Source organism: Cytobacillus oceanisediminis, assembly GCF_004366035.1.
In the GTDB taxonomy this organism is placed as follows: Bacteria; Bacillota; Bacilli; order Bacillales; family Cytobacillaceae; genus Cytobacillus; species Cytobacillus oceanisediminis_C.
The window spans coordinates 1-113,457 of the sequence record NZ_SOEE01000001.1; the positions used below are offsets into that span (position 1 = coordinate 1).

The window sequence follows — 113,457 nt, forward strand, 5'->3', positions numbered from 1 at the left end:
TCCCATCTGTCCGCTCGACTTGCATGTATTAGGCACGCCGCCAGCGTTCGTCCTGAGCCAGGATCAAACTCTCCATATAAGAGTTGATTAAGCTCATAAGTTGTCTTTTCAAAAAAGACTAATGATTTAACGTTGACGTTTTTGTTCGTTCAGTTTTCAAAGACCAATCTTCCAAGCCGCTATCTTTCGACGCAACCTTTATAGTATATCACTTGACAACCTTCATCGTCAATAACATTTTAAAAATAATTTCAATCAGTTATTTTGTGAAAGCTGTTCTTAAATAATAGCACCGCCAGCGCTTCAGGTCAACGCTTTATTCGTGGTATTATATTCCAGTTTTTTGGATCAATAGATAACACCTCCTAAAGTATAGATTTCAAATTGACGGAAACATATAGTTATTTAATTTTCTGATTAGCATCAGCAATAGCATAAGTATCATACTAAAGTAAATAGGATTCCAAAAAGCGCTTATTTCTAAAATGTCCATTTTCAGCATAAAGCAATGAAAAGCTAAATCAGCCAAAAATAATATGGCCAGCCATTTAAATCGATAATATTTTATTATGATAATGGTCAGCAGCAGTGCATAGATAATCCAAACCAGAACACTGAAAGCTATATGGTCCTGATAAGGTGAATCAAACCACCCGATGTTATACTGATGGGTTCCCAGGATAGCGGTCAAACCAAAATATATACCCTGAAAAATTGTGGTGATGGCCATATACACTGTTATAAACTGTATAAAAAAAGCGGGATCTTCAACTCTATTCCTCCACCATTTTATAACAAAAACTGAAGAAAACAAGATAATCGTGGTAAACCAGGATTTCCACCAATTGTGTTGATAGATGCCCAGCCAGAGAAACAGCTCTTCTATTCCAAATATAGCGGCGATTATGAAAACAATCCATCTGAATCGAATTCTAAAAGCAGCTATTGCCATTAATACACTAGGAATAAAAAAAGCCTGTGATATACTGGAGCCAAAAACATCATCATACCATTGAATAGAAAATAATTTCGGGTAATAAGAGTATGCGTCGCCTAAAATTAATACAATGTATTCCATTAAAAAAGATAGCCCCATAACAAAGAAATAAACCGCAAGATTATGCCGAAATTCAGTTCTAATAAAAGTTATATAAATAAGACCTATGCTGATAAGCACTAATCCAAGAAACCAAAGCAAATTTGACATTCTTCCACATCCAGTTTAGCGCGTTTCCATTATTTTGTTCATCATGTGAAAACATATACTCACCATTGAATGAAGGGCAATTTAATGTGAGATTTCTCCTGCCTATATTTATAAAGGTAAAGTGAAGAAGGTAGGTAAAATGTATGGATTTTGAAATTAAATATTTATCATTTTATGTTGTCCGGGTCGAGGGGAAGGGGGAAAATGCTGAGAAGTACTCTTAACACTTTCAGACTTTCGATTCAGAGGAATATGAGAATAGTGCATGAATGGATTTTTTGGTGGTGAGCTTGCAAAGATCCCTGCCAAAATTGTAAAAATCAAGATGCTGGGATGGTACAAGAATATATTGAAGAGCGAAGAAGAAAACAATTGGAAGGCGGCATTGAAATTTGGGCAGCCAATCCAAATTCAACAGACCAGGCAATTGAAGCTGCCGTATAAATTATTGAACAATCTCCATAGTTTGAGCTTAAGTTAGATGGACCACTATCCGTGAGCTGGCTCCTTTCAGGGGAAACGATTCATATGGCCAAAGCAAATGCCGTTATGTACTGCTTATTTAATCTTATTTAATCTGAAAGTATTATGTTTAAAAAGGCTTTTCCCCTATTGAATTTCTAAGATCTGATATGCTTACAAGCGTAATAGAAAAAATCAGCAAAAAATAAAGGGCGATATCATCGCCCTTACTATTATTTAGAAAAGATGCTGTTATTGTTAACGACTTGCAATTCTTTAGTCGTTTCTTTCATTTCACTTTTGCAAATCGGACAAATAGGTAACTGGCTGCTTTTGAAATTGTCCCTTACCCAGCAGTTGCAAGACTCAGATGTACACTCCCAGATTTTCACTTCTTCAACCTTGATTTCTTCCAAATTTTTTCTGCCAAATCCCATTGCCATAATCAGGCACCTCCCAAAGAGTAAGACCCTTACCCAAAATAAAAATCACTTGCTATATAAAGTGACGAACCACTGGCTCTATATAACAAGTGTTTATGGGCAATATTATATTCTTTTAACTAAAAATAGTATAACATATTTAAAGGGTGCTGTCAAAAAGTTCTAAACTTACACAGCAGCCTTAGAAACAAATTGATAAATACTATTAAACCAATCTGGGAAAAGTGTATAATGACATGTACAGCAGCGAAAGAAAGGGTGAAGACCATGGACATTACAAGTTATACTGTTGAGTACATACAGGATCCTACCGGCATTTTAACGGGTGACCGCTACGAATACTTTTTGGATATCGATGTAGATGAAGACGATGAATTATATTCAGAGAATGGCATTAGGCTAAGGGTGCTTTATTATAAAAATGGAGAAGATGAAAGGATTCTTAATTATCATTTTGTTGAAAGTCATTCAGGAAACATATTGGATTTCGCTTTAGATGAGGAGGAAGAAAAAAAAATTTCTGCTTTCTGCAGAGAGAACCTTTCTCAAACACAAGAGTAAGAGCAGGTTTCCCTGCTCTTTTATTTTATCACTAAATTGTATTACCCTCTTCAATAATGTGATACATTAAATGTGCCAAATGCTGTATCGGTGTATAAGCTTCTTCCCTATCCACATTATTTTCTTCATTAAAATCAAGGTCATTCAGATAAAGAGCTGTGAATTGATAGAAATCTTTTAATTCAAAAGCAAAGCATGCACTGGGTTCTTCCGATTCGCCTTCATAATAGAGAACCAGATAAGACTCCTTACCCTCCTTATCAATTGCATCAAAAAATATAAAATAGCCTACATTTGAGTTCAATTCAAATAAATGCCTTGTGCCGCCTTCTGTGTATAGTTCAAAATCATTTTCATTTAATTTTTGAACAGCCATCGGCTGTACATTATCTTCTTTATGGAACATCACTGTGAAATTCTTCATTGATTCTCCCCCTTTTTCCATACAATCCTAACATATTGCTATATTTATTTACATAATTTCAATCCAGAGCAAATAGATTGAAGTTTAGGACTATTAGTTTGAATCGTTTTCTTATATTATTGGTTTATTATTTCTTTTATTTAGGAGGCCGCCCGAGTGCTGACAAAGAAACAATTAAATGATATCCATTCTCTCCAGCAATTATGCGAAGAGACAGGGAATATCAAATTAAAATTAAACTGGGATACCTTGAAGTCAAGGTCTGCCGGTGAGGAAAATGACTATTTCCATTATGATAATAACGGGAATTTATTAGGTTACCTTGCTCTATATAATTTTGGAGGTCCGATTGAATTATGCGGAATGGTTCACCCTATTCATAGACGAAAGGGCATCTTCTCCAGCTTGTTCAATGAGGCAGTAAAACAATTTGCCCAAGCACGCAAATTGCTTATTAATGCTCCAGCCTCTTCCCAATCAGCAAAAGGTTATATAAAATCATTACCCTGCACCTATTCATTCTCCGAGTATCAAATGAAACGCCATAAAAGCGAAAAAATCGAAACAGCAAACCCTGATGTAACTATGCGGCAAGCAATGAGCAGTGACCTTGTATTCCTTAATCATTTGGATACTGTATGCTTTGATATCCCCAAAGAAGAAGCAGAGGTTTTTAATACTAAAATCTTTGCATGTGAAAATGAGAGGACTTTTATAATTGAATACAAAAGCGAAAAAGCCGGCAAAATCAGGATTCAAACAGAAAAAGATGCTGCGTGGATTTACGGCTTTGCTGTTAGTCCTTCTTTTCAGGGGAAGGGAATCGGCAGGGGCGCTCTTACAAATGTTGTTAATCATCAGCACAGCATGGGAGTTTGCTGGGTGCACCTTGAAGTAGCTGCAGAAAATGACCATGCACTTTCATTATACAAATCATGCGGCTTTGAACCATACGGCACACAAGATTATTACGAATATGATCTGAACACACTCAAAGTTTGAAACAGGTTTTATTCTTTTGAATCGAAATAAATATGATTGAATGTCATCTCATCTGAAATCTCCAGGGTGCCGAACGAATAGTTCGGCTGCCTGCGCTTATCTGTCGGAGACCCGGGATTAAACAGTATTATTCCATTATGGAGTTTCTTTATCGGGATATGTGAATGCCCAAATATAATAGCATCAACATTTTCATTATCAAAAGCTTCTATACTTCTTTTTTCAGTTGTTTTTCCCTTTCCATGTCCATGGACAACCCCAATTTTAAAGCCTTCTATTTCAAGCAGTATTCTTTTCTTAAGAATGGAGCAGAGTTCATCACTGTCGGTATTTCCATATACCCCCTCAACAGGTGCATATTGTTTTAATTCATCATACAGTTCGACGCCCTGCCAATCACCTGCATGAATAATTAAATCACAGCTGAGAAGTTTATTCAGAAGAATATCAGGCAGTTGTTTTGCCTTCTTGGGCATGTGAGTATCAGACAGAATAAGGATTTTAATCACCATCATTCCTTCCCTCTTGCTTTTATACCCTATTTTACCCCAAAAATAAAAGAGCCCCTAAAAAAGGGGACTCTCTTATCAATCAATTATAACTTTGTTACATTTACAGCTTGAGGTCCACGCTGGCCCTGCTCTATGTCAAAGTTAACTTCCTGGCCTTCATCAAGGGTTTTGAAACCTTCTGTCTGGATTGCAGAGTAATGAACAAATACATCTTCTCCGCCTTCAACTTCGATAAAACCAAAACCTTTTTCTGAGTTAAACCATTTTACTTTGCCTGTTGCCATGTAAATTTCCTCCTAATATCTATAACTCACAGAGTGATTTTTTACCCTGCATTTACTAATATGGGTAAATTCCTCAAATTTTATAATAAAATGTTCAAAAAGCACTGAAAAAAATCAATATATCCATTTTCTCTCGGATATTAGACTGCATTATCCCTTATTGCTGCTGCTTCGGTTTTTAGTGCGTCTGTCCCGGCCGCCTTTAAAATCTCTTCTATCACGGCCGCCGCCTCTTGACCTGTCGTTGAATCTTCTCCCGCCGCGATCACCTTTAGGTTTTCTGACACGGATAGGTTCCACCGCAGTTAATTTAACCGGTGTTACATCAGGACCTTTAGTCAGCAATTTGATGGCTGCAGCAAGCAAAGTAACAGAATCTGTATCTTCAAGAAGACTTTCCGCCACTCTCTTGAAGTCTGCATGTTCTTCTTTTTCAATAACTTCCATAAGTTTATTAATAGTCGCCTGCTGATTGCCTGCAACAACATCCTTAAAGGAAGGAACAGGCTTTTTCGTCATTTTGCTCTTTGTAACACTTTCAATTATTTTCAGGTGGTCAATTTCTCTTGGAGAAACGAACGTAATTGCCAGCCCTTTATTTCCAGCACGCCCAGTACGTCCAATCCGGTGAACATAGCTTTCAGGATCCTGCGGGATATCGAAGTTATAAACATGGGAAACGCCTGAAATATCTAGACCTCGTGCAGCAACGTCAGTGGCTACCATTATATCGATTGTCTGCTCTTTAAATCGGCGGATAACCTGATCTCTTTTCGCCTGGGGAATATCACCATGAATCCCTTCAGCCGAATAGCCTCTCTTGATAAGACCTTCCACCACTTCATCTACACGCTTTTTAGTTCTTCCAAACACAATAGCCAGTTCAGGTGACTGAATATCCAACAGGTTGCAAAGCACATCAAATTTTTGTTTTTCATGCACTTCCATATAGTACTGCTCAATATTTTTAACAGTCATTTCTTTCGCTTTGACTTTAACCATTTCTGGTTCCTGCATGAATTTTTCAGCAAGAGACTGAATTCTTTTCGGCATTGTTGCAGAGAAAAGAAGGGTTTGGCGCTCACCTTTAATTTCACTTAAAATTCTTTCAATGTCCTCGATGAATCCCATATTAAGCATTTCATCCGCTTCATCCAGAACTACCATCTTGATGTCGCTTAAACGGATTGTTTTTCTTTCAATATGATCAATTAACCTTCCCGGTGTAGCAGCAATAATATGAGGGCGCTTTTTAAGCGCACGGATTTGGCGGGTGATATCCTGACCACCGTAAACAGGAAGTGTCCGGACTCCTTTTACCTGTCCTATACGGTTTAATTCTTCTGCCACCTGTACAGCAAGCTCCCGTGTTGGCGCAAGGACGAGACCTTGAATACCTTCGTTTAAATCAATCTGCTCTAACAGCGGCACACCGAAAGCGGTGGTTTTTCCAGTTCCAGTCTGAGCCTGGCCAATCATGTCCTTACCCTTCATTCCGATTGGAATTGCCTGTGCCTGAATTGGTGTTGGTTCCTCGAAGCCCATATTGGAAAGGGCTTTTACTATTTCATTACTTAAGCCAAAATCTGAAAAAGTTGTCAAAATATATGTTCCTCCTTGAATTGCATATCTTATTAGGTACTGAAAGATTGTTTTTGTATAAAGACATGGACACTTTACTAGGCTTTCCAGTTTGTATCTCTTTTTTACATTTCCGTTTGCACTATTTTTAAACTTTTTGTAAGTGAAGAATTTTAATTGGGTGAAATGAAAAATACATATTCCTAAAAGCAGTTATTGCAGAAGATCTGTTTTGAGGAATGCTGAAGGCTACAAAGTGGATAAGCAAACATAAAAAGGTGATGCATGATTAGACATGCATCACCTCATTTTAAGCAAAATTATGCTTTTGTTACGTTAGCAGCTTGAGGTCCACGGTTACCTTCAACGATTTCGAAAGTTACGTCTTGACCTTCTTCTAAAGTTTTGAAACCTTCAGTTTGGATAGCGGAGAAGTGTACGAATACATCTTGACCTTCTGAAGATTCGATGAATCCGAAACCTTTTTCTGCATTAAACCATTTAACTTTACCTGTGTTCATTTGTGTTGCCTCCCAATAAATTGTTTTTCACTATAATGTACCATATAAACTTAAACATAAAAAAGTCGCAGCTGCCAGAAATGAGGATGAACGATCGCCTACATTTCTTTGCAGCTACGACTACTTATCCAAAAAGTATATAACGAACTTTACAGCGTTAACCTAATAATAAACGACACCCAGTTATAAGTCAATCCTTTTAAAGATCAATTTTTATTTAGGGCTAAATGAACTATTTATGCTTCTCGTGTATTTCAAGCGATTTTCCCGCAGCATGAACAGTATGCTTCAAAAGCATGGAAATCGTAACAGGTCCAACTCCTCCAGGTACGGGGGTAATGGCAAACGCCTTTTCAAAACAGCTGTCATACTCTGCATCCCCAATATTTCCTTCATTATACCCGGCATCAAGGACAATAGCTCCTTCTTTGATCCATTCACCCTTGATGAAGTTAGGTTTCCCTACAGCTGCTACTACAATATCAGCTTGCTTTACAATTTGGGGCAGGTTTTGGGTATATGAATGGCACGTAGTGACTGTTGCGTTTCGATTGAGTAAAAGGGCCGAGACCGGCTTGCCAAGGATCGGGCTTCTCCCTACGACTACTGCATGCTTACCTTCAGCATTCAATTTATAAAAATCCATAATTTCCAAAATGGCTGCAGGTGTACACGAAGGATATTCACCAAATCCGAATGCAGTCTGTCCGTATCCAAGGCTTGTCACACCGTCCACATCTTTTTCAATAGCAATAGCTTCGAAAGCTTTTCGTTCATCTATATGTCCAGGTACGGGATGCTGGAGAAGGATACCATGCACAGAAGGATCATCGTTTAATTCTGTAATCTTCTCTAATAGTTCTTGTGTTGTTGTATCCTTTGACATATGGATACGTTTTGATAAAATGGCAAGTTTCTCACAGGCATTTCCCTTCATTCTTACATATGTTTCAGAGGAAGGGTCATCTCCCACCAAAATAGTGGCTAAACAAGGGACGACATCCTTCCCCTTCAATTCTTCAATTCGATTCTTTAATTGGTCTTTCACATGTTTTGCCACAACATTTCCATCAAGAATAATCTTTTTTTCCATGCATATTCCTCCTATAGGAAAAGCACCTATTCGGCTGACTGACGGGCTTTTCCATTTTATTATGAAAAAAAGAGACAAGGGTATCCCTTATCTCTGCCCAGACGACCGGCTATACATAGACGCAGCTCCCCAGCGGTTCATTCCGCATTGTCGTCAGTCACTGCGATTTTGATAAGCTATTCTAATGAATACATCATACCACAAAAACACAAATAATTAAACACGAACTTATTCAAACGTTCGTGTTTTTTGAAAAAAATAAAAAAGGACAGCAAATACTGTCCTTATAAGTGATATATTTGAGTTAATGAATTATTACCTAAAACAATGAAAGCCCTGCCTCTCTTCCATCCTTGCGGCTCCTAGACCGCGCCAGTGGGAATCAGGTTGGTCGGAATCCTTTCCGACTTAGATGCTCTCTGAGATTTTAATATTAAATGGTAAGAAACTTACTGAAGTAAAAATACGGAGAAGTGTCTGGTTTATAGAAGATGATTAAGAAGAAAATTCAGCATTAAGCTGTCCACACAAATTATTCTTAATTACAAACACATGCTTACTCTTTCAAAATCCTAAAGAGCATAAAACATAATAAAAAGCCGCAGTTTCACAAAAAAAAGAAGGTTCGGCTGCCGAACAATCCACGTGAATTAACGACTTCAACAATATACCTCAAATACTTCATTCACTATGTTACCTTATATGGGGTAAAGTGTCAAGAAAATAACTTGTCACTCTCTTATTAGCCTTCTCCTTTATACTCAGTTACATCAAAATAATCAGTTGTGTCTTTATAGTCATTAAAGCCAATATCCAAATCATGAAAATATCGGTGCAGTTTAATTAGAACATCCTTTTCCTTAGTGCCCGACTGCACAGTTTCTGCCAGACTTAGTATTGTGTCCAGGTCATGCTGCAGATCCTTATTCTCTGCTGATATTTTTTTTAACGAGTTTACGATTAATTCAGCCTGTTTTCTTTGTTTAGGCCATTTGACTTTACGGTCTCTGCCCCACCCAAGTGTTTCATTATAATAAGTATGATTGGAGGCAATGAAGTCTCCTAAATCATCGTACATTAATTCCCGTTCGGATGTCTCTGCATTCGCAGAGGTTTTTTGGACCTTGGATTCGTCCTTATTTAAAAAGACAAGTACACTATAGGCTATGGCAATGGCTATGACCATTCCAAGAATTGATAGAGCCCTGTTTAATTTTTTGTTTTTTAGCAATTTGAAAGCCTCCATTTGATTTGTTTAATGTATGCAGAAACTAAATGGATTTATTGCCATTTGAAGATACGCTCCCTGAATGCAAATGTTTTCCATCTTAATACATTCTATGTGAAATCCCCAATCCCCTTCTGCACCACACAAAAAAAGCTTTTAACACCAGGTGTCAAAAGCTATTTCTGGTTTTTCTGCGAAAGGAAAACCTCTATAAAATCAATGATAAAACGTTGCAGGTCAAGTTCCATCGCTATATTATCAAGTGTTTCCGGCGGTTCCTCTTCGGGTTTCGGCCTAAAGTCAGCTATGCTTTTTCCCTTTGCCTTTCCAAACTGTTCAATTCTCACTCTTCGTTTTACATATTTGACGAGATCGGGATTGGTGAGAACACTTAGTACAAGAACATCATGAAGCGGTGCACCCTTAATTCCTGGGACAAGCTGTTGATAAGCCTCATAATAATAATCATAAGCAGGTTGGATTAAATCTTTGAAAGGTGATCGGGTATTATTTGCAATAAAATTAATCGTCTCAGGCCTGATTATCGCTTTATTTGTTACATTAAGAGGAAATATATAAATATTTTTTGCTTTCTCAAGCACTGAATCCGCTGCAATGGGGTCAGCGTAAAAATTCGCCTCAGCCTCTGGTGTTACATTTCCCGGAACCAGAAACGCACCGCCCATTACATAAAATGCATTTACATCTTTATATGCATCCTTTCCATACAGGATGAGCGGCAATGCCAAATCTGTCTGTCTCCCAACACCAACGATCACAAGGTCATTCTTGTATTTATTTACAATTTCAATAATTTTATTTATATCATAAACCTCTATATTATTGCTGAAGTCCTTCGGAGGCTGAATCGGCCCAAGTCCTTCCTCCCCGTGAATTTCAGGATAAAAGACAGCGGTCTCCCCTGATAATGGCCCGCTCGCCCCTGCTATAACGGGAATATCCTCTCTGCCTGCAAGCTTCAGTAAATAAGCAGTATTATTAATAGATTCTTCTTTAGATATGTTGCCATAAGCGCTGACTACACCTACCAAATTAATCTCGGGATGCTGAAGGGCATACATAAGGGCAAGTGAATCATCAACCCCTGAGTCAACAAACATGAGAACATTGTACATAAGTCACCTCCATTACGTATTTAGTCTATAGTATGCCTACGGAATGTCCCTTTTGTTTATGAAAATACTCCTTAAAAAAGAAAACTCCCCAAATTGGAGAGTTTTAAACCAGATCATCCGGATTTACCGCAAAACTGAGTTCCTGGTTCAGCTGGTTTTCAAAATTACTTTCTTCAGCTGTATCCCATTTAAATGCATCAGCCATATATGAAATTACTTGCTTTTGATAAGTTCTTACAGTTTCAATATCAAAAAGAAGTGCTCCTGTTCTGCGATTAAAAAAGTCAACAGGGGTGGCAGCCATTTCATGTTCAATTGCATATTTCAGCTTTGCCCATAATACAATCGGCAGTCCATAATTTTCTGCTTCAGTTCTTTTCGCTTCAATCATGTTAAAAATGACTTTAACGTTTGAACCATACATTTTTACAAGGTGTCTGGACTGTTCTTCTGATAAACCCATACTGGTTCCTTTTTCAGTCTGTAAAACGATAAATTCCTGGAATTTGGATGATCCTCCTACATTCCCTCCTGAAATGGGCAGTGTCTTTGTAATGCTTCCGCTGAATGTCCTATTTGATTCCTGTCTGAATTTTTCAGAAAGCAAATCAACAATAGTTTCGGCCATTTTCCGGTATCCTGTCAGTTTTCCGCCAGCAATTGTCAGCAAACCTGTATCCGACTCCCATATTTCATCTTTGCGCGAAATTTCCGAAGGATCTTTTCCTTCTTCCCAAATTAGCGGACGAACGCCTGCCCAGCTGGATTCAATGTCATTTTCCGAAATTTTCACTGAAGGGAACATGAAGTTAATTGCATTGATGATGTATGTTCGGTCACTTGCAGTCATTTTTGGATTTACAGGATCTGAATCATAGAAAGTATCTGTTGTCCCCACATATGTTTTGCCGTCTCTCGGTATAGCAAAAACCATTCTTTTATCAGGTGTATCAAAGTATACAGCCTGCTTTAAAGGAAATTTTGACTGATCTATAACCAAATGAACACCTTTAGTCAGACGCAGGGCCTTTCCTTTCTTTGACCCGTCTTTCTCCCGGATGGAATCAACCCACGGACCTGCTGCGTTAATGACTTTTTTCGCTCTAATTTCATACACTTTGCCTGTCAGCTGATCTGCAGCAGCAGCACCGCATACTTTTCCTTGTTCATCATATAAAAGTTTTTCGACTTTTAAATAGTTAACAGGCGTTGCACCTTTATCTGCCGCAGCTTTCATTACCTCTATTGTCAGCCGTGCATCATCTGTGCGGTATTCCACATAATATCCGCCGCCTTTAAGTCCATCTTTTTTTACAAGCGGCTCTTTTGATATTGTTTCCTGGACATTGAGCATACTTCTGCGTTCAGATTTTCTGACGCCCGCAAGAAAGTCATAAACTCTAAGGCCAATTGAAGTGCTGAACTTTCCGAATGTCCCTCCTTTATGCATTGGAAGCAGCATCCACTCGGGTGTTGTCACATGTGGCCCATTTTCATAAACGATCGCCCGTTCCTTGCCGACTTCCGCTACCATTTTCACTTCAAATTGCTTAAGATATCTTAATCCTCCATGAACTAATTTAGTTGAACGGCTGGAAGTTCCTGCTGCGAAATCCTGCATTTCGACGAGTGCTGGTTTCATCCCCCGAGTTGCTGCATCCAAAGCAATTCCCGCCCCCGTAATGCCGCCGCCAATAATCAGAACATCAAAATTTTCCGTTGTCAGAGTATTTATCATTTCAGTACGATGTAAATTCGAAAATGTCATTGCTGTCTCCTCCTTGTCGAAAGGATAGTTGGTTGTAACTACCCTTTTTAGCAGGTAATAAAAAAGAGACCACAAAATACATTATCGATCTTCCGATAATGATTTTGTGGTCTCTCCGCATCTCCTGCCGAACTATTAACTTGAGCTTATTATAACATAAATGATTTGATTTGTGTATAAAACTTGCTTCTGATTATTTAAATGCAATTGCTGCCTTTACAGCTTTTTTCCAGCCTTGATAAAGATCTGCACGGACTTCTTCTTCCATCGAAGGATGGTATGATTGATCTATCGCCCACTGTTCAGAAATTTCATCCTGGGATCTCCAGAACCCGACGGCCAATCCTGCTAGATAAGCGGCCCCAAGCGCGGTAGTTTCATTTATTGTCGGCCTTTCAACCGGCACATTTAAAATATCAGACTGAAACTCCATCAAGAAGTTATTTTTCACGGCACCTCCATCTACTCTAAGCGTTTTAAGTTCAATGCCAGAGTCCGCTTCCATGGCAGATAGAACATCTTTTGACTGATAAGCAAGTGACTCAAGTGTCGCACGGATAAAATGCTCTTTAGTCGTTCCTCGTGTCACTCCGAACACTGCTCCCCTTACATCACTGTCCCAATATGGAGTTCCGAGGCCGACAAATGCCGGAACTACATAAACCCCGTCTGTCGAGTCAACTTTTTTTGCATAGCTTTCGCTGTCCTTTGCATCCTTTAGCATTCTCATTCCATCACGGAGCCATTGAATGGCAGAGCCCGCAACAAAAATGCTGCCTTCCAGTGCATATTCAATTTTCCCCTCAAGTCCCCAGGCAATAGTGGTTAGAAGCCCATGTTCAGATTGCACTGCTTTTTCCCCTGTATTCATAAGCATGAAGCAGCCGGTGCCATAAGTGTTCTTTGCCATTCCTTTCTCAAAGCATGCTTGTCCAAACAGCGCTGCCTGCTGATCACCCGCCGCCCCGGCGATGGGAACTTCTTTTCCGAAAAAGTGATAGTCAATTGTCTTGGCATACACTTCTGAAGATGGCTTCACTTCAGGCAGCATCGTTTTCGGAACTCCAAGAATGTTAAGCAGTTCTTCATCCCATTTAAGTTCGTGAATATTAAACATCAATGTACGGGACGCATTCGAGTAATCGGTAACATGCGCTTTTCCTCCGGATAGTTTCCAGATTAGCCATGTATCGATGGTTCCAAATAATAATTTCCCCTGTTCAGCTTTTTCCCTTGCCCCTTCCACTTGATCCAGGATCCACTTAACTTTTGTTCCAGAGAAGTATGCATCTATTAATAGACCGGTTTTTTCTCTGAATAGATCGTTATAGCCCTTTTCCTTCAATTCATCGCAAATGTCGCTTGTCTGCCTTGATTGCCAGACAATCGCATTGTAAACCGGGGCTCCCGTTTCTTTATCCCAAACTACTGTTGTTTCCCTCTGATTTGTAATGCCAATGCCGGCAATTTGCTCAGGTTTAATCCCGGATTCCGAAAAAACACCGGCAATAACCGATAATATTGAACCCCATATTTCATTAGCATTATGTTCAACCCAGCCAGGCTTTGGAAAATGCTGCGTGAACTCTTTTTGTGCTGTGTGAACTATTTCCCCTTTTTTATTAAATAGGATAGCACGCGAACTTGTAGTCCCCTGATCTAAAGATAAAATATACTTTTCCACAATTGACTCCTCCCAATCTCACTCATTATTCTTATTTATGCTGCCACTTTTGAAGAATCTACTTCTCCTGGCTGTTTATTGCCAAAAATATATGAAAGAATTAATACTATTATATTAACACCCAGCACTGCCCATAACCTGCCTGAAGCCTTGCCATCGAACATCACTTGATAGAATGCAGAGCCCATTAGACCCCCGAGGATTGGCCCAGCTACCGGTATCCATGCATACCCCCAGTTCGATTTCCCTTTTCCTGCAATGGGAAGAAGAAAATGAGCAATGCGCGGTCCCAGGTCTCGAGCCGGATTAATTGCATATCCAGTTGTCCCGCCAAGCGACATTCCGATTACAACGATCAGAAGGCCAACAGCAATCGGATTTAATCCTTCTGTAAATTGATTTGCTCCAATAAACATCAATCCCAGTACCAGAATAAACGTCCCAATCATTTCACTTAATAAATTTGAAAATGTATGGGGTATCGCAGGACTTGTTGAAAAAACAGCAAGTTTTGCACCCTGGTCTTCTGTTTCCTTCCAATGCGGCAGATAGTGAAGGAATACAATGACCCCTCCCAAAAAACCTCCCAGGACTTGAGCCAGAATATAGCCAGGCACGTCTGCCCAGGGGAAATCTCCGCTAAGCGCAAATCCGATTGTCACAGCAGGATTCAAGTGTGCCCCGCTAATCGACCCAACAGCAAAAACCCCCATCGTTACAGCAAGTCCCCAGGCTACCGTGATAACAATCCACCCGCCATTAAAAGAGAAAGTCTTTTTTAAATTCGCTCCGGCAACAACGCCTCCTCCAAATACAATTAAGATCATCGTTCCAATTATTTCTCCCATAAATGCAGACATCTGAAAAAATCCCCTTTCCCTTTTGGTGATCGGAAACAAAAAGGAGATTCACGACAGATTAAGCCATTAATGGCTAAACTGTGTGAATCTCCTAATCTCCGACACATAAATTAACTTGTTAAACCGAGTATACAAGTCTATGAAAACGTTGTCAAACTTTCTTTTAACATTTTTATGAAAACCTTTCCCATAATTCAATTTTCGAAGTTGTAATGGCAGCTGCTCCTGCATCAAGCGCATTCTTCACCTCTTCTTCTGATCGGATGAGCCCTCCAGCAAATATAGGGGTATTCAAACGTTCATTCACTTCTTTTATCATCCATGGCATGGCTCCCGGCAAAACTTCTATGTAATCCGGCCTGGTTTTCTCGATTAATTTATAACTTTTTTCAAGCGCGTGAGAATCGATGAGGAAAATCCTCTGGACAGCGATTACTCCTTTTTGCTTTGCTTTCAGGATGACGCTGGATTTAGTAGAAATTAACCCGTAAGGCCTAAATTCCTGGCAAATATATTCTGCGGCATAGTCATCGCTTTTCAAGCCATGAATAAGATCAACATGATAGATCATTTTTTTGTTATATGCTTTTGCCATCTGCGAAACATTCTTCAGCTGCGAAATGTGCATATCGAGAAATACTCCAATGTCAAAGGGACTTTTCAGGAACTTTTCAAATTCTTTCATGTTTGAAGATGCCGGCAAAATTTTTTGATTCATTGTTCCCACTCCTGTATCTGTTATTTCCCTATGTTATAAAGAAACTGCACATTTCTCAATACCCATTATACATTTTTAAGGTACTCATAATAGCGGAATCCAATTATCATGATTGTCAGCCAGGCACCTCCGGCTGCAAAACCAGCTATTACATCACTGGGAAAATGAACGCCTAAATAGATGCGGCTTAACCCAATCATGATGATAAAACAGCCTAGCAGCACGGTCCATGCTGTCTTCCATCGTTTTCTTTTTGCCAAATGGATGATCATATAGGCCAACGAGCCATAAAAAATAAAAGATCCCATTGAATGGCCACTCGGAAAACTGAATCCCTGCTCCTCGATCAGAGGTCTGATATCCGGTCGTTCTCTTTTGAAAATCCATTTCAGCAGCAAGTTGAAAAGTGCTCCAAGACCAGATGAAAGAATCATGAACCATGCAAGTGAACTCTTTTTAAACATAAACAAAAGTACGGCTGCCATAAGTACAGAAAAGGCCAGCCATTTTACCGACCCCAAAAAAGTAATCACACTCATATACTCCGTGAGCCGGGGAGAAATAAAGGCCTGTACATACTGAATCAGAGTTTCATCAAATTGTATTAGCTCATTTTCCTTTAATTCATCCACTATTTCAATAAAAAGCAGCAAAAATCCGCCAATAATTGCAGCTGCCAACGTTAAGTAGATGATATTTTTTGATGTTAAATTCTTTCTGTCCATTTAAACAAATCCTTTTTATTTATAGGATTACCACTAACTTTAACAAACGGAACATTTTTTGAAGGCTTTTTTTTAAAAAAAATAGCTCCAGTAAAAAACCGAGTTTGCAACAGCAAAATCGGTTTTATTTCTATTAAGCCTGCTTTTTTCCTTTTGTTTTTGCAGGAGCCCGTTTCTTTTTAGCTGCCGGTTTTTTCTTTGTTTCTGCATCGGCAGGCTTAGTTTTATCAATGGATGCCTGCAGGGCAGCCATAAGGTCGGTTACATTGGCTGCAGGTTCTTTTTCAACAGGTGTGACTATATCTTTGCCCGTACGTTTTGCTTCGATAAGCTCCAAAAGAGCTGTCCGGTAGTCATCATTATATTTCTCGGGCTTAAATTCAGTGGTTAATTGATCAATCAGCATGATGGCAGTATCGATTTCCTTATCAGTCACTTTGTCTTCTGCAGGTACATTAGGAACATCCGCAGCCTTACGCACTTCATCGGGGTAATGAATCGTCTCCATAACAAGAGTGTTTTCATATACCCTGACCACAGCCAGCTGTTCTTTGGAGCGAATAATAATCTTTGCCAAACCTACCTTTTCTGACGTCTCCAGTGCTTTTCTTAAAAGGGAATAGGCTTTCCCTCCTCCATCCCCTGGAGACATATAATACGTGCGATTATAATAAATCGGATCGATCTCCTGTATTTTAACAAAGTCCACAATCTCGACAGCTTTATCCTCATTTTCCTGTTTAAGCTTTTCTAAATCCTCATCCTCTAAAACGACAAACTTTCCTTTTGTGTATTCATAAGCTTTTACAATATCTTCGTTTTTAATTTCTACTTCACAAACAGGACATGTTTTCTCGTATTTAATTGGCGAATGACATTCTTTATGAAGATTTCTCAGCTTAATATCCTTATCTTCTGTAGCCGAGTGCAGCTTAATTGGTATATTCACCAGCCCAAAACTGATGCTTCCTTTCCACATTGTATGCATAGTCAAACTCCCATTCTTATTAGATGTAGTACTCATAATTTGTGTATTAACAAAATGGGAGATACGCTAAAACATTTGGAAACTGAGTAGTTTTAGCGGCAATGGCCAAAACTATAGTAACGATTGTAAAGGAGGCCAAATTGAATGAGACCAATGCTTCCTACATTAACTTTTGATGTGCCGGAAGAGAAGGAATGGCTCTTTGAAGCAAAGTATGATGGTTTTAGAGCAATCCTGCACTTGGAAAAGAAACCCAGACTGACAAGCAGGAATGATAAACCTTTATTACATATCTTCCCCGAAATTAAGGAATTTTTGGAGCAAAACAAAGATAAATTCGAACCATACCTTCCACTTACACTAGATGGAGAATTAGTCTTTCTGGAGAATCCCTATAAAGCCAATTTTGCGTCCATCCAGGTCAGGGGCAGGATGAGGTCTGAAAAGAAAATTCAAGAAAAGGCAAAAACTTCCCCCTGCCGTCTTTTAATTTTTGACATTTTGATGGTGAAAGGCAAAAAGATGACCAATAAAGAGTACTATACCAGAAAAGCAGAGCTGGAAGCATTATTTGAAGATTGTAACATGCCCTTAAAGCCTGATGAGAAGGATCCGAGATTGATACAATTAATCCCTCCTTACCGCAGCTTTAATGAACTTTGGGAAAAAATTGTCCTGCATGATGGCGAAGGAATCGTGGCAAAGCAGATGAAGAATAAGTGGGAAGAAGGAAAGAGATCATCTTTATGGCTAAAAATCAAGAATTGGAAATACGTTAATTGCTTTATCACTGCATATGAAAAATCAAATGGCTACTTTTATGCTGGTGTATACCAAGGGGATCGTGTCATTGCAATCGGACAGTTTCTTTTTGGGTTGAAGCCCGATGAAAAACAAGCCTTATTCCAAATAATCAAAGATAATAAAACAGATGAAAACAGCCAATTCATTTATGTAGAACCAGCAATATGTGTTGAAGTTAAATATCTTGAGATTTATGAGGATCAAATGCGTGAACCGCATTTTCACCAGTTTCGTTTCGATTTGAAGCCTGATGCCTGCACTTATGATAAATTTATACAACAGCAGAAAAACCTGCCTCCCGAAATAGAAATCACCCATCCAGATAAGCCATTATGGGAAACACCAGCTATTCAAAAGATTGATTACATTCACTTTTTAAGAGAGATTGCACCATATATGCTGCCATTTTTAAAGAACAGGCTTTTAACTGTAATCCGCTACCCGCATGGGATCTTTGCTGAGCCATTCTACCAGAAAAATTGCCCTGATTACGCACCGGATATTGTAGAAACTGAAACGTCCGAAGGCATCAACTATATCATCTGCAATAATCTTCAAACACTGCTCTGGCTTGGCAACCAGCTGGCATTTGAATTTCATATCCCATTTAAGACCATTTACAGCAATGGACCAAGCGAAATAGTGTTTGATTTAGATCCTCCTTCGAGGGATGCTTTTCATCTTGCCATTAAAGCTGCTCTATTGATTAAAGAGGTGCTTGATCAGCTGAAATTAATCAGCTTTGTTAAAACATCCGGAAATAAAGGTCTGCAAATCTATATCCCCCTGCAGGAAAATACGTATAGCTTTGATGATACTCGGCTGTTCACCGAATTTATTGCCCAGTATCTAATTACCAATGACCCAGAATCTTTCACAATAGAAAGATTAAAGAAAAATCGCGGAGGCAGGCTTTATGTGGATTATATCCAGCATGCAGAAGGCAAGACAATCATTGCTCCTTATTCAGCAAGAGGAAATAAAGCAGCGACTGTTGCTGCTCCTCTTTTTTGGGAGGAAGTCAACGAGAAATTAACAATGGAGCGATTTCAGATAACCAATCTTATAAAACGGGTAAACAGCGATGGAGATCCATTCAGTTCTTATTTTCGGACAAAGGAAATTCAGCCCTTTTCTCCGGTGCTTGATTTTTTAAAACAGCAAAACAAAAAAGGATAAGGCCAGTGCCTTATCCTACATCCATTCTTTAAGTACTGCTTGTGCATATTCCTGAAGTTTAGCATACTGCTTAATTTCTCCAGTATGTTCCTCTTTCGGGGATAGGGTGAACTTTGCTGGTTTTTCCATATTGATCTCCGCTTCACAGCGGTAAACATAGCTGGCATTCCCAATTAAATCAATGGACTGCCTGCCATTCTTCTCGTGAACTACACAGCGCACTTTTCCGCCATTATTGTATACTTCAACAGGCTCTTCGATTTTATTCAGCCCATTCATGCAAGTGACAAGTGTTGAAGCGGACATGGCAGTACCGCAGGCATTGGTAAATCCTACTCCCCGCTCAAATGTCCTTACATAAATATGCCCTTTTTTTAGTGGCTTTACAAAGCTGACATTTACTCCATCAGGAAAGAAATCATTTGGCCCGTTCAAGTATTCGCTGATCTTTTTTTGCAGGTCAGATGTAATTTGCTCTTTCTCCACAATCGAAACAAAGTGGGGATTAGGGACTGCTAATGCTGTAAATACTAATTCCTCTGAAATACCTCTGACTTTTTCATTAATTATAGTTTCTTTATCGAGAACTAAAGGAAGATCCTTCAAATCGAATGAAACAGGGGAAATTTCAACAAGATAAGTCGGAATGTCCTCAAAGATGTCCTCTTGCTTTTTCACCTGCAAATCCGCTTTCATGGTTTCAATGATGGCTTCTTTTAGACCAAGAAGTTCACATACATAACGGGCAACGCATCTTAATCCATTTCCGCACATTGAGGCTTCTGATCCATCCGGATTAAAAACACGCATCCTGGCATCTGCTTTTTCGCTTTTTAATACGAAAAGAATTCCATCTGCACCAAGTTCAGTGCTGCGGTCACATATTGCTTTGGCAAGCTCGGCACGATTTTCTTCTGTAAAATTATACGTATGGGAAATTTCATCTATTATAAAAAAATCATTTCCTGATCCATGACATTTCAGCAGTTCAATTTTCATAGTAATACCTCCAAACCATTTGTAGCTCAACTTATAAATAAGAGTGCCATAAAAGCATTTATTATTCAATAATTGTTTTCTTTATTATATTATTAATTTACCAGAAAACTGATAAGTTCCGTCTTTAGGGAAGTGACCGATATTAATACTGATCTTTATACATTTAAATTTTTCATTCAGCGGATTGAAGAGTTTGGCAGCGTAATTAATGAAAAAAATGCCTTTGTACAAACAACGGCATTTTTTAATAAAACAATTGTATATGAAGGGATTATCCGGGTGCGGTTTAATGACTATGGGATTTTCCCCTTCCCTGAGGACCTTTCCCGGGCAGACATTCCGGTGTCTGTTAAAAGGAAGATGGCCGCAGAAATGAAAAGATATATTAAGCCGCAGAAAAAATATCTATAATGGCACCCGAGGCTAACATATTAGCTCGGCCGATTGCTGGCTGGACCAGGCTAATGATTCTGAATAGATCTTCAAAATGATTTTTTCATCAACATTCAGTTTCTCACACATTTCGCTGATCCTGCTCCGTTGTGCTTTCTCTACTGCAAAAGCTAGATCGAGTGTCTCTTTCAGCTTATTATTATTCCTCGGTGGGCTTCACAGATATCATCCTGCAAAGGAAGTTTATCGAGAATTTGACTCAACGGAATATTCAGCAATGAAACCATTAATGAAAACATCCCTGTCATAAAATTGCTGGATGAATAGCCTTCTCCAGCTTCTGAGTCTCCCAATTTCCTCACACATTATGGCACGAATCATTGATAACCTAATTGTCTCTTCAGCCATTTGGGATTTTTGAATAATATCTTCCCTTACCGCCAATACATAAAAAGGATGCCCCAATAGGGCATCCCAATATCTATATTAACTAATTACATGAAAAACAAAGTTGAATAAAAATAAAGCAGCTATGACATACAATGCAAATGAAACTTCCTTTGCTTTGCCTATCGAAATCTTTAAGATTGGATAAAGAATAAATCCAATGGCAATGCCGTCCGCAATACTATACGTGAACGGGATCATGGCAATGATAAAGATAGCTGGAAAGCTTTCGCTCATATCCTTTAAGTCAAGATTGCGGATGTTTTGAAGCATCAGTCCGCCAATAATGATAAGGATAGGTGCAATTGCACTGTTGGGAATCAATTTAATAACAGGAATAAAGAATGCGGATAGCATAAACAGGAATCCAGTTGTAACTGCTGTCAGCCCTGTACGACCGCCGGCAGCCATACTTGCTGCACTTTCAACCGTTGATACAGTTGGGCTTGTCCCAAAAATACCTGACAATAATGCAGAAACTGAATTTGCCTGAAAAGCACGCTTAAACTGTTCCGGCCTATTAATAAAACCAACATGACCATGGACTAATCCAATATTTTCAAAGACAAGAACCATCGTCAGTGAAAAAATGGCAATCCAAAAAGTGACGGAAAGCACGTTATCAAATGACATTGCTCCAAAAACTTCCATATAATCGGAAAGAGCGAACGGCTTTTCATTGGTATTTTGCACATTAATCAGACCAAAAGCCCATGCTATCGCTGTTCCTGCTACAACAGTAATCAAAAAGTTGCCAGGCACATTGCGCATGAATAAAATGATGGCAAGCAAGAACGTTAAAATGGTTGCAAGCACTTGCGGGTCTCCAAGTTCACCCAGAGCAATAATGGAGTTTGTTCCTTTTTCGACGATTCCGCCTTTTTCAAGTCCGATCAGCATCAAGAAAAGTCCGAGTCCAACTGTTATTGCTTCTTTAAGTGAATGCGGAATCGATTCGCTCAATGTCTTTGCGAATCGCGAAAATGCCACGAATACAAAGATCAGACCAGAAATAAAAACAACAGCTAATGCTTCCTGCCAGGATAAGCCCATGGATTGGACCATAGTATAGGAAAATAAAGCATTAATTCCCATTCCAGGCACAAGGAGAATCGGTACATTTGCCCAAAATCCCATAATCAAACAGCCGACAACCGATGTTATAATGGTTGCAAAAATGGCTGCTTCCAGCGGAATTCCTGCTTCAGAGAGAATTAGAGAGTTAACTGCGATAATATAAACAATCGTAAAAAAGCCGATTGCCCCAGCCATAACCTCCCTTTTTACAGTTGTTCCATTTGAATCAAGCTGAAAAAGCTGGTTAAACCACTTATTCATATATACTACCTATCTATTAAATTAGCCCTCTCCCTACCCGCTCTCCCCGCATATATCTCCCTCAGTTAAGAGGGATTAGAAAAAACACGGGTGAGCCACAAGCATTATTTTATCAAAAAAAACTCATTCTGCCAATAGAAAGGTCAGACGTCTGCTCATATATTTTTAAAAAAATCGGCGGAAACTTCCCCGCCGATTTTGATAGATATAGCAACAGGACAAGATAATTGCACCCGTAAAATACTCTTATTTTTCATACCCGCAAAAAATACGGAACATTATTCACCGTCGGATAATTGTCTATACAGATTTCCCATTTCAATAGCTCCAACAGCCGCTTCCCATCCTTTATTTCCGGCTTTGGTGCCAGCACGCTCAATTGCCTGTTCAATCGTGTCAGTTGTAAGAACACCGAAGATAACAGGGACACCGCTTTGCAATGCTGTCGCTGAGACCCCTTTAGCCACTTCGCCGCTGACAAAATCAAAATGCGGAGTTGCTCCGCGAATCACTGTGCCAAGAGTGATGACTGCATCATACTTTCCGGATTGGGACAGCTTTTTAGCTGCCAGAGGAATTTCGAATGCTCCAGGAACCCACACAACTGTCACATCTTCTTCGCTTACTCCGTGGCGCTTAAGTGCATCTTCCGCTCCGCTTAAAAGCTTGCCCGTAATGAATTCATTAAAACGCGACACTACTATTGCCATTTTTAATCCTGTTCCTACTAAATGTCCTTCAATTACCTTTTTCATCTCTAATCGCTCCCTTAAAATTGTAATAAATGTCCAAGTTTTGTTTTCTTTGTTTTTAAGTAATTCTCATTTTCAGATTTGGCAGGCATTTGAAGAGGAACCCGTTCGGATACCTCCAGCCCATAGCCGCCCAGTCCAGCAATTTTGCGAGGGTTGTTGGTTAGAAGGCGCATTTTTTTCACCCCAAGATCCCTAAGGATTTGTGCACCTACCCCATAGTCGCGAAGATCGTCCTTAAATCCGAGCTTATGATTTGCTTCTACGGTATCGTAGCCCTCTTCCTGCAGCTTATAGGCTTTCATTTTATTGATGAGGCCGATGCCGCGTCCTTCCTGTCTCATATATAAAAGGATTCCCCGGCCTGCCTCTTCAATCTGTGCCAACGCTGCTTCAAGCTGCGGTCCGCAGTCACAGCGGTTGGATCCAAATACATCTCCGGTCAGACACTCAGAATGCACACGAAGCAATACCGGTACATTTTCATCGATTTCTCCCTTTACAAGAGCTACATGGTCTTTTCCATCGACAGTGTTTGTATAGCCTACTGCTTTAAAATCTCCAAATTCTGTTGGAAGCTGTATCTCCACTTCCCTTTTTACAATGGAGTCATGCTTCAATCGATACTCTATCAATTGCTGAATAGTAATCATTTTTATGTTGAATTTTTCAGCCACTTTTTCCAGGTCATCCACTCGAGCCATCGTTCCGTCGTCTTTCATTATTTCACAGATAATCCCTGCTGGTGCAGCACCGGCTAGACGTGCAAGATCGACGGCGGCCTCTGTATGGCCTGCACGCCTTAAGACTCCTCCTTTTTTGGCCACTAGCGGAAAAACATGTCCCGGCCGGGAAAAGTCTGCTGGTTTAGCGTCGTCCTCAAGCATTTCTTTTATTGTGAATGCACGCTCAAATGCACTGATGCCTGTAGTGGTTTTCACATGGTCAATACTGATTGTGAAAGCTGTTCCATGACTGTCAGTGTTCACTTCTGCCATTGGATTCAGTTCCAATTTTTCAGCCAGCTCCTCAGTGATAGGTGTACAAATCAGGCCTCTGCCTTCTTTGGCCATAAAGTTGATCGTGTCCGGTTTCGCATATTCCGCGATTGCCAGGAAATCCCCTTCATTTTCCCTGTCTTCATCATCACAGACAATAATGACTTTTCCTGCTTTTAAATCTTCTAATGCCTCATTTATTTCACTGAACATGTTTGATTGACCCTCCTTGCTAATTATATGAAGCCGTTCTCCTTAAGGAGTCGCTCAGAAATTCCTTCTTTTGGCGATGCGGTTTCCTGCTGCCTGTTCATGAAGGAATATAGATATTTGGCAAGCATATCGAACTCGAGGTTAACAATGTCTCCCGCTGCTTTGAACCCCAGTACCGTTTCACTTGCTGTGTGGGGAATGATCGAGACAGTAACAGTATTGTCTTCATTGCCGAAAACAGTCAGGGAAATCCCATCCACGGCAATTGATCCTTTCATGATAAGCAAATGACTTAATGCAGGAGGCACAGATATTTGTATATAAATGGCGTTTTCACTCACTGTTTTTTTTAGAATCTGACCAGTTCCATCAATATGCCCTGTCACAAAATGCCCCCCAAAGCGGCCATTTGCCGACATCGCCCTCTCCAGGTTGACTTTTGTTCGTTCTTTAATGGCAGAAAGCGAAGTACTTTTGAATGTTTCAGGCATGACATCTGCTGAAAATTCATTTTTCGCAAATTCCGTAACTGTTAGGCACACGCCATTTACCGAAATGCTGTCCCCCAGTTGAACATCTGTTAAAACTTTGGAAGCTTGAATCGTCAGTTTCATTGCCTTGCCTTGCTGAACTACTTTTTTTACTGTCCCCAGTTCCTCAATAATTCCAGTAAACATTACTCCTTGGCCTCCCTCAGCGGTTTTGCGGTAATTCTAAGGTCTCCGCCAATCCTATCAATTTCTGTAAATTCCAGTACAGGGGCATCTTTTACATAGTCGGCACCATCCCCGCCAATAAAGGGTATCGCCTTATTGCCTCCTATAATTTTAGGAGCCATATAAAGGATTATCTGCTGAAAGAAACCGCTTTTTATAAATGAAGCATGGATTTCAGATCCGCCTTCAACAAATAAAGTCATGATGTTTCTTTCACCTAAATTTTTTAATACTTCTTTAATCGGCACCTCATTAGCAGGAAAAGAAAAAACTTCAGCATCATACTTCCTTATCTCTTCTGCCTTTGACCGATCTATATTGCAGCCGGTAAAGATTATGGTCTTTACAGACTGATCTCGAATGACATTTGCGTCAGAGGGAATTCTCAGATTTGTATCTAATACAACTCGAATGGGATTTTTTCCGCCTTGGGGCAGCCTGGCGGTTAAAAGGGGATTATCGTGAATGATCGTATTTACACCTGTAAGTATTGCGTCATGTTCATGCCGTAGCCGATGCACATCCTGCCTGGATTCTGGAGAAGTAATCCATTTGCTGTCACCGGTTTTTGCAGCTGTTTTTCCATCAAACGATGAGGCTGCTTTAAGGGTTACATATGGTGTCTTTGTTTTTATATAATGGAAAAATGGTTCGTTTAGGGCATCTGCTTCCTCCTTCAATAAGCCGGTCACCACTTCAATCCCGGCATCCTGCATTCTTTCAATTCCTTTGCCGGAAACTAAAGGATTGGGATCAGCAGAAGCAATAAAAACCCTATTAATTCCTGATTTAATTATTAAGTCTGCGCATGGCGGAGTCCTGCCAAAATGGCTGCATGGCTCCAGCGTGACATAAATATCAGCGCCTTTAGCCTCATCGCCAGCTGCAGCAATCGCATGGACTTCAGCATGGGGAGTTCCTGCTTTCAGGTGAGTACCCATCCCCAGAATTTCACCATTTTTAACTACAACCGCACCCACCTGCGGGTTAGGACTGGTTTGGCCTTTAGTGGCCGCTGCCAGGCTGATGGCTAACTTCATATATTCCTGATGGTTCAAATTATCTGAATCCTCCTTCCCTTGCTATTTCTCCAAATTAAGTACAAAACGGCAAAACCCCGTACACCAACTAGGTGAAACGGGGCAAAATCACATGACGAAATAAGCGTTTCAAAAAGGTTTTTTTGAACGCAGCATATAATCATTCCTTCTCCCATCCAGACTCTCACTGTCGGCTTTGGAGTTTCACCAAATCCACCGTTTTCATTAGAAAGCATCTCTGCTAATAAAACCGGGTCACGGACTAAGAGGGCTTACCCTCATCACCGCCGGTTGGGAATTTCACCCTGCCCCGAAGGAAATCCTATTCTATTATAAGAATCTTACCATGAATAGTCGGAAGATACAAAGAGAATTGTTTATGAAAGAATCGAAACTTTTGCTTAAAACTGCCGTATAGTTAATTATAGAAGAAGGAGAGGACTTTCAATATGATTGAACCAAGAGAACATCTAATAAATGAATTAAGAAAATGTGAAGAATGGGAAAAAGACCAGGGTGATTTATGGTTATGGGAGAAGCTGGGCAGACTCCCTTTTAAGCTCATTGATAGATTCACACCGGAGTTCATACAAAAAAAGGTTGGAGTGATTCTTGATGAGCTTGGCACATATATTCAATCAGGAGGAAGATATTTAAGTTCAGCTTCAGCATTAAAGAATTATTATCCCGAACAAAATATTCATACACTGCTGGATGTAGAAGCCCTGCCAATATCAAAGATGGATGAAGCCGCCGAAAAGCTAAGCTCAAATCGTAAAAGAACCGCTGCATTGCAAGGTGCGAGTACTGGGGTCGGAGGGATTTTTACCCTGACCATTGATATCCCGCTTCTCCTTGGCATTCAGCTAAAAACCCTGCAGGATATTGCGATTTGCTATGGCTTTGATCCAGCTGATAGGAATGAAAGAATGTTCATCGTCAAAATTCTGCAATTTGTTTCCAGTGACATTGTAGGAAAAAAAGCCATTCTGCAGCAGCTTTCCATGTTCGGCTCTAAAGAAGAAGGAGCAAAAAGGGAAGTCGTTTCCGAGCTTCAGGGATGGAGAGAAGTTGTGTTTTCTTACAGGGACCAAATTGGCTGGAAAAAACTTTTCCAAATGATCCCAATAGCTGGTCTGCTGTTTGGGGCTTTCATAAATCGTTCAGCCGTAAATGATATTGCCGAAGCAGGCATAATCTTATACCGAAAAAGAGTAATCGTTAATCGTCTGCAACAGAATATGATTACAGAAATAAAACCGGAGAGCTGACAATGGCTCTCCGGTTTTATTTATGGAAGCTTTTTGATCTCCTGCTCCATATACTCTTCATTTAAGGCTCCCAGGACTTTTTCTCTAATAACACCATCGGAATCAATAAAATAGCTTGTAGGATAGGCCATTATATTATAGTCAGAACCTGCTTCGCCTTTTACATCCATAGGAATTGTAAAAGTCAGCCCCAGCTCTTTTACGAATTTCTCTGCGTCACCGCTATTTTTTTCTGTGTTTGTGAGATTGACTGCAAGAATATCGAAATTTTTATCTTTATACTTATTATACAGCTTCTCCATATGCGGCATTTCCGCACGGCAAGGAGGACACCAGCTTGCCCAGAAATTCAAAAGAACTGCCTTGCCTCTAAAGTCGGAGAGTTTTACTGGGTTTCCTTCCATATCTGTCAGTTCAAAATCAGGAGCAAGGTTCCCTTTCTCCAGACCAACAGGCAAATCTTCAGGATTCTCCATTTTATCGTATTTCTGCATTTGTCCGGCTTGCTCTACTACCCCTTTTTCCTTGAGAATTGTTTTGTCAACAATAAACAGCAAAAGGACAATAACTGCGGCAGCGAATAGAAACTTTTTCATTCCAACACCTCTATACTGATATCCCTATATTTTAGCTGAACTTATCATACTATATGGGGAATATAGAATCTATAAATGTGCACTCTGTTTCAGTGATTGCGGTAAAGAAAAAGCGTCGCAAAAATGGCATAAATTCTAAGCTTTTCTTTTGATGTCAGACCCTCATCAAAAGAAAGTACAGGTGTATTGGGATCCCTGAACTGCTGCCCCCATTCAAGCGGCATCCATCCTTTCCGAAGGCGTGCTATCCTATTGGATTTCTCATCAAGAACCTGAAAATCCGTATGAAAAAATGTTCTAGAAATAGAATATCGATCACAGCCATTCTCATAAACCAGTTTGGATCCATCTTTTTTATTAATTATTGTTTCTTTACAGGAGTCTTTCGCAAACGAAATATCGACGCCCTTTTTATCGATTAGGATTGATGCCTCCAGATTATCGTTATGATCATAGATACCCAGCCTTCTTGGAAAAAGCCGGTCCAAAAAATAAGGCAAGAACCATCGAAACTTCCACATTTTCATATCCCTGATTTCACCAACCTGCCTTCCTTCCGGATCAAAGAGCACCATTCTAAGGGAAGGAGCCGGCAAAAAAGCGATCATTAAATTTGACTGGCATAACAATGAGAGAAGTGCTTGTCTGCTTTTAGTGGAATTTCTCTCCAATATCTCGGCCGCCCTTTGCTTATTCAGCAAGTGAATTTGATGGCACAGAGAACTATATATGATGAAAGGGATTAGGAAAAGAATTAAATTTGTCCGTGGAGAATCATTTATGAAAACCAAGAGAAAGAAAAATGGAGGTACAAGTGCGGCAAGGCTTGCATTTATTGAGATGTCAGCTGTTTTCCGGTAATATTGCTGGATATTCATCAGTGTGTCTCCCCCGCTATATGTATTTCTCTATATTCTATTAATTAATTTCAAAAAAATGAATTTTTGGAAGGATTTTATGAGTGTACATATCGCTGTATCAGCAGAAAGTCTGTTTGAGCTTTTCCTTAACACCTTTATTCGCTGATTTTCCTTCAAATAAAAAAGCTGACGGACACTTTCCGCCAGCTCGCTTGATGGAATTACTTTAAAGCATTAACTGCATTAATTAGCCCATGGCCAGATTGTTCGTCGTATCCAGGCTTGAAGATATCTTCTGAAGAAGATTGAATGATCTGTTTTACTTGTGCAGGAGAGATTTGGTCTTTCCCATGTTTTGCGATGATAACACCAGCCAGTGCTGCAACTTTCGGAGCGGCCATAGAAGTCCCGCCTTTATATCCATATCCACCGCCAGGGATTGTTGCTAATGCCAAATAAGTATTGTCTCTGCCAGCTCCAGTATTTGGATCATAGTTTGGTCCCAAGTCTCCGCCAGGTGCCATGACATCAATTTTGCCGACACCGTAATTGGAATAGAAAGCAAGATTCTTTAAAGCTCCTCCCGCAGATACACGAATCATCAATTGACTGCTGGGGCTTCTGTGTGTTGCACCGTTATCAGAACCTGACAGCTGTCCCGGGCTCTTTAAATCAACAGCGTTATTGCCTGCAGAACCAACTACAGTAACGCCTTTTTGAATCGCATATTTGATGGCTCTGTTAAACATTTGCACATCCGCTACGGTTTCCTTCGTTGTATACTCGGGATTCTGGAACCAGTCATAGCCGCCAAGAGACATGTTGACAACATCCACATTGTCGTCCGCAGCAGTCATTAAAGCTTCGGCGATATGGGAAGTCGCTGCGCCGCCATCAGGGCCGAATACACGGTATGCTGCTACCTTCAAGTCAGGTCCGACACCCATAGTTCTTCCTTTCGCTGCGATGGAACCTGCAACATGGGTTCCATGGCTGTTTTCATCCATTGGATCTGGGTAGCCGGGAACAAAGGATTTACCATATGCGTAATTTTCTTTTAAATCTGGATGATTATAGTCAATACCTGTATCGATTACACCAACAACGATGTCTTTACCGTCAGCTGCTTTTCCAGTTCCTCCTGGAAGATTCCATGACGCACCATTATTTGTTACTTGTTTGATATCCCATTGCAGATTGTTGTATAGATCTGCATTATCTAATGGAAGATCTGCATCTACTGCAGGAGATTCGGGATAAATAACATTTTCAGCGCCAGCTGACAATACCAAGGAAGACTTCCGGATTTCATTAAGAAAATTAGGATTTGCCGATGAAACCTCAACAGCTCCTAATTTTTCGAGCTTATTCTCTAGTTGTCCTCCAGATTTTCTCAATAGGTCTGTATAGCCTGCAGGAAGCTTTCCTTCATCTTTAAAAACGACTAAATAACTCTTTTCAACCGTTTGGGCTTGTCCAATGCTGACAGAACCCGCAAAAACAGCTGAGGCACATAATGCCAAACTTAATGTACCCGTAACGATGCCCTTCTTAATATTCATTTTTTATAGAGACCCCCTTATATTTTCTAATTTTCATTATATTCAAAATAGGGAGATCAACCAATCTTTGTATTTCGACATACTTCTTCGTCATTTTGCAGAAAACAATACTAAAGACTCATATATACTTTTTATATTTTAAGCTTGTCTGGGTCTATTTACTTGATACTCAATCCAAAACTTTGTTTATTCCTTGTCAGCCCTGTCGAAAAGACTAGACTATTTCCTTAAGAAAAAACCGCATCTTATTAGATACGGTTTGGCTAAAATTGATTGATTCTCTCAAAGGATTTTCTTGCATCTTCATATCCTTGCAGATATAACTTTTCCAATTTTTGAGGATTCCGTTCCATCCGTCCCACTGTTAATGGCTCCTGCGGCTGGATGACAAGAACTGTCCCTTTCTTCTCTTCCTGTTCAACATAACGGAGGGTCTCATTATAGGTCCGGTAGCGTTCCTCCAATGCTTTCTGAAGCCCAGTGTATTGCGGATATTTCCTTTTGACCATAAAAGTAAATTTAGATGGCTTTTTGGAATACCCCCTGTTTCTTGTCAAGATTACTATATTTTTTTTGAATCCATCTTGCTGGGCTTTTTTGATTGGTATAGGGTCGCTGATTCCGCCATCAAGGAGGACCCGGCTATTAAAGTCTACCTCCGGAGCAATAAAAGGCAAGGAACTGGATGCTTTTAAAACCTTAAGCATATCTTTGCCATAATCCTTCTTACTGAAATACACCGGTTTACCTGTATGACAATCAGTTGTTCCAATGACAAACTCAGACTTATTTTTATAAAACTCATCATAGTGATATGGGACAAGCTTATTCGGTATTTCATCAAAAATAAAATCCATCCCGAAAAACTGACGGGATTTAAAGTAATTCCGCCATGAGATATATCGGGAATCTGTAACATAATCCACATTCACAATTCTATTCCTGCCCTTTTGCTTGGACAAGTAAGAAGCTGCATTGCATGCCCCTGCAGAAACTCCAATTACATAAGGAAAGAAGAGGTCCTGCTCAAGAAAATATTCGAGAACCCCCGCTGTGTATACTCCTCGCATTCCTCCGCCTTCTAGCACAAGACCCGCTTCCCTGATCACCGCTCATCTTCCTTTCATTCTTTTAATGCTATACTACCAAAATATTAACCTCTCATATACAAATATGCCCAAAAAGAAAGAACATGCCATGAATTCAGGCAAGTTCCCTTCTTTTAAAGATAGCAATTGATGCAAGCAGGGAAAGCGTGATCATGATTACAGAAACAATAATGCTCGGCAGCAATTCATCTGGGAGATTACTGCCCATGATAAAAGCATTCGCATAAGCAGACAGCAGCGCCGGGCTCCACTCCAGCAGATGAGGGAGCGAACTGCTCAATATGCTTAATATGACAATGATGCCAATAGAAATAAATCCGACTGCTCCAGGCGATTTCATAAAGGTATTGAACAATATTACTACAGTTACTATAAGGGTAAGCCAGATACCGTTAACAAAGAAGGACTGGAGAAAATCCATAAAAGAAATAAATTCAAACAATACACCTACATAATACCAGGAGAGGAAATAACTCAAAAAATATGAAATCCAAATGAGAATCATAGAACTAGCCCACTTCGCCGTTACAAACCACGCATATGAAACAGGTTTTACCAGTATAAGCCCCGCCACACCGCTTTTCCTTTCTCCAGCAATAGTCCCCATTGTAATTAATACAATAATAAGCACACCAAACGTATTGAACTGGCTGAGACTGGCAGCAAGCGCCTCACCTGCTGATGGGACAGGAAGCTCGATGACCGCCCCTTCCGGCAGCCCTCCAAGAGAATCAATAATCTGAGGCATATAATATAATGTCAGCGGCTCTTTTACAGCTATCATAATAAAAGTAAGCGGCACCCATATCCATTTGAAATTTCTGGACATTTCAAGCATTTCTTTTTTAAATAAAGTCATCCATTGATTCATTTTTGCACCACCTTCATGAAGACATCCTCCAGCCTCGTTCTGCTGATTTCAAACTTAACCAGCGGCAAGTTCCTTTGCATAATCTCAGTTAAGAATAGTTCTCTAGCATATTCTATATCCTCTACAAAAAAGCTCGCATACTCTCCATCCAATTTCATTGAAGAAACGGGCTGAAGCAGAGATAATTCTTCTGCATATTGCAGTGTATTCTCCTTAAAAGCCAAGTCAATCTTTGCCTGCTGATGTTTAGTTCTCAGGCCTGTCAATGTCCCTGATTCAACTAGTTCACCATTATGGAGAAATAGTATTTCATCACAAATCTCTTCTGCATCATTTAGTATATGAGTTGAAAATAGGATAGCTGATTCTTTTTTCAGCTTATCCATCAGCTCCAGCACTTCTCTGCGTCCAAATGGGTCGAGCGCAGAAACCGGTTCATCAAGCATTACGAGCTTCGGACGGTGGATTATAGCCTGTGCAATGCCAAGCCGCTGCTTCATGCCTCCTGAATATTTTCCAATCCGCCGATTCTTAGCTTCAGCTATACCGGTAAGTTCAAGAAGCTCTTTTGCTCTGTCTTTGGCTTCTGATTTCGGAAGTCCGGCAAGCTGGCCTGCATATTCGAGAAACTCGTTGCCTGTCATCCATTCATAAAAAACAGGAAATTGAGGCAGATAGCCTATTAATCTTCGGAAATCTGCTTTTTCTGCCCCTTCAAACACGATCGAACCGGAATCTGGCTTCACCAGGCCTGCAAGCATTTTTAATGTGGTTGTTTTTCCTGCCCCGTTTGCTCCCAGAAGGGCAATACATTTTCTTTCAGATAATTGGAAGTCCATACCTTTTATTACTTCCTGGTCCTGGAACTGCTTTTTTATGTTTATTATGTTTACAACTGGCATTATCAGCTTCTCCTTCCGAAAATAAAGTAAATAATTGGCCCCAGCAGGTTTATAAATAAAACGATGAGAGCCCATACCCATTTTGGCCCATTTGCTTTTTCTATTTTTACTAGATCAATAATGGCAACAGCCACTAAAATAAGCTGAATGATGACTATAGGTGCAAGAATTGCCCAGTTAATGCTCTCTAAAAATTCCATTTTGTTGTCCTCCCTGATTTGTTATGTCATTCATATGACGTGCAAGTTCATAAAACGTTCACTGGGAATTCAATTGTTTTTAAACAAAAAAAACACCCCAATAATGGAGCGCTTTAAAGTTTAATAGAATAAGGAAGGGGTTAATCTGTTTCTTTTTCATAAACAGACATCATATTGCTGATTTCGTTTGTTACTTGATCAATTAGTGAGGACGGCGAGAGTACCTTCGCCTGGTTACCCCAGTTGAGGAGCCATTTGACTAGACCATCACTCACAATGGCTTTTGCTGTTAATACGAAATGGTTTTCATCAAGCTTTCTTATGTCTGCATCCCGCCCGAATTTATCAATGATCACGTTGATCAGATCGTTATGGAACCGGATTTTTATCCACTCTTCAGAGCCGGCATACATATGAAAGGTTGAGCTCACATACCTGGATACATCAAAGGGTTCATATGCGAACTGTTCTTCCGTTATATTTACATTGCGCAGACGGTCAATCCGGTAATGGCGGATTTCCTCTTTAGCAAAGTAATAGGCTATTAAATAATAAAAATCATTTACCCAGGTGAGCGCCAGCGGCTTGACCCTGTATTGCCCTCCATTGTGGCTTAAAACAAATTCCTTGTTAAGATTATATCTTCCATATTGAAATGTGACGATTCTCCGCTCGGAAATGGCTTCATGCAAATCATTGATAGCCAGCCGAACCAGTTTGCTTTCACTTTTTACAGAGGAATCGATCAAAATTTCATTATGCAGCTTTTTGGCATGATGACTGCTTGTCAGCTTTTTAATTTTCCGGATCAGCTGTTTCGTCTCATCTTTCGTGATGAAGCGTGCAGAAGCAACGGCATCAATCAGCATACGCAATTCATAAAGCTCGAATAGACGGTATTGATGGCTGTAGAACTTCGGCATTCCCTCTTTTTCCTGGTTGATGGTAATATCGAATTTTGCTTCAATCAGGTGCTCAATATCGTCCCTCAGTGAGTTTTTGTTTAATTTCACATCCGGTCCATATTCCTTTTTAAAGCGTTCAGTTATATCGTCAAGTGTATATTCATTTTCTTCATCAGTCTGCTCTCTTAGAATCTCCATAAGCTTGAGCATCCTTTGTTTGTTATCAAGTCTATTCATTACTTCACCCCGTGTACTTTATAACTAAAAGCTCTGCAGAATTAATTATCCATGAAAAAAAGCCCAGTGGCAACGGCCCTGGGCTCTGTTTCGTTACTTTAAAATCCTGAAAACTAGTGGTATTCTGTACTCCTTGCCTTCATACGCTTTAACAGCAGCTACTATCGTGAAGATGAAAGCAAGGATTCCCACGATCCAAATAGTAATCACTCCAATTAAGATGATCATGAGCACAACACTGATGACACTGTAAATCGTATAGGAAATTAAAAAATTCAAATATTCCTTGCCATGATAATCCACAAACTCCGAGTCATTCTTTTTTAAGAGCCAAATGACCAGCGGTCCGATAAAAGTTGTAAAAAAGCTGGTTACATAGATGGCTGCTGCTAAAAGCCTTTCATCATTGGAAGGCACTTTATAATCATTCATTCTGTTTCCTCCTAATAATCCTCAAATATATATTATGATTTCTTCTATATTATTTACGTTATTCGTTTTAAAAGGTTTCATGTATTTTTTAATTTTTGCATCCTTCCCTAAAATCCGTAAAACCTTAATTTCAAGTTCTTGATTAGGACAACTTGAATACAAATGTTAGAGACAGGCATTGCGCCATGACTTTGCCTAATTTTTTACCTGCTTAGGAAGGTGATATATAGATGATGTCAAAGCTGGAGGCTTTCATTCTGGGAATCATACAGGGGCTTACCGAGTTCCTGCCTATATCCAGTACAGGACATTTATATTTGGGGAGACATCTATTTGGGCTTGATGAGGCAGGCCTCTTCCTAGATACAATGCTGCATATAGGAACTTTACTGGCAGTCCTTGTCGTATACAAAAATGAATTGCTTCAAATTGTAAAGAAGCCATTTGGCAAGCTATCTATCCTTCTGATAGTCGGAACGATTCCAGCTGTAATTGTTGGGCTGCTGCTGAGTGACATGTTTGATTCAATTTCAAAATCCGGGGTTACAATCGGCTGGGAATTTCTATTTACGGGGTTCATACTCTGGATTGCTGATGGTGCTAAGAAAGGTGCAAAAAAGATGGACAGCATCACGTATGGAGATGCCCTGTTTATCGGCACCTTTCAGGCAGCAGCCATCTTTCCAGCAGTCTCCAGATCCGGATTAACCATTGCAGCAGGCCTCTTCAGAAAGCTCGACAGGGAAACAGCTGCATATTTTTCCTTTCTGCTGTCCATTCCAGCCATCGCAGGCGGCATTGTTATGCAATTTGGGGAATTGATGTCCGGTCACACAGAAGCCATAACCCTTGGAAGTATGTTAATGGCAACTTTGTCTTCAGCACTCTTTGGCTATGCAGCAGTCGTTTGGATGATTAATTTTCTGAAACGAAAATCCTTAAAGATATTTGCTGTATACGTTTGGATATTAGGGTTCACCATTATATTCCTGCAAATGACCGGGATTTTTTAAACTTCTAATGGGGAGGTATCAGAATGGAAGAGATTATTGCCAGCATTTTTGAAATACTTTCCCAGCTGGGTTATGCCGGCATTGCACTTGGTTTAATGGTTGAGGTGATACCAAGCGAAATTGTCCTGAGCTACGGCGGCTTTTTAGTCAGCACCGGAGACATCCATTTTACAGGTGCCTTGTTTGCGGGGATTGCAGGCGGAACATTAGCTCAGCTGTTTCTTTACTGGCTTGGCGCGTACGGAGGAAGACCTGTTCTCGATAAATATGGAAAATATTTACTTATTCAAAAAAAGCATTTAGATGCATCAGAGAAATGGTTTGAAAAGTATGGAACCGGGGTGATCTTTACGGCAAGATTTATTCCTGTCATACGTCATGCCATATCCATCCCTGCGGGAATAGCCAAAATGCCATTATCAGTCTTTACAGTATATACAATAGCAGCCATGGTGCCATGGACGGTTCTCTTTTTATTATTGGGAATGGAACTCGGTGACCACTGGAGAGACATCAAAGAATATGCAAAACCATTTATATTGCCGATCATAGTCATCGCGATGGGTTCGGGAGTGTTCTATTTTTTTTACAAAACGCGGAAAAGTTAACATAACTTAAATCAGTTTATTACTCAAAAGTGTAGAATAATCATTTTACACTTTTTTATTTGTTCAATCAGAAAATGTTCACCCTTTCTTTTCATTTTTGTAAAATAAAGCAAATACTACAGGATTAAAGGACGAGACCATGAGATGAAAACTTTATTAAAAAACGCATTCATTTACCCTGTTGCTTCCCCTGCTTTTCATGGGGATGTCTTAGTAGAGAACGGAAAGATATTAAAGACAGGCAAGAACTTAAAGTCTGATTCAAATGTAAAAATTATTGACTGCCATAGCCATCACCTGCTTCCGGGCTTCATAGATGTTCATACTCATTTGGGCCTGTATGATGAAGGCACCGGATGGGCAGGCAATGATGCCAACGAAACAATTGAACCGCTAAGCCCGCACATTCGAGCGATGGATGGAGTATATCCTCTTGATCCGGCTTTTACTGATGCTGTGAAATATGGCATCACAACTGCCCATATCATGCCAGGCAGCGCCAATGTAATTGGGGGAACTACTTCTGTTATTAAGACTGCAGGGAAAAATATCAGCAAAATGATTATCCAGGAAACAGCCGGACTTAAGATTGCCCTTGGAGAAAATCCAAAACGGATTCACAGCCATGGCAACAAGGATTCAATTACAAGAATGGGGATAATGGGAATGCTGAGGGAAGCCTTTTATGAGGCTTTACAGTGCGATAACCCTGATTCTTTAAGGTTCGCACCGCTTGTAAAAGCACTTAAAAGAGAAATTCCCGTCAGGATCCACGCGCATCGGGCAGATGATATCATTTCTGCTATCCGCTTTGCAGAAGAATTCAATCTGGATCTTCGGATCGAACATTGTACAGAAGGCCATTTAATTGCGGACGAATTGGAAGGGCTGAATTTAAAGGTATCAGTCGGGCCCACTTTAACAAGAAGGTCCAAAGTGGAGCTAAAAAACAAAACCTGGAAAACGTATCAGCAGCTGACACAGCATGGTGTTGAAGTTTCCATCACTACAGATCATCCTTATACACCTGTGCAGTATTTAAATATGTGTGCAGCTATTGCAGTCCGGGAAGGCCTATCCGAACAAAAGGCCTTAGAAGGAATCACCATTCTGCCGGCAAAAAACCTCAGGATCGATAATCGGCTTGGGAGCATCGAGGAAGGAAAAGATGCCGATTTAGTTTTGTGGAACCATCACCCATTTCACTTTCTTTCCAAGCCGAAATGGACAATGATAGGCGGAAATTTTGTGTTCAGGGAATCGTGAAATCGTGTCGAATATCGCTGGTGTAATTTGACATAAAATCGCAAAAAAAATAATCAAAAAACCTATTTCCTTTTTGATTTTTTTTTAGTATTATACCTAAAGTGAAGTGAAAATTTTGCTTCTTTATGACAGACAATCTAATATCGGAAACGATAGTAATAGGGAAGGCAAATGGTGCGCCACCAGTTATCTGGTTCTAGTGGGTTCGATTCCCACCCCGAAATTTTTTAGCAGCATAATAAAAAATTTCGAGGGTGGACCGATGGCTCTATTTGGCATGGAGTAGGACTGCCCTCAATTGGAGGGATATCCTATGCTCAAGAAACGTGATCTTCACGACTGCCATGCTTTATTTGATTTAATGACGCACCCTGATGTCTTCCCTTTTGTTCGCCAAAAAGCCAATTGTTATGATGAGTTTATGTTTATTACAAAGCAGACAATCGAAGCAGAAGAACGCTGTGAATTGATTTCACGCACAATTCTTGATGAATGGGGCACTCCGATTGGGACGATCAATTTGTATGACATCCAGGACAATGCCGGCTTCTTAGGAACATGGCTTGGCAAGCCCTATCATGGCAAGGGCTATAACAAATTAGCAAAAGATGCTTTCTTTGAAGAGCTCTTTTTTGAAACCGGCATTGAAACAATCTTTATGCGGATCCGCAAGGAAAATATCCGCTCGCAAAAAGCTGCAGAAAAGCTGCCTTATGTCATTCTTGCAAATGAAACGAGAAAGTCTGTTTATGATCAGCTGAATGCCAATGGAGATATTTACAATTTATATGAGATCCCAAAAGATCTATACAATCTTCATGTAATGCGTCATGGAGCAGCAGTCCAAGAATCGTCCCAATTACTGGAGGCTTAATAATAACGCAAAGCACTTGCATACAGGCAAGTGCTTTTTATATTCTTTCAATTGATAATATTGGATTCCGGTTCATCTGTTTTTTCTCTTATTCCGTACTGGGACAGCAATTCTTCCAGCTCTTCATTTGTAAGTGTTTCAAAATGCCCGTCCACGAATGAAACTTGAGTCTGATTTGGATTAATCCTATTTATATTGAAGCTCATCATTCTGCCTCCTTCAGTCGAGTTTTGAAAATGGCTGCTTTAATATTTATACTCGCCGATGGAAGGATTTTTATTCCCGTTATTCAAAAGTTCACATAATTGAAACACTTCGTTGTATCGATTTGTTCAGATTACTGTATCTGTTTTTTCCAGGATGAAGGCCTGCTTTGCACCGGCCTCTCTTTAGTATGATATAATTCTCTAGTCACTTTAAAGAAAGAGGAAAGAATCATGAATCAGACATATAACAAAAAACAAAAGCTGCAACAGCTGCTGGTGATTTTAATTCCAATACTAGTAACCCAGCTGGCGATGTACTCCATGACATTTATTGATACCTTAATGACCGGCCGCTATAATTCACAGGACCTGGCAGGCGTAGCGATTGGATCCTCACTTTGGGTTCCCGTGTTCACCGGTCTTAGCGGCATACTCCTTGCTGTTACACCGATCGTGTCCCACTTGGTGGGAGCAAAGAAACAGAGTAAAGAAGTTTCCTTTTCTGTCATTCAGGGTGTTTATCTATCCATCATTATGGCCGTCCTTGTATTTGCCGGAGGAGCACTCTCCTTAAACCCAATCTTAAGTGGAATGAATCTCGAAAACAGGGTCCATGACACAGCTTTCAACTACCTTGCAGCCTTAAGCACTGGATTGATTCCCCTGTTTGTCTACAATGTATTAAGGTCGTTTATTGACGCTCTTGGTAAGACTAGGGTGAGTATGATTATTACTCTTCTTTCACTGCCGATCAATGCTGTGTTTAACTATATGCTTATATATGGCAAATGGGGACTTCCGGAACTCGGAGGAGCAGGTGCAGGTTATGCTTCTTCTATTACTTACTGGCTGATCATGCTTATTTCATTTTTTATTATTCATAAAAATTCTCCATTCTCGAATTATGGAGTTTTCAGGAATTTGCATGCCGTTTCAATCAGCAAATGGAAAGAAATTCTAATAATTGGCATCCCGATTGGCTTATCGATCTTTTTCGAAACTAGCATTTTCTCAGCAGTTACTTTATTAATGAGTACATTCGAAACAGCCGTTATCGCCGCTCATCAGATTGCCCTCAATTTTGCATCGCTTCTTTATATGATACCGCTCAGCATCTCAATGGCATTAACAATTGTGGTAGGATTTGAATCAGGAGCTGCACGTTATAATGATGCTAAAGAGTACAGCTGGATCGGAGTAGGCATTGCCGTAATTATGGCATTAATTTGTGCAGCCATCCTTTTGGCTTTTCCAAAAGAAGTTGCATCTATTTATACAAAAGACAGCGATGTATTAAAATTGACGGCCAACTTTTTAATCTATGCCATGTTCTTTCAGCTTTCAGATGCTATTCAGGCACCTGTCCAGGGAGCGTTAAGGGGGTATAAGGACGTAAACGTCACCTTTATTATGTCACTTATTTCTTATTGGATTATCGGACTGCCCTTTGGCTATTATCTAGCCAATCATACAAACTGGGGGGCATATGGTTATTGGATCGGCTTAATTACAGGACTTGCAGCTGGCGCCATTACTTTAACAGGCAGGCTGATTTATCTTCAAAACAAAAAATACCCAGCATCCATGAAAGTTTAAAAAATGGCAGAAGAATTCCGTTCTTCTGCCATTTATAAGTTTATTACTGGAATATTTTTCCAAGAACGTCTTTGCCCCCTGTAACCGGGATAATACTGCCTGTAATAAAATCGGATTTTTTATCGGTCAGAAAGCTGATTACTCGGGCAATATCCTCACCTGTTCCCGGTCTTCCGACTGGTGAGGCATTTTCCTGAACCTCTGCAGCTTCTTCAATTTTCTTTTCCTTCCATTCACCGACGATATCTCCTGGACAAACCATATTCGCGGTAATTCCATTCCTGGCCTCTTCAAGTGCAATGGATTTCGTCAAAGACGCAGCACCCGTTTTCGCAGCCGCAAAAGCGGAGCGGTATATCCAGCCGGAAGCTGACTCTACACGATCAAAGCCAATTGTAATAATCCTTCCCCATCCAGCTTCACGCATTTTCGGGATAAACAGCTTGGATAAATAAAATACTGCATTTAAATTACCATTAATCAGATAATTCCATTGTTCGAAGGTATATTCCATCATCTCTATTCTTTCATGCACGTAAGGGCCTGCATTATGAATGACTATATCGATTACTGGGAATTCATTAAAAGCAGCTTCTGACATCTTCACACATTCTGCCGGTATTGAAATATCTCCCTGCAAAGCAATATTTTTAGTTCCATATTTTTTGGTCAGTTCCCGGCATAATGAGACAGCTTCCTTTTGACTGCTACGGTAATTGATCACCAGATCGATGCCTTTTTCGGCAAGCACATACGCCGTTCTTTTCCCGATCCCTGTTGCTCCTCCCGTTATTAAAGCTGCTTTATTTCTCACAAAATTACCCCTCAGTACTTAATAATTTTTATATACATCAATACCAATATACTAGTAATTACAGTGTATTAATGCAAATAATAAGAAACTTTTTTCACCTTCGGCTACAGGGGCTGTGCAAATCTTAAAGATCCTTTATTAACGGATAGGCGTTTTTCCGCATAGAATATATGACATAGTGAAGAATCATTAGCCTTACCGGCAGTTTAGCATGGAAAGGATGAGAAGGATGTTTCCATGGAACCTTTTTCCATTTAATAAAGATATGAAAAATCCTCCCCATCAAATGAAACCGGAGGATATTGATAAATATGTCCGAAATATCATGGGGCAAATGTTTCCTCAAAATATGCAGGAAATGAGCGGAACACCAGATTTTATGAAAGGCTTTAATACAGCAGCCACTGGAACTAATCACCAGCCACATTCTTCACCGCTGAATGCATCCGTCTTTGAAACACATGATTATGTTTTTGTGAGATTCCCCATCAAAAACGAGGACTGGTTAAAAGAAATGAAACTTTACCACACATCCAACCAAATGATTATTGAACATATTCCTGAAAAAGACGATAAGCATATCCTAACCCTCCCTGCTATTGTCAGAAAGAAAGGATCATCAGCCAGCTGCAAAGAGGGGTATATGGAGATAAAAATACCTAAAAACGTTGATATGCAATTTTCGGAAATTGATGTAACGGAAATATTATAAAGGGGGCATCTTAATGGAGCTGGAAAAATGGAAAGATTTAATAAAAATGTCCTCCCAGTATCAAAACCAGGATTTCTGGGACACCTTTATATCGTCTGAGAAATCCAGTCACAATAAAAAACATTCCTTTTCAGGACTGGAACAGGAAAAAATCAATCGTTTTCTATCTAATCAGGATATTTATCCGCGATGTGACATGTATGAGTGCAATGGGGATATCAAAATTGAAGCAGAGCTCCCCGGAGTATGCAAAAATGACATAAAAGTATCTCTCATACGAAATGAACTAATTATCAAAGGAAAATGTTCTTCATTTCATCAGCACTTGCGCTATTTTCTGAAAGAAAGACATAGCAGGTCCTTTGAAAAAGTGCTGACCCTCCCTATGCCCGTTGATAAATATTCAATCGAAACGTCATTCGAAAATGGGATACTTTCCATTTCTCTCCCCATCTTACTCCAAGAGGAAGAAAAAATACCCATTTTTGTAAAGAGTGAAGAAAAGCCTTAATCCAGCAGTTTATCATAACAATAAAAAGGGTTGTCCCGATCCATGAAGATTGTACCTGCTTTGACATATCCGTTTTTTTCAAATAATCTTTGAGCCTTTGTATTCAGCGAGTATGTATCGGTTCTCATATACGGAATCCCTTTACTGACTGCATGTTCTTCAGCAAAAATAATTAACTTGCTCGCAATTCCCTCACCTCTGATCTCTGGATCTACTGCCAGACGGTGAAATACAAAACACGGCTCATCTTTTCTCCAAAAGGCACTTTTATATTCCTCAGCCTGAGTTTGATCGACAGTAATGGAACCTGCAACTTTTCCATCAAAAATGGCCGTGTGCAAATTGCCTGCTTCAATATCAGCTAAAAAGTCCTGATCCTGGGGATAAGTCCGGTTCCATTGGTCATTTCCCTCGGATGCCATAATGTTAACAGTCTGCTGGACGATGTCCATAATTTTTTTCAAATCTTCTTTTGTTCCTTTTCTAATATCCATTCAAATCACCTGTTGCTTCTGATTTTAGTGTCTTTTACTAATGTTCCTATGAAGGATTGAATACATACATAGAGTCCAAGTAAATACTATAATTGAATCATTACGTAAACGACATTATTCAGGTGACAGTGCAAAACAAAAAAAGACAGCCTAAAAAGGCTGCCTTTCACTCCATCACATATTATTTGCCAATGAACATTTGAGTCCAGTAGTTGCCGTCAGCAACATGGCCTACACCAAGATGCGTGAAGTTTGCATTCATGATGTTTTTACGGTGGCCTTCACTATTCATCCAAGCTTGTACAACTTCTTCAGGAGACTGTTGGCCCATAGCAATGTTTTCTCCTGCTGTAGTGTATGAGATACCGAATTGCTTCATCATATCAAATGGTGAACCGTAAGTTGGGCTGTTATGGTCAAAATATCCTTTAGACTGCATATCACGTGACTTTTCACGAGCAACTTTGCTTAATTCTACATCCAATTTAAGTGCAGGCACTCCTGCTTTTGCACGTTCCTGGTTAGTTAATTCAAGTACTTTTTTCTCGTACGCACTTACTTCAGAAGTTGCAGGTGCCGCTTCTTTTGTCTGCTCAGCAGGTGCTTGCTGCTGTTGTGCAGGTGCCTGCTGCTGTGCTGGAGCCTGTGCTTTCGCAGGCTGCTGTGCTGGAGCCTGTGCTTTCGCAGGCTGCTGTACTGGTGCTGCAGGCTTCTGAACTTCCTGTTTATTTACTTGAACATTTCCCCAATTAATATTGTAGTTATTAAGGTATTTTTGAAGAATGCTATTGATTTGTTCCTGGCTTAAGTTACCAGATTGAGAAACTACCATTTTTTTAGCTTGTTCAGGAGTAGGACAATTTGAAGCTGCGTCCGCTTGGTTAGCTCCTGGTGCTGATACTAGTAATGCTGCTGCCGCTGCTACTGAGTAAATAACTTTCTTATTCATGTATATAAATCCTCCCTGTGTTTGTTTTCTTTGTTGTGTGGTGCTGTGTGACTTGCACAATCATCATATCACAGGGTTTTTCGTAATATTTTTGGACAGATTTAACAAATACCTGAATTCAGGACACCTCAGAGACTTTTAATCTAGTTAAATTAGGACTGCAGCTTTTCATGAATCCTTATATTAAAAGGTTTAGGGATATTCATAACTGGGTAATTGAATGATTGGATTTTTTTCTCTTTAGTGGAAGCCGCTCTGAACAAATACCATTTATATACTAAAACATCACTGTTGACAGGTTTTTAGTCTGACATTATTCTTTACTTTTATTACACCATTGTAACAAATGTTATAGGTATATGTGCCCTAATTTGGGTATTTATGCCCCCAAAGGAAAAGTTTTTTGAGAATTACACGGTGCCAAAACAAAAAGCAGCCATTGCTGCTTTTTAATGGCTGCTATCATCATTGTCTTCCATATTTTCCTTTTCGGGGCTGACTGATTCTTTTTCAGGTTCACTAGGCTGGCCGATAACAAATTCTTTTTTAGGCATATTATGCATCCTTCGTGCAGTTACGTGTGAGTATATATAGTAGGTTCCTTCTTCTTCGAAGGTTTTCTCGAGACGATAAATCCCGTTTTCAGCGTGTTCAACAAGTATTTTTTCATGTTCTTCCGCATTTGCTCTCCAGATTTCAAACTTTACTTCGTCTGCATCCGTGACCTCTTCTTCCCCATATGTAACTTTTGCTTCAAAAACTACCGGCTCATTTGCTTTTGCTTTTTCAGGATTAATCGATAATTCGACTTCCAGGAATTGCGGTTCTTCCTCAGCTGCATTATTATTGCTGCAGGCTGTCAGGCTTACCATGAACATTACTGGGAGCCAAATATTTAGTAGCTTCTTCATACAAATCTCCTTTATCTTACCTTATTTCGAACAGCGGCAGCACGATTTTTACCGTCGTACCTTTATTTAATTCACTTAAAACAGTCAGCTCACCCTGATGGAGCTTAACAAGCTTTTCTGCAATCGCAAGACCAAGTCCTGTACCGCCATCTGACCTCGTTCTGCCCTTATTCACTCTATAAAACCTGTGTTTAATCTTGCTTAAATGTTCTTCAGAAATTCCAATTCCTGTATCCTCTATTTCAATCACGCATTTATCTTTCTCTTGAGATAAAAGGATTCTGATTCTGCCTTCTCCTGTATACCGAATAGAATTGTCCATAATATTTTGGATGATCTGCTCAATTCTGCCTTCATCCCCGTTGATGATTACTTCAGGATCCAGGCGGTATTGTAAATCCAAATTCTTTTCGCGGAGGATAGGCTTGTATTTTTCAATAGCATCCTCAATAAGCTGTCCCAAAGGCAGGGGCATTTTTTCGAGTTTGTATTCGTCAGATTCAAGCTTAGATAAATCAAGCAGGTCTCCCACCAAACGTTCCATCCTTTTTGACTCTCTAATTATCAGCTGCAAATATTTTTGCCTGTCCTCCTCAGATTCTGCCATCTCGGAAATGAGTGCTTCACTGTAGCCCTTTACATAGCTAATGGGGGTTCTTAACTCATGCGATACGTTTGCCAGAAAATCCTTTTTCTTTTCGTCTTCTTTTTGTATAGACGAGGACATATGATTAAATGCACTTGCCAGCTGGCCAATTTCGTCCTTCGAATCAATGTTTAAATGAATATCATAGTACCCCTTTGAAACATGGTCAGCTGCATCCTTCATATCCAATAGGGGCTTTGTCAGTTTTTTAACCAGCATGGTACCTAAAATGATGCTGATAACCGTAAAAATCAACGCGGCAGCAAACCATAGATACGCAAAATCCTGGGTAATCTCTGAAATTTTTGCCAGGGGAACATATAAATATATTATGCCCTGCAGCCGATTATCATCAAGAAGCGGAATAATGACACCCATAATCTTTCGGTCAAACCTTTTTTCATAGCCCAATTTTTCAACTGCACTGCCTTTTAGCAGCTCTTCGCGTTCTTCTTCACCAATTAGAGTCTGATAGTCAATTTCAAAAGGCAGACAGGCACTAAGCTCTCTAGGATTACTGACAATAAAAACCTCTGTTTCTGCTTTTGAATTATACCAATCGATTTTTTCCCTGAGATCCTCTGTCAAAGGGCCCCCCTTGTATTCTGAAGACAAACTCCTCCCTTCAGTAAGCAGGGATTCCCTTACATTTTCCACATAAATTTTTTCATAAAATAAATAAGATAGAAAGTAGGAATATAAGATCGTAATGATAATCGCGGCTGTCACAGTCAGCCACATTTTTTTTGCCAGGCTATTGGTCAGGAATTTCATTCACTTGGCACCTCGAATTTATAGCCTACTCCCCAGACTGTTTGGATATAGTCCCCAACCCCCAGCTTCATTCTCAGCGTTTTTATATGAGTATCCACTGTTCTTAAACTTCCTGTATAATCGATGCCCCATATATATTCAAGCAGCTGCTCCCTGCTTAATGCCTGGTTTTTATGTTCAATAAAAAATAGAAGCAATTCATATTCTTTAAGAGTAAGCGTGACCTGCTTCCCCGCAACTGAGACTTTCCTTGCTTTTTTGTCAATTGTGATCTTTCCAACTTGTATAGAATCCATGTCACTTTTTAATCCGCCCGTTCTTCGGAGAACAGCATTCATTCTGGCAATAAGTTCTCCAGGACTGAACGGTTTGACAATATAGTCATCCCCTCCTAACTGCAGGGCTTTCACCTTATCCCATTCCTCTCCCTTGGCAGAGAGAAATATAATTGGCACATTTGATTTTTCCCTGATTCGAGAACATACTTCAAATCCATCTTCACCCGGCATCATTATATCCAGAATAACTAAGTCCATCACATTATTTTCAAGTATGCCATATGCTTCAAAGCCGCTTTCTGCTGAAAAGCATGTAAATCCTGAATTCCCCAGGTACATTTCAATCAGATGCCTCATATCTGCTTCATCATCTATTATCAGGATATTCAGCATGTCATTTCACACTCTCCCTAATGACTATTTTAAAAGGGCCCTCTCCAACCTTAATATTTTTAAGCGTTTTTAAATTTTTTGGCTCTAGTATATGTAAATCATTGCTGTCATAACCGGCGACCAAAAGCATATCATTTGCAAAAGCCATTTCAAAGGGATTTGCTGCAACTGAGACAGTGGCAGCTTCTTCCCCTGATTCATTAATTTTATATAACATATTTGAACCATGGCTTAAGACATATACATGATTTTCTTGTCCAAGAAAATTAATCGGCATCGAAGGAGCCTGAATTCTCTTCTTTAACTCCCCTGTTTCAGTATCATACACATGGATATTCTGTTCAATTTCAACACCTTCTCCATGTCCGCCAATCCAGATTTCACCGCTTTTCTCATTAAGCCAGGCACCGGCTGCTAAAGGATGGATTGTAAATTCCCCGCTTTTTTCTTTTGACTCAAGATCGATAATTCCCAGTTTCTCATGGTTAAAGCTTAGGACAAATAACTTTTTCTCTGCAGAGGATTCAAGGAGGGTAAGCGGATCTCTTTCGGTCTCGACCTGTTTTTCCTCCTCTCCATTTAAATTAAAGAACCTTATTTTGTTCAAGTTTTGATCTGCAAAAGCTATTTCATTTGTTTCAAGCAGGATGCCGTTGACAATACCTTCTCCTGTCTCCCAGCTATCAATCAGTTTTCCTTCCTTTAAGGAATATTGATCTGCCGTCTCCAGCTGTTTTCCATAAAGAAGTATGGAATCATTGTCCGGGAAAATCAAAGCCCCTGTATAAGGTTTTTCCATAATCCACTCTGCCGCCAGCTCCTTCTTAGTCAAGTCTACAAAGGATATGGTCATATCCTTGATATTCACTGTAGCAGCAAAAGTTATATCTTCTGGAATTGCAGGCTGGCTCTTTTCTGAGCAGGAAGTAAGAATGGCTGCTATTATCAATAATAAGAAAAACCAATATTTATTTTTTGACATACCATTTCTCCTTATGACTATCTTACCTTCATCTTACCTTAATATTGTGTGATAAATGTGAAAGGATCTTGAAACCTAAAGAAAACCTGCTGAATTCAAAAAAAATAGGAAGCTTTACCCTTCCTATTTCAAACATTCACATTCATTGATATGCATTTGGATAAGTGCGTTTTTTGATGTTTCATTCAAGTCTGACTGTGTAATTCTCTTAACCGCAAGGTAGAATTTTTCATAGATTGTCTTACGGACTCTAGGATGGGAATTTTCATCCTTTAATTCCCTGGAGATTGCTTCCTTCAATATCATTTCAGCATTATGATCCTCTTCGAGTTTCCGGTTATTCCAAAGCTTCCGGTATTCATTCAGAAGCTTTTCATAGTCTGGACTCATTACTGCCACATCCCTTCCAAAACAGGAACCATTATATTTCCTTAAATGTATTTTTACATAAATAATTTTATAAATGCAAAAAATATAGCTAATATGCCAGAAAGGAGAATGATTAATGAATTCACCTTATCGGTGTCCAAACTGTAAAACCAACAGAAGCCGATTCAATATTATTCAGCAGGTGCCTCAATCCATTAAAATGGATCCCCAGACAGGGAATGTATTGGAAGAGTACAGCAGTGAACAGCTGTCCCCCTTTCATATGCCTTATAAAGGCCCCGACAAGAGGGTACAGTGTGCTGCATGCGGACTTGTGGAAGACGAACGCACATTCATCAAATTTGGCGAAAAACAGTAGTCTTGCTGAAAACGAATAAAAGCTTGAGATTTTATTCTCAAGCTTTTATTCGTTCACTAACTTATTCTCCTTAAAGAATCTTTTATTGTCCACTTTCCATGGGTCAGCCTGTGAATAGCGCACAAGATAGATGCTGCCCCTAAAATGCAGTCTGCCGCGGTTCTTTATAAACCAGTCTACTTCTACCGGCACTTCCAGGCTCAGCTCGCCTGTCAAATCCTCAGCAGGAAAAACAGGCATCGCACTCAGCCGTACATTTTCTATGATGGGCAGGATTTGATTCCATGGCAAGGGCTGAAGGGAAATGGGCTGTACGATCTTGGAATCCTGCTGTTTTAATCCAGCCATGAATGCACTGATCACTTCATATGGATTTGCTTTATAGAGATATCCATCAAGTTTTCCTGCTGCTTTTAATATCATCAGCTTGTGTGATAAATCCATGTAATTGGTACGGTGGGTGGTACTGCCATAAAAATGAATACAGAAGTGGCCGGGAAAGTTGTTTTTCAGTGCACCGCCTCCATGGGGCATTCCATGCATAGAAGCGGCAATCCACTGATTGCCATTAATAACAATGATTGCTCGCCTCTTCCAGCTCCATTTTCCTCCATAAATGCTTTTCATTACTTTTGTTTCTTTTGCGTCTAAGGGCTGTACATCTGCATGATGGCTGCCGGCTCGTCTTTGAACTTTAAACTTCTTGCCTGTTTCAACATCCAGGACAGTAAATTTACTGTATTTAGGCAATATCCCATTTACTTCTTCCCAAGGGATCATCTCAATTTGCCAGCTTATCCCCTCTTCCGCTGCAGCAGTGTGTATGGCTCCTGCAGCAAAAAGAACAATAAAAATAATGATTGCGTGTATTGTTTTCATAAGTTCCACTCATTTTTTATGTTTTTTCGGTTCAGCATTATATATTGAGTTTCCCAAAAACAGGTTTTTTTCATTCATATGAAGAAATAAAAAAATCGCACAATTAGAGTACGATTTTTCTTATCTTTAATTAATACCTTCTAAGGCATTTAATCTTTTCTTCATATCTTCCCAGTCAAGATTTTCTCCTATAAATACCATATTCAAGGGCAAATTCATGTTTTCCTGCATATACAGCGGCATTCCATAAGAATACTGAAACAGCAGCGGATACTGTGATGAATTCAGTTTCAAATATCCTTTTATTCTGTAAACAGTATCAGGGAGGCCTCGTAGAAAGTCCTCAAATTCAGACTGATTTACAGGTTTTTGAAACTGATAAACAAAAGTGCTCAGGCTTAGGTCAGAAAAAACATGTGAGATGGAAGCCGGGCTCTTTTTCCCGGAAGTCATACCTCTCACCTGCTTCACAGCGATCTTTGAGTACGATGTTAAGATGCTGAAAGCATGGCTATTTAGCCCCTGTACCTCCATTGTAAGCCTGGCCTGTTCCGCTTCTGTAAGATCATCTGCTTTATTTAAAATAATTAAATCCGCATGCCTCACCTGCTCAATTAATAGCTGCTGAATCTGCGGGCTTAACAGCTTTCGATTAAGCCACCTTGGACCATCAACAACTGAAAGAATTCCTTTTACCAGCATTCGATCTGCAAAGAGCGGGGAAAGGATGCTATCCAGAACTTCTATGGGATGAGCAGCGCCTGTTGTTTCAATATAGATCGCTTCCGGCTTATCAACCATCAATAATTCCTGAAGCTGAGCTTCCAGCTTATCTGAGATTGTACAGCATATGCATCCATCAAGCAGCTCCTTTAATGGTACATCTTCATCGACCACGTCCGAGTCAATTGATACTTTCCCCAGCTCGTTCATCATGACTGCCACTTTCCTGCCTTGCTTTTTTTCATCCTGGAGCAGCTGCTTAAGAAGTGTAGTCTTCCCGCTCCCAAGAAAGCCTGATAATATATATATTTCTGTTTTATTCATATTTTTCCCCTTCTTCACGGTCTGCAAGCATTTCTTCAATCATAATCATCATTTTCTTCTCTATTGAATCAATATCCAGATTTGTTAAGTAACCCACGGAATGAAACATTTCCTGTTTGCATTTCCAGATGGGAATATATGCATTTGGAAAAAAATCATCTTCCGTTTCAATTCCCAATTCCAAAATGGACTCATAGTCAACTTTAAATACATCATTTTCTGATGCACCTCGGCCTTTAATGGTTCTGATCAGGTCCACTACCAGATTTTCCCCGCCGGTTTGAAAGTCTGTTTTATAGTTATTAAGAAGTTTTTCAGCAAGCTTTTCACACTTTTGTTCTATAACTGATATTTGATTGCGGGTCTGCTCATTAAGTTCCACTATCTGCTTCAAAGGATCACCTCTTTATAGCTATCCTGTCTAATGACACATTGTATATGATTTTATCAGTCCATACAAACCATAAGCCATATTTGCTATAATCTCTAATAAGGATGGTGGAGTTAATATGCTCGAAAATACCGGAGAAAGAATCATACCGGAGTTAATGCCGATTACAAATGGAATGCTTCTGGAACATTTGGCGCGTTACTATTTTGCCCTTTATTATGCCAGAGGAAGAGTCCTTGATATTGCCTGCGGAACGGGGTACGGCTCAAAAATCATGGCAAAAGCCAAGAAAAAAGAAATCAATGAAATTATCGCAGTGGACGTTGATGAAGATACACTGAAATATGCCAGACAGTACCATTATCATCCTCTCGTGCAATATGTAAAAGCCAATGCAGAAGATGAAGTCCTCCCAGATCAATTAGGATTCTTTGATGTAATAACGAGCTTTGAAACGCTTGAACACCTGGCATCAGAAGAAATATTTCTTAACAGCCTTTATAAGATGCTAAAGCCTGGGGGGACTCTCATTTTATCCACTCCATTCGGCGCTGGAAGGGGAAAACCAACAAGAGAGCCATTCCATTATCATCAGCTGACTGAAGATGAATTCACCGATCTGTTTAAGTCATACGGGGAGACGGAATTTTATTATCAGAGAAGTGTTCTTATTGAACCGAAAAGGGAAGGCAAACACTACCCTTTTGGAATTGCTGTCTGCAGAAAAAGTAAATGAGGAGCCCCAACGGCTCCTCATTTACTTTCTTAAATCGCTTTGGCTTATTTTCGTAACTATTCTTTATCAGCCTTCAAAAACTGCTTAAGTGCTTCTGAGTTTTCTTCAAAATCCAGCTGGAGAACCGATCCGGCATGCTCATATGTTTTATTTTCAAAACTGTCTGTAATCGGCACCCTCAGTGTTTCAATATCAGTAACAGGGTCCATTAAAAATGAAACACCTAAGGCTATTGCATCCTCAAACTTTAAGTCAGTTTCAACGTATTTCAATGCCTGGCTGATCACTTCAGGAAATCTTGCCAAACCGGCAGGTGAAGAGAATTGATTCATCACTTCATCTTTAAGCTCTATCAAAATTTCCTGCTGCCTGTCCACTCTCCCAAAATCACTTTGTCCATCATGGCGAAATCTAACATACGATAAAAGGTCGCTCCCCTTAAGTTTTTGCCTGCCAGGATCCAAATCCAATCCCATATCGTCAATCATTGCAGAACTGACTTCCACTTCAATTCCCTCCGGGGCAATGGAATCAAGCATTTTTGTAAATCCCTTAAAATCGATAATTGCTGTATGATCGATTCGGACTCCGAAGTTTTGTTCTATTGTATCCTTTAATAAATCCTTGCCGCCTATATAATAAGCATGATTCAGTTTGCTGTACATATATTCATAATCAGGAATTTTTACATAGCTGTCCCTCATTAAAGACACCAATTTAATCGATTCTCCTGAAGGTACATAACTGGCTAGAAGAATAGCATCTGAACGTGAATCCTCTTCTCCCCTGCTGTCCACACCAATCAGCAAAAAGTTTTTCGTTTCTTTTCCAATAGCTGATGGCTCTTTATCTTCCTTTTCGGCCTCATCAGGTGCAGAATACTGCCTTACCTCATTGCGATCTTCTTTTTGCTGATAGGAAGTACAGCCGGACAGGATGGCTGCAGCCAATAAAAAAACAATCATTATATTCTTCAAGCAAATCACCCCTGCGCTGCTTATAGTAAAGTTTACTATCATTGTGGGAAAGATGAATGCTTTATATACCCATTTTCTATAACAGGAATACATGTATTACACAGAAAAAACTCTCCAAAAAAATGGAGAGCTTTTGCCTTAAGATTCTATTTGTTCTTTCAGCACTTCGGCTGCTTTTTGAATTTGCGTATCATTTTGATCAATTTTTTCACGGAGTTTTTCCATCAGTCTAAGGGTAGACTGCCCTGATAATACTCCATTTTGCTCAAGCTTTTCAGCAGCCTGAAACTCCTTGACAGCCTGTTCTGTTTTTTCATCAAAGAAACCATCTTCTCTTCCAGGCTCATATCCAAGTGCTTTTAGCATTTGCTGTGCTGCTTTAACCTGAGCTGAAGAAGCCGAAAGCTTTAATTCAGTGTCAGGATTAATAAATGGAAGTGTAGCATAATCCGGCAAGGCCACTTTGTGATCCGGTGTTATTCCCTTTTTATGAATCCAATTTCCATCCGGTGTCAGCCATTTTTCAGTAGTGAATTTCATGTTTGATCCATCGGAGAAGTCCTGTGCACGCTGGACTGTGCCTTTTCCAAACGACTTTTCACCGACAAGCGGCACATCTGCAGACTCGTGTACTGCGGCGGCCAAAATTTCTGATGCACTTGCGCTTCCTTTATCAATTACCACTACTAAAGGAATATTCGGGTTTTCCTCTTTCGTTGATTTAACTTCTTCCCTGTTTCCATTGCGGTCTTCAATTTGGAATAAAACCTCGCCATCCGGGACAAACAGGCTGGAAATTTTCACTGCCTGATCCAAAAGACCCCCAGGATTCTGGCGAAGATCAAGAATTAATCCTTTCATGCCCTGCTTCTGCAGCTCATTCAGAGTTTCCACCAGCTCTTTAGAAGTATTTTCCGAGAAAGTAGTAATCTGCACTTTTGCAATACCATCTTCAAGCATTTCCCCATAGACGGTTTCAAGGGGAATAGTATCACGAGTAATGGAAATATTCATAGGCTCATCTGAACCAGGGCGCTGAACTGAAAGTTCTACCTTAGTGCCCTTTTCGCCTCTGATCAGCATAACGGCTTCTGTTGAACTCATCCCCTGAAGACTTTTTCCATCAACGGACAGGACCTTGTCATTCGGTTTAAGCCCGGCCTTTTCAGCAGGTGAACCTTTTAATGGTGAAACAATTACAATGTAGCCTTCCTGTTCCTGGATTTCAGCTCCGATTCCTTCAAATGAGGATGAAATACTCTGATGGAAGCTTTTGGCTTCTTCCTCGTTCATATAGTCTGAGTATGGATCATCCAGCGCTTCAAGCATACCGTTAATAGCGCCATTTATAAGGTTATCCTGGTCAACTTCCTGGAAGTAGTTTGTCTTAAGGGTATCATAAGCTGTATAAAACTTATCAAATTCCCTTCTCTCACCTGTTCCAACATCTACTGCTTTTTCGTCTCCAAAAGCCAGTGCAAAGGTAGTAATTCCAGCTGAAAGGAAAACAATAAAAAACAGCAGCATGACAAAATGAAACTTTTTCATACGGATAAAACCTGAATGGTTATTATCTGGTGTTTCGGAAGTTTCTTTGTTTATATCTTCATTTTGCAAACTCTTCACCACTTTCATTACCGTAAAATAACTATGTAGAATCCTTAATGATTAGAATAACATTTTTATCGAAAAAATAACAAAGAAAAATGCGTATGTATAAAAATTGAAAGAGCGCCAGCGAAATATGCTAAAGCGCTCCTTCTTATGTTAGGCTACCCCATAGCCTTGATCTTCTATCGCTTTTATTAAGTTTTCCTGATCAGCTTTTTTCGGGTCATACTCAATCTCTGCATGTTCATCGTGAAAGGCAATGGCGACGCTTGCCACGCCATCAATGGAGAGGAGGGCATTTTTAACCGCCTCTTCGCAGTGGCTGCAGGTCATCCCCACAACTTTAAGTGAAACTTTTTCCAATGTATGAACCTCCTTTTCACCTGTAAAACCTTAGTTTATTATTACCTCATTTAAGGGCGTTAATAAACATCAAGCCAACAGTCGGCGGCTTGATATATGCCAACTCAGGAATCATACTTCCCCTTAATATAATCATCGAGAAAATAAAAGGTTAATGTTTAGCCAGTATAGACCATATTTTATTATATAGTCTCATTTTAAAAATCCGCAAGCACCGCCTAATCCTATACACCAGCCCTCCCTCAAGCCACCCATCACTTTTTTAAGGAGTGAATTATAATGATAATCGCAGTGTTATGGCTAAGTTTCGCAGCTTCATTGATCAGCCTGATTGCAGGCATCATGAATCAGTCATGGAAACTTGCTCTATCAAGCTTTTTTCTTCTTCTTCCCTTAGGGTATTATTTATCAGGGGCAGAAAACGTTATCCGCATCCTGTCTGCACTTCCCGCTGTTCCCCTCATTTTAGCAGTTATATTCTATTTTCAATCAGGGAAAAGCAATTTCAGGCAAAAAGAAAAATAAAAGAGGCCTTTGCGGCCTCTTAGATCTTTTTAACAATATCGAAGTATTCTTCCAAAGTCCATTGCTTTTCGTAAATGACTCCTGCTGCCTCAGTCCCAACATAGCGGAAATGCCAAGGCTCATATTTATAACCTGTAATGCCTTCTTTTCCTTTAGGGTAGCGGAGGATAAATCCGTAGCGATGTGCATTTTCAGCAAGCCACTTTCCTTCCTTGGTTTCCCCGAATTCTTCTGAAAGCTCCATATTTGCACTTCTGCTTGAGATATCCATTGAAAGGCCCGTCTGATGTTCACTGCTGCCCGGAATGGCAACTGCCTGAACTGCTTTTTCTTTTCCGACTCTGCTTACCTCAGCCGCAAAAACCTGTGATTGCCGTGTAAATGAACGGTACCCAGAAACTGCAAATAATTCAACACCTTCATTAAGCGCTCCGGTAAATAGCTTTTCCAAAGCCTGGGCAGCGTCCTGCCGCATATAGCTTTTTTCCAAATCTAATTTCCCATAAGAAAATGCAACATCTGGGATCATTAACTTGGATGGTTCATAGCCATCTGGAAGACTGAACTGTTTATTCACGAGGGCCATCACATTTTCAGGATTCTGAATTATATTTCTTCCATCGACAACTTTAACATCATTAAAATATGCCGCTTCCAATGAAAGAGGATCATCTTGAATTTCTTCTTTTCCTTCATTGCCTGCTTCCTCAGCACTGTTTTCTTCTTCTTTTGAGGAGTCATCCTCTTGAGGAGATTCCTCAAGGCTTTTTTCTCCCCCCAAAAATGGAATTTTTTCAATAAGCGGCTGTACCTTCTCCATATAAGGATCCAGCTTGCTGCAGCCGGAAAGCAGGAGGGTAAAGGTCCCTGCCATAATTATGATTTTCTTCATTCAATTTCACCTGACTTTTTTTGTCTAGCGAAAGCAGCCTACATCCTGGTATTGTCTGGGGTGGCACCAAGGAATGCATCCTTGGACAAACTTCGCAGGAACAAGTGATCTTTACTTGTTCCGAAGGCGCTTCTGCTTTTCTTTTTCTTTGCAACATTACTATTTTAACATTACAAGTCAACTAGTCCATAATTGTGTGAAAAACAGGACAAACGGCACAAATGGCTTTTTGCAGATTTGAGTTTTTTTCATTTAAACTAAAAAAAATAAAACTGGCTCTCAATGAACCAGTTTCCATTTCCTTTATTCTTTAACTGCAGCTTCAAGTGCAACTTCAATCATTTCATTGAAAGATATGCACTTTTACAGAGAGTCAATTACTGTAAGATCCTTGATTTAATGGGCTTTAATGAAATAAGATTATTCATAAATAATCATTAACTATCTATAAATTTCTTAATCAGTCACTTTTTGGTCGCTTTTTGGTCACTTGTTTTTTAAAAATTGGAGTATGCATTCCATTTTTTATATAATATTGCTAAACTATTAAATGTAAAAAAAATTAATCTAATCGAGAAGGGGGAAAAATAGTGAAAAAAAAAAGAAAAAGCCATTTTATAAAAGATGGTGGTTTATAACAATCGCAGTTTTACTTATTATAGGGGTATTTACACAACCTTCGGATGAAGAAAAAGCACAGATCGAAGCTGAGAATGCTTCATCACAAGTAAAAGCTGATGAAGAAAATAAAAAGGAAGAAACACAAAAAGAAGAAGAAACAACTGATGAAGATAAAAATGAAGATAAAGACAATAATGCAGAAGTAGGTAAGGACGCTTTATCAGCACTTGAAAGTAACGACTTTATAAAGTTTACAGAAGAATACAAGAAGTTAGGAACCGATAAAACTCCTGTTTGGGATAATCAATTATACGGGAAAAAAGTTACTTGGAGTGGAACGGTAGTCAGAGCTGGATCAAGTCAGTTATTTGTTTATGGTGGAAGTGATTACAATGGTGAGACTTGGGATGAGTTAGCAGATAGAGAAAAATTATTTCATACTTTTGTTGCTAAATATTCCGAGGGAACTGCGGAAGAATTTAAGCAGCTACAAACAGGAGATTCTGTGACTGTAGAAGGTGATCTTGAAAGTCGTGGTGATTTCGATTTAAACTTTAACTGGAAAATATATAATGCAAAAATAAAGAGGTAGCATATGAAAGTAACAATCCAAACAACCCTTAATGTGGAAGGAAACCGAGGGTTCAGGAACGGTGAATTCCATGTAAGGGACAGTGAATTTAAAAAGGACCCTGATTTTGCGGTTGCTGAAGTTGCTTATGAATGGGTCCAGAAGCAGAAACGAGAAACCGGACAAAGAGAAACCATTATAGAAAAAGTGACCTGGAACGAGAAAAACGATATAACACAGATAGTCAGAGAAATTGAGCCGGTATTGCCAGAAGATGATTTACCTTTTTAAAGTCGGTTGCCAAAATCGACGAAAATTGTAATTTAGTTGCCAAGACATAAAAGAGCACCTATCGATTAAACATTATGTTTAGGCATCCAAAATAACGATTGGGTGATTATATGTATGGAAACTTAGGGAAGAATTTAAAATTACTTAGACTGAAGAAAAGGCTAAGACAAAAGCATGTAGCTGAAGCTATAGGGGTTTCTCGAATTACTATCAGTAATTATGAGAGAAATTCATATGTTCCTAAGTGGGGTAATTTAGAAAAGCTAGCCGAATTTTACGGGGTATCTGTTGAAGAAATAACTAAAAAACAATAATTAAGAAAGCCCCTCTCGATTGAGAAGGGCTTCTTTATGTTTATTCTACTCGAAGTACTTGTCCAACAAAAACGTGTAATAAATCACGCCTATATTGTTGGATTAAAAATTACGTGCTGTCGTCCAAGTAACTTGGGTTATATATTTACCCATATAAAAAAAGTGAGTATTGTACTTAAAGTGTTTCCAGCCGCTTTCCTCATATCTATATTTATATCTTTTGTATGTTATAGAAGTTGCGTCATCTGTAATAGACGCAATTATCGATCCTGCTATACTTACTGCTACACCAGCTTTTAAATCTTTTAATATTGATGCGGTTAGAATCCCCGCAAGAACAGGTACTGTCATACCACTTACATTAATAGTGCCGTTTGCAACACTTACATATATCCATTTCCCACCACCAGTTCCACCGGTTCCAGGATCAGTAGAATATGGAGTAACTGAAGAACCTGGAAGCGAACTTGACACAAACGCCCTAAGTCCGTCAATAGTTTCTTTTTCTAGCATTTCACCGTTAATGTAGAGTGTATCTGTACTTTCGTTATAAACTAATTCATCAATAGTACTTTGACCTTCAATTAAAATGGTACGTACATCACCATCTGTTTTATCAGTAAAAGTATATTCCTCTCCCTCAATATTAAAAGTACCATTCATTCCTGTACTTTCTGTTACATTTGAATCTCCAGTATTAGCAGCCGCAAAAGATGGAACTACTAATAAGACAGCTAAAAACAAAACCAAAATCTTCTTCATTTACAAATTTCCCCCTTTTGTACCTTTTTTTTACATATGTAAGTATAGTATAAATATAGTATAATAGTCAAATAATTCAAAAGGGAGGGAAAAAATTGTCGGAAAGCATTATTATTGCTGAAAAAAGAGCAAGTATTGTCCAAAAAATTACACTTTTTGGTATCATTTTATTAATCATACCTTCTGCTCTCAATCCTATGTATATGAATCTTGTATTTTTATTACTTGGGATCAATTTTATTTTTAAAGGTTTTGTACATCGTGCTAAAGAGAACAGGAAAGACTATTATTTTTTTTTATTTGGCGGTCTATGTATTATTCTTGTTGGTATTCTAAATGCTATTGGCATTCTATAGAAATACGGAATGAGAAAAGCCCTCTCGATAGAGAAGGGCTTTTTTCATAAAATTACAATAAACTTCGGCATTCTGAAATACATTCTTCTAAATCTTTGGCAGCATGTTGCATTTTTTCTTTAGACCCAGCATGTGCTTTGCCCATAGCTCGATTTAAATGTGACAATGCGCTTTCACATTCAGTTATACATTCTTGAAGGTCACCTTTATTCATTTAAGCCACAACTCCTTTCTTTAATCTGTATTGTTTGCTATTTATACTCTATTATTACTCTAAAAAGGTTATAATTTTTTTTATTTGAACGAGTCAATTGCTGACTAAAGGTAGTCGACTTTTCTCAAAAGAAAATTAATTTTGTAGTCCCACCTTAACTTAAGTAAAAAAGAGGAACTAATTTAAGCTACTCAATCAACTACTTCTTCTCCTTTAGTTTTTTTAATACTATGCACCCATAGCAAAGTTACGACATTCTTGAGCACAATGTAAGCAAATTTGACCACATCTTTGCGATATCTCATCAGGGTGTTTTATGCAATGATTTCCACAAATTTCACAAACTTGTGCACATAGTGAGGCAATAGATTTTGCAAAATAACTATAACGCGCAATATATTTTGCTGTTAAAGTACATATATCAGCACAATCTCTAAGTAACCTTAATTGCTCTTTTCTATGGCTGGAACCTTCCATCTCTAGAATCGCGTACTCAGTATATTCACAAACAGCTTCACAATTTTGAACAGTTTCTAATACTCTATGATGGGACATTTTATTTCCATCTTTATAATGAGACACATGACTTTGATCCATGTGATGGGACATATTAGGATACATTAAATTTCCTCCTTAGAATTTTACAATTTGTCACACGATTCATCCTATGTGTAGATGCTTGCCTAAGTTTTAGGCATTGATAAAATTTACAAAAAACCTCCCCACCATTTTCAAACAATGGCTTTTTGCAATTTGTAATTCATACACTTAAAATAACGGGGGCGTTCAATAGGATTGTGAAAACCCCTCTCGATTGAGCAGGAGTTTTCCCTATGTCATAAACTTGGATACTTTAAATTAGTTAGGAGTATTCTAAGAAGGATAAGGGGGATTAAATACTATGTCATTAAAAAAGCAATGGCTCATTAATATAGTAATGATCTTACTTTCATGGTCGACAATACCTTTTTTAGGGATTAGGAATGTTAAACGGTTTCTACCTGCTTCAATCCTTATTGTCATTTTAGAAGGAATAAATGTTCAAATTGGTAAAAAACGAAAATGGTGGTTTTTTTATAATAATCCAAAATCCTATATTTCTGGAGAATTCCCTTATAATATCGGTCCACATTTAGTTAGTTCCATGTGGATTTTAAAATTGACTTATGGAAATTTTAAACGTTTTATATTGCTTAATGCTGTAATAGATTTTTACTTTGCATTTCCACATTTAAGTTTAATGAAAAAATTAAAAGTTGCTGCATTAGATCGATTAAATAATTGGCAATTTTTCCTTTATATTTTTTATAAAGCACCCATACTATATGGATTTCAATACCTTTTTGAAAAGAAGGAATAAACCTTCACTTATTAGTGAAATATTTTCCCCGGAATAAAAAAAGCCCCTCTCGAGTGAGAAGGGCTTTTTTAATGATTAAACTACCGGGACAGTTCAATGAAAAAGGTGTAAAATCACAAGGGTACCTCTGATATTGCAACACAAACTAAAACCTATATTAAGCAGAAATCACAAAGTGGTTTCTGTTTATTTTTTTGAACTTAGGATTTTATATTCATGTTATGCTTTTTCTAAAAATACATTAACTTTTTGAAACTTTTTGTGATTATAGATTCCACTAATTAGTAAAGGGGGTCAACAGATGGAAACGGAAAGTCACCGGCTAGTTAAAAAAGCAATCAAAGGTAATAAGAGTGCCTTTGAAAAGTTGATTCAACAGAATTATGAAAGAATCTACCGGACTGCATATCTTTATGTACATAACGAAGAAGATGCGTTGGATGTGGTCCAGGAGGCAACCTACCAGGCCTTTACATCTATCCATTCGTTAAAAAAACCGGAATATTTTACGACCTGGCTCACTAGGATTGTTATTCGATGTTCAGGACATTTGTTAAAGAGAAAAGGTAATATTGTTCCGCTAAGTGATGAAATATTGTCAAACTTGCCGGATCAAGTAAATTCAAACATTGAAGAGTCTTTACAGCTCCTAAATGCAATTCAGCATCTGAGACAGAATTACCGTACTGTGATTATTCTATTTTACTATTACGATTACTCGATTAAAACAATTAGCAGTGTTATGGAAATTCCAGAGAGTACCGTAAAAACTTATTTAAGTAGAGGGAAAGCGGAGTTAAAAAAGTCCTATAGAAGTGAGGAGGACAAATGCCATGGATAAGAAGGATCTTAAAGCAGCAATAGAACAAATACCTGTGCCTAAAGAAAAAGTATTTAGTGCCATTTCCAAAGGGCTAAACAAGGACGTTAAAAAGGGGAAGAAAAAAAAGTTACTTGCTACTGTAGCTACTACAGCTGCTCTTCTTGGAATCACTGTTGCATCAGGATTTATTAATCCTACAATGAATAAAGTATTGGCTAATACCCCTTTAATAGGTGGGATTTTTCAGGACTTTAATGATTCAACAGGTTTGGAATTAGCTAATCAGAATGCAGTCACCGAATTAAACCAGGAAATTACAAGAAGTGGGGTAACTGTAAAAATAACAAGCGCCTACTTTGATGGTAGTGTGGTGTCCATTACAGGGTTTGTAGATGAAGACGCTGAAAAAGGTCATAACGAGAAGGGCGAAGTAAGCTTTGATGTGAACTTTGAACACAACAAAGGGGATAATGACCCTTGGCTAAATGGAATGTCAACGGACGTTAAGAATGTAGATAATGGATATAACTTTCAATGGAAAATGGAATATCCATATAAACTATTTAAGGAGAATGCTACTCTCCCAATAACGATTCATTATATCAATGGGATAAAAGGTGAATGGAATTTTGATATCCCAATTTCACAAGAAAAAAACAGTACACTTGCTATTAATCAGGAGCAAGAATACCCAGAAGATGAGGTCAAAATCCGTATAAAAGAGATTCTTACCGCAAAAGCGTCATCTTCGCTTATTTATGAGACCGTGCAGAAATATAAGGGCGATGATATTTATATATCAAAAGCTGTTGATAATAAAGGAAATGTGTATAGGTTTGGAAACTCCACATTTCTCGAGGAATCGGAACAAGAAAATGGATATCATAGTACAATGAGAAGAGAAATGACCAAACTCACTTCAGATATTACTTCACTTACCTTTTATCCTCAGTTATCTGCTTCAGTTCCAACAGTAGAACAGCTATTGGATAAGAAATCGTTCACCTTAGAAAGTACACGGTTCAATTTAAGCCTTAAGGTGAATGATATAACCAAAGAAGGTAGTAAACTTGTAATCGATTATCAATTTACTGGACTCTCAAAAGGATTAAGCAAGCATCAGCTTGAATTGTTTGAGAATAACTTGCAGTATAAATTACTTCTAGTAGATAAAAAGTATATTGGCAAAATTGATCCAAAAAACCCAGTACCGCCTAAAAGTCATAGCATTCATCTAAATAAAGTGAAAACTATTGATAAAAAGGCAGCACACTTTCAATCCACATTCGATTTAAACGGGGATGAAAAAATAAAGAATTTTAAGCTAGAAAATACCATCCTACAATTCGATTTTTCAAGCTTTATGCCTGCTAAGGATTTAAAACCCTTTACTGTTGAACTTCCTGTGGGGGATGAATAAACAATTAAAATAGTTCATATTAGGGGTCCCGAAGGTTCATTTTTGAAAATCTAAGAGAGCATTGAATAATTAATTAATGTCTGGGCGATGACTTATGTAAGTCATCGTCTTTTTTTGTAGATTAATTAGAAGTTTGCGAAGCATTTATTGTACTTAAACTATAGAGTGAGTTTGTTCATTAGAACAACCTATAATAAAGCCCCACTCCACAACGAGAAGGGCTTCTTATGTTTATATTACTCGAAGTACCTGTCCAACATAAATCATGTAATTGTCATCAAGGCTGTTCCAATCCTTGATTTGCTGCACAGTGCTTCCATAAGTTCTGCTTAGTGAATAAACAGTATCGCCAGATACAACAGTATGGTAAACAAAAGCTCAAGAACTGTAAATGTGCCTACTGCATTTATGAAAGAATTAAAAGAATATGCCACAAATCAGAAAAAATTACAGATTGCTTCTGGTTCCGCGTGGACTCCTATGCTTGATGATCATGGAAATCCAGTAAATTTATTATTTACAAAACCAAATGGATTCCCTTCTCATCCAGATGGATTAACAGGCAGATGGAGGGATATTGTGAAGAGGTTCAACTTACCTCCATTAAATTTACATGGATTACGTCATACTTATGCTTCTTATATGGTTAGTAAAAATGTAAACTTTAAGATTATCCAGGAGCAGCTTGGTCACTCCGATATTAAGCAAACTTTAAATACGTATAGTCACTTAACCGATAAAGACAAAAATAACGCGAGTGACTTATTTAATGAGATTTTATAATTGGTCACTTTTTGGTCACTCGCTCTTATTTAAGTCTTTAAATAACCATGACAAATCCTTCTATATCAACGTTTATTTGATAGCAGCCTCAAGTGCAACTTCAATCATTTCATTGAAGGTAGTTTGTCTTTCTTCAGAAGTTGTTTCCTCACCCGTTAGGATATGATCGCTGACTGTTAAGACAGAAAGCGCCTTACGTCCGAATTTCGCTGCAAGTGTATAAAGCGCAGCCGTTTCCATCTCAATCGCCAAAATTTGATATTGTGCCCATTTTTCGTGGTCAGCATTGTCATTATAGAACATATCTGCTGTGAATACATTTCCGACTTTGAGGTTTAATCCTTTTTCAACACCTGCATCATAAGCTTTTTTCAAAAGGTCGAAGTTAGCTGTCGGTGCAAAGTCTACTCCTCCAAAAGTAAGCCTGTTCATTTGGGAATCTGTAGAAGAGCTCATAGCCAGGATTACATCCCTAACTTTCACATCTTTTTGAATTGCACCGCATGTGCCTACTCTAATCAAGTTTTGAACATTGTAGCTTTGCATGAGTTCATTAATATAAATGGAAATGGATGGCACTCCCATGCCTGTGCCCTGAACTGATATGCGTTTCCCTTTATACGTTCCTGTATAGCCAAACATGTTGCGGACTTCATTGTAGCACTCTGCATTTTCCAAAAATGTTTCTGCAATATATTTTGCACGCAGAGGGTCTCCAGGAAGCAGGACCGTTTCTGCAATTTCGTTTTCTTTAGCACCGATATGTATGCTCATAATCAAAACCTCCAAATTATTTCTGAAGCCTCTGTAAATGCTTCCAAGTCAAACTATACCATATGTGCCATCACTTAGAAACAAATTACATAAGGCATGTTTTTTCACTGTACGGGAAAGCTATTTTTAGCTTTTCCAAAGGAGGTTGTAATCATGCCGCAAAAAGGAATGAGCAAAAAACTCAGGCAGGCCGTGCAGCATGCCAATGAGACAAATCCATCTTCGAGGGCCAATACCGAGCCCCATACATCTAAAACAGTCAAAACAAAAAGCAATAGATAATCGGAGGGATTAAGATGGGCAAAAAGCACCGCAACCGAATAAATTCTCCAAAGAAAAATAATCATATTCCTGCTGAAGCAATTATTGCAGAGCAAGAAGCCCACGGCAAAGAATACACTGCCAATAAACGCAAAAACAGTCCAGGATCAAACATTACCGAATAAAATATTTAATAAAATAAGCAGGAGAGCTATTGTGCCCTCCTGCTATTTCATTTAGCGTATATGTATTCGATTAACTTCTTCCCAGCCGCCCGGCTTTAGCTGATAATAAAATTGCCCTCTCCTGCCTTCATCAATATAGAGTATATCCCCTGTGGAAATAAATCGGCCATCAAAATCCCCGGGAATCCTGTCATGCACATTAAACTTCCTAAAAACTGAATCAAGACATTCCTCATGGGTTAAAGCTTCGACATTTAGGCGATATACTTGCTGAAAGCCTTTATTGTCTCTAAATTTCGGTGTTTGAAAGATTGTCACATCATATTCTTTTCTTTTGATTATTGTTAATTCCTTCAGCATTTGGCATCCCCCTCACATTCTACACATCCGCTTTTTCGGCTGATTTACCTACCAGACAAACTCAGCTGCTTTGATGAATAATGTCTTCAAAAGCATTTTTTATGACATTTTTTTACTATCCCGCCAAATTTCTAAGAACAATTTGTATTACTGTTTAATTAGCCATTTTTCTTGTCGTTTCCTCCATCAAAAAAATACTAGTTTTGTCGATTCACGTTTTTTTTCATAAAGAAAACGCTTTCAAAAGTGTTCAATCTGCATATTATGTATAAAAGTCTTTTAAGGAGGTGAAGAAAAATTGCGGGTATCTAAAAAGCCTGTTTTATATTCAATCCTCATCGGATTGTTACTAATGACTATTTCTTATTTTTTTCAGCCACTCATGCCTTTTCAGTCTATCGCACACAGAGGTGCATCCGCTCTTGCACCGGAAAACACGCTGGCATCCTTTGAAAAAGCTATAGAATTGGGCTTTGACTACATCGAATTGGATGTGAGGCTGAGCAAGGATAAACAGCTTGTCGTTATTCATGACGCTAATGTTTTGCGCACTACCGACGGAGAGGGGCTGATTGAGGATTTGACGGTTAAGGAATTAAAAAAGCTGGATGCAGGATCCTGGTTTTCTCCTGCGTTTGCCGGTGAAAAGATCCCTTTACTAAATGAAGTTTTAAAAGAAGTCAGCGGAAAAACAGGAATCATAATTGAAATGAAATCACCTGAAAATCAGCCTGGCATGACAGAAATTCTGGCAGACATGCTAAATTCTTATAAACCTGACAATCAGATAAAAGTCCAATCTTTCCATATTAATGAGATAAAAAAGTTTCACCAGCTTGCTCCCGAAATTCCTGCAGGCCTGCTGCTGAGCAAACACCTGGATTTGTTTCATTTGGCATCCTACCGCGATTTTGCCTCTTTCCTATCCGTTCACCATCTCTTGCTTTCCAAGTCCTTCATTAATCAAGCTGAGTTATTCGGTTATGAGATATACTCGTGGACCATCAGCAAGCAATACCAGTTTGCAGACATGCAGCGGCTTGGTGTTCACGGGATTATTTCCGATGATGAGAAGAGAATTCCCGACTCAATTATTTACGTGTTAATAACCCCCTTTTTAAAAGGTCAGGATTTTTTTAAAACACTTCTTGCCTAACTATATGCATTCCATAGCTGCAGTCTAAGCATATAAAAACGATGGGCGTCACCCATCGTTTCGTCAGCATAAATTTTAAGCATATTTTGCAATAACAGACTGGAGCTTTTGCTGCATATAAGGAATATCTGCATTTGTAGCAGTGAAACGAACAAAGGTTTCGTCCATTTCCAGTGCCTCTGCCAGGAATCCCCCCAACCCTCTCGCTCTGCGGTCAACTTGCATCATGATCTCAGTCTCTCCATTTGACTGTGGGAAGAATACAACTTCCAGTTCATCCAGCTTTCCTCTGAAAGGACCGGAGACTGGAACAAATTCAAACTCTTGTATAAACGGCAGCCTTCTGCGGAGGCGATGCGGAGCCTGTTCGCATTCTGCTTCCCGCAAACGGAATCCGATTCTCGAAGCAGCGTTCAATACAGAATCCATTAGCGGGTTTGGCACAACTCGGATATAATCCTTATCTGCAGGGTCCACCGCGTTTTTTATATCCAATCCTGTCGCCACCCAAATTTTTGTCTTCCCAAAAGACAAAGGTGTATCAGATGGAAGATTAAAGCTAAATGGAATTTCCTTTCGTTCATTCGCCGCCAGGGTGAATCCTTGAGCGAGCCTGAAACGGTCAATCAAACCTGAGACTGTATATTTTTTATCATCTGATTCTTTAATATAAGTAGTATTCAATGAAAGATAAATATCATCGATTTTCTGTTCGGTGCTTCCCCCTGTGATCTCAACAACGCCTCTGAGAGGTTCTCCTGGGGCTGCTGAATCCTTCTCAAGCTTTGTATCGACTTTTGCCGATCCAATTCCAACACTTGCCAGGACCTTATTAAAAAATGACATATGCTTCTCTCCCTAGTTCTTTTTTTATTTTTAATTTTTTTCCATGTAAGGTTTACCTTCCAGCCGGCCAACTTTTTTAATATTTTCCTGCGGTCTCTATTATATAACACAAAGCACCAGCTACATTTTGATATACGAGCAGATAACCGGAAAAGTTTCATTTTTCAAGTGTACCGCCAAAATTTTTTAAAATATGCGGAAATTGCTTTATCATTACTCAGCGTTTTCTTGAATGATGGTGTGTACTTGTAATTCAAAGTTTCAGAATATGTATGTGCATGATCTTCCTGCTGCTCCGCAAAAAAATGACGAGCACCTTTCCTCGTCATTTTTCTATATTAATCATCTTCAATTTCTTCATCAATGATGCACTTTTGCAGCAGGTATTCGAATGTGATATCTGCAAGTTCATCTAATTCTCCTTCAGTAGGCACATAACCTCTTTTTGCCAGCTCATGAAAGAAAAACTCAGCAATTTCTTCCGTATCTATTACGACCTCTATTTCCTTCACAGCAACGCCCCCTTTGTACAAAATGTATGAAGCACTACCTGGATTCATGCAAACCAACTTTCAGAAAAGTCATATTCTTTATTTTGTCCTACCGTGCATTTTTCTTCATTTCGGACATACATATAGGATAAGCAGATAACAATGATCCATTTTATTCAGAAATTGAGGAGGCAGCACATGTCAAGTATATCCAGACTGGCCCTAATCATTAAAGAAGATGTCAATCGTGAAGAAAGCTCCATCATTAATCTTTATAGCAATCTATTAAATACATGGTTTAAACTGGTCATATGGTTTGGCATCCCATTTTTACTGTATCTCCTAATCACTTGGCTCTAAGAAGTGCTAAGAACCCGGAGCCTGCTTTTTTTACACTGTGCTCTTATCATCATTATTGGCGATATGCTTCAGTTTTCTGAGTATAACCCGCATGATATGCTTATACTCATCATCCTGAAACATTTCATAAAGTATACGATAATCATTATATATATCAAGCAAACCATCAATAAGCACTTTTCTTTCTTTAATGCCTTCAAGCAATTCCTTTTCTGCCTTGCGGAATGAATGAGCAGAATCCTTTAATTCAGGCAGCTTTTCTTTTTTGTTGATCATATATAGGAGTCCCAGCTTCTGGATAAAAGCATCTGCACTTTCAGCATCCGCAACGAGGGTCAGCTCCTCTTCTCCTGCCTCCAGCCATTCCCCGTCATTAATTCTCGAAAGCTCATAAATAACATCTTCCCATGCATCTTCTTTGTATCTCCAAATTTCCGTCCTGAAGCCTACTATTTTGAAGAGATCCGAACCATACCCCTTGACTTGGACAAGGTCACCAAAAAAGTATTTATATTCGATGTCAATATGCTCCTTTTCCATAATCTCACCTTCATACTCAGACAGCATTTGAAGGCTGGATTCCATATATAGACCTTCACTTTTATTGACTTCATAGACGTACATATCATCTAACCATTTCACATCTGTTACTTTTCCGACTGTACCATAAATAGTGATCACGACTGTATCACCGATTTTGTACTTTGGTTTCTTCTTTTTGCTCATTTCCTCCATCCTCTCAATGACTGAGTCGTGAGTATTGAATACAATAGTATATGCACTTTTTATGAAAATCGTCAGTACGTTTATCACAATCAAGCAAAAAGCGCAGATGTCCCATTTTAAATAATGCTCTTTTCTTTCTCATAGATTGCTGTTTTTGATTATGAATTCACCCCGTTGCTTTCAGCGGGGAGGAACAGAGCTCCTCGGCTTCGCCTGTGGGGTCTCCCACTCCCTCTACTCCCGCAGGACATTAAATTATCTTCCGCAAATCAGCACCGCACGTGGAAAATGCGTATGTATTTTCGAGGATCAAGTTCCCACATTGAAGATCAACTCAGTAAATTAAACTATGATATTAAAAAGCAACGAACTTTACGAAAACAGCCTAAATAAAAACACTCCTTAGTCGGAGTGTTTCCATGAATTCATTCAGCTTTCAGAAAGAATATACAATTGCCAGACTTCATCAAATACAGACATGCTCTCCGGATAACTTCCGTTCAATTCTAGGTAAGAGCTGACCTCATCATAATCATAGGCTGTTTTCGGAAAGCTGTGATCCTCATATGCGTCATTGGCAAAACGGCTGATGTCGTCCTTTGGTGCAGGGTGCCTGTATTTCATTAAAAAGTGATAGAAAGTTTTGGACATACTAACGCCTTCCCCTTTATTCTTTCGTTCATTAATTTATTTTCTACTATAATCGAATTGTGCTCAGTTCGTCTACTAATACATAGAAAAAAGCAGCCCGCATAGCTTTACGGGCTGCCCTTATCACTTACTTATCATAGGAAGAGAAATCGAAATAATTTCGCTTCAGCAGCCTCGGCTGCTCCATCAGCTTTTCGTAATTTATCTCTTTTCCAATCTTTTTCACATCAATCAAAAATAATTGGTCCTCAATCTCCTTAACGAGATCATCTGACTGGTAAACCATTTCACAATCCTTGCAGGAAATGGAAGGTGTCTCATTGATTTGGATGGCCCTTGTTCCATCAGGCAGCTCCCAATAAACGGTTTCCCTGCTTTCATTTATATTTTGGCTTTCACACCATGCACATTTACTTTGCATTATTAGCCTCCTATTCCTTTGCCGCTGCAGTCTCGGCATCCGTTTCAGCCGCTGGATTCTGTTTCGTCTGCTGGGCAGTGAATTTCTTTTCCTTTAGTTCATCCCGTTTGTCACGCTTATCCTTCAATGAACTGTGGGAAGGATCGCTTTCGTATTTTTCACGGCGGTCAAGTCTTGCGAGCCCTTCAGGTACAAGATTAAACTGCTGATCATTCATCAGCGCGGCTATTCCGACATTGGACCGTTTTTCATCCATTTCCGGGTAAACTTCTTTAAAATAACCTTCAGCACGGCCAGGAACATAGTTTTCCGGCTCCGGATAGGTGGTTATGACTCCTTCAAAGTTACGAAGGACCACTTTATCGGCACTTTGTGAAATCAGGTAATTTGGCTGCAAGGAGATTTTTCCGCCTCCGCCAGGCGCGTCTACAACAAAAGTTGGAACCGCATATCCGGAAGTATGTCCTCTTAATCCTTCAATGATCTCAAGCCCCTTTGAAACTGGTGCACGAAAATGGCCAATGCCTTCAGATAAATCACATTGATAAATGTAATAAGGCCGGACCCGGATTTTAACAAGGTCATGCATTAGTTTTTTCATAATTGGAACGCTATCGTTTATACCAGCCAAAATAACGGATTGGTTACCTACTGGGACACCGGCATTTGCCAGCATCTCACATGCTCTCTTGGAATCTTCGGTAATTTCAATGGAAGTATTAAAATGTGTATTCAGCCATACTGGATGATACTTTTTCAGGATATTGCATAAATTTTCGGTAATCCGCTGCGGAAAAACAACTGGTGCCCGCGTGCCGATTCTGATGATTTCAACATGATCGATCTCCCGCAAATTCTTCAAAATGTACTCAAGGATATTATCATTGATCAAAAGTCCATCCCCGCCAGAAATGAGAACATCCCTAACCTGAGGGGCACTCCTGATATAGCTGATCGCCGCATCAAGCTGTTTTTTTGGCACTCCCATGCCAATTTGACCGGAAAATCTCCTTCGTGTACAATAGCGGCAATACATAGAGCATTGATTTGTCACCAGAAATAAGACACGATCAGGATAACGGTGCGTTAGGCCAGGGACAGGTGAATCTTCATCTTCATGCAAAGGATCTTCAAGGTCATATTTTGTTTTATATATTTCTTTTGAAATTGGTACAGATTGCATTCTGATCGGGCATCGCGGATCATCCGGATTCATTAGTGAAGCATAATAAGGTGTAATGTTCAGCGGAATCGTCTTAGTCGAGATCCTTACCCCATCTTCCTCATCCGGGGTGAGATTGATGACTTTCTTCAGATCATCAACAGTGCGAATCGTATTTGTCAGCTGCCAAAGCCAATCATTCCATTGTTCATCTGTGACATCCTTCCAGAGCTCAATGTCTTTCCAGTAACGATCCGGTTTATATAAAAAGTTCTTCATTTAAATTCCCCCTATATGAATTTCTTTAAGATACTTACTGCAAGAATCATGCCAATTCTGAATCTTTCGTATTATCATATGAAAACCTTGCCGGAGTGGCGATTGTTAGCAGCTGAAGGATATTTTTATTGAACTGGTGGCTTTAAAACAAAAAAAAATGCCGATTATTCGGCACTTTCATACTTGCTGCAGACAAGGCTCCTGTTATTTATATCAATATTATGTTTTGCCAGTTTATATTGCAGCGTCTGCCGCGGAACCTCCAAAAGCTTTGCGGCTCTTTTTATATTTCCATTGGTCTCTAGAAGAGCTTTTTCAATTAATGCTTTTTCCTGTGCTTCCATGCTCGCCTTTAAAGGCTGAACCCTTAGTGAAACAGCCTGTTCATCCTTTTGCAGCTGCTGTTTCATTATCACAGGCAAATCCTCTGTTTTAAGAAAATGATTTTCACAGACATTCATCATGTATTCGATTGTATGCTTTAATTCCCTGACATTTCCAGGCCAATGATATTGTCTGAAAAAGGCAAGCACATCATCCCCGATTCCTGAAAGGTTTTTGTGTAATACCTGATTAAATCCCCTAATAAAATGATGTGCAAGAAATTCAATATCTTCTTTTCTATCCCTTAGAGGAAGGAGACCGAAAGTGAGAACATTTAAGCGGTAAAATAAGTCTGTTCTGATTTGGTTTCTCTCCAGTGCTTCCACTGGATGGATATTCATGGCTGCAATCACTCTCACATCTACATGGGAGCTCTTTGGGCTTCCCACTCTTCTGACAATCCCATCCTCCAGCACTCTAAGCAGTTTTGCCTGGAGCTCAATTGGCATGGCATGTACTTCATCAAGGAAGAGTGTTCCCCCATCGGCTAGTTCAAAAAGCCCTGGCCTGTCTACAGCTCCTGTATAGCTTCCCTTAGCCGTCCCGAATAGAATGCTTTCAAGCAAGGATTCGGGTATAGCTGCACAGTTCTGGGCTATAAATGGCCCGGCAGCTCTTGAGGAAGCATGGTGGAGTCCCTGAACAAAGAGCTCCTTTCCGCATCCGCTTTCGCCAAACACCAGAATGGAGGAATCAGACTTTGCCAGTTTGGCTGCTTCCTTTTTAATTTTTTGCATTTCCTGATTTATAGTAAGAAGACTATCCAGTGTGTACTGTACATTCTGAACAGAAGTCTTTTTTTTGACAGGCTGTTTTATTTTTTTTCGCAAATCCAGAAGGCTTTCAGATAGAAGCTTTAATCTGGAATAGTCCTTAGCAATCTCAACAGCTCCCGCTACTTTGCCATCTACAGTAATAGGGAGAGTTGTATTAATGGTTTCTATTTGTGCGCCATGAAGGTTCACATAGGATTGCGTCTGATTATAGATCGGTTTTTTTGTTTTCATTACTTTTAGTAAGGTGCTTGTCTCTTTATCCAATGAAGGAAAGACTTTCAGAACAGGTCTTCCGATTACCTCAGAAACCACAAGGCCATCGTGCCTTGCAGCAATTTCATTATAAAAAATAGTGTTTCCATCCAAATCCACAACATGAATTCCTTCATCAATGCCCTTTAGTATGGCTGCCAGAACTTCTTTTGAAATGTTTTGAGTTTCAATCATAATATCCCCTCCCATATTTATGTATATGACAGGGTGCCGAAAATTTGTCAGGATGGTGCCGAAAAACTGGCACTATTTTTTGTGGCTCCAGGAATCTGCAGCAGCCAAATTCTTTACCCAGACATTCATATTTTCAAGTTTATCGAAAATATAACAGTTGTTAAGAAGCCGGCCCCGATAGGAATAGCCCAGCTGATGAAGAACGGCATTCATTCCGAAAGACAGCGCTCTGGCAATGGAGTAGGCACAGAATACACCCTGCGATTTTAAATCTTTTTCCAATTTTTCAAGGAGTATTTTCATTAAACCATGTTTACGGTGGGACGGAAGTGTCGCACAATCTGTCAGTTCTGCGTTTTTATAAAAAAGATTGACCTCCGCTGAAGCTGCACTGACAAGGTCATCATTATACTGAAATGCGTAATAGATGGTACCTTCCTGGATTGTCTTTTTAATATATGAGGGATCATGGAGAGGTGTTGGATAAATTTGAAATACTTCCCGATAAAGTGAAGCAAGTTTTTCAGCATCTTTCTCCGATATTTTCATGAGCTGATATTCGGAAGGAGGCATGATGACATCCGGGTTTCTTGAAAGGGCAACTATATTTGAAATAATGCTGTCTTCTGAAATCCAATGTGGATTGACTCTTCTTTCGTCTGAAAAATATTTGCAGAAAAAGTATTGATCAGAACCCCGGAAGTACCCGTCAATAACAGCTTCGCACTGAAACCCCAGAGCAAGCAGATTAGTATAACTTTCCACTCTTCCTCTAAAAATTAATTTCTCACATTGGTGTTCCTTTGCCATTTTCTCTGCTTCATGGACAGCATCTTCCAATTTCCCTGCATAATCATCTACTCTTAAACGTTTATTGAATGGATCAAGGTATAATTCAGCAAGAACATTTTCTTTTTTTATTGTTTTTACAGAAGCTTTTTTATTCATTGCATAGACCCCCTTCTATTAAAAAACTGCCTGCCAAACGGCAAGGCATTATAGATGTATGAAGGAATAAGGGCCAATTCCGCCATTTTTCCGGCCGAATCAGCGCTTTCATCGGCCAAATCTATTAAAATACCCGTAAAACTCAGGCATTTTCCGGCCGAATAAATTGAAAATTCAATCAGAGGGGATTGATTTTTACCCACTGATTGTTAGTTGAACCAATCGGGCCTTTACCGGCAGTTTGACCCCCGCTTATCCCTCAATGATTTCCCCTGAGCCTTGAAGTGGAGGTCTCACTGCCCGTTAGACTGCGATATAATTCCTGTCCTTCATCTTAGTCAATTTTAAAGCTGATCAGTTTCATCTCAGTCATTTCTTCAACAGCATATTTTATGCCTTCTCGTCCCATTCCGCTCATTTTTACCCCACCATATGGCATATGGTCTACACGGAAGGTTGGGAAATCATTAATCATCACACCGCCAACATGAAGCTCCTTTGCAGCTCTGAAGGCTTTGTTCACATCATTGGTGAAAACACCAGCCTGCAGACCATAATCTGAATCATTCACAAGTGCAAGCGCCTCTTCAAAGCTGCTGAATGAATTAATATGGACAACAGGTGCAAATGCTTCCTCACATGAAATTTTTTCTGATTTATCAACGTTCAGCAGGACGGTTGGATACAAGGTATTATCTGCTGCCTTTCCACCAAGAGCAAGTTCTGCTCCGCTCTTAACGGCACTCTCGATCCAGCTTTGTGCTCGGTCGGTGTCGCTCTTCGAGATCATCGCAGAAATATCTGTTTCTTCATTAAGCGGATCGCCGATTTTTAGCTTTTTGGCTTCCTCAACAAAGCGTTCTGCAAATGTCTGGTATAGGGTTTCATGCACATAGATTCGCTGAACGGAAATACATACCTGCCCCTGGAAGGCAAATGCCCCAGCTGCAATTCTCGGGACAATTTTCTCCACGTCTGCATTCTCATCCACTACTACTGCCGAATTGGAACCCAATTCAAGTGTTACTCTCTTTAAGCCGGCATTTTCGCGGATCTGTTTTCCTACTGCCGGGCTCCCTGTAAAAGTAATCATCGATATGCGGTCGTCTGCAACAAGCACATCCCCTACCGTTCCGCCGCTCCCTGTTATAACATTCAGAGCTCCATCAGGAAGTCCCGCTCTGCGAAAAATATCAGCTATTTTATATGCGGACATTGGCGTTTGGGATGCAGGCTTTAATACAACCGTGTTTCCGGCAGCAATTGCAGGCCCCACTTTATGGGCAACAAGGTTCATAGGAAAATTGAATGGAGTGATGGCGCCGATAATTCCAAGCGGCTCCTTTACTGTATAAGCAACCCTGCCTTCACCTCCAGGAGCAGCATCCATTGGGATTGTCTCTCCATAAAGCTTGCGCGCTTCCTGGGCAGCGAAGGTATATGTCATGATGGTGCGGTCCACTTCTCCTCTTGCAGCCTTTAGGGGTTTAGATGCTTCACGCGCAATGATCATTGCACACTCTTCTTTTTCTTCCTTCATGATGGCAACTGCATTTTCCAGTATTTCTGCCCTTTTATGAGCAGGCATTTCAGCCATTGTTTTTCTGGCATGATCTGCCGCATCTATCGCTGACTTCACATCGGAAGAAGAAGCCATGGCAACTTCTGCAATACCTTCCCCATTATAAGGGCTTTTCAACGCTTTGTAGTTCTCTGTTTCCTTGAACTTTCCGCCGATCCATAAATGTTGTTTCATTTGTATTCCTCCTTATGTGCAGCATTCAGCTATTACCTCTTCTAGTACGGTTAATCCTTCATTGAGCTGTTCATCGGGTGTAATAAGCGGAGTAAGCAGGCGAATGATATTGCCAAAGAGGCCTGCGCTCATAACAATGAGGCCGCGCTTGTGCGCTATTGACAGGATCTCCTGAACTATTTCCTTATTCGGTTCCTTTGTATCCTGATCTTTAACAAATTCAATGGCACACATTGCCCCTAAAGAACGAACTTCACCCACTTGCTTATATTTTAAAGGAAGATCTGAAAATTTTTCAGTAAAAAGGCTTCCGATTTCATTTGCCCTTCCTATTAATCCTTCTTCCTCAATTGTTTGAATCACTTCTAATGCGGCTGCACACCCGAGCGGACTGCCTCCATAGGTACCGCCTATTTCACCGATATTCGGTGAATCCATTATGTCAGCCCTTCCAGTTACAGCACTGATCGGCAATCCGGCACCGATTGATTTTGACATCGTAATTAAATCAGGCACAACATCATAATGCTCCATAGCAAACATTTTTCCAGTCCTGCCAAATCCCGTCTGAACCTCATCAGCAATAAAGAGGATTCCATGTTTTTCACAAAGCTGTTTTACACCTTTTACAAAACGGGAAGACGGCATAACGAAACCGCCCTCACCCTGTACAGGCTCCATAATAACAGCAGCAATTTCTTCAGGAGGCACCTCGCTGAGAAAAAAAGTTTCGAATCTCTTAAGCAAGGCAAGATCATGTTCTTTATCCTTCAGCCCCTCGCTGCGGTAATAATAAGGGTAAGGCCATTTATATGTTTCAGGCGCAAATGGCCCAAATTCATATTTATATGGTTTAACCTTGCTCGTTAAACTCATGGACATATAGGTACGGCCATGAAACCCCCGCTCAAATGATATGATCCCTTTTCGGCCGGTATATTTCCTTGCTATCTTTACGGCATTTTCCACTGCCTCTGCGCCGGTGCTTAAAAAGAATGTTTTTTTGCTGTGATTTCCGGGTGTAATGCTGTTGAGCTTTTCTGCCAGTTTAATATAAGGCTCATACATCATGACATGGAAGCACGGATGAAGATATTGATCAATTTGGGCATGCAGGGCTTCCACTACCCTTGGCGGGCAATGGCCAACATTTAATGTGCCGATTGCCCCGGCAAAATCAAGAAAAGTATTTCCGTCTATATCTGTCAGAAGTGCTCCATTCCCCTTATCCGCAAATGTCTGAATCGTGTTAAATGGCCCCTTTGGCACATTCTGCTCTTTTTTAGCCAATAATTCCTTCGCTCTCGGTCCCGGTATCTCCGTTTTTATTTTAATTGATCCCATCATCATTTCCCCTCTCGCTGATTAGTGCCGCACCATTCCAGCATGGCCAGAGCAATGATTTCAGCAGCTTCAAAAACTTCCTGCAAGGAAATATATTCGTTGACATCATGGGCAGCTTCAGTCACACCGGGGCCAAAGACAACAACTGGTGTATTTCCCACTTTGGATAATATGCCTCCATCCGTGCCCCAGGGTGATGCTTCCACTGCCGGCTGCATGCCTTTTACTTCTTCAAAAGACTCCGATAATACAGTCATTAGAGGGTGATCCTGTTCCAAATCACCAGGCAGCCAGCGTCCGCCGAACCATTCAACTTGAGGAGGATTCTTTTTAAGCCAGACATCATTTTGCGCTGCTTCCTTCAGGCACTGTTCCAGTTCTTTTTCCGCAGATTTCATTTCCTCATCTGGCGCCACCCCCATCCTTCCCTCTATGATGGCAATATCCGGTACTGAAGAAGGCCATTCGCCGCTATTTATTTTTCCGATATTAATAGGGATCGGAATTGGAATCTTGGAATATAGCGGATCCTCAATTCTTTGGTTTCTTAATTTTTCAAGTTCCTGAAGCTTTGTCATTACTTTCATGGCTTTTTCGATTGCATTGATGCCTTCATATCGGGTTCCTCCATGAGCGGAACGCCCTTTGACCGTTATCCGAAACCACATCGAACCCTGCTGTTTTGGGAAGAGCTTCATATTTGTCGGTTCGGGAATGATTGCCCCGTCGGCTGTATATCCCCGGAGGACAGCAGCCAAAGTACCCGCCCCTCCGCTTTCTTCTTCTATGACACTTTGGAATATCACATCTCCTTTAAGCTTGATTCCAAGCGTTATGATGGCTTCCATTGCAAGCAGAAGTGAGACTGTTCCTCCTTTCATATCCGTCGAACCCCGGCCATATAGTTTTCCATCTTCGATTCTGCCGCTAAATGGATCATGATTCCAATCATTTTTGTCTCCCTCTGGAACAACATCAATATGGCCATTAAGGATAAGGGACCTTCCCCCGCCTGTTCCTTTCAAAGTAGCCACCACATTGGGATTTCCGGAAAAATCCTTTCTATCCGAACAAAAGGCTGGATGATTGGTCAATTGCTCCTTGCCAATCTCCCAAATATCAAGGGTTAGTCCAAGTTTGCGGCATTTTTCAATGATGACAGCCTGTGCACTGCTTTCTTTCCCACGGATGCTTCCTTCCTGGACAAGCTGCTGAAGAAGTCTTGTTCCCCTTTGCCTATTTTCTTCCAGCCACTGTTTAACCTTTGCATGAGCATTCATATTCCCACTCCTTTTCTAAGACCACAGCCAAACATAGGATACTGTCTATCAATTAATCACTCTCACATTCCCAGCAATGGTAAAATTGCAGCCGGTTTTCGCCCTTACTGCATGAATCGAGTGCGGTGCAAACAATTCAGTCAGTGTCAGACCACGATTTGTTATTTGAAAGACAGCCATCTCCGTAATAATCATGTCTACACAGCGGGCAGATGTAAGAGGCAGACTGCACTCGTTCACAATTTTTGAATTTCCATACTTGTCTGTCTGGTTCATCAGGACAATTACTTTTTTGGCTTTTTGGGCAAGTTCCATTGCCCCGCCCATGCCAGGAACTTTTTTACCAGGGACAATCCAATTGGCCAGATCTCCCTTTTCACTCACCTGCAGGGAGCCAAGGATTGTCATATCAACTCTTCCTCTGCGGATCATCCCAAAGGCAATAGTACTGTCACAATACGAAGCACCTTTTACAACGGAAACCGGAAAACCGCCAGCGTTACAGAGATTTTCATCTTCCTTCCCTTTACCAGGACTTGGCCCCATACCTGTAATGCCATTTTCAGCATGAAACATCACTTTTGTCCCATCCGGGAGATGATTAGGAACAAGCGAAGGGATTCCAATGCCGAGATTTACAATCATCCCGTTCTTTATTTCTTCAGCAGCACGTTTTGCAATGCGATCTCTGATTTCTACTCCCATGCCCATTTCCAATTCACTCCTTTCGAAGGGACAATATAATCCACAAAAACCCCAGGTGTTATAATTTCATCAGGGTCGAGGCTGCCAAGAGGGACGATTTCCTCCACTTCTGCAATGGTCATATCTCCCGCCATAGCAACAAGCGGGTTTGTGTTTCTCGCACTTTTGTCATAAATTAAGTTTCCGTAAGGATCCGCTTTTTTGGCAAAGACAATGGATATTTCAGCTGTTAGAGCTGTTTCAACAAGATATTTTTTTCCACTCAAATTACATGTTTCTTTATTGCTGGTTACAATGTCATTATCAAGTCCAATATCGGAAAGAATGGCAGGAATGCCGACTCCCCCTGCACGGATTCTCTCTGCCAATATTCCCTGTGGCGAAAACTCCACTTCCATTTTCCCATCTGTCATTAATTGGCCGGCAATGGGGTTTGATCCGATATGGGAAGCAATCATTTTTTTCGCCCTTCCCTGGCTTACCACTTTCCCGATGCCAATATGGGGAAACCCTGAATCATTGCCGATAAGCGTTAAATCTTTGAACCCATTATCCAAAATGCCGTCAATAAGGGCAGGAGGGGTGCCAATTCCGCCGAATCCGCCAAACATAATGATCATGCCATCCCGAAAATGCTTCATTGCCTCATCAATTTCAAGGATTTTGTTATAAGTGTTTTCCATTTTTATTCAGCCTCTTCCTCAGCAAAGATCAAGTGTTTTTCTGTAAAAATCTGCAAAGTCCTTTCAAACCTTTTCACCAAATCATCAATTTCTCTTTTGGTAATGGTAAGCGGCGGTGCAATTAATACAGCATCTCCATCGGTGCCGGTTCTGCCTGCCCCCGCCGGGTAAATAAGCAGTCCCTGTTCCTGAGCTTCCTTTATTAATCTTTGTGTCAGACTAAATCTTCTTGAAAACGGCTCTCTGGACAGATGATTTTTTACAAATTCAAGTCCGATCATTAGTCCTTTTCCTCTAACATCACCAATGAAAGAAAATTTGGATTGCAGTTTTATCAACTTATTTTTCAAATACACACCCTTGCTATCCACTTCAGGGATGATGTTATTTTTTTCAATATACTCAAGCACTGCGAGAGAAACTGCGCAGGACTGAGGATTGGCACTTAAGGTATGCCCGCTCATAATGCTCTTTGACCCCGCCAATATAGGCTTCATAATTTCATCGCTTACAAGGGCAGCCGCAATCGGAGCATACCCGGCCCCCATTCCTTTACCAAGTGCGACAATATCAGGTTTAACATTCCATTGCTCGCAGGCAAGCATTGTGCCCGTTCTGCCAAAACCAGTCATTACCTCATCAGCAATAAACAAAATGTCATGCCGGTCACAAATTTCTTTTATTATCCGGTAGTAATCTTTTGGAGGGGTTATAGCACCCCCTGCAGCCCCAATGACTGGCTCTGCGATAAATGCAGCAATATTCTCTTGCCCTATCCGTTTAATGACGGTTTCAAGTTCATGGGCACACAGATAACCGCATTCAGGCGCTTCTAGATTGTATGGACACCTATAGCAATATGGCGGATGAATGACAGGAAAATCTTCAAGCAGTGGTATAAAGCGCGCCCTTCTGCCCGTATGACCTGACATTGATAAAGCGCCCAGGGTTATGCCATGATAGCTCATCCACCTTGAAAGCACCTTTGTTTTTGTCTGAATACCTTTTTCCTGCCAATATTGAATCGCTATTTTCATAGCTGTTTCAGTTGCCTCAGAGCCGCTGTTCACAAAAAAGCTCCAATTTAAGTCGCCAATTGCTGCTCCCGCTATTTTAAGAGCTAGCTTTTCAGCTGCCCCGCTGGTAAATTGCGAACGATACACAAAAGAGACTTTCTTAGCTTGTTCATGCATTGCCTCAATGATTTCCTCAACACCATGGCCAATATTGGCCGTTATTGCGCCAGACGATGCATCCAAATATTCCTTTCCGTCAGTATCATATAAGTAAACTCCCTTGCCGTAATCAATTATCGGGTACTGTGCATCAAGCATCGGCTTAATTAGGTTTGATTGATCCATTTCAGAAACCCCTCCATTTTCAATGGCGCAAGAAAGCGCCTAGGGCATTAAGTTTGGAAGTAGATTTATAAAGTTTGACGCTATCTTCTGAGCCAATATATTAAAATATATGAATTGACACCCAAAATCTTTCTTAAAGAATGTTCATATTCTCAAAATGAACCATTTGCACGAAAAAAAACAGCCGGCTGACAGCGGCTGTTTGTATTAGTTATATGGTGCTTTTTTTCAAATTAATAAGATCAATGTCTTCCTCTGCAAGTTCCTGAAAATATCCATCTTCATCATGATAAAGTACATACTCAAGTTCTTCGTCAGCTTCTTCCAATCTATTTAAGATTGAAAGATAGCAAGCTTTATTATATCTTGCTATCAAAAGGTCAGGATCGATTTCAAGCACATCCTCCATGAGCTTTAGTGACTTTTCGACATCCTCTACCTTATGGTAAGAGATAGCGAGTTCAATAAATAATGAAGTATCCTCAGGGTGTACCTTAAGGCCATCCAACATAATCTCTATAGCTTCTTCGTGCCTCTTTCTTTTATTTAATAGATTCCCATATCTAAAATGGGCCTCTTTCTCATATGGATTTTCCTTTAACACTTTTGTAAAGAGTACCTCTGCCTCGGTAAATCTCATTCTGTGTGTAAATGCCACCGCCTTCAAAAGCAGAATATGAGTATCTTCTGGTTTTTCTTTTAGGCAGGCGTCCAGAAGTTTTATTGCACTGTTCATCTCTGCCGCTTCCTCAAGGGGATCATTCCCGCCTGCCAGATGCAGCTGTGCGAGCTGATAGGCTGTAACGAAATCCCAATCATTCACAAGAGAAGACTTCAAAACCTTTTTTGCATCATCCTCAAGATTTACAGATTCATAGAATCCGGCAAGACCGATAGATGCATCTTTATTAAGCGGATTAAGTCTGATTGAAGACTCATATAAATCGATAATCACTCCAAACAAAGTGATTTGCTTTGTCTTTTCTCTCATCTTTTGTACAAACCTTCCAATGAAGGAGGACTTCTGTTCAGCTTCCAAATCCCCCCCGCTTGCACGCTTTGCCAAAGCATCGGCCGCCAATAAGAAAACCTGGCTTTTTTCACTTTTTTCGGTTCTAACTTTTCCCAGGAATGCAGAAAGGTTAATGATTCTATTTGACTCAGCAAATAGAGCAATCAAAGTTTCATATAAACTTTCATCATCCCATTGCTCTTTTATAAGCTCTTCAAGCAAATTCTTTGCCTCTTTATATTTCTTATTCTTTATAAGAAGCTTAGAATAGTGATGCTTTAATTCAGCTAATTGAGAATCCAAATCCAGAGCTTCCAAAAGACAGCTCTCTTCCTTTATACTGTCCCCTGCTGCCCCATAAGCATATGCAAGGCTATCCAGCCTCCATGTTTCAATAACTTCTCCCTTCATTTGATTCAATTTTTCTATAAATCCAAGAAGTCCTTCAATGGAAAGCATTCTTGTTAAATATTCAATATTAACTGTTAAAGGGGCCTTATCAATCAGAAGCAGCATATACTCTGCTTCCTTTTGTTCATCTCCCAAAATTCCATAAATTTGTGCGATGCGTGTATATGCCCCCTCTGTCTCAGGATTAAGATCCAGGGATTTCCTCAGTGCCTTGATCGACAATTCATATTTTTCAAGCTTAAAATAGGTTTCCCCAAGCCTGTAATATGGAAAAGCTGTTTCTTTTTTCTCTAAGGCGTTTTCATATATCCTAATGGCTTCAGCATATCGTTCCGCACTTTCATATAAAGTGCCCGAATAGCATAGATAGTCAGTTTGGGTGTCTTCGCATTCAGCTTTTGATTCCAGAAAAGCGATTGCACGATTCAGATAAGGCGTCGCTTCCGCAATAGTTACATAAAGTTCCAGGGCTTCATCCAGATTTTGATCAATATAGTTAAAACCTCTTTCAATTAAAGCCAACCCTGCCTCCAGCAAGTAGAAGTCCTTCTGGTCTTGTCCAAAGTCAGCCAGCAGCTTGCCCCCATTTATTAAAAACTCACTATCCTTCCAGAAACGTTCTTCATGTTTCCTGATAAATTCAGCTGCTCTATCAGGCCCCTTTGTTTCAGAGATAGCAAATGCATAACCTAGATAGGCAAAAACCTCATCAGGATTTTCTGTTATGCAGGAGAAATATATACTCTCTGCTTTTGCATATTCCTCATGATCTTTGTAAAGATCACCCAAGCGGATTAGAATCTGCGGACTCCTTGATAACTCCACTCCTTTCACTAAAATCTCTTCAGCGCGCCCTTTGTCTTCAAATAAATACTCATAGCAATCGGCAAGAGCCAGGTATGGATAAGGGATTTCCGGATCCAGGCAGGCTGAAATATTGTAGCCTCTTTCAGCCTTGCGAATGTTTCCTCCTGCTTGGTCAAGCTTCGCTCTCTCATACCAAACATACGCATCGCCATGATCTTCACGCAGCAATTCACTGTATATGGAGCGTGCTTCATCGTACTTTTTCAGATCAGAAAGGATAATGGCATGATTAACTCTGATAAAACGATCCTGCTCATTAATTTTTAGTGCAATGTCAGACATTCCTTTCCCAGCTTCCGGCTCGGAATTATAAAGGAGACAGAGAGCAATATAACTCCATATATAGTATTGATCAGAGTCAAGCTGCAAAGAAGTTCTGAAAAAGCCGATTGCGGTATGGTAATCGTCCTTATGCAGATGAATCCTTCCTATTAAATACTGGTATAATGGACTGAATGTTTTTCTTTCAACCATTGATAATATCTTCTCAGCACGGTCGATTTCGTGTAAACGTATATATGCCTGAGCTGCATGAAGCTTAAAAAAGTCAGACTCCGGAAAAATGGCAAGCAGCTTTTCGGAACATTCAATAATGAACTCTTTGTATTTATCCCCGGAAAAGAATTTCACTGTATATATGAGTGTATAAGGTTCATTCATTGAAGAGGATAAAAAGGCTGCCATAGCCGGTTCATTCTTCTTTATATCCTCTTCCACCTGCTCCGAAAGTGAATGAAGTTTCTTATAATACCGGTGCTCATCCATAGATAGAAACCCCAGATCCGCCTCTCTCGCTTTTGGCACTGCCGCAATGGATAAAAGGTTTGTATTAACAGCAAGCTTTTGGAACTCTTCATAAGTAACGTACATTGTTTCTAAGAAATTTGGATCCTGTACCATATAAAAGCCAAATCGTTCATCAATTCCCGTCATAACTTGGACATGTGAAGATGCCTCAAAGTCGATACTAAGGATAACGGGTATCCCTTGCAGCAATAATGTCTTATATCGCTCCTTATCACCAGTAAAGAAACGGCAAGCGAAACCTTCTTTTTCAAGGTATTCCGCAGATGCAGACAGCTTTGAACCAGTCACATCAAAAATATGTTCGGCAATATCATCCTGAGTCTCCTTTTTGCCAAAATAAGAAAAGAGCATTTCAAAACTGGCAGGCACACAGTAATTGCTCTTCTGTACAACAGGATTAATAGAAAGCTTTACTGTATCACCTGTTTCAGTAAACCCCTTATCTGCCGAGAAAGGACTGTCCTTCATTTTCTTTTGAGAGATAAAGTGATGTAATTTTTCAAGTTCATTTTTTTGATAATAGGATAAAGCTCTAAGATGTTCAAAATAGCGCTTATAAATGTGAAAAGGTACAAGCCGGTCGACCTCATTCATCAATGAGAGCATGTCCTTATGAAAACCAAGATCCCTGTACCTGCGAATAAGTTCCAGTTTCAATGCAGGTGCTTGGGGGTGTTCTTCCATGCCTTCTTTAATTGTTCGAAGCGACTTTTCCCGGTCGCCAGTTGATGCGTATAAATCCGATAACAAAAGATAACAAACATGTCCTCGTTCCTCATCCCTCAGGCCAGCCGTTAAATAGGATTCTGCCTTGGTACGGTCTCCTGCCTGCAGATAATAAAACCCCAGCTTATCCCAGATTGGTTTTTCGCTGATCGCCTCCATTTCGACGAGCTTTTCCTCAGCCTCTTTCGTTCTCTTTAACTCCAGAAGGCTATGTACTTCCGTAAATAATGCACTTATAATCAGCTCAGTGTCTGCATCATGTGGTTGCTTTCTCAAATACTCCGTTATGATATCATTCGCTTCCAGAGTTTTACCGCTGTCAATTAACTCATCACAATACCAAATGGCGGTTTGAAGAGTATTAAAACGGCGATGTGCATAACGGGCAATAAATCCACTGTATTGGTACATTACTCCACGGTCAAACAATTGAATGAGCAGCTTAAAATCTGCAATCGAGGAGATTTCGGCTAATTTATTTTTAATAATTGAAAACCTCGATTTCCCTATATCCTCCAATTCCTTCGACAGCACATCCATCGCCTTTATAAACTGCTTGGTATTTGCCAAGCATTTCAGCTCTTTAAGAAAAATTTCCATAGTACACCTCATTTGGGTAAGTTAGAAATATAATACAAACATTTACAGAAAATTACTACTGGAAATGAGTGTATTTTTTACACAAAAAAACCCCGGCATCACTTCCGGGGATTAATTATATCTGTTCAATCCAAATTTCACTCTTAGAACTTTCTGCTTTTATAACTGCTTTCCCTCCAATCGGAATAGTGGCACAGGGCTGCACATGGCCGAAATTCACATTTCCAATCACAGGAATACCTTGAAGCTCTTTTTTTGAATCAATAATCTTTCTCAGTGCCTCTTCGGTAACCTGAGAATTCTTCTGAAATCTGCCAATCAGGATTCCTTTGATGCCTTGAGCATCAGGCAGGTGCAGCAGTGATTGAAGATCCCGATCAAAGGTAAGAGCATGTGATTCCTCATCATCTTCAATAAATAAGATAGAATCCTTTAATGATGGCATGAACTCCGTCCCCTGCAGCAGGTTAAGTGTGCATAAATTCCCTCCAATTAATCTGCCTTCTGCACACCCTTCCTGGATGACCGTATACCCATTGTTTTTAATGAAAAGTCTGTCTTCCTGATCAAGATACCACGGATCATCACTCCAATGTGATGAAGCGAGGATTTCATAGGGAGCGTCATTGGTTACTGCATTAACAAAAGAATCAAGAGTGTACTCAAAGCCATGTTTCACACCGAAGCTTGAAAAATGCGGGCCTGAATAGGTGATCAATTCTGTTTTTTTATAAATGGCGCCCTGCAATGCCGTGATATCACTAAATCCGCAGAATATTTTCGGATTGTTTTTTATTATCTCGAAGTCTATGTAATTCAAAAGCTGGTTGGCGTTATAACCGCCAATCACTGTCAGGATTCCCTTTACATTAGGATCGGTAAAAGCATCATGCAAATCTTCCAATCTCTCTTCAATAGAAGTACTGAAAAACTCATCATGCAGTTCTGCATTTTTACCGTATGTTACTGTGAATCCAAGCTGATTCAGCCGTTCCTGGGCAATTCGCAATTGTTCGCCTTTTATGATCGCCATACTTCTTGACGGTGCAATGACCCGGATTTCATCCCCTGGCTTTAAACGCTCTGCAAGCATTATGTCCTCTCCTTTGCCCCTTTGATTCTTGTTTATTGTTTTACATTTTATCAGATACAGTCTCGTTAAGAAATGACTGTTTTTGCATATTGAAAAAAGGCCAGCTTTTCAGCTTGGCCTTCTGTTTTTATACTATTGCAGGTTCCCTTCTTGGTGCATTGCTTTTCTTTTCTACGATATCCCTTGCTATCCACACTCCGCAAGCTCCGGCTTGTGCGAGCCCTCTGGTAATGCCTGCACCGTCCCCGCCAACATAAAGGCCGCTGATTTCCGTTTCGAAACGGTCATTAAGTCTTGGGCGTGCAGAGTAGAATTTTGCCTCCACGCCATAGAATAGTGTATGTTCTGATGCAAGGCCAGGAGATACATGGTTTAAAGCCTCAGTCATTTCAATCAGGCTTTTCATAGTATTATATGGAAGCACAAGGCCTAGGTCGCCAGGTACCGCCTCTTTTAAGGTTGGCTCAAGGAAACCTTCTTTAATTCTCTTCTCAGTTGATCTTCTTCCTTTTAGTATATCTCCATACTTTTGAACAATGATTCCGCCGTTTGAAAGGCTGTTGGCAAGCCTTGAAATTTCGTGTGCATACTCGTTTGGCTTATCAAACGGTTCTGAGAATGTATGGGATACAAGCAGCGCAAAGTTTGTATTCGGGCTACCCAATTTAGGGTCTTTATAAGCATGGCCATTCGCCAGCATGATTCCGGAGTGGTTTTCCACTACGACATGACCGGAAGGATTGCTGCAGAATGTCCGAACTCTTGTACCGACAGATGTATTAAATGTGAACTTTCCTTCGTAAAGATGTTTATTAATCTCCTCCATGACAATATTGGAAGTTTCGACCCGGACCCCAATGTCGACCTGATTATTGATCATTTTTAAGCGGCGGGACTTCAGGAGGTTTGCCAGCCAAACAGATCCATCTCTCCCAGGTGCTACAACCACCTTATCAGCATAAACTTCATTTCCGGACTTAAGCTTAACCCCCATAATACGATGGCCATCAGGCGCTTTTTCGGTTATGAGATCTTCAACCTCTGTCTTGTAAGACATATCAATTTTTTCACGCAAATATTCATAAATGCTTTTTAGTATTTCAAGGTTCTGCTCCGTACCTAAATGCCTAACCTGTGCTCGAAGAAGTTTCAGTCCCGCTGCATAACCGCGGCGCTCAATATCTCTCACTTCATCCGTCATTGGATCTGTGATGCTTTCAGTTGCACCATGTTTTAAATTAATTTCATCTACATATTTGATCAATTCAACAACCTGGGAATCAGGAAGATAATCTGTCATCCAGCCGCCGAATTCACTTGTAATATTAAATTTCCCATCTGAATAAGCACCTGCTCCGCCAAAACCATTGGTGATTGAACAAGCCGGCAAACACCCTGCATACTCTTTTTTTCCCGCGGCCGGCGGGCATTTCTCAATCTTTTTCTGTAAAATCGGACAATTCCTCCGAAAAATATCATGACCCTTATCAATTAATAAAATATTTGCTTCAGGCATTTTTAGTGTTAGTTCATAACAAGTAAATATTCCAGCCGGTCCAGCACCGACAACAATAACATCATAATTAGCATTCATCGTCCTATTTCCCCCAGACGCATTATTCGTTAATTTCATTAACCCTAGGTAACTATATCAAACACTGAATAAATGGTCAATCATTTTACGAACTATTTAATCAAAACAATAAATATTGTTCGGTTTTAAAAAAGTTATGTAAAATTCCGTAAATTAACTGCAATTGCTGGCCCCTTAACAAACAGAAGGCTGCTCCTAAAGAGCAGCCTCCACAAGATTCATTTTATATTACCAATTTCCACAGCAGCATGCTCCGATAATAATCAATAGAATGAATAATACGACGATCAATGCGAAACCGCCATATCCACATCCTCCATATTGAGCACCCGCTACAGGATAGCCATATCCCGGAAAACATTGGTCGTAGCCAGCACCAGCAACTGCACCTTTATACATTAATAATCACTCCTCAATAAGATTTCTTGGGCATTTTCAATATTAATGTATGTGCTGAGAACTTGACCCGCATGTGCATTTGCCCATTTTTATAAAAAAACGCTGAACTCCATTATAAACCTTCCCCCATAGCCATTATTAGGGTACGATAACATTAAGGATTCAGAAAAGAAGCGGGGGATTCAAACCAATGAAGAAAAGGAAGATCGGCATATATTTTTTTATCATCACTTTTATATATGGTTTGTATCATTTGTTTGATAGCCTATCTAAAGTTGAAGGGGCAAATCCAACTAACGTGTATCAAAAGTTATCGTCTAAAGAGAATATCAATTACCTCATTATCGGGGATAGCATTGGAAGGGGGTCAGGTGCGACCTCCAAATCAGCTGCATGGTTTACAAGGCTTGAACGGCATCTTCATAGTGAATTTGAAATCAAGGCCAGAAGGCATTCCATAGTCCAAAGCGGTGCCACTGCCTTTGAAGGCTTATATAAGCTTCAGCAATCCGAACATTTAGGGAAAATTGATTTAACTTTTATCGTGTTTGGGGAGAATGACCGCAAATATATGGATGAAAAGCAATTTTCATATTTCTACGAAGGGCTTATCCGGAAAACCAAACAGCTCTACCCTGATACCGAGATCATAACCATTACAGAAAATCCGCTTGATATTGAGGCATTTGTTCAGGCAATTTCTATTATTTCCAATCACTATGGCGCAAAAAATGTGGATATGAGAAAGTCATTCGGACAATCTGGATTGCCTGCACAGGAACTGACAAAGGATATGGTCCATCCAAATGATGAGGGCTATAGAATATATGCAGATACACTAATAAAGAAAATAAGAGAATTAGCCGGAAGTCATGCAGAGATTGCTGAGCTTTCTGCCCCCATTCATGAAAATGCGGATATTGAAATAGCATCCATTCCTCATGTTACAGAGGTATCGGGTTCTTTTATTCACAAAGACGGCATTTGGGAGAGCAGCAAGGCGGGTGACAGTCTTGAATATCAATTTAGCGGCCCTTTCCTTGGGCTCAATATGATTCGAAGCGAAAAAGGCGGGAAGATGGATGTTTTCATAGATGATGTTTACATTACATCTTTATCCGCATGGTGGCCACTGACTAAAGAAAGATACCAATATATTGCCAGCGGCCTCGAAAACGGACCGCATCATGTAAAATTTATTGTGACTAAAGAAAAATCAGTGAATAACAGTACTGACGATGCTGTTATTCAAATTTCCTCCATCCTTACCAAGGCAGAGTAATGAAGCTTTTCATAAAAGAAAAAGAGAAGCTATTATAAACTCAGACTGCAAAAGCGACCTGAAAAAAGCCGCCCAATTATTGGCGGCTTTTTCCGATTATTTAGCAGTAACTGTCATTACTGTAGATGTACCTCTTGTTACTGCTCCTGCTGCATTCTTCTCAAGAGAAGCGACCTGGTCGCCATTAGTGACAATGATCGGTGTGATAGTGCTCTTTGCCTTTTCTTTAACCAGTGCTAAATCAAAAGTGACAAGCTTATCACCTTCACTGACCTTTGATCCTTCGGAAATATGGGTCTCAAACCCTTCCCCTTTCATCGAAACCGTTTCAAGGCCAATATGAATTAAAATCTCGGCACCATTCTCAGCACGAATGCCAATTGCATGCTTGGTAGGGAACACTTGAACCACTTCTCCATTTACCGGGGAAACAACCAACCCTTCTGCAGGTTCGATTGCAATACCGTCCCCCATCATTCTTTCTGCAAATACAGGATCAGGCACTTCTTCCAGATTAACTGCTGTGCCTGTCAAAGCAGCCTTAACCTCAATTGCTTTAACAGCTTCCTTTTTGCCAAATAATTTCTTAAACATGAAAACACCTTCCATTTCTTAGTTTGCATCATTAAATAATCTCAGAAATTCTTTATAGCCTTCTTCCTCCAGTTTTTCCTTAGGAATGAACCTTAGTGCAGCAGAATTTATGCAATATCGGAGGCCCTCAGGTCCAGGCCCATCATCAAAAACATGACCAAGATGGGAATCGGCTGATTTGCTTCTCACTTCCGTTCTGACCATATAGTGGCTGCGGTCTTCTTTTTCGACAACTTCTTCATCCTGTATGGGCTTTGTGAAGCTTGGCCAGCCACATCCTGCGTCATACTTGTCTTTTGAGCTGAAAAGAGGCTTGCCGGAAACAATATCGACATAGATTCCCTCTTTAAATTCATTCCAATATTCATTGCGGAATGGCGGCTCTGTGCCATTATTCTGAGTGACTTCATATTGCATTGGATCTAGTTTCTGCTTTAAATCTTCTCTGCTTTTTGCCATTATCTTTCACCCCAATGCTTATTAATAAATGCCTTTCTTCCAGAGCCGGTTTGATAGGAAATGTATCTATCCGGATTTTTTTTGTAATAATGCTGATGATAGTCTTCTGCAGGATAAAAGTCTGAAGCAGGCAGAATCCTGGTAACTATCGGTTTCGTAAATGGACCGGTTTCTTCAAGCTTTTGTTTGGATTCTACTGCTGATTGCTTTTGTTTTTCATTGTGATAGAAAATCGCTGTCTGATATGATTGGCCGCGATCATAGAACTGCCCTCCTGCATCTGTTGGGTCAATCTGCTGCCAATATAGTTCAAGAAGCTTTTCATATGGGAAAACCTCAGGATCAAATGTAATTTGAACCGCTTCGTAATGACCAGTCGTTTCTGAACAGACCTGCTGGTAAGTAGGATTTTTCACATCCCCTCCGGTATATCCGGATATTACTTCTTTAATCCCAGGCTGTTCATCAAAAGGCTTTACCATACACCAAAAGCAGCCTCCTGCAAATGTTGCCTTTTCAAATAGTTTCTCTGTCATTTACTCCACCTCTTTCGGCACTTTTCTATCTTTTACTTTTTCCCTTAGAAAGATGATTTAAAGCTATATACATAAGATTAATGAAAAGATTCCTTATATGCAAAAGAAACCTCTTTTGTGAAGAGGTTTCTGAATTTTTACATTCTTTTATTCTTTGCTCCGGCGCTCATTTTTTTCCAGCGTTTGCGCTCTTCAGATTGGGCTCTCTTATCCTGTTTTCTGTCCAGATAAGCGAGCTCCTTTAGAAGCTTTTTATAGCTGTTAAGACGTGCCCTTGATATGCTTCCATCCTCTATAAACCTAGTCACAGCACAGCCTGGCTCATTTTCATGTGTACAGTCCCTGAACCTGCAGTTTTCAGCGGCTTGCTCAATATCTGTGAAGCTTTCAGAAAGCCCGTTTTCACTTTCCCACAGCTGAAGCTCTCTCATTCCTGGAGTATCAATTAATATGGCACCGTCAGGAAGTAGGATGAGTTCCCGATGGGTAGTTGTATGCTTTCCTTTATCATCACTAATCCTAATATCCTGGACTTTTTGCTTATCCTCCCCAAGAAGGTAATTTGTAAGTGTGGATTTCCCTACGCCTGAAGAGCCGAGTAAGGCGATTGTATTTCCTGGCTCTAAAAACGGCTTAAGCTGGTCTATTCCCTTCTCTTCAATGACGCTGATTGAGATAACAGGAACACCCATGGCAACACTATCCACCTTAGCAAGCTGATCCTCCAGATCTTCACAAAGGTCAGCCTTGGTAAGAACAATGACAGGAGTTGCCCCGCTTTCCCATGATAAAAGCAAATAACGTTCCAATCTCCTTAAATTAAGATCCTCGTTAAGAGAATTAACCAGGAAAATAGTGTCTACATTAGCTGCTACAATTTGCTCTTCAGTATTCATCCCTGCAGCTTTTCGTGAAAATTTGCTTTTTCTTGGAAGGACAGCATGTATCGTCCCTCGCTGTTCTCCTGTCCTTTCTTTGATGACAACCCAGTCACCGACAGCAGGATAATCTTCCCTTGATGATGCACCGAAAGAAAACTTCCCTGATACCTCACACAGCATTTCAGAGTTATCTGTCCAAACGCGATACATTCTTTTATGCTCTAGTGCAACACGGCCAATTTGATACTCTTTTTCTTCATACACTGAAAATGCCTCTTTAAAAAAATTATTAAATCCAAATTTAGTGATTGTCAATGTTTGTTCCTCCATGCTTATAGAAATTTAATTTACATACAAAAAACCATAGGCAATCAGCCCATGGTTTAATAATGCAAGGTTCAATAAGCAGTGGAAAACAAACTGGTCCGCTCGATTAAACGATCTCCATTTGGGCTGTGCCTGAATTATCTGCAATTAACGTATTTGCATAAAGTTCTTTTTTCATAGCACATCACCCACTTTCGTTTATTTGTTTATATTATATGGAATATTGCACCAGAAGTAAAGCGTTTTTATTTTTAATCATAATTATTTCAAGTAGAAAATTGTTTTAATAATAAATTTGGACCGTTGATTTCAGCTGCGGACACTAAGTGAACCGCGGAGAGGAATGTGAGCCTCTTCAGCTTCGCCTGTGGGATCTCTCACTTCCCTCTCCTCCCGCAGGACATTGAATAATCCGCCCTTATTCAACACCGCAAGAAGGAAATGCGGCAGCATTTTCAAGGATCAAGTGTCCTACGCTCCAATCAACTCAGTGCCTGTTACTCAGTTTAGCTTTTATGCTATTCAGATTCACTCTTCCCCATGTCGCATTCACCCAGGCAGAAGCATATGTTATTGAAGCAGATTTAGGAGGGAGAAGCATGGCTTCAGAGAGAAACCGGCAATGGTACTTCCAAAGAGCAGCTATGTATGATCTTCTGGCACAGTATTTTAAATATATTGATCCTGCACAATATATTGCTTATTACCATAAACATTTACATTGCCTAAATCAGGCTATTCAAAAAATGCGTACAAACAACCAGCTGCCTTCTGTAATGGTTCAAGAGAGACAGCAGGCAAAAGTACGGATCTTTCATGGTTCACCTGAAGCCGGTCTGGTTGATATTTATGTAAACGGTACAGGTATTTTGAAGAACTTCCACTATAAAGAAGCAAGCAGTTATGCTTCACTGCCAGCTGGCAAGCATCAGATAGACATATATCGAGCAGGTAACAGGGCGTCCACGCTTCTAAGCAGAAAATTCATTATTGCCGCAGGTAAGTCTTATACAATTGCTGCCGCAGGAATTGCATTGAAATTAAAGCTTGTTGTTTTAGAAGGCCGACATGAAGTGCCTGCTGGAGCAACAAAAGTCAGATTTGCCCATCTTTCAGCTGATGCTCCTGCTGTTGATATCGCCGTAAAAAATCGGGATGCCGTTTTTTCCAATATCGCTTTCAGGCAGGCAAGTAAATATATGGCCTTAACTCCAATGACTGTCGACTTGGAAGCAAGGATTGCAGGCACCCCCCATGTAGCCCTGTCAATTCCTCGAATGCAATTTCAAGCAGACCAGGCTTACACCCTAATGGCTGTAGGTTCTATTGTAAATGAGCCTGTGCTTGAAACAATTCTGATTCCAGACTAAATGGTTCAAATACCCGTTAACAGAAAAAGGAATCCTTTGCGAAAGGATTCCCTTTTCTCATTTAACCGGCACAAGAAGGGTAAAACGAATATCATCCTGCTTTAAATTAAATTCATCCACTCTTACTTTTACATCACTCTTCAGCTTCATTTCCTGCAGCGACACATAAATTCGTTCTTTCTGCGGCTGGATTGTGACTCCTTCTGGAAGCTTATAGCGGTCTTTTACCAGCTTTAGAACATGTGATACAGGGAGATTCAGCTGTCCTACAGATATGGACTTTTGCTGGAGGACAACATCCCCATTCTCCAAGGCTTCCGGTTCAAATGATAATTTCATTTGCAGATCCTGACTGAAGAAAGGGATTGTGCCATATAATTCAACTTCATCATTCAGAAGAACTTTATAATCTATTGCCCCTGTCAGTCCTTCTTTTTCAAGATAGTGGTTAATGACTCTATTCAAGTCTTCTTTATTGGCTTTTATGTTAAAGGGAACATAATTTTCACTATTCTCGGTGATCGCTGTATAGCCTTCATCATCTGCCGGCATGCTGATAAAAATAAACAGCAGAATTAAGATGAGTGCATTAATGACCAGCAGCGCCAAAAACAGCTTTTTCCATTTGCTATCTTTCAATCATCTTCTCTCCATTTCCTTCTGCTTTCCTTTTATACGGAATTTCTTTCAGAACTTCTTCTGTTAGAATTTGATGAACTCGGCCAGCTATTAATTCATATCCTTTGTCATTTGGATGAAAATAGTCTGTATATAAAAGATTATCATCGGTATTTTCGAAAATATCATCTATTTCAACAAAATACGTTCCCGGATAATCTTTTAATATAGCCTGGCTTGTGCCATTCCAATCTTCAAGAATTTCATTTATTTCCGTTATTTCCGAAAACCATTTTAAAAAGGGATTATATAACCCTATTAAAACGATTTTACTATTAGGGTTTACCTCTTTAATCGCATCTAAAACATCAATCAGATTTTGCTCATAGTTTTTCTTTTCCTTAGTAAAAGCCCTAAGCTTTAGGTTTGAAAAATTCTCGCGGACAACTTTCATAACATCATTTCCGCCAATTGTTATGATAACCGCGTCTGCACTCTTCACAACATCTTTTACTTCTTCAGTCCCTAGTTTTTTCAATAATTGATCGGAACGATTGCCTCTTACTCCAAAATTATAAAAAACAGCGTCTTGCACACTTTTGTCTTTTTCCAGTGACATTTCAAGATATGGCACGTAACCTCCGCGTTCAGTACTGTCTCCAACCCCCTGGGTTAAAGAGTCCCCTACTGCAGCAACAGTAATATTTCTTGGAAAAAAGTCGAGAGGGATATCCTCTTTGAGTGCGAGTTTAGATTTTTTCTCAGAATGAATGATTTCGCTGTTGTTTGATGAACTGCAGGAGGCGAGAAGCAGCATGATCAAAAAGATGAAGGTGAATTTTTTTATCATACTATCACCTGCCTATATAATTCAATCATATTATAACATGTACTTTCCTATTAAAAAGAATTAGCATTGCCTGGAAGGTTCCCTGGCTTATCCCAAAAGAAAAATAGACCTTTTCCAAGGTCTATTGCAAGGCTTTAATATCATTCATTATTTCATCTAATGGAATTTCATTAAGCCCAGTATAATATTTCATAACAGTGCCGTTCTGGTCAACAAGGTAAAAATCTGTTCCATGGATAACCTGATCGCCTGTTTGCGGCTTTTTCACAATGGCTTTAAAATATTCCATAGCATACTTTTCAATTTCTTCCTGGGAATAGCCAGTCAGAAAATGCCAATTAGTGAAATCTGCATTGTATGTAGATGCAAATTCCTTTAATACCTCAGGTGTATCAACCTTGGGGTCAACACTGAAAGAAACAAATTCGATATTTTTAATGCCTTCCTTCTTAGCCAAATCCTGAAGCTTCTTCATATTAGCTGTCATTGGCATACATACATCTTCACAGTTAGTAAAAATAAAGTCTGCCACCCATACCTTGCCTTCAAGATCCTTTAAACCAATTTCCTGATTGTCCTGATTTGTATACTTAAAATCTGCAAGCTCCCAGTTTAACGCGTCCTTTATACCACTCTGTCCGCATGCTGAAAGGACTAAAAGCATAAAAGCTGAAACGATAATGGCAAAAACTCTTTTCCTCATATATTCACCTGCTTTAATTAGTTACGATGCTAATTTTAGCAAATATTCTTGAAAGAAGAAAGAAGTACTTGTGACAAACTTGTGAATAGAAGCTTTTGGCTCTTTTTTAAGAACTAGCGGGATAAGCAGGAATCATCCGCAAAAACACATTTCCTTTTAGGGTGTTTTCGTTTTATGATTGGTCATTATTTCATAAAATTTCCTGATAAAATTTGAATAATTAAATTGCACAGCAATCCGATGAATCCGGTATTTCATCTTATCTTCAGGAGGTACATTCCTAAAATCTCCAATACTCTGGCCGAACGCCTCCCCCCTGTTGACAATTATTTTTACCGGGACATCCATATATTGAATTTCAGCTCCTTCAAGCATTGCCCAAAAGGTTAACAAATCGTGCAGGGGACTGCCGCTTATGCCAGGGTAGGTTCCTTTATAAAAATTAAAATAATAATCAACCATAGGCTTAAGTAGCAAGCCGACTTTATTTTGTACAGACTGATAATAAGCATCAAGGGCGTCGACAATAGCTGGTGTAATGATTGCAGACATCGTTACATCCAAAGGAAGAATATGAATTTTCTTCGGTGCATTTGAAAACACGACATTGGCTGCGTACGGATCACCATAAAAATTAGCTTCAGCTACCGGAGTCACATTGCCAGGAACATTAAATGCCCCTCCCATTATGTAAAACTCACTGACTTTACTCATGAGTCCAGGGTAAAGAATAAATGCCGCAGCCAGTGAGGAAAGCCTGCCTACATTTACTATAATTATATCATTTTCATACATCTGGATCAGGTTTTTGAAATCGCCGAAATTTTCAAATATACCATTGGAATTCTGCAGATTCGGCGTAATCGGGCCGAGTCCCTCTTTACCGTGGACGTCCGGATAATACACCGGGACTTCTCCGGTTAAGGGCAAAACAGCTCCGCTGAATACAGGAATATCCTTGTGTCCAGTTACTTCTTGCAGGTATGCAGCATTTCGGATGGCATCTTCCCTTGATACATTTCCATAATCTGCAACAATCCCCACGATATCGATTTCTTCTGAGAAAAAGGCAAAGATCACCGCAACAAAATCATCTATTCCAAAGTCACTGAATAAAAGGACATTTTTTCTCTTCAACCTTACACCCCCATAATTCATTTTATTCGGGGGATAAACAATAATGGCAAATATTTTCAATTATGGGATAAAAGTCTATAACGCTAATCAATAGCCAGCGGAATGAATATCCGGAATACCGTGCCCTTTCCTTTCTCACTATTAACTTCAATACGTCCCTTCATCCGGTCGACAATTTGGTAGCACACCAGCAGACCCATCCCAGTTCCCTTTTCTTTCAAAGAATAAAAAGCAGTTCCCAATCTATCCATTTCTCCCTTTGTCATACCGATCCCCGTATCAGAAATTTCAAAAACACCATATATACCTTCGCTGGATACGGAAAGTGACAAGCAGCCCCCATTTTTCATGGCCTCAATGCCGTTTTTATAAATATTGATCAAAACCTGCTTTAACTCACTGGCATTCCCTTGTATCCATATACCTTCAGATATCTCGGAAGCAACAGATATATTTTTTGACATCATAGCATATGAGTTCATTAAATCAATTACACTGGCAGCAAGTTCCCCGGCATTGATTGCCTCTACTTGTTCTATATCAGGTTTAGCAAGTGATAAATAATCGTTTATGATTGTTTCTGCTCTTTCCATCTCATCAATCATAAGCTTTATGTACATTTTTTCTTCTTCGGTCATTTCTTCCTTAGCCAGAAAAATTTGAAGGAATCCTTTTACTACCGTCATTGGGTTTCTGATTTCATGTGCCACCGAAGCAGCAAGCTGGCCAATTGCGTTCATCTTCTCAGCTCTCTGCAGCTCCTTAAGAATCTTTGTCCTTTCCATGATATGCTCCATTTCCCCTATTGCTTCTTCAAAGCGATGTGAAGAGGAAATATTTCTTGGTACTGTCCCAAATTGCTCGGAAGTGGCAGACAGCCTTTCAAAAAGGATAGCCAGACGGGTGGTCATAAAGTTAAATCTCTCTGAAAGAATGCCTAAATCCGATTGATTAGAAGGCTTTAACTTTACGTTAAAGTTACCGCTGCTGACTTCTTTAAAACCTGAAATAATATCATTAATTGGCTCTAATACTTTTTTAAGACCCCATTTTAAGACAAAATATATTAAAAAGATAATGATTAAAAATAAGCCTGATAAATATAGGGCTAAATCTCTTTGAATCGATTTCAGCACAGCTGCATCAATATCGATACATAATATGGCAATAATATTTCCTTTAGAATCCACAATAGGTGAAAAGGCAGAAATCCAGGTGCCAAACTGATCCTGATGAACCTCACTGGATGCAGCACTTCTCTTCTGCACGGCTTCCGTTAAACCATCTATAAAATCGTCACTTGCCGAATAAAGTGAAAATGATTCCAGGCCCATTTCTTTAAAGCTTTTGGAAGTTACTAATAACTTTACTGAGTTATCATCACTTTTTTCCGGCAACAGCAGTGATGCATTTGAATATGCTGCCTTTTCATTTACCAATGAAATAAGATGATGCAGTCTTTTATAAGCAGGATCGGACGGATCCTGCTGTTCCTTTACTTTCTCAACATCTTCGTACTCTATAACAGAGCTCCAAAGAGATGCCATGTCAGTCACTCTATCTGTAAGCTGCTTCTCCAACTGCCGGGTTTCAACCATAAAGCTGATGCCTGCTGTAAAAACCGTGACAAAGAAAGAAATGAGGAAGGAGAATAACAGCACTTTCCTGAACAAAGGCAAATTTTTTATTTGATCCTTCATATAGCGTCACCGATTCCTTTTACTCTAAGTAGCTATCTAACCTTTTTCGGCAAAATTCTGCTGAAATCCTCTAAAAACGCCAAAGTTTTAAAAGTGCAGCATTTAACTCCGGAACAAAAGCGGAAGCTTCTTGATCAGGGCAGGCGATGGAGCAGGGTGCAGTAATTTTTCATCAAAGTTATTCACATCTTTATATTTTATAAATTCCTAAACTACAAAAAAACGCATAGCCTGATAAGCCATGCGTCCGTTTTATTACTCTTCCAGATGATACATAAAGCCAATTGCTCCTGGTCCCGTATGTGTACTGATAATTGGAGTTGTTTCTTCAATTTCAATTTCTGCAGCAGCATCCAGCTCTTCAATCATTTTCTTCAGTTTAGAAGCTAACTCAATGCCTTCTGCATGGACAAGGCCTACACCTTTTATTGTTTTCCCTTTGATATCCTCTGCAAATTGTTTGGCCAAATACTTCGCCACCTGGGTATGACTTCTTACTTTGGCCACAGGTGTGTATACACCGCCTTCAAGCGAGGCAATTGGTTTTATATTCAGCAAGGACCCGATCATGGCCTTGCCCTTGCCGATTCTTCCGCCTTTTACAAGATTTTCCAACGTATCTACTACTACAAATAATTTAGTATTACTGCGAATGGTTTCCACCCTGCTGACAATCTCCTGAATGCCTTTCCCTTCGCTGGCCATTTTTGCAGCCTCCAATACTTGAAAAGCCAGTGCTTTGGATATATATCTTGAATCTACCACTGTAACATTTGCATGTGACATAGCTGCTGCGCTTTCCGCTGATTGAACAGTACCGCTCATTCCGCCAGTCATATGAATAGAGAGAATATCATAGCCTTGATCACCAAACCTGTCATACACCTCAGCCAATACTCCCGCAGGAGGCTGTGAGCTTTTAGGCAACTCGTCCGCTTCTTTCATTTTCCTCATGAATTCAGATGGAGTAATATCAACCCGGTCCAAGTATGTATTACCTTCTATGTGAATAGATAGCGGGACAACTTCAATATCGAATTTTTCAATCAATTCGCTGGATAGGTCTGCTGTAGAATCTGTAACAATTTTAATTTTAGCCATTATGCTTTCACTTCCCCTGCATTAACAATTAGTTCATATTATACATTCAAGCAAAATACAAATAAAGCAATAAATATATAGCCTGTATTTCTCCTCCTTATGTGGCCAAAAAAATACCGGCTGGCTGCCGGCATCAAAGTTGTTAAGCGTTATTTTTTAATTCTGGGGTCTTAAAAATCTCTTCATAGACGGGCCACTTTAAAACTCGCTTTAGATATTCTCTAAAAGAATGGTTCTTAAGTGTTTTCTCATTGGCGTTAGTGGCCGCAATAAAAGTTTTCAAACGGACTTGGATCATAAAATAATAAGGGCTATCTTTTGCCAATACAGGAATTTCAATAATTTTTACCTTCTGTCCAACAGCATTTTTGAACTCTAGGCTTTTAAATAGCAAAATATCAATCCTCTTTTTCACCCGTTTGTTTATATTATACCCCAAATACCGCTCGAAATGTGTCTGATTATGCTATCCGATTAATTTTTTTAAGAAGATGCCTCTCCTGAATTCTCAGCCTTTTTCAGCTTTCTTTTGTAGACAATTTTAGATAAGTTGATGCTTATTTCATAAAGCAGAAGCAATGGAATAGTGACAAGAATATCAGACATGAAGTCAGGAGGTGATATAACAACTGAAATCACAACAAGGACAAAATAAGCATACTTCCTGATTTTAGTAAGCACATAAGGATTAATAATTCCAAGCGAAGTCAGGAACATGATGACTACAGGGAGTTCAAACAAAACTCCAAAAGGCAAAGTCATATTAAGGACAAAGCGGAAATATTTATCCGCAGTGAAATTGGCCTCAAACATTTCTCCACCCAATTCAACAAGAAAACTCAATACGGTGGGGAATATGACAAAATAGCCAAAGCATAGGCCAATAATGAACAAAATAAAAAGCGCCGGCACATAAGAAAGAGAGATCTTCCGCTCAGCTGCTGTCAGGGCAGGCTTGACAAAAAGCCAAATCTGCAAAGCCAGAACGGGAATTGTCCCTGCAACTGCAATGACCGTAGCAAGCATAAAGTAAACCCAGATAATATCACTTGGGCCCAGGACAATCAATTTGACTTCCAGGTCTCTTACCAGCCATTTATAAATATCCTCAACAAAAACAAAGCCTGCAATAAAAAAAAGGATAAATGCTGATGCCGTTATAATGAGTCTTTTTCTTAATTCATCTAGATGTTCGACTAAATTTAACTCTTTTTCTTCCATATAATTCTCCTGCTAATTTTATAAGAAACCAGGCATTGGACCAGCCTGCTGTATCTGAAACCAAAACAAAAAGGCGCAAGAAGTATATCCTTACACCTTATTTAACCGTTTTTTTCTTAGAATCCTGTTCAAGTTCTTCCATAACGTCACTTGTTAGGCCACGGGTGGATTTTTTGAATTCTCTAAGTGTTTCACCAAAAGCACGGCCAATTTCCGGCAGCTTTTTTGGTCCGAATATGATTAACGCCAAAACAAGGATTAAAATTAATCCGGGAACACCAATATTTGAAAGCATATTCACATCTCCTTTTAAGTACTTCCCTTCTGAATCTAATACGATTATAGTACTTTTCAAAGGAAATGTCACAGATATCATAAAAATTCATATTTCAGTCACAAAATCATAGGAAATAATATGAAGCTGCCAAGTCATTCAGGTGGTGATTATACCAGCAGATGAAAAAGGTTACTGTCTTTGTTTATCTCTTTATATGAGAACCCCTTTTTATTCATTCTTAAAATGAGGTCACTATAGTCCTCTTTATGCTTTAACTCAATTCCCACAAGGGCTGGACCATTTTCTTTATTATTTTTCTTCGTGTACTCAAACCGTGTAATATCATCTGTCGGGCCAAGAACCTCGTCAAGAAATTCTCTTAATGCTCCGGCACGCTGAGGGAAATTCACAATAAAGTGGTAAAGCAGGCCTTCATAAAGCAGGGACCTCTCTTTTATTTCCTGCATTCGTCCAATATCATTATTGCCGCCGCTGATCACACATACGACATTCTTTCCTTTAATTTGCTCCCTGCACATATCAAGTGCGGCTATTGGCAGCGCACCTGCAGGCTCAGCCACAATCGCATGCTCATTGTATAATTCAAGGATCGTCGTGCACACTTTCCCTTCAGGTACCATGAAAATATCATCAACATGCTCATTGCAGATTTCATAGGTTTTTTCACCGACACATTTTACTGCCGCTCCATCTACAAACTTATCAATTTCATCGAGAGGTGCTACTGCTTGAGCCCTGATAGATTCACTCATCGATGGTGCTCCTGCCGGTTCTACTCCAATCATCTGTGTTTCCGGTGATATACTTTTTATGTAAGTGCTCAGTCCGGCCATTAATCCGCCTCCGCCAATACTCGCAAAAACAAAATCTGCAGGCTCCTCACAATCGTTAAGGATTTCCACCGCTACTGTCCCTTGTCCTGCAATCACCATTTCATCATCAAATGGGTGAATAAATGCCCTGCTTTCCGCCTCTGCACATTTAAGAGCTTCGTAATAGGAATCATCAAAGGTATCTCCCACGAGAATGATTTCCACTGAGTCCCTGCCAAACAGCTCCACCTGACTTACTTTTTGTCTCGGTGTGGTTGCCGGCATAAAAATTTTTCCCTGGACGCCAAGATGCCTGCATGCGTAGGCGACTCCCTGTGCATGATTCCCTGCACTTGCACAGACCACACCATTTTCCAGCTCCACTGCAGTTAAAGATTTTACTTTATAATAGGCACCCCTTAATTTAAATGAGCGTACATGCTGAAGATCTTCTCTTTTCAGATAGACATTGCACCCATACTTTTCTGATAGACGTTCATTTTTCTGTAAAGGTGTATGGGCAACAATATCCTTTAGCTGCTGGTATGCAATCAGAATATCTTCCAACTGCACCCATTTTTTTGTCATTACCTTCTGTTCCATTTTGCCACCCTCTTCTTTACAAGTTATTAATTTGTACATTATACCATGACAAATCATGATTTCAATCAGGTTTTTTAAAAATTTACATTTTTCGAATTATTTTAAGGATAGAAATCGCTGAAACCGACATATAATAAGCAAAAGCTAATTTATATCTCAAAGGGGTGCCGGAATGGAGTTTTCTTTATGCAGTCTAGATAGCGCTTTGCCTGTGGAAGTAACATTGGATGAAGATAACGGCAGGTATATGATTCGGAAAAGCGACACGAGCGGAGAGTACTTCAACAGTGCTGACGAATTAATACAGTGGGTGAAAGCCAACTTTACAGCAGAAGAGTTTTGCGATCCCAAAGAATACCACGGAATGATTCAGAAGCTGACAGATTATTTAGTGAATCCCAATTTCTAATTTTTAATTAACCGAATAAATAATGATAGAAATAGGGCCCCTGACTGAATGGGGCCTTCTTCTTTATGACGCGATCTTCTTGCCTGTAAGGCTGCTGCAGATTATTTCTCTTACTTCCTGCGCAAGAAACTTTGCATCCATATTTTGAACGATCTTAGAATTCACAGGCTTACACACCTGGATTTCTATTTTAGCCGGCTTTATGAGCCTCCCATTCTTTTCAAACACATCAGCTGTCCCTTTAATAGAAATTGGCACAATCGGAACACCTGCATCCTGTGCAAGCCGGAATCCGCCCACTTTAAAAGGCGCTACCTGCCCGCCCTTGCTTCTGGTTCCTTCCGGGAAAATCAGGAGAGAGTGACCCTGCCTTAAAAGCACTGCTGCATCCTTTAAAGAATTGATAGCCTTGCTGCGATTGCTGCGATCAACAAAAACACAGTTCATGACTTCCATCCATGAAGAGATAATGGGTGCTTTCTTAACTTCAACTTTTGAAATAAAACCAAAAGGTTTATCAATGGATGCAAGAAGGACTGGAATATCAAAATCCCCTTCATGGTTGCAAACAATGACGACAGGCCCGCCAGGAATCAATTCCTGCCCCTTAACTTTCACTTGAGAGCCTGAGATTTTCATTATTGTCCTGGACCACTTCTGCGGTACATTATGGATAATGCGGTCGCGTTCCTCAACAGGGAGCACAGCATTCAATTTCCTCATGCGGTTTAGTGCAGGGAGGCTATAAACTAAATATCCGCCCATATACAGAAAAAAGATTATTAATCGAAGCATAATGACCTCCAGGTCTTGGGATGGTTTACATTATATAATAATCAGGTTCCTTTCACTATATGTTTACAGATTAGATGATTAAAAAAGCAGCCCGCCGGTGCGAGCTGCTTTTAAGATTATTTTCTTTTATAAATGAGGAATTCAAAATCATATGGATTTTTTTCATCCCTGGTGCCCTTCTCCCTTGAAAGGAGATTCCATTCTGACATGTCTATTTCCGGAAAGTATGTGTCTCCTGCAAATTGATCATAAATCATAGTCAAATAGAGACGATCTGCTGCAGGAAGAATGGCTTTAAAAATCTCGGCACCGCCAATGACGAAAATTTCATCTTCCTTTACACCGCTGTACTTCAGAAGCTCTTCAACCGAATTTACAACTGTGCACCCTTCACATGAAAAGGATTCATTGCGGGTAATAACAATATTCTCTCTCCCCGGCAGAGGTCTTCCGATTGAATCCCAAGTTTTTCGTCCCATGGCAATCGGATGCCCCATCGTAGTTCTTTTAAAAAACTTTAAATCCTCAGGCAGATGCCAGGGAAGTTTATTATCCTTGCCGATCACACGATTCTCATCCATTGCCCACATTAAAGAAATCATACACTGACAACTCCTTTAATATGAGGGTGGGGATTATAGTCTTCCAGCTGGAAATCATCAAACTTAAAGCTGAAAATGTCTTTCACATCCGGATTAATACTCATTTTTGGAAGCGGTCGGGGATCACGGCTCAGCTGAAGGTTTACCTGGTCAATATGATTCTGGTAGATATGCACATCTCCAAACGTATGTACAAATTCACCAGGCTCCAGATCGCACACCTGTGCAACCATCATAGTCAGCAAAGCATAGGAAGCAATATTAAACGGAACCCCAAGAAAAACATCCGCAGATCTCTGATAAAGCTGGCAGGAAAGTTTCCCATCTGCTGCATAAAACTGGAACATGCAGTGGCAAGGAGGCAAAGCCATCTTTTCTATCTCTCCTGCGTTCCATGCATTTACAATCAGCCTGCGGGAATCGGGATTTGTTTTAATCTGGTCAATCAGGCTGCTAATCTGATCAACTGTATTTCCATCGGCACCTGTCCATGATCTCCATTGATGACCATAAACCGGACCAAGATTGCCTTCCTCGTCAGCCCATTCATTCCAGATTCGCACACCATTCTCCTGAAGGTATTTTACATTTGTATCACCGTTTAAAAACCATAACAGCTCATGGATAATGGATTTCAAATGCAATTTCTTTGTTGTTACCAATGGGAAGCCGTCCTGCAGGTTAAAGCGCATCTGATAGCCAAATGTGCTTATTGTCCCTGTGCCAGTGCGGTCTTCTTTCTTTGTGCCATTCTCCAAAACATGCTTGCATAGATCCAAATATTGTTTCATTTCAACCCAACCTTTTTTAAATACTCATTGCTATTGTACACGAATTTCCGTAAATTTCACATCAGATAAATATTTAGAGAAACGGGTTAAATTAGTATAATTTGTTTATAAAATCATAGGTTTTCGGAGCATTCACACTTAATGATTTCCTGGATTCGCCTCCTGCAAAATACATGGCAAAAGCCTCAGCGAAATATTCTTCAGGGAAGGATAGAAAATAATTTTGACCGGGGAACAATTTAGCTTTCTCTGCTTTCCAGACAGAGAGAAACTTCTGATTAAATCGGATGCCATTGTAAACATAGCGATCAACAGAATGGGCAAGTTCATGAAGTTCCAGATTAACGGATCCATGGCCTTTCCCCTTATCACTGTAGCCTATTTTAACAAGGACCGTTTTTGCCCCGCCAATCCCAGGGACATCATCCCAGGTGGTGCCCCCTGTATAGCCGCGGGGAATTACCCCTTCAAGGTGCTGAGCAGTAGGATTATCAGTAAGCTTTCCTACGAATAATTTCACCCTTATATCTTCATCCTCTATTTTGGACAGCAGGGAGGCGGGCAGATTATCCACCCGGGAAATCATTTCTGCAGCCTCTCCCTCATCAAAAGGTTCGAGCGGCAATATGAAAATGCCGCCGAGCTGCCGTGGGGATTTTAAACTGAGAAGCTCTTTAAGCTGGGAGGAGTGCGGATAATCTTTTAGTTTAATACCGCCCATGGCAGCCTGAGAGTTACCCAGCAGTGCAAGGGAAACCATCATGATTGTAAATGTCAGTGCCATTTTGCGCATTTTAAAAGCCCCTTCTGCTAATCTAAGATGTATAATTTCCGGGCAACAGAGCCCTTTGAAGTAGTGCCTAAGCTGCGGAACTGCCTGAATGGAGAAAAATTTTTTAACCGTTCTGTTAAACTATTAAAATTATAACATACGAATGAAGGAATAGAAGGAAACAAATGATGGCAAAATTAAATGAAAATTCAAAAAGGGCCCGAGTAAAATCGGGCCCCTGCCAATGGTTATCTTTATTAAGAATATGAACGCACAACATCTGATAGGCCTGGGGAAGCCGTTCCAGTGCCAACGGCAGCAAACTTCCAATCGCTTCCATGCCGATAAATCTCACCAACAATTAAACTAGTTTTTCCGCTGTAATCATCTGTCAGGTTATAGTGAATCAGCTCTTGATTGCTGCCTGAGTTGACAACACGGATGAAAGCATTTTGAATCATGCCAAAATGCTGCTTTCTCTTGACGCTGTCATAAATGTTAACGACGAATACCATTTTGTGTATGCTAGCAGGCACTCTGCTTAAATCAATCAGCACTTGTTCGTCGTCTCCATCTCCTGCACCCGTCAGATTGTCCCCGGTATGCTGGACACTTCCATCGCTGCTTTTCAGGTTGCCGAAATAAATAACATCTTTATTACTCTTAAGTTTTCCATTTTCACCAAGCATGATAACAGAAGCATCACAGTCGATATTTGCACCGCCGCCTCCTCCGAATAAAGATCCCAGAAGACCGCCGCCTCCGCTTTTTTGTACTGGATCCCAGCCTAATCCTACCATAATTTTAGATAATCCCGGATTTCCTTTAGTTAAGTCAACACGCTGGCCCTTTTGAAGATTTATTGCCATATCAATTCCACCTCATCAATAATTTATATTTTATTTAAAATGAGCAGCTGCCTAACCCTGCTGCTTCATTTTTTTAAAATTGTCCTGCAGCTGTTCCAGTCTCCTGGTTCCTTCTTCACGTAAACGCTTGTTTTCTTCTTCTATTGATTTTGTCTCCTGCATACCTTTCATGATGATATTCCAGGATTCCTCAATAGTTTCTATCTTAATGCTCGGACCGCCTGCCAATCTTGCGATATCAGCACTTTGATTAGAAATATTCTGGGCATTGCGCACAAGCATTTCATTTGTCCGTCTGTCCAGCTCGCTCATTGAATCTGCAACAAGTTTTTGTCTCTTCGCTGCCACTGCCTGAATCAGGCCATTCTTAAAAATTGGAATCGTAGTAACGAATGCAGAATTAATCTTCCCGATCAGCTTGGTATTGCCTCGCTGCAGCAGCCGGATTTGCGGTGCAGTTTGTAGGGCAACCATTTTAGCCATTTCAAGATCATAGACTCTTTGCTCCAGCAGTTCGATGGCATTTCTTAACGTATCCAGCTGCATCGAAGCCATTTGATCCCCCTGGGCCGCCCTTCCTTCCAGCTGAGGAAGCTGATTGGCTTTTAATTCGTCGGCTTTCAGCTGTCCTGCCACAGCATATTTTTCAAGCGTCAAATAGTACTGATAATTTTGCTCATACATTTGTTCAAGCATGGTTGTGGAGTCAACCATTTCACTTTGGTATTTGGAAATTTCAACATAAACTTTATCAATTTCCGCGCCCATTGTCTGATATTTTCCGAAAAGCTTTTCAATCATCTTTTCTCCCCGTTTGAAAAGCTTGCCAAAGATCCCTTTTGATCCCTGCTCGAAATCCTTCTTGTCAAATTTGTCCATAATTCTGCCGAGCTGCTTTAAAAGTTCACCTGAATCTTCTACCTTGGTTGTTCTCATGTTGCTCAGTATCTGATCAGAAAAGCGGGAAATCTGGACAGCAGGCTCTTTACCGAATTCAAGTATTTGAATTTGGTCCTTCTCATCGATGGACCTGGCCAAATTTTGCACCTCAGGTTCCTGCCTTAAAGCTAGCTTAATTTCTGATACCTTATTTTCGGTTAATTTGTCATCCTGCACCTGGGCTGTTAAATTCATATCTGCTGCTTTAGTCGGATTCATTTTCAATCACCCTTTAAATTTTTTAATAATCCTTGAAAGAGAACCTTCTTTAGAAAGGATGGCTCCTTAAATTCCTGTTCAAAAACAACATCCTCAAGCCAATGGACATCATATAAATCTTCCTCAATGAAGTTTTCAATGTCGTTATGGCCCGGCGGATTATACAACACAATATCCAATCCAAACTGATTAAGCAGCAAAAGAAGAGCGGCATCCGATCTTACCATCGTCCCGTTCAGCTCGTTGTTATAGAGGATAATCTTAGGGACGTCCTGAGAATAATCAAATTGCTGCATTAATTTTAGAATGCTTGGCGGAATTTGCAGACTTTGGCTAAAAAGATAAATCTTCAATTCTTCTTCCGACTCACTGGAAAGCGGCTTTATACGCGGACGTTCACACATATTTCTAATGGCCATTGCAATTCCATTTTGCAGGCCGCCAGGAAGCTGCTGATACCTCCAATAGTGCCCTGCAATGATTTTTTCAGGGTCAAGCTTTCCTTCCCTGTCAAGTGCATTCCGATAATGGAACCGAAAATCATTGTTGACGCTATTTGTAAAAGGAAATCTCCTTATCAGCAAACTTTCATCATACTGGCTGATTGTTTGTATTCGATCCCAGTATTCCTTGCGGTTCCTGCTTACACCCTGGATCTTTGAAAATACGGAAGGTATCATGACCCTTCCTTCTTTCACCTCGAAGTTTGGGCGGATCATGGCTTTCTCTTTGATTAAAATAAAGAGCTCATCATAAGTGGTTTTCAGTGTCACAGAGGAAGGTGTATAGTCCCGCAGCTGCCAGGGTTTATAAAGTCCTGAACCCTCATGGTTAAGTATGGTTTCTATTTCCCTGGATGCTCTATAGGCAACTGTAGCACTCCTTCTTCTCTTTTCTTGCGGAAAAGGCTCTGGCCTTTTCTTTTCAGGGTAATGATGAGCAAAAGACTCTTGAACCACCGGCCCCATTTTTGCCGGAAGATCTTCCCCTGAAGGAGAAAAATAAAGAATATCGCACCCGATCTGAATTAAGTAGTATAAAAAATAAAAATGACTCTTTTTCCCATTACCGTACCATAGGATTTTTGGCATAGCCATTTTAGGGTCAATATCTTTAAGTTCTGTGCCCAAATGGTTAGTGGACCACTTTATCACATCTACAAGCACTCTTCGGATTTCCTGGTTTTTCAACCCGGCTGGTTCAAGTTCAGAAAAAAGTTTCAGCATACTGATCATCGCTTCTCTAATCTTCCTGTGCATAGAAGGAGAGGATGATTTAAGCAGCAGCTGTTCCCCATCAAGGAAAGCAGCAAAGCGGTTTATGGATAAATCCTGTTCCCGGTTAATGTTCAGGACTTTTTGTATCGCCTGGAACTGCTGATTATTAATGGTTTTATCCAGATGTTCTTCACTCAAAAGAATAAGCCCTGCATTTTCTGTGTGAATAAGGTCAAAAAGACGATTATAATATTCATCTTCATCGAGCGGAACTCCGAGAAACCTGGCAACAATCTGGCCAATATGCAAAGTTTGCTGTTCCTCTCTGTAATTATCACGCTCGTGATTCGGCTTTGTTAAGTGTGAAGTCCAATTCTCATTTGTAACCTTTAAGATGTGAGTTTTGATTTGACTGTACGACAAGTTCAATTTATATCCCTTCCCTCTATGAGCGAAAGATGCATTCTTATCATTTCATTCAAAAATGGCGTTTCAGTTCCCGGATAATGACACCGGGAAAAAATATGTAAACTTATTACCATCATATCATAGGAATACAGCCTTTTTCTAAAATGGTTAACTTTCTTTACGATTTAACAGGAAGAAAGTTTCACTTCAGCAGTATTTTCATAGCTGAATAACCTCAAATGAACTTTTTCACCATTATTCCTGTCCCTGCATAAATTGGAGTACTCTATGAAAGGAAGGTGAATCAGTATGAGGCTGCTTTTTCGAAGAGTGAGATATCAGGGGATTGATCATGATCTGGATATGATCAGGAATATTTTATGTTCCAGTTCTTTAGTTTTTATAGACATCATTTTCTTGTCATTAACCCTTGCCATTTTCGCTTTTGCCAATTACCAGTCTATTGCCATCAGCAGCTTAATCTTTACAGGATGCGCTACCTTTTGCATCTGTTTATTTATCGTTTTAAAAAAATGGCTGAGGGACCAGCCGGACTAAACTCTTTCTTTAATATTATTTAAAATATCATTTAGAATTTCTTCCCCGGCCGCTGCCCCTATATTATTAGAAATCAAGTAAGGATGTGAGAGGGAAAGATTAGCTGCCAGTTCACCATGGTTTGGGACGTATGCGAAATCGCAGAACTTTAAGAAATCATGGTCGAGAACTGAATCTCCTGCTCCAAAAACACTACTTATTCCTTCCCGATTCCTAATAAATTTTACCGCCTCGCCTTTACAGATAGGATTTGGCATAAAATACAGTTTTCTCCCCTGCAGGGATATTCTCCACCCATAAGACTCAGTCAGCCTTACTATTTCCTCCTTGGCTGCTGGTGTTATTTGTTCATTCAGAATATAGTAAAAGAAAAGATTTTCAGCGGTTTTTATTTTTCCGTTCAGTTCCAGGCATTGTGATCTGTCCAGCATTTCCTCAAGCAATGCACACTCTGAATTTAGACGTTTTCGGACTATGCCGGACCACTCATCAAGAGGTTTTCCATGATAATGAATATTTGCGCCATTCGATGTGATAGTGTACGGAATGTTAAGATTATCCTCAAAAATGAAAATACGCTTAAATTGTCCGTATGTTCTCGTTGTAACAGGCACAAAGAGCATTTGAGCGGATACCTTTTTCAGCATCAAGAGCGCCTCGTTTGACATAAAGGCTGCTTCCCTGCCGTCGATACGCTCAACAGCTATTAAATTTTTTTCTCCTGTCTGTCCAAAATCAGCTAGCGCTTTATTTGAGTAAATCAATGTCCTGTCCAGATCTGAAGCAAACATCCTCATTATTCTTCTCCCGTCTTTTTAATTAACCCACAGCATGTGTAGCTCATATCAGGATAATGAATAATTTCGACATTCCGCTCCCGGGCCAGCATGACAATATGGCGAACATATGGACTTTCCGGGTCTCTCATCAGGATCTTCCATGGAAGCCTTCTCAGAAGAACCCTGGTGGTTTCTCCGACTCCCGGCTTTACAAAGTTAATAGATTCAATTTTAAATTCCTCTTGTATTCTCTGAACTTCTTTCATTCCTTTAAAACTTGCTCCCCCCGGGTTTTCCATAATCTTGGCCGCAAGTTCAGCTGCTTCCTGTTTAATAGCCGAGAACTCCTCTGTAATCGCTGAGAGATAATGGTTTGAAACATCTGCTTCCTCCAGCTCCCTGTAAAATTTGGCGCCATGATAATCTTCCGGCCCAATTAAGGATTCATTTAATACTGTTCTGCTGACCAATCCTGAAACAGTAGAATTGAGGCAGGCACTTGGAATCAGAAAGTCTTCCCTTGTTCCATAAAGTGTTGTGCAAAAACCTGGATCCGCAAGAACGGCCAAAGTGTCATCGAGAAGAACACCATAAAGTTGATGAAATTGTCTGCAGGCCTTGGTTAATTCAACAGAAATAGCCCCTTTGCCTGTCCATCCATCCACAAACTGAATATTGCAGCCAGGATGTGAGTTTAATATATGCTTTATCGCATTTTCGTCAATCCCCCGATCTCTGATAATGGAAATGCTGTAATGCGGCAATCTTACTCCATATACTTCATAAAGATACCGTTTTATCAGAATACCGACAGGCGTCCCAGCTCTTGCCAGGGAAACTAAAACTGTTTCTTTTCCTTTTTTCTTCCAGATTTGTTCAGAAACCACTCCGGTAGACAATGCTGCCTTTCGTTTGTATTCATCAAGCGTTTCCCAAAACAGGGAAAGGTAATTTTCAGGAGGCTGGTATTCAATAGGAAGTGTTTCACTATAATGCTGACCGGACTGAATGTTTTTTTCCCTTTGCTCAATGGATCCTTCAAGTGAATATCCGCTTAAATCCTTCAGTAAAAATACAACGTCATCTTTACTATATGAACCAAATTTATCTGCAATTCTATTCATTTCTTTCACCCCCATTAAAGGAAACTATCTTTATATTCTTTATATATTTCTTTAATTGATTGATAAAAGGCATAAGTGAATCTTCTTCTGGCTCTCTTTCGAAAAACAGGAATAGTTCTTCATAATAGTCTTCTGGAATGTTATAAACAAATTGTGCCATTTCAGTGTCTTCAGGGTTTTGAAAGGAAATGCCGTATTTGGCTCCATATTCATTATCATTTCTTACAAAAATGGGACTGCGTGTTGTAGAGTGGAATTTTACGCCTTCCCCCATTAATGAGGCAAGTTTCATAGGGATATACATAAACTCCCCTGTTCCAAGACATAACGTATTCCTGCCATCCCGTTTACCTGATAGGTATTGGCCAATCTCAGCTAATGACACGCTTAACCTGGCTTGGCTTTTTGCATCCAGCCCGAAACGTCCAGAATCTTTTAAATAAGGAGTAGTTCTGATTTCACCGCTTAGAGCAGCAGAAGGCTCATTCATCCGGCTTAATAGTTCAGGGAATTCATTATTTATATGAATATAGGAAATTAGCGCATCATTTCCTTTCAGTTCATCCTCAGACTGGCTTTCATGCACTTCAGGGTAACCCTTAACGTCTATCTCCCCTTTTAGAAGAGACACACTGTGAATAATAATGCCCAATTCTTTTTCAAGATCATCAAACAGAGCCTGGTTTTTCGGGGAACGCCAATCCAGAATGGAGACGACTGTATAAATCTTTCTGGGAAAGCGTTCATGAATGGATCGGATGATATTAATGGCTGTTTTTCCTGTTGTCATTTCATCATCAACAAGAATGATCTCTCTCTTATTATCCAAAAGGCTTTCATCTGTGTAACATCTGTGGGAAGTAGCATGGGAATGTTCTTCTTCAAA

Annotated in this window: 125 protein-coding genes, 1 rRNA gene, 1 pseudogene and 2 riboswitches (1 of these 129 only partly in view); of the genes and pseudogenes, 31 read left to right on the plus strand and 96 right to left on the minus strand. The window is 39.8% G+C overall.

Translation table 11 applies throughout. The annotated features are described in order from the left end of the window. Window positions 1-79: ribosomal RNA gene (locus DFO72_RS00005) — 16S ribosomal RNA — on the minus strand; the annotation flags it as partial. Between the two features lie 300 nt (window positions 80-379). Continuing rightward, window positions 380-1,207: a hypothetical protein gene (locus DFO72_RS00010; RefSeq protein ID WP_113885362.1), complete on the minus strand. Its 828-nt coding sequence runs from the start codon at window positions 1,205-1,207 to the stop codon at window positions 380-382. Between the two features lie 143 nt (window positions 1,208-1,350). Between DFO72_RS00010 and DFO72_RS30625 the strand changes: the two are divergent. Then, a pseudogene (locus tag DFO72_RS30625) lies at window positions 1,351-1,526 on the plus strand (DUF3900 domain-containing protein); the annotation flags it as partial. A 376-nt stretch (window positions 1,527-1,902) separates the two neighbouring features. On the opposite strand, the gene DFO72_RS00020 reads toward DFO72_RS30625, so the two are convergent. After that, complete coding sequence (locus tag DFO72_RS00020) at window positions 1,903-2,112, minus strand: cold-shock protein (protein ID WP_113885363.1); 210 nt, start codon at window positions 2,110-2,112, stop codon at window positions 1,903-1,905. Window positions 2,113-2,379: 267 nt separating this feature from the next. On the opposite strand from DFO72_RS00020, the gene DFO72_RS00025 reads away from it, so the two are divergent. Continuing rightward, complete coding sequence (locus DFO72_RS00025; RefSeq protein WP_166672392.1) at window positions 2,380-2,673, plus strand: DUF6509 family protein; 294 nt, start codon at window positions 2,380-2,382, stop codon at window positions 2,671-2,673. 31 nt (window positions 2,674-2,704) lie between these two features. Here the strand turns inward: DFO72_RS00025 and DFO72_RS00030 are convergent, their stop codons facing one another. Then, a complete protein-coding gene (locus DFO72_RS00030) occupies window positions 2,705-3,097 on the minus strand; it encodes a cytosolic protein (RefSeq protein ID WP_113885365.1) in 393 nt (130 codons plus the stop codon). Between the two features lie 156 nt (window positions 3,098-3,253). Here DFO72_RS00030 and DFO72_RS00035 point away from each other — a divergent pair, with 156 nt between their 5' ends. After that, window positions 3,254-4,099, plus strand: coding sequence for a GNAT family N-acetyltransferase (locus DFO72_RS00035; RefSeq protein WP_113885366.1), 846 nt, complete (start codon window positions 3,254-3,256; stop codon window positions 4,097-4,099). Window positions 4,100-4,107: 8 nt separating this feature from the next. Here DFO72_RS00035 and DFO72_RS00040 read toward each other — a convergent pair whose 3' ends face one another. From DFO72_RS00040 to DFO72_RS00100, 13 genes are all read right to left on the minus strand, one after another. Then, the gene (locus tag DFO72_RS00040) at window positions 4,108-4,614 is read right to left on the minus strand and encodes a metallophosphoesterase family protein (protein ID WP_113885367.1); all 507 of its coding nucleotides are present in this window, start codon (window positions 4,612-4,614) and stop codon (window positions 4,108-4,110) included. Window positions 4,615-4,694: 80 nt separating this feature from the next. Next, the gene (locus DFO72_RS00045; RefSeq protein ID WP_009332506.1) at window positions 4,695-4,895 is read right to left on the minus strand and encodes a cold-shock protein; all 201 of its coding nucleotides are present in this window, start codon (window positions 4,893-4,895) and stop codon (window positions 4,695-4,697) included. Between the two features lie 150 nt (window positions 4,896-5,045). Then, on the minus strand, window positions 5,046-6,497 hold the full coding sequence (locus DFO72_RS00050) for a DEAD/DEAH box helicase (RefSeq protein ID WP_113885368.1): 1,452 nt from the start codon (window positions 6,495-6,497) through the stop codon (window positions 5,046-5,048). 299 nt (window positions 6,498-6,796) lie between these two features. Beyond that, on the minus strand, window positions 6,797-6,997 hold the full coding sequence (locus tag DFO72_RS00055) for a cold-shock protein (protein WP_009332508.1): 201 nt from the start codon (window positions 6,995-6,997) through the stop codon (window positions 6,797-6,799). Window positions 6,998-7,229: 232 nt separating this feature from the next. Beyond that, a complete protein-coding gene (locus DFO72_RS00060) occupies window positions 7,230-8,090 on the minus strand; it encodes a bifunctional 5,10-methylenetetrahydrofolate dehydrogenase/5,10-methenyltetrahydrofolate cyclohydrolase (protein WP_113885369.1) in 861 nt (286 codons plus the stop codon). Between the two features lie 88 nt (window positions 8,091-8,178). Continuing rightward, window positions 8,179-8,261: riboswitch (ZMP/ZTP riboswitch) on the minus strand. A 571-nt stretch (window positions 8,262-8,832) separates the two neighbouring features. Next, a complete protein-coding gene (locus DFO72_RS00065) occupies window positions 8,833-9,321 on the minus strand; it encodes a hypothetical protein (RefSeq protein ID WP_113885370.1) in 489 nt (162 codons plus the stop codon). A gap of 173 nt (window positions 9,322-9,494) precedes the next feature. Next, window positions 9,495-10,454 carry a nucleoside hydrolase gene (locus DFO72_RS00070; RefSeq protein ID WP_113885371.1) on the minus strand — a complete coding sequence of 320 codons (960 nt, stop codon included), beginning with the start codon at window positions 10,452-10,454 and terminating at the stop codon, window positions 9,495-9,497. 103 nt (window positions 10,455-10,557) lie between these two features. Further along, window positions 10,558-12,222 (minus strand): glycerol-3-phosphate dehydrogenase/oxidase, encoded by a 1,665-nt coding sequence (locus DFO72_RS00075; RefSeq protein ID WP_113885372.1) that lies wholly within the window; start codon window positions 12,220-12,222, stop codon window positions 10,558-10,560. A 193-nt stretch (window positions 12,223-12,415) separates the two neighbouring features. Next, window positions 12,416-13,906: a glycerol kinase GlpK gene (glpK, locus tag DFO72_RS00080; protein WP_113885373.1), complete on the minus strand. Its 1,491-nt coding sequence runs from the start codon at window positions 13,904-13,906 to the stop codon at window positions 12,416-12,418. A gap of 35 nt (window positions 13,907-13,941) precedes the next feature. Further along, entirely contained in the window at window positions 13,942-14,766 is an 825-nt protein-coding gene (locus tag DFO72_RS00085; RefSeq protein WP_113885374.1) for an MIP/aquaporin family protein, read from the minus strand. Window positions 14,767-14,938: 172 nt separating this feature from the next. After that, a complete protein-coding gene (locus DFO72_RS00090) occupies window positions 14,939-15,484 on the minus strand; it encodes a glycerol-3-phosphate responsive antiterminator (RefSeq protein ID WP_113885375.1) in 546 nt (181 codons plus the stop codon). Between the two features lie 65 nt (window positions 15,485-15,549). Further along, window positions 15,550-16,209: a phosphatase PAP2 family protein gene (locus DFO72_RS00095; RefSeq protein WP_113885376.1), complete on the minus strand. Its 660-nt coding sequence runs from the start codon at window positions 16,207-16,209 to the stop codon at window positions 15,550-15,552. A gap of 133 nt (window positions 16,210-16,342) precedes the next feature. Next, on the minus strand, window positions 16,343-17,197 hold the full coding sequence (locus tag DFO72_RS00100; RefSeq protein WP_113885377.1) for a Ku protein: 855 nt from the start codon (window positions 17,195-17,197) through the stop codon (window positions 16,343-16,345). A 144-nt stretch (window positions 17,198-17,341) separates the two neighbouring features. Here DFO72_RS00100 and DFO72_RS00105 point away from each other — a divergent pair, with 144 nt between their 5' ends. After that, on the plus strand, window positions 17,342-19,180 hold the full coding sequence (locus tag DFO72_RS00105; RefSeq protein ID WP_113885378.1) for a DNA ligase D: 1,839 nt from the start codon (window positions 17,342-17,344) through the stop codon (window positions 19,178-19,180). Between the two features lie 15 nt (window positions 19,181-19,195). Here the strand turns inward: DFO72_RS00105 and dapF are convergent, their stop codons facing one another. Continuing rightward, window positions 19,196-20,179 (minus strand): diaminopimelate epimerase, encoded by a 984-nt coding sequence (gene dapF / locus DFO72_RS00110; protein ID WP_113885379.1) that lies wholly within the window; start codon window positions 20,177-20,179, stop codon window positions 19,196-19,198. 132 nt (window positions 20,180-20,311) lie between these two features. On the opposite strand from dapF, the gene DFO72_RS00115 reads away from it, so the two are divergent. Then, the gene (locus DFO72_RS00115; RefSeq protein WP_113885380.1) at window positions 20,312-20,590 is read left to right on the plus strand and encodes a hypothetical protein; all 279 of its coding nucleotides are present in this window, start codon (window positions 20,312-20,314) and stop codon (window positions 20,588-20,590) included. Window positions 20,591-21,058: 468 nt separating this feature from the next. Here the strand turns inward: DFO72_RS00115 and DFO72_RS00120 are convergent, their stop codons facing one another. The 5 genes from DFO72_RS00120 to ribD all read right to left on the minus strand — a co-directional run bounded on the left by DFO72_RS00120 (window position 21,059) and on the right by ribD (window position 26,094). Then, window positions 21,059-22,357: an NCS2 family permease gene (locus DFO72_RS00120; RefSeq protein ID WP_113885382.1), complete on the minus strand. Its 1,299-nt coding sequence runs from the start codon at window positions 22,355-22,357 to the stop codon at window positions 21,059-21,061. A gap of 278 nt (window positions 22,358-22,635) precedes the next feature. Beyond that, window positions 22,636-23,112 carry a 6,7-dimethyl-8-ribityllumazine synthase gene (ribH, locus tag DFO72_RS00125; RefSeq protein WP_113885383.1) on the minus strand — a complete coding sequence of 159 codons (477 nt, stop codon included), beginning with the start codon at window positions 23,110-23,112 and terminating at the stop codon, window positions 22,636-22,638. Between the two features lie 14 nt (window positions 23,113-23,126). Beyond that, the gene (locus DFO72_RS00130; RefSeq protein ID WP_113885384.1) at window positions 23,127-24,320 is read right to left on the minus strand and encodes a bifunctional 3,4-dihydroxy-2-butanone-4-phosphate synthase/GTP cyclohydrolase II; all 1,194 of its coding nucleotides are present in this window, start codon (window positions 24,318-24,320) and stop codon (window positions 23,127-23,129) included. Window positions 24,321-24,343: 23 nt separating this feature from the next. Next, window positions 24,344-24,997: a riboflavin synthase gene (gene ribE, locus DFO72_RS00135; RefSeq protein ID WP_113885385.1), complete on the minus strand. Its 654-nt coding sequence runs from the start codon at window positions 24,995-24,997 to the stop codon at window positions 24,344-24,346. Then, a complete protein-coding gene (ribD, locus tag DFO72_RS00140) occupies window positions 24,997-26,094 on the minus strand; it encodes a bifunctional diaminohydroxyphosphoribosylaminopyrimidine deaminase/5-amino-6-(5-phosphoribosylamino)uracil reductase RibD (protein WP_113885386.1) in 1,098 nt (365 codons plus the stop codon). Before ribD ends, ribE begins: the two co-directional genes overlap by 1 nt. A 142-nt stretch (window positions 26,095-26,236) precedes the next feature. After that, window positions 26,237-26,398: riboswitch (FMN riboswitch) on the minus strand. A 127-nt stretch (window positions 26,399-26,525) separates the two neighbouring features. On the opposite strand from ribD, the gene DFO72_RS00145 reads away from it, so the two are divergent. Further along, window positions 26,526-27,347, plus strand: a complete 822-nt coding sequence (locus tag DFO72_RS00145) for an EcsC family protein (protein ID WP_113885387.1) — start codon at window positions 26,526-26,528, stop codon at window positions 27,345-27,347. A gap of 20 nt (window positions 27,348-27,367) precedes the next feature. On the opposite strand, the gene DFO72_RS00150 is transcribed toward DFO72_RS00145, so the two are convergent. From DFO72_RS00150 to DFO72_RS00190, 9 genes are all read right to left on the minus strand, one after another. After that, on the minus strand, window positions 27,368-27,943 hold the full coding sequence (locus tag DFO72_RS00150; protein ID WP_113885388.1) for a TlpA disulfide reductase family protein: 576 nt from the start codon (window positions 27,941-27,943) through the stop codon (window positions 27,368-27,370). A gap of 89 nt (window positions 27,944-28,032) precedes the next feature. Next, the gene (locus DFO72_RS00155; RefSeq protein WP_113885389.1) at window positions 28,033-28,821 is read right to left on the minus strand and encodes a hypothetical protein; all 789 of its coding nucleotides are present in this window, start codon (window positions 28,819-28,821) and stop codon (window positions 28,033-28,035) included. Window positions 28,822-29,024: 203 nt separating this feature from the next. Next, entirely contained in the window at window positions 29,025-30,365 is a 1,341-nt protein-coding gene (locus DFO72_RS00160) for a S8 family peptidase (RefSeq protein ID WP_113885390.1), read from the minus strand. Between the two features lie 263 nt (window positions 30,366-30,628). Then, window positions 30,629-31,474: a patatin-like phospholipase family protein gene (locus tag DFO72_RS00165; protein WP_113885391.1), complete on the minus strand. Its 846-nt coding sequence runs from the start codon at window positions 31,472-31,474 to the stop codon at window positions 30,629-30,631. A 94-nt stretch (window positions 31,475-31,568) separates the two neighbouring features. Continuing rightward, complete coding sequence (locus DFO72_RS00170) at window positions 31,569-32,345, minus strand: ABC transporter permease (RefSeq protein ID WP_113885392.1); 777 nt, start codon at window positions 32,343-32,345, stop codon at window positions 31,569-31,571. Continuing rightward, window positions 32,342-33,247 (minus strand): ABC transporter ATP-binding protein, encoded by a 906-nt coding sequence (locus DFO72_RS00175; RefSeq protein WP_113885393.1) that lies wholly within the window; start codon window positions 33,245-33,247, stop codon window positions 32,342-32,344. Before DFO72_RS00175 ends, DFO72_RS00170 begins: the two co-directional genes overlap by 4 nt. 2 nt (window positions 33,248-33,249) lie before the next feature. Further along, the gene (locus DFO72_RS00180) at window positions 33,250-33,447 is read right to left on the minus strand and encodes a PLDc N-terminal domain-containing protein (RefSeq protein ID WP_113885394.1); all 198 of its coding nucleotides are present in this window, start codon (window positions 33,445-33,447) and stop codon (window positions 33,250-33,252) included. Window positions 33,448-33,587: 140 nt separating this feature from the next. Continuing rightward, entirely contained in the window at window positions 33,588-34,589 is a 1,002-nt protein-coding gene (locus DFO72_RS00185; RefSeq protein WP_113885395.1) for a helix-turn-helix transcriptional regulator, read from the minus strand. Between the two features lie 93 nt (window positions 34,590-34,682). Further along, on the minus strand, window positions 34,683-35,021 hold the full coding sequence (locus DFO72_RS00190) for a DUF4870 domain-containing protein (protein WP_113885396.1): 339 nt from the start codon (window positions 35,019-35,021) through the stop codon (window positions 34,683-34,685). Window positions 35,022-35,254: 233 nt separating this feature from the next. On the opposite strand from DFO72_RS00190, the gene DFO72_RS00195 reads away from it, so the two are divergent. The 4 genes from DFO72_RS00195 to DFO72_RS00210 all read left to right on the plus strand — a co-directional run bounded on the left by DFO72_RS00195 (window position 35,255) and on the right by DFO72_RS00210 (window position 38,782). Continuing rightward, a complete protein-coding gene (locus DFO72_RS00195) occupies window positions 35,255-36,034 on the plus strand; it encodes an undecaprenyl-diphosphate phosphatase (RefSeq protein ID WP_166672415.1) in 780 nt (259 codons plus the stop codon). A gap of 23 nt (window positions 36,035-36,057) precedes the next feature. Continuing rightward, window positions 36,058-36,642 carry a DedA family protein gene (locus DFO72_RS00200; RefSeq protein WP_113885398.1) on the plus strand — a complete coding sequence of 195 codons (585 nt, stop codon included), beginning with the start codon at window positions 36,058-36,060 and terminating at the stop codon, window positions 36,640-36,642. A gap of 144 nt (window positions 36,643-36,786) precedes the next feature. After that, window positions 36,787-37,908, plus strand: coding sequence for an amidohydrolase (locus tag DFO72_RS00205; RefSeq protein WP_113885399.1), 1,122 nt, complete (start codon window positions 36,787-36,789; stop codon window positions 37,906-37,908). A 313-nt stretch (window positions 37,909-38,221) separates the two neighbouring features. Continuing rightward, on the plus strand, window positions 38,222-38,782 hold the full coding sequence (locus DFO72_RS00210) for a GNAT family N-acetyltransferase (protein WP_113885400.1): 561 nt from the start codon (window positions 38,222-38,224) through the stop codon (window positions 38,780-38,782). Window positions 38,783-38,829: 47 nt separating this feature from the next. Here DFO72_RS00210 and DFO72_RS29185 read toward each other — a convergent pair whose 3' ends face one another. Then, entirely contained in the window at window positions 38,830-38,991 is a 162-nt protein-coding gene (locus tag DFO72_RS29185; protein ID WP_166672393.1) for a hypothetical protein, read from the minus strand. A gap of 228 nt (window positions 38,992-39,219) precedes the next feature. On the opposite strand from DFO72_RS29185, the gene DFO72_RS00215 reads away from it, so the two are divergent. Then, window positions 39,220-40,584, plus strand: coding sequence for an MATE family efflux transporter (locus DFO72_RS00215; RefSeq protein ID WP_113885401.1), 1,365 nt, complete (start codon window positions 39,220-39,222; stop codon window positions 40,582-40,584). Window positions 40,585-40,627: 43 nt separating this feature from the next. Here the strand turns inward: DFO72_RS00215 and DFO72_RS00220 are convergent, their stop codons facing one another. Continuing rightward, entirely contained in the window at window positions 40,628-41,398 is a 771-nt protein-coding gene (locus tag DFO72_RS00220) for an SDR family oxidoreductase (protein WP_113885402.1), read from the minus strand. A gap of 229 nt (window positions 41,399-41,627) precedes the next feature. On the opposite strand from DFO72_RS00220, the gene DFO72_RS00225 reads away from it, so the two are divergent. Both DFO72_RS00225 and DFO72_RS00230 read left to right on the plus strand, forming a co-directional pair. Further along, on the plus strand, window positions 41,628-42,110 hold the full coding sequence (locus DFO72_RS00225; RefSeq protein ID WP_113885403.1) for an Hsp20/alpha crystallin family protein: 483 nt from the start codon (window positions 41,628-41,630) through the stop codon (window positions 42,108-42,110). A 13-nt stretch (window positions 42,111-42,123) separates the two neighbouring features. Then, window positions 42,124-42,621 carry an Hsp20/alpha crystallin family protein gene (locus tag DFO72_RS00230; protein ID WP_113885404.1) on the plus strand — a complete coding sequence of 166 codons (498 nt, stop codon included), beginning with the start codon at window positions 42,124-42,126 and terminating at the stop codon, window positions 42,619-42,621. Here DFO72_RS00230 and DFO72_RS00235 read toward each other — a convergent pair. The 7 genes from DFO72_RS00235 to DFO72_RS00265 all read right to left on the minus strand — a co-directional run bounded on the left by DFO72_RS00235 (window position 42,618) and on the right by DFO72_RS00265 (window position 48,438). Continuing rightward, on the minus strand, window positions 42,618-43,115 hold the full coding sequence (locus tag DFO72_RS00235; protein ID WP_113885405.1) for a GNAT family N-acetyltransferase: 498 nt from the start codon (window positions 43,113-43,115) through the stop codon (window positions 42,618-42,620). The two genes, DFO72_RS00230 and DFO72_RS00235, sit on opposite strands and share 4 nt — an antisense overlap. Window positions 43,116-43,296: 181 nt before the next feature. Then, window positions 43,297-44,064, minus strand: coding sequence for a CAP domain-containing protein (locus tag DFO72_RS00240; RefSeq protein ID WP_113885406.1), 768 nt, complete (start codon window positions 44,062-44,064; stop codon window positions 43,297-43,299). A gap of 449 nt (window positions 44,065-44,513) precedes the next feature. Continuing rightward, window positions 44,514-44,975: a FixH family protein gene (locus DFO72_RS00245; RefSeq protein WP_113885407.1), complete on the minus strand. Its 462-nt coding sequence runs from the start codon at window positions 44,973-44,975 to the stop codon at window positions 44,514-44,516. Window positions 44,976-44,991: 16 nt separating this feature from the next. Further along, complete coding sequence (locus DFO72_RS00250) at window positions 44,992-46,395, minus strand: sensor histidine kinase (RefSeq protein ID WP_113885408.1); 1,404 nt, start codon at window positions 46,393-46,395, stop codon at window positions 44,992-44,994. Beyond that, window positions 46,392-47,066 carry a response regulator transcription factor gene (locus DFO72_RS00255; protein WP_113885409.1) on the minus strand — a complete coding sequence of 225 codons (675 nt, stop codon included), beginning with the start codon at window positions 47,064-47,066 and terminating at the stop codon, window positions 46,392-46,394. The genes DFO72_RS00250 and DFO72_RS00255 overlap by 4 nt, the downstream gene beginning before the upstream one ends. Before the next feature lies 1 nt (window position 47,067). Then, window positions 47,068-48,048 (minus strand): WD40 repeat domain-containing protein, encoded by a 981-nt coding sequence (locus DFO72_RS00260; protein ID WP_113885410.1) that lies wholly within the window; start codon window positions 48,046-48,048, stop codon window positions 47,068-47,070. Window positions 48,049-48,171: 123 nt separating this feature from the next. Beyond that, the gene (locus tag DFO72_RS00265; protein WP_113885411.1) at window positions 48,172-48,438 is read right to left on the minus strand and encodes a hypothetical protein; all 267 of its coding nucleotides are present in this window, start codon (window positions 48,436-48,438) and stop codon (window positions 48,172-48,174) included. A 115-nt stretch (window positions 48,439-48,553) separates the two neighbouring features. Here DFO72_RS00265 and DFO72_RS00270 point away from each other — a divergent pair, with 115 nt between their 5' ends. Continuing rightward, entirely contained in the window at window positions 48,554-48,796 is a 243-nt protein-coding gene (locus tag DFO72_RS00270; protein WP_009332565.1) for a hypothetical protein, read from the plus strand. 45 nt (window positions 48,797-48,841) lie between these two features. On the opposite strand, the gene DFO72_RS00275 is transcribed toward DFO72_RS00270, so the two are convergent. The 3 genes from DFO72_RS00275 to DFO72_RS00285 form a co-directional block, all read right to left on the minus strand. Next, window positions 48,842-49,675, minus strand: coding sequence for a hypothetical protein (locus DFO72_RS00275; protein WP_113885412.1), 834 nt, complete (start codon window positions 49,673-49,675; stop codon window positions 48,842-48,844). A gap of 126 nt (window positions 49,676-49,801) precedes the next feature. After that, on the minus strand, window positions 49,802-50,722 hold the full coding sequence (locus DFO72_RS00280; RefSeq protein ID WP_113885413.1) for a CobW family GTP-binding protein: 921 nt from the start codon (window positions 50,720-50,722) through the stop codon (window positions 49,802-49,804). Beyond that, on the minus strand, window positions 50,715-51,116 hold the full coding sequence (locus DFO72_RS00285) for a hypothetical protein (protein ID WP_113885414.1): 402 nt from the start codon (window positions 51,114-51,116) through the stop codon (window positions 50,715-50,717). Before DFO72_RS00285 ends, DFO72_RS00280 begins: the two co-directional genes overlap by 8 nt. A 115-nt stretch (window positions 51,117-51,231) precedes the next feature. On the opposite strand from DFO72_RS00285, the gene DFO72_RS00290 reads away from it, so the two are divergent. After that, window positions 51,232-51,849, plus strand: a complete 618-nt coding sequence (locus DFO72_RS00290) for a class I SAM-dependent methyltransferase (RefSeq protein ID WP_113885415.1) — start codon at window positions 51,232-51,234, stop codon at window positions 51,847-51,849. Between the two features lie 56 nt (window positions 51,850-51,905). Here the strand turns inward: DFO72_RS00290 and DFO72_RS00295 are convergent, their stop codons facing one another. From DFO72_RS00295 to DFO72_RS00305, 3 genes are all read right to left on the minus strand, one after another. Next, window positions 51,906-52,835: an LCP family protein gene (locus DFO72_RS00295; RefSeq protein WP_395858211.1), complete on the minus strand. Its 930-nt coding sequence runs from the start codon at window positions 52,833-52,835 to the stop codon at window positions 51,906-51,908. 129 nt (window positions 52,836-52,964) lie between these two features. After that, window positions 52,965-54,461, minus strand: a complete 1,497-nt coding sequence (locus tag DFO72_RS00300; RefSeq protein ID WP_113885417.1) for a S41 family peptidase — start codon at window positions 54,459-54,461, stop codon at window positions 52,965-52,967. Between the two features lie 132 nt (window positions 54,462-54,593). Continuing rightward, entirely contained in the window at window positions 54,594-54,800 is a 207-nt protein-coding gene (locus tag DFO72_RS00305) for a heavy-metal-associated domain-containing protein (protein ID WP_113885418.1), read from the minus strand. 279 nt (window positions 54,801-55,079) lie between these two features. On the opposite strand from DFO72_RS00305, the gene DFO72_RS00310 reads away from it, so the two are divergent. After that, window positions 55,080-55,325, plus strand: coding sequence for a hypothetical protein (locus DFO72_RS00310; protein ID WP_113885419.1), 246 nt, complete (start codon window positions 55,080-55,082; stop codon window positions 55,323-55,325). Between the two features lie 19 nt (window positions 55,326-55,344). Here the strand turns inward: DFO72_RS00310 and DFO72_RS00315 are convergent, their stop codons facing one another. After that, entirely contained in the window at window positions 55,345-56,217 is an 873-nt protein-coding gene (locus DFO72_RS00315; protein WP_113885420.1) for a M15 family metallopeptidase, read from the minus strand. A gap of 1,216 nt (window positions 56,218-57,433) precedes the next feature. Here DFO72_RS00315 and DFO72_RS00320 point away from each other — a divergent pair. Both DFO72_RS00320 and DFO72_RS00325 read left to right on the plus strand, forming a co-directional pair. Beyond that, window positions 57,434-57,700, plus strand: coding sequence for a hypothetical protein (locus DFO72_RS00320; protein ID WP_113884710.1), 267 nt, complete (start codon window positions 57,434-57,436; stop codon window positions 57,698-57,700). A 110-nt stretch (window positions 57,701-57,810) separates the two neighbouring features. Then, window positions 57,811-58,014 carry a helix-turn-helix transcriptional regulator gene (locus DFO72_RS00325; RefSeq protein ID WP_113884709.1) on the plus strand — a complete coding sequence of 68 codons (204 nt, stop codon included), beginning with the start codon at window positions 57,811-57,813 and terminating at the stop codon, window positions 58,012-58,014. A 102-nt stretch (window positions 58,015-58,116) separates the two neighbouring features. On the opposite strand, the gene DFO72_RS00330 is transcribed toward DFO72_RS00325, so the two are convergent. Then, window positions 58,117-58,776, minus strand: a complete 660-nt coding sequence (locus DFO72_RS00330; RefSeq protein ID WP_113884708.1) for a hypothetical protein — start codon at window positions 58,774-58,776, stop codon at window positions 58,117-58,119. Between the two features lie 95 nt (window positions 58,777-58,871). Between DFO72_RS00330 and DFO72_RS00335 the strand changes: the two genes are divergently transcribed. After that, window positions 58,872-59,132, plus strand: a complete 261-nt coding sequence (locus DFO72_RS00335) for a hypothetical protein (RefSeq protein WP_113884707.1) — start codon at window positions 58,872-58,874, stop codon at window positions 59,130-59,132. 52 nt (window positions 59,133-59,184) lie between these two features. On the opposite strand, the gene DFO72_RS29190 is transcribed toward DFO72_RS00335, so the two are convergent. Together DFO72_RS29190 and DFO72_RS00340 are read right to left on the minus strand one after the other, a co-directional pair. Further along, complete coding sequence (locus DFO72_RS29190; protein WP_166672394.1) at window positions 59,185-59,346, minus strand: hypothetical protein; 162 nt, start codon at window positions 59,344-59,346, stop codon at window positions 59,185-59,187. 228 nt (window positions 59,347-59,574) lie between these two features. Next, on the minus strand, window positions 59,575-59,967 hold the full coding sequence (locus DFO72_RS00340) for a four-helix bundle copper-binding protein (protein WP_113884706.1): 393 nt from the start codon (window positions 59,965-59,967) through the stop codon (window positions 59,575-59,577). A gap of 280 nt (window positions 59,968-60,247) precedes the next feature. Between DFO72_RS00340 and DFO72_RS00345 the strand changes: the two genes are divergently transcribed. The 4 genes from DFO72_RS00345 to DFO72_RS00365 all read left to right on the plus strand — a co-directional run bounded on the left by DFO72_RS00345 (window position 60,248) and on the right by DFO72_RS00365 (window position 63,732). Beyond that, window positions 60,248-60,706, plus strand: a complete 459-nt coding sequence (locus tag DFO72_RS00345; RefSeq protein ID WP_113884705.1) for a hypothetical protein — start codon at window positions 60,248-60,250, stop codon at window positions 60,704-60,706. 301 nt (window positions 60,707-61,007) lie between these two features. After that, window positions 61,008-61,547 (plus strand): sigma-70 family RNA polymerase sigma factor, encoded by a 540-nt coding sequence (locus DFO72_RS00350; RefSeq protein WP_113884704.1) that lies wholly within the window; start codon window positions 61,008-61,010, stop codon window positions 61,545-61,547. Continuing rightward, the gene (locus DFO72_RS00355) at window positions 61,540-62,949 is read left to right on the plus strand and encodes a DUF4179 domain-containing protein (protein WP_113884703.1); all 1,410 of its coding nucleotides are present in this window, start codon (window positions 61,540-61,542) and stop codon (window positions 62,947-62,949) included. Before DFO72_RS00350 ends, DFO72_RS00355 begins: the two co-directional genes overlap by 8 nt. 408 nt (window positions 62,950-63,357) lie before the next feature. Beyond that, window positions 63,358-63,732: a site-specific integrase gene (locus DFO72_RS00365; RefSeq protein ID WP_166672395.1), complete on the plus strand. Its 375-nt coding sequence runs from the start codon at window positions 63,358-63,360 to the stop codon at window positions 63,730-63,732. 72 nt (window positions 63,733-63,804) lie between these two features. Here DFO72_RS00365 and deoD read toward each other — a convergent pair whose 3' ends face one another. Next, complete coding sequence (deoD, locus tag DFO72_RS00370; protein ID WP_113884701.1) at window positions 63,805-64,506, minus strand: purine-nucleoside phosphorylase; 702 nt, start codon at window positions 64,504-64,506, stop codon at window positions 63,805-63,807. 153 nt (window positions 64,507-64,659) lie between these two features. On the opposite strand from deoD, the gene DFO72_RS30315 reads away from it, so the two are divergent. Then, entirely contained in the window at window positions 64,660-64,788 is a 129-nt protein-coding gene (locus DFO72_RS30315; RefSeq protein ID WP_009332576.1) for a hypothetical protein, read from the plus strand. 14 nt (window positions 64,789-64,802) lie between these two features. Next, complete coding sequence (locus DFO72_RS29195) at window positions 64,803-64,952, plus strand: hypothetical protein (protein ID WP_009332577.1); 150 nt, start codon at window positions 64,803-64,805, stop codon at window positions 64,950-64,952. Between the two features lie 51 nt (window positions 64,953-65,003). Here the strand turns inward: DFO72_RS29195 and DFO72_RS00375 are convergent, their stop codons facing one another. Continuing rightward, window positions 65,004-65,312 carry a YodL domain-containing protein gene (locus tag DFO72_RS00375; RefSeq protein WP_113884700.1) on the minus strand — a complete coding sequence of 103 codons (309 nt, stop codon included), beginning with the start codon at window positions 65,310-65,312 and terminating at the stop codon, window positions 65,004-65,006. Window positions 65,313-65,610: 298 nt separating this feature from the next. Here DFO72_RS00375 and DFO72_RS00380 point away from each other — a divergent pair, with 298 nt between their 5' ends. After that, complete coding sequence (locus DFO72_RS00380; protein WP_113884699.1) at window positions 65,611-66,468, plus strand: glycerophosphodiester phosphodiesterase; 858 nt, start codon at window positions 65,611-65,613, stop codon at window positions 66,466-66,468. A 75-nt stretch (window positions 66,469-66,543) separates the two neighbouring features. On the opposite strand, the gene DFO72_RS00385 is transcribed toward DFO72_RS00380, so the two are convergent. Together DFO72_RS00385 and DFO72_RS00390 are read right to left on the minus strand one after the other, a co-directional pair. After that, entirely contained in the window at window positions 66,544-67,314 is a 771-nt protein-coding gene (locus DFO72_RS00385) for a sporulation protein (RefSeq protein WP_113884698.1), read from the minus strand. 338 nt (window positions 67,315-67,652) lie between these two features. Then, complete coding sequence (locus DFO72_RS00390; RefSeq protein ID WP_009332582.1) at window positions 67,653-67,826, minus strand: YozD family protein; 174 nt, start codon at window positions 67,824-67,826, stop codon at window positions 67,653-67,655. A gap of 177 nt (window positions 67,827-68,003) precedes the next feature. On the opposite strand from DFO72_RS00390, the gene DFO72_RS29200 reads away from it, so the two are divergent. Then, window positions 68,004-68,165, plus strand: a complete 162-nt coding sequence (locus DFO72_RS29200) for a hypothetical protein (RefSeq protein ID WP_166672396.1) — start codon at window positions 68,004-68,006, stop codon at window positions 68,163-68,165. Window positions 68,166-68,195: 30 nt separating this feature from the next. Here DFO72_RS29200 and DFO72_RS00395 read toward each other — a convergent pair whose 3' ends face one another. From DFO72_RS00395 to DFO72_RS30320, 16 genes are all read right to left on the minus strand, one after another. Continuing rightward, a complete protein-coding gene (locus DFO72_RS00395; protein ID WP_019379695.1) occupies window positions 68,196-68,891 on the minus strand; it encodes a hypothetical protein in 696 nt (231 codons plus the stop codon). Between the two features lie 429 nt (window positions 68,892-69,320). Beyond that, window positions 69,321-69,542, minus strand: a complete 222-nt coding sequence (locus tag DFO72_RS00400) for a YozE family protein (RefSeq protein ID WP_113884697.1) — start codon at window positions 69,540-69,542, stop codon at window positions 69,321-69,323. Between the two features lie 127 nt (window positions 69,543-69,669). Then, window positions 69,670-69,963, minus strand: coding sequence for a YokU family protein (locus tag DFO72_RS00405; RefSeq protein ID WP_113884696.1), 294 nt, complete (start codon window positions 69,961-69,963; stop codon window positions 69,670-69,672). A 10-nt stretch (window positions 69,964-69,973) separates the two neighbouring features. Next, window positions 69,974-71,404: a lysine 2,3-aminomutase gene (gene ablA / locus DFO72_RS00410; RefSeq protein ID WP_113884695.1), complete on the minus strand. Its 1,431-nt coding sequence runs from the start codon at window positions 71,402-71,404 to the stop codon at window positions 69,974-69,976. Window positions 71,405-71,568: 164 nt separating this feature from the next. After that, window positions 71,569-73,011 carry a sigma-54 interaction domain-containing protein gene (locus DFO72_RS00415; protein WP_113884694.1) on the minus strand — a complete coding sequence of 481 codons (1,443 nt, stop codon included), beginning with the start codon at window positions 73,009-73,011 and terminating at the stop codon, window positions 71,569-71,571. Between the two features lie 72 nt (window positions 73,012-73,083). Then, window positions 73,084-73,959, minus strand: a complete 876-nt coding sequence (gene ablB / locus DFO72_RS00420; protein WP_113884693.1) for a putative beta-lysine N-acetyltransferase — start codon at window positions 73,957-73,959, stop codon at window positions 73,084-73,086. Between the two features lie 334 nt (window positions 73,960-74,293). Beyond that, window positions 74,294-75,715, minus strand: coding sequence for an aldehyde dehydrogenase family protein (locus DFO72_RS00425; protein ID WP_113884692.1), 1,422 nt, complete (start codon window positions 75,713-75,715; stop codon window positions 74,294-74,296). 12 nt (window positions 75,716-75,727) lie between these two features. Beyond that, window positions 75,728-77,062 carry a 4-aminobutyrate--2-oxoglutarate transaminase gene (gene gabT / locus DFO72_RS00430; RefSeq protein ID WP_113884691.1) on the minus strand — a complete coding sequence of 445 codons (1,335 nt, stop codon included), beginning with the start codon at window positions 77,060-77,062 and terminating at the stop codon, window positions 75,728-75,730. Then, window positions 77,062-78,339, minus strand: coding sequence for a peptidase (locus tag DFO72_RS00435; RefSeq protein WP_113884690.1), 1,278 nt, complete (start codon window positions 78,337-78,339; stop codon window positions 77,062-77,064). Before DFO72_RS00435 ends, gabT begins: the two co-directional genes overlap by 1 nt. Window positions 78,340-78,387: 48 nt before the next feature. Next, window positions 78,388-79,050 (minus strand): 3-oxoacid CoA-transferase subunit B, encoded by a 663-nt coding sequence (locus DFO72_RS00440; RefSeq protein ID WP_113884689.1) that lies wholly within the window; start codon window positions 79,048-79,050, stop codon window positions 78,388-78,390. Then, window positions 79,035-79,727, minus strand: a complete 693-nt coding sequence (locus tag DFO72_RS00445; protein WP_113884688.1) for a CoA transferase subunit A — start codon at window positions 79,725-79,727, stop codon at window positions 79,035-79,037. Before DFO72_RS00445 ends, DFO72_RS00440 begins: the two co-directional genes overlap by 16 nt. Before the next feature lie 2 nt (window positions 79,728-79,729). After that, window positions 79,730-81,088 carry an aspartate aminotransferase family protein gene (locus DFO72_RS00450; RefSeq protein ID WP_113884687.1) on the minus strand — a complete coding sequence of 453 codons (1,359 nt, stop codon included), beginning with the start codon at window positions 81,086-81,088 and terminating at the stop codon, window positions 79,730-79,732. Window positions 81,089-81,299: 211 nt separating this feature from the next. Beyond that, entirely contained in the window at window positions 81,300-85,511 is a 4,212-nt protein-coding gene (locus tag DFO72_RS00455) for a tetratricopeptide repeat protein (RefSeq protein WP_166672397.1), read from the minus strand. Between the two features lie 115 nt (window positions 85,512-85,626). After that, the gene (locus DFO72_RS00460; RefSeq protein WP_113884685.1) at window positions 85,627-86,604 is read right to left on the minus strand and encodes a S66 family peptidase; all 978 of its coding nucleotides are present in this window, start codon (window positions 86,602-86,604) and stop codon (window positions 85,627-85,629) included. Window positions 86,605-86,731: 127 nt separating this feature from the next. Then, window positions 86,732-88,198, minus strand: a complete 1,467-nt coding sequence (locus DFO72_RS00465; RefSeq protein ID WP_113884684.1) for an NAD(P)/FAD-dependent oxidoreductase — start codon at window positions 88,196-88,198, stop codon at window positions 86,732-86,734. A 228-nt stretch (window positions 88,199-88,426) separates the two neighbouring features. Next, window positions 88,427-88,597 (minus strand): YjcZ family sporulation protein, encoded by a 171-nt coding sequence (locus DFO72_RS30320; RefSeq protein WP_009332599.1) that lies wholly within the window; start codon window positions 88,595-88,597, stop codon window positions 88,427-88,429. Between the two features lie 190 nt (window positions 88,598-88,787). Here DFO72_RS30320 and DFO72_RS00475 point away from each other — a divergent pair, with 190 nt between their 5' ends. Further along, the gene (locus DFO72_RS00475; RefSeq protein WP_113884683.1) at window positions 88,788-89,879 is read left to right on the plus strand and encodes an SGNH/GDSL hydrolase family protein; all 1,092 of its coding nucleotides are present in this window, start codon (window positions 88,788-88,790) and stop codon (window positions 89,877-89,879) included. A 96-nt stretch (window positions 89,880-89,975) separates the two neighbouring features. On the opposite strand, the gene DFO72_RS00480 is transcribed toward DFO72_RS00475, so the two are convergent. The 5 genes from DFO72_RS00480 to DFO72_RS29205 form a co-directional block, all read right to left on the minus strand. Then, window positions 89,976-90,473 carry a PTS sugar transporter subunit IIA gene (locus tag DFO72_RS00480; RefSeq protein WP_113884682.1) on the minus strand — a complete coding sequence of 166 codons (498 nt, stop codon included), beginning with the start codon at window positions 90,471-90,473 and terminating at the stop codon, window positions 89,976-89,978. Between the two features lie 18 nt (window positions 90,474-90,491). Next, window positions 90,492-90,932, minus strand: coding sequence for a peptide-methionine (R)-S-oxide reductase MsrB (gene msrB, locus DFO72_RS00485; RefSeq protein ID WP_113884681.1), 441 nt, complete (start codon window positions 90,930-90,932; stop codon window positions 90,492-90,494). Further along, window positions 90,932-91,468, minus strand: coding sequence for a peptide-methionine (S)-S-oxide reductase MsrA (msrA, locus tag DFO72_RS00490; RefSeq protein ID WP_113884680.1), 537 nt, complete (start codon window positions 91,466-91,468; stop codon window positions 90,932-90,934). The genes msrB and msrA overlap by 1 nt, the downstream gene beginning before the upstream one ends. Before the next feature lie 137 nt (window positions 91,469-91,605). Beyond that, complete coding sequence (gene rsgA / locus DFO72_RS00495) at window positions 91,606-92,664, minus strand: ribosome small subunit-dependent GTPase A (RefSeq protein WP_113884679.1); 1,059 nt, start codon at window positions 92,662-92,664, stop codon at window positions 91,606-91,608. A gap of 321 nt (window positions 92,665-92,985) precedes the next feature. Further along, the gene (locus tag DFO72_RS29205) at window positions 92,986-93,135 is read right to left on the minus strand and encodes a hypothetical protein (RefSeq protein WP_166672398.1); all 150 of its coding nucleotides are present in this window, start codon (window positions 93,133-93,135) and stop codon (window positions 92,986-92,988) included. Between the two features lie 140 nt (window positions 93,136-93,275). Between DFO72_RS29205 and DFO72_RS00500 the strand changes: the two genes are divergently transcribed. After that, window positions 93,276-94,046: a DUF4397 domain-containing protein gene (locus DFO72_RS00500; RefSeq protein WP_113884678.1), complete on the plus strand. Its 771-nt coding sequence runs from the start codon at window positions 93,276-93,278 to the stop codon at window positions 94,044-94,046. A gap of 57 nt (window positions 94,047-94,103) precedes the next feature. Here the strand turns inward: DFO72_RS00500 and DFO72_RS00505 are convergent, their stop codons facing one another. The 10 genes from DFO72_RS00505 to ilvA all read right to left on the minus strand — a co-directional run bounded on the left by DFO72_RS00505 (window position 94,104) and on the right by ilvA (window position 103,089). Then, a complete protein-coding gene (locus DFO72_RS00505) occupies window positions 94,104-94,685 on the minus strand; it encodes a YpmS family protein (protein ID WP_113884677.1) in 582 nt (193 codons plus the stop codon). Continuing rightward, on the minus strand, window positions 94,675-95,514 hold the full coding sequence (locus DFO72_RS00510; protein WP_113884676.1) for an SGNH/GDSL hydrolase family protein: 840 nt from the start codon (window positions 95,512-95,514) through the stop codon (window positions 94,675-94,677). Before DFO72_RS00510 ends, DFO72_RS00505 begins: the two co-directional genes overlap by 11 nt. Before the next feature lie 121 nt (window positions 95,515-95,635). Then, window positions 95,636-96,217 (minus strand): SCO family protein, encoded by a 582-nt coding sequence (locus DFO72_RS00515; RefSeq protein ID WP_113884675.1) that lies wholly within the window; start codon window positions 96,215-96,217, stop codon window positions 95,636-95,638. A 156-nt stretch (window positions 96,218-96,373) separates the two neighbouring features. Beyond that, window positions 96,374-97,354: a nucleoside hydrolase gene (locus tag DFO72_RS00520; protein WP_113884674.1), complete on the minus strand. Its 981-nt coding sequence runs from the start codon at window positions 97,352-97,354 to the stop codon at window positions 96,374-96,376. A gap of 83 nt (window positions 97,355-97,437) precedes the next feature. Beyond that, window positions 97,438-99,054, minus strand: coding sequence for a sensor histidine kinase (locus DFO72_RS00525; protein ID WP_113884673.1), 1,617 nt, complete (start codon window positions 99,052-99,054; stop codon window positions 97,438-97,440). 255 nt (window positions 99,055-99,309) lie between these two features. Next, entirely contained in the window at window positions 99,310-100,155 is an 846-nt protein-coding gene (locus tag DFO72_RS00530; protein WP_113884672.1) for a DegV family protein, read from the minus strand. 142 nt (window positions 100,156-100,297) lie between these two features. After that, window positions 100,298-100,549 (minus strand): DUF2535 family protein, encoded by a 252-nt coding sequence (locus tag DFO72_RS00535; protein WP_019379714.1) that lies wholly within the window; start codon window positions 100,547-100,549, stop codon window positions 100,298-100,300. A gap of 89 nt (window positions 100,550-100,638) precedes the next feature. Beyond that, the gene (gene tatC / locus DFO72_RS00540) at window positions 100,639-101,376 is read right to left on the minus strand and encodes a twin-arginine translocase subunit TatC (protein ID WP_113884671.1); all 738 of its coding nucleotides are present in this window, start codon (window positions 101,374-101,376) and stop codon (window positions 100,639-100,641) included. A 97-nt stretch (window positions 101,377-101,473) separates the two neighbouring features. After that, complete coding sequence (locus DFO72_RS00545; protein ID WP_113884670.1) at window positions 101,474-101,671, minus strand: twin-arginine translocase TatA/TatE family subunit; 198 nt, start codon at window positions 101,669-101,671, stop codon at window positions 101,474-101,476. Window positions 101,672-101,820: 149 nt separating this feature from the next. Beyond that, window positions 101,821-103,089, minus strand: coding sequence for a threonine ammonia-lyase IlvA (gene ilvA, locus DFO72_RS00550; RefSeq protein WP_113884669.1), 1,269 nt, complete (start codon window positions 103,087-103,089; stop codon window positions 101,821-101,823). 172 nt (window positions 103,090-103,261) lie between these two features. Between ilvA and DFO72_RS00555 the strand changes: the two genes are divergently transcribed. Then, window positions 103,262-103,498 (plus strand): hypothetical protein, encoded by a 237-nt coding sequence (locus DFO72_RS00555; protein ID WP_113884668.1) that lies wholly within the window; start codon window positions 103,262-103,264, stop codon window positions 103,496-103,498. Window positions 103,499-103,561: 63 nt separating this feature from the next. Here DFO72_RS00555 and DFO72_RS00560 read toward each other — a convergent pair whose 3' ends face one another. From DFO72_RS00560 to DFO72_RS00590, 7 genes are all read right to left on the minus strand, one after another. Beyond that, window positions 103,562-104,293 (minus strand): lysophospholipid acyltransferase family protein, encoded by a 732-nt coding sequence (locus DFO72_RS00560; protein WP_113884667.1) that lies wholly within the window; start codon window positions 104,291-104,293, stop codon window positions 103,562-103,564. A gap of 116 nt (window positions 104,294-104,409) precedes the next feature. Then, a complete protein-coding gene (locus DFO72_RS00565; RefSeq protein WP_113884666.1) occupies window positions 104,410-104,895 on the minus strand; it encodes a dihydrofolate reductase in 486 nt (161 codons plus the stop codon). Continuing rightward, the gene (locus DFO72_RS00570) at window positions 104,892-105,686 is read right to left on the minus strand and encodes a thymidylate synthase (RefSeq protein ID WP_113884665.1); all 795 of its coding nucleotides are present in this window, start codon (window positions 105,684-105,686) and stop codon (window positions 104,892-104,894) included. The genes DFO72_RS00565 and DFO72_RS00570 overlap by 4 nt, the downstream gene beginning before the upstream one ends. Window positions 105,687-105,777: 91 nt before the next feature. Further along, complete coding sequence (locus DFO72_RS00575; RefSeq protein ID WP_113884664.1) at window positions 105,778-106,479, minus strand: anthrax toxin lethal factor-related metalloendopeptidase; 702 nt, start codon at window positions 106,477-106,479, stop codon at window positions 105,778-105,780. Window positions 106,480-106,715: 236 nt separating this feature from the next. Continuing rightward, complete coding sequence (locus DFO72_RS00580; protein WP_113884663.1) at window positions 106,716-107,327, minus strand: TerD family protein; 612 nt, start codon at window positions 107,325-107,327, stop codon at window positions 106,716-106,718. A 51-nt stretch (window positions 107,328-107,378) separates the two neighbouring features. Further along, window positions 107,379-108,485 carry a toxic anion resistance protein gene (locus DFO72_RS00585; protein WP_113884662.1) on the minus strand — a complete coding sequence of 369 codons (1,107 nt, stop codon included), beginning with the start codon at window positions 108,483-108,485 and terminating at the stop codon, window positions 107,379-107,381. Between the two features lie 2 nt (window positions 108,486-108,487). Beyond that, window positions 108,488-110,125 (minus strand): YceG family protein, encoded by a 1,638-nt coding sequence (locus DFO72_RS00590; RefSeq protein WP_113884715.1) that lies wholly within the window; start codon window positions 110,123-110,125, stop codon window positions 108,488-108,490. Between the two features lie 294 nt (window positions 110,126-110,419). Here DFO72_RS00590 and DFO72_RS00595 point away from each other — a divergent pair, with 294 nt between their 5' ends. Further along, window positions 110,420-110,668, plus strand: a complete 249-nt coding sequence (locus tag DFO72_RS00595) for a hypothetical protein (RefSeq protein WP_113884661.1) — start codon at window positions 110,420-110,422, stop codon at window positions 110,666-110,668. Here the strand turns inward: DFO72_RS00595 and DFO72_RS00600 are convergent. The 3 genes in view from DFO72_RS00600 to DFO72_RS00610 are tightly spaced (each overlapping or abutting the next) and all read right to left on the minus strand, a layout consistent with a single transcriptional unit that may run on beyond the window. Then, window positions 110,665-111,465, minus strand: coding sequence for an HAD family hydrolase (locus tag DFO72_RS00600; RefSeq protein ID WP_113884660.1), 801 nt, complete (start codon window positions 111,463-111,465; stop codon window positions 110,665-110,667). The two genes, DFO72_RS00595 and DFO72_RS00600, sit on opposite strands and share 4 nt — an antisense overlap. Then, entirely contained in the window at window positions 111,465-112,571 is a 1,107-nt protein-coding gene (locus DFO72_RS00605) for a cysteine protease StiP family protein (protein WP_113884659.1), read from the minus strand. Before DFO72_RS00605 ends, DFO72_RS00600 begins: the two co-directional genes overlap by 1 nt. Continuing rightward, window positions 112,564-113,457, minus strand: the 3' portion of a protein-coding gene (locus DFO72_RS00610; protein ID WP_243856036.1) for a phosphoribosyltransferase family protein. The gene runs 480 nt beyond the window's last position; only the last 894 of its 1,374 coding nucleotides appear in the window; its start codon lies beyond the right edge, outside the window — the gene reads right to left on this strand; its stop codon occupies window positions 112,564-112,566. The genes DFO72_RS00605 and DFO72_RS00610 overlap by 8 nt, the downstream gene beginning before the upstream one ends.

What these genes read in the sequence shown, in the direction of transcription:
- DFO72_RS30315 (WP_009332576.1), top strand. Translation starts at nt 64,660, where the DNA reads ATGCCGCAAAAAGGAATGAGCAAAAAACTCAGGCAGGCCGTGCAGCAT.
- DFO72_RS00600 (WP_113884660.1), bottom strand. Translation starts at nt 111,465, where the DNA reads ATGAGGATGTTTGCTTCAGATCTGGACAGGACATTGATTTACTCAAAT.
- DFO72_RS00210 (WP_113885400.1), top strand. Translation starts at nt 38,222, where the DNA reads ATGCTCAAGAAACGTGATCTTCACGACTGCCATGCTTTATTTGATTTA.
- DFO72_RS00300 (WP_113885417.1), bottom strand. Translation starts at nt 54,461, where the DNA reads ATGAAAGTGGTGAAGAGTTTGCAAAATGAAGATATAAACAAAGAAACT.
- DFO72_RS00315 (WP_113885420.1), bottom strand. Translation starts at nt 56,217, where the DNA reads ATGAAGAAAATCATAATTATGGCAGGGACCTTTACCCTCCTGCTTTCC.
- DFO72_RS00100 (WP_113885377.1), bottom strand. Translation starts at nt 17,197, where the DNA reads ATGCATACAATGTGGAAAGGAAGCATCAGTTTTGGGCTGGTGAATATA.
- DFO72_RS00185 (WP_113885395.1), bottom strand. Translation starts at nt 34,589, where the DNA reads ATGAATAGACTTGATAACAAACAAAGGATGCTCAAGCTTATGGAGATT.
- DFO72_RS00605 (WP_113884659.1), bottom strand. Translation starts at nt 112,571, where the DNA reads ATGAATAGAATTGCAGATAAATTTGGTTCATATAGTAAAGATGACGTT.
- DFO72_RS00555 (WP_113884668.1), top strand. Translation starts at nt 103,262, where the DNA reads ATGGAGTTTTCTTTATGCAGTCTAGATAGCGCTTTGCCTGTGGAAGTA.
- ablA (WP_113884695.1), bottom strand. Translation starts at nt 71,404, where the DNA reads ATGAAGAACTTTTTATATAAACCGGATCGTTACTGGAAAGACATTGAG.
- DFO72_RS00085 (WP_113885374.1), bottom strand. Translation starts at nt 14,766, where the DNA reads ATGTCTGCATTTATGGGAGAAATAATTGGAACGATGATCTTAATTGTA.
- ribE (WP_113885385.1), bottom strand. Translation starts at nt 24,997, where the DNA reads ATGTTTACTGGAATTATTGAGGAACTGGGGACAGTAAAAAAAGTAGTT.
- DFO72_RS00195 (WP_166672415.1), top strand. Translation starts at nt 35,255, where the DNA reads ATGTCAAAGCTGGAGGCTTTCATTCTGGGAATCATACAGGGGCTTACC.
- DFO72_RS00425 (WP_113884692.1), bottom strand. Translation starts at nt 75,715, where the DNA reads ATGAAACAACATTTATGGATCGGCGGAAAGTTCAAGGAAACAGAGAAC.
- DFO72_RS30320 (WP_009332599.1), bottom strand. Translation starts at nt 88,597, where the DNA reads ATGTATAAAGGTGCAGTTGCTGGTGCTGGCTACGACCAATGTTTTCCG.
- DFO72_RS00290 (WP_113885415.1), top strand. Translation starts at nt 51,232, where the DNA reads ATGCTCGAAAATACCGGAGAAAGAATCATACCGGAGTTAATGCCGATT.
- msrB (WP_113884681.1), bottom strand. Translation starts at nt 90,932, where the DNA reads ATGGCAAAAAGCAGAGAAGATTTAAAGCAGAAACTAGATCCAATGCAA.
- DFO72_RS00440 (WP_113884689.1), bottom strand. Translation starts at nt 79,050, where the DNA reads ATGGGCATGGGAGTAGAAATCAGAGATCGCATTGCAAAACGTGCTGCT.
- DFO72_RS00235 (WP_113885405.1), bottom strand. Translation starts at nt 43,115, where the DNA reads ATGGATATTAGAAAAGGAACAAAAGAAGATTTGAAAAAAATTATGGAC.
- DFO72_RS00060 (WP_113885369.1), bottom strand. Translation starts at nt 8,090, where the DNA reads ATGGAAAAAAAGATTATTCTTGATGGAAATGTTGTGGCAAAACATGTG.
- DFO72_RS00010 (WP_113885362.1), bottom strand. Translation starts at nt 1,207, where the DNA reads ATGTCAAATTTGCTTTGGTTTCTTGGATTAGTGCTTATCAGCATAGGT.
- DFO72_RS00405 (WP_113884696.1), bottom strand. Translation starts at nt 69,963, where the DNA reads ATGCAAAGTAAATGTGCATGGTGTGAAAGCCAAAATATAAATGAAAGC.
- DFO72_RS00020 (WP_113885363.1), bottom strand. Translation starts at nt 2,112, where the DNA reads ATGGCAATGGGATTTGGCAGAAAAAATTTGGAAGAAATCAAGGTTGAA.
- DFO72_RS00160 (WP_113885390.1), bottom strand. Translation starts at nt 30,365, where the DNA reads ATGAATATTAAGAAGGGCATCGTTACGGGTACATTAAGTTTGGCATTA.
- DFO72_RS00460 (WP_113884685.1), bottom strand. Translation starts at nt 86,604, where the DNA reads ATGCTTGCAGAGCGTTTAAAGCCAGGGGATGAAATCCGGGTCATTGCA.
- DFO72_RS00480 (WP_113884682.1), bottom strand. Translation starts at nt 90,473, where the DNA reads ATGTTTAAGAAATTATTTGGCAAAAAGGAAGCTGTTAAAGCAATTGAG.
- DFO72_RS00225 (WP_113885403.1), top strand. Translation starts at nt 41,628, where the DNA reads ATGTTTCCATGGAACCTTTTTCCATTTAATAAAGATATGAAAAATCCT.
- DFO72_RS00250 (WP_113885408.1), bottom strand. Translation starts at nt 46,395, where the DNA reads ATGAAATTCCTGACCAATAGCCTGGCAAAAAAAATGTGGCTGACTGTG.
- DFO72_RS29195 (WP_009332577.1), top strand. Translation starts at nt 64,803, where the DNA reads ATGGGCAAAAAGCACCGCAACCGAATAAATTCTCCAAAGAAAAATAAT.
- DFO72_RS00395 (WP_019379695.1), bottom strand. Translation starts at nt 68,891, where the DNA reads ATGAGCAAAAAGAAGAAACCAAAGTACAAAATCGGTGATACAGTCGTG.
- DFO72_RS00400 (WP_113884697.1), bottom strand. Translation starts at nt 69,542, where the DNA reads ATGTCCAAAACTTTCTATCACTTTTTAATGAAATACAGGCACCCTGCA.
- deoD (WP_113884701.1), bottom strand. Translation starts at nt 64,506, where the DNA reads ATGAGCATACATATCGGTGCTAAAGAAAACGAAATTGCAGAAACGGTC.
- DFO72_RS00280 (WP_113885413.1), bottom strand. Translation starts at nt 50,722, where the DNA reads ATGAATAAAACAGAAATATATATATTATCAGGCTTTCTTGGGAGCGGG.
- DFO72_RS00260 (WP_113885410.1), bottom strand. Translation starts at nt 48,048, where the DNA reads ATGTCAAAAAATAAATATTGGTTTTTCTTATTATTGATAATAGCAGCC.
- DFO72_RS00045 (WP_009332506.1), bottom strand. Translation starts at nt 4,895, where the DNA reads ATGGCAACAGGCAAAGTAAAATGGTTTAACTCAGAAAAAGGTTTTGGT.
- DFO72_RS00320 (WP_113884710.1), top strand. Translation starts at nt 57,434, where the DNA reads ATGAAAGTAACAATCCAAACAACCCTTAATGTGGAAGGAAACCGAGGG.
- DFO72_RS00435 (WP_113884690.1), bottom strand. Translation starts at nt 78,339, where the DNA reads ATGAATGCTCATGCAAAGGTTAAACAGTGGCTGGAAGAAAATAGGCAA.
- DFO72_RS00515 (WP_113884675.1), bottom strand. Translation starts at nt 96,217, where the DNA reads ATGAGGAAAAGAGTTTTTGCCATTATCGTTTCAGCTTTTATGCTTTTA.
- ribH (WP_113885383.1), bottom strand. Translation starts at nt 23,112, where the DNA reads ATGAAAAAGGTAATTGAAGGACATTTAGTAGGAACAGGATTAAAAATG.
- DFO72_RS00570 (WP_113884665.1), bottom strand. Translation starts at nt 105,686, where the DNA reads ATGAAACAATATTTGGATCTATGCAAGCATGTTTTGGAGAATGGCACA.
- DFO72_RS00230 (WP_113885404.1), top strand. Translation starts at nt 42,124, where the DNA reads ATGGAGCTGGAAAAATGGAAAGATTTAATAAAAATGTCCTCCCAGTAT.
- DFO72_RS29200 (WP_166672396.1), top strand. Translation starts at nt 68,004, where the DNA reads ATGTCAAGTATATCCAGACTGGCCCTAATCATTAAAGAAGATGTCAAT.
- DFO72_RS00350 (WP_113884704.1), top strand. Translation starts at nt 61,008, where the DNA reads ATGGAAACGGAAAGTCACCGGCTAGTTAAAAAAGCAATCAAAGGTAAT.
- DFO72_RS00025 (WP_166672392.1), top strand. Translation starts at nt 2,380, where the DNA reads ATGGACATTACAAGTTATACTGTTGAGTACATACAGGATCCTACCGGC.
- tatC (WP_113884671.1), bottom strand. Translation starts at nt 101,376, where the DNA reads ATGGAAGAAAAAGAGTTAAATTTAGTCGAACATCTAGATGAATTAAGA.
- DFO72_RS00130 (WP_113885384.1), bottom strand. Translation starts at nt 24,320, where the DNA reads ATGTTCAGTGAAATAAATGAGGCATTAGAAGATTTAAAAGCAGGAAAA.
- DFO72_RS00155 (WP_113885389.1), bottom strand. Translation starts at nt 28,821, where the DNA reads ATGAATATCCAGCAATATTACCGGAAAACAGCTGACATCTCAATAAAT.
- DFO72_RS00560 (WP_113884667.1), bottom strand. Translation starts at nt 104,293, where the DNA reads ATGCTTCGATTAATAATCTTTTTTCTGTATATGGGCGGATATTTAGTT.
- DFO72_RS00385 (WP_113884698.1), bottom strand. Translation starts at nt 67,314, where the DNA reads ATGTCATTTTTTAATAAGGTCCTGGCAAGTGTTGGAATTGGATCGGCA.
- DFO72_RS00310 (WP_113885419.1), top strand. Translation starts at nt 55,080, where the DNA reads ATGATAATCGCAGTGTTATGGCTAAGTTTCGCAGCTTCATTGATCAGC.
- DFO72_RS00270 (WP_009332565.1), top strand. Translation starts at nt 48,554, where the DNA reads ATGAATTCACCTTATCGGTGTCCAAACTGTAAAACCAACAGAAGCCGA.
- DFO72_RS00040 (WP_113885367.1), bottom strand. Translation starts at nt 4,614, where the DNA reads ATGATGGTGATTAAAATCCTTATTCTGTCTGATACTCACATGCCCAAG.
- DFO72_RS00215 (WP_113885401.1), top strand. Translation starts at nt 39,220, where the DNA reads ATGAATCAGACATATAACAAAAAACAAAAGCTGCAACAGCTGCTGGTG.
- DFO72_RS00580 (WP_113884663.1), bottom strand. Translation starts at nt 107,327, where the DNA reads ATGGCAATAAATCTTCAAAAGGGCCAGCGTGTTGACTTAACTAAAGGA.
- DFO72_RS00190 (WP_113885396.1), bottom strand. Translation starts at nt 35,021, where the DNA reads ATGAATGATTATAAAGTGCCTTCCAATGATGAAAGGCTTTTAGCAGCA.
- DFO72_RS00145 (WP_113885387.1), top strand. Translation starts at nt 26,526, where the DNA reads ATGATTGAACCAAGAGAACATCTAATAAATGAATTAAGAAAATGTGAA.
- DFO72_RS00240 (WP_113885406.1), bottom strand. Translation starts at nt 44,064, where the DNA reads ATGAATAAGAAAGTTATTTACTCAGTAGCAGCGGCAGCAGCATTACTA.
- DFO72_RS00465 (WP_113884684.1), bottom strand. Translation starts at nt 88,198, where the DNA reads ATGAATGCTAATTATGATGTTATTGTTGTCGGTGCTGGACCGGCTGGA.
- DFO72_RS00365 (WP_166672395.1), top strand. Translation starts at nt 63,358, where the DNA reads ATGAAAGAATTAAAAGAATATGCCACAAATCAGAAAAAATTACAGATT.
- DFO72_RS00105 (WP_113885378.1), top strand. Translation starts at nt 17,342, where the DNA reads ATGAGACCAATGCTTCCTACATTAACTTTTGATGTGCCGGAAGAGAAG.
- DFO72_RS00345 (WP_113884705.1), top strand. Translation starts at nt 60,248, where the DNA reads ATGTCATTAAAAAAGCAATGGCTCATTAATATAGTAATGATCTTACTT.
- DFO72_RS00595 (WP_113884661.1), top strand. Translation starts at nt 110,420, where the DNA reads ATGAGGCTGCTTTTTCGAAGAGTGAGATATCAGGGGATTGATCATGAT.
- DFO72_RS00200 (WP_113885398.1), top strand. Translation starts at nt 36,058, where the DNA reads ATGGAAGAGATTATTGCCAGCATTTTTGAAATACTTTCCCAGCTGGGT.
- gabT (WP_113884691.1), bottom strand. Translation starts at nt 77,062, where the DNA reads ATGATGGGATCAATTAAAATAAAAACGGAGATACCGGGACCGAGAGCG.
- DFO72_RS00355 (WP_113884703.1), top strand. Translation starts at nt 61,540, where the DNA reads ATGGATAAGAAGGATCTTAAAGCAGCAATAGAACAAATACCTGTGCCT.
- msrA (WP_113884680.1), bottom strand. Translation starts at nt 91,468, where the DNA reads ATGACAGAGAAACTATTTGAAAAGGCAACATTTGCAGGAGGCTGCTTT.
- DFO72_RS00255 (WP_113885409.1), bottom strand. Translation starts at nt 47,066, where the DNA reads ATGCTGAATATCCTGATAATAGATGATGAAGCAGATATGAGGCATCTG.
- DFO72_RS00090 (WP_113885375.1), bottom strand. Translation starts at nt 15,484, where the DNA reads ATGAATCAAAAAATTTTGCCGGCATCTTCAAACATGAAAGAATTTGAA.
- DFO72_RS29190 (WP_166672394.1), bottom strand. Translation starts at nt 59,346, where the DNA reads ATGAATAAAGGTGACCTTCAAGAATGTATAACTGAATGTGAAAGCGCA.
- DFO72_RS00275 (WP_113885412.1), bottom strand. Translation starts at nt 49,675, where the DNA reads ATGAAAACAATACACGCAATCATTATTTTTATTGTTCTTTTTGCTGCA.
- DFO72_RS00180 (WP_113885394.1), bottom strand. Translation starts at nt 33,447, where the DNA reads ATGGAATTTTTAGAGAGCATTAACTGGGCAATTCTTGCACCTATAGTC.
- dapF (WP_113885379.1), bottom strand. Translation starts at nt 20,179, where the DNA reads ATGAAAATTGAACTGCTGAAATGTCATGGATCAGGAAATGATTTTTTT.
- DFO72_RS00565 (WP_113884666.1), bottom strand. Translation starts at nt 104,895, where the DNA reads ATGATTTCTTTAATGTGGGCAATGGATGAGAATCGTGTGATCGGCAAG.
- DFO72_RS00545 (WP_113884670.1), bottom strand. Translation starts at nt 101,671, where the DNA reads ATGCTTTCAAATATTGGTGTTCCCGGATTAATTTTAATCCTTGTTTTG.
- ilvA (WP_113884669.1), bottom strand. Translation starts at nt 103,089, where the DNA reads ATGGAACAGAAGGTAATGACAAAAAAATGGGTGCAGTTGGAAGATATT.
- DFO72_RS00175 (WP_113885393.1), bottom strand. Translation starts at nt 33,247, where the DNA reads ATGCCAGTTGTAAACATAATAAACATAAAAAAGCAGTTCCAGGACCAG.
- DFO72_RS00530 (WP_113884672.1), bottom strand. Translation starts at nt 100,155, where the DNA reads ATGGCTAAAATTAAAATTGTTACAGATTCTACAGCAGACCTATCCAGC.
- DFO72_RS00170 (WP_113885392.1), bottom strand. Translation starts at nt 32,345, where the DNA reads ATGAATCAATGGATGACTTTATTTAAAAAAGAAATGCTTGAAATGTCC.
- DFO72_RS29185 (WP_166672393.1), bottom strand. Translation starts at nt 38,991, where the DNA reads ATGATGAGCTTCAATATAAATAGGATTAATCCAAATCAGACTCAAGTT.
- DFO72_RS00375 (WP_113884700.1), bottom strand. Translation starts at nt 65,312, where the DNA reads ATGCTGAAGGAATTAACAATAATCAAAAGAAAAGAATATGATGTGACA.
- DFO72_RS00575 (WP_113884664.1), bottom strand. Translation starts at nt 106,479, where the DNA reads ATGCGCAAAATGGCACTGACATTTACAATCATGATGGTTTCCCTTGCA.
- DFO72_RS00330 (WP_113884708.1), bottom strand. Translation starts at nt 58,776, where the DNA reads ATGAAGAAGATTTTGGTTTTGTTTTTAGCTGTCTTATTAGTAGTTCCA.
- DFO72_RS00455 (WP_166672397.1), bottom strand. Translation starts at nt 85,511, where the DNA reads ATGGAAATTTTTCTTAAAGAGCTGAAATGCTTGGCAAATACCAAGCAG.
- DFO72_RS00245 (WP_113885407.1), bottom strand. Translation starts at nt 44,975, where the DNA reads ATGAAGAAGCTACTAAATATTTGGCTCCCAGTAATGTTCATGGTAAGC.
- DFO72_RS00510 (WP_113884676.1), bottom strand. Translation starts at nt 95,514, where the DNA reads ATGATAAAAAAATTCACCTTCATCTTTTTGATCATGCTGCTTCTCGCC.
- DFO72_RS00070 (WP_113885371.1), bottom strand. Translation starts at nt 10,454, where the DNA reads ATGTACAATGTTCTCATGTTTGTTGACTCAGGGGTTGATGATTCACTT.
- DFO72_RS00030 (WP_113885365.1), bottom strand. Translation starts at nt 3,097, where the DNA reads ATGAAGAATTTCACAGTGATGTTCCATAAAGAAGATAATGTACAGCCG.
- DFO72_RS00585 (WP_113884662.1), bottom strand. Translation starts at nt 108,485, where the DNA reads ATGAATCCGACTAAAGCAGCAGATATGAATTTAACAGCCCAGGTGCAG.
- DFO72_RS00265 (WP_113885411.1), bottom strand. Translation starts at nt 48,438, where the DNA reads ATGAGTCCAGACTATGAAAAGCTTCTGAATGAATACCGGAAGCTTTGG.
- DFO72_RS00205 (WP_113885399.1), top strand. Translation starts at nt 36,787, where the DNA reads ATGAAAACTTTATTAAAAAACGCATTCATTTACCCTGTTGCTTCCCCT.
- DFO72_RS00500 (WP_113884678.1), top strand. Translation starts at nt 93,276, where the DNA reads ATGGCTTCAGAGAGAAACCGGCAATGGTACTTCCAAAGAGCAGCTATG.
- DFO72_RS00120 (WP_113885382.1), bottom strand. Translation starts at nt 22,357, where the DNA reads ATGAATAAGTGGTTTAACCAGCTTTTTCAGCTTGATTCAAATGGAACA.
- DFO72_RS00415 (WP_113884694.1), bottom strand. Translation starts at nt 73,011, where the DNA reads ATGATTGAAACTCAAAACATTTCAAAAGAAGTTCTGGCAGCCATACTA.
- DFO72_RS00150 (WP_113885388.1), bottom strand. Translation starts at nt 27,943, where the DNA reads ATGAAAAAGTTTCTATTCGCTGCCGCAGTTATTGTCCTTTTGCTGTTT.
- DFO72_RS00450 (WP_113884687.1), bottom strand. Translation starts at nt 81,088, where the DNA reads ATGGATCAATCAAACCTAATTAAGCCGATGCTTGATGCACAGTACCCG.
- ablB (WP_113884693.1), bottom strand. Translation starts at nt 73,959, where the DNA reads ATGAATAAAAAAGCTTCTGTAAAAACAATAAAAAAAGAAAATGTTCTT.
- DFO72_RS00525 (WP_113884673.1), bottom strand. Translation starts at nt 99,054, where the DNA reads ATGAAGGATCAAATAAAAAATTTGCCTTTGTTCAGGAAAGTGCTGTTA.
- DFO72_RS00340 (WP_113884706.1), bottom strand. Translation starts at nt 59,967, where the DNA reads ATGTATCCTAATATGTCCCATCACATGGATCAAAGTCATGTGTCTCAT.
- DFO72_RS00075 (WP_113885372.1), bottom strand. Translation starts at nt 12,222, where the DNA reads ATGACATTTTCGAATTTACATCGTACTGAAATGATAAATACTCTGACA.
- DFO72_RS00095 (WP_113885376.1), bottom strand. Translation starts at nt 16,209, where the DNA reads ATGGACAGAAAGAATTTAACATCAAAAAATATCATCTACTTAACGTTG.
- DFO72_RS00445 (WP_113884688.1), bottom strand. Translation starts at nt 79,727, where the DNA reads ATGGAAAACACTTATAACAAAATCCTTGAAATTGATGAGGCAATGAAG.
- DFO72_RS00055 (WP_009332508.1), bottom strand. Translation starts at nt 6,997, where the DNA reads ATGAACACAGGTAAAGTTAAATGGTTTAATGCAGAAAAAGGTTTCGGA.
- DFO72_RS00475 (WP_113884683.1), top strand. Translation starts at nt 88,788, where the DNA reads ATGAAGAAAAGGAAGATCGGCATATATTTTTTTATCATCACTTTTATA.
- DFO72_RS00325 (WP_113884709.1), top strand. Translation starts at nt 57,811, where the DNA reads ATGTATGGAAACTTAGGGAAGAATTTAAAATTACTTAGACTGAAGAAA.